Genomic DNA, 115,343 nt, shown 5'->3' on the forward strand with positions numbered 1-115,343 from the left:
TGAGTGTCCTACTTGTAAAATTGTATACAAGAAATAATGAGTACAAAAATCACATACTATTTAATTGTTGTACTCTTAATTATTGGGCTGTATGGAGCGGGAACTCTCGTGATTGATGAACTCGCTACTGGCGATAGTTGTCCAAAAATACTGCACATACCGATGTGCATTGTAGTACTAGTATGTTTTTTAGTACCACTTGTAGCACATCTTCTTAAAAAATGGAATGTATTGTATTTTCTATTTGCAGGATTAGCTTTTGGCATAGCCTTCATCGCATCTATAATGCAATACCTAGGAGAAGCTGAGTGCCCAAAAACAGAATCAGGAACACCTATGTGTTACTATTCCTTAGTGCTATTTAGTAGCATAATTGGTTTAAGAATTTTTTATTTAAAATCTAAGAATGACCACTAATATGAAAACTTTCCATCTAAAAAAATCACCTCTATTATGTGCGTTACTATTAGTAAGCTATTTTGCTACTGCACAACAATTAGAGACTTCCATATTTGTAACTGCAAATACAGGAAATACAGACGATCAAGCTGTTTTAACTAAAATAAATAATGAAGCCAAAACATTGAGTAATTCACAATTACTCATACTTGGTAATGCAGTATCTGACAATGGTTTTACAAAAGGAGCTAGTGCAGAAATAGCATCGCAACTAGAAATATTAGAATCATTTAACGGTAAAGTGATTTTTACTCCAGGTCAGAACGAATGGGTTGCTAATGGGCACAGAGATGTGAGAAAGATAGAAGCGTTTATTCAAGAAAATAGTAAGTCAAAATTCTATCCAGATAAAGGTTGCCCCATTAAAAAGGCAAATATTACTGACAACGTCGTTTTAATAACTGTAGACTCACAATGGTATCTAGAAGATTGGAATGATCATATTTACCTCAATGAAAATTGTGATATAAAAAACAGAACAGACTTTTTCTTAGAGTTTGAGAGTATGATTAAAAAATCTCAAGGAAAAATCATTATGGTTGCGATGCATCATCCTGTTTTTTCTAACTCTAATGAAGGATTTATTTCTAGAACAGGTGGTACCTCATTGCATGACTTTCAAAATAAGCAAAATAGAAAATTTAGAAATCGTCTAGTCACTCTTGCAAGACAGACAGAAGATCTCATTTTTATTTCGGGACGTGATAAAAATTTACAATACATTAATAAGCATGGAGTTTCTCAAATTATAAGTGGAGCCGCAGGTAAAACAAGAAAGGCATCTGTAAAAGGTGATAAAGATTTCGCTTCAAGCGAAAATGGCTATGCACGAATTGATGTTTTTAAAAATGGTACTGTAAGAGTTTCTTTTCAAGGTATCTCAACGCCATTCTCAGCTACAATCATGGAGGCAGAGAAGGAAGAAATCGTTAATTATAAAGAAAGAAGTAGCTTTAATAATACGTTTAGCTCATCTGTATATACGTTAGAAGAAACCGAAAAAAGCAAACTGTACAAAGGTCTTTGGGGAGATCATTATAGAGATTTATATAGCAAAACAGTTAATGCCAAAGTTGCTTTTATAGACACATTAAAAGGAGGGCTCACTCCTGTAAGGCGAGGAGGTGGCCACCAGTCTAAATCGCTGCGACTAGAGACTAAAGACGGAAAGGAATATGTAATGCGAGCTCTAAAGAAAAGCGCGATTAAGTTTTTACAATCTACTGCATTTCAAGACAAATATGTAGAAGAAGAACTAGAAGGAAGTTTTGCAGACAAATTTCTCTTAGATTTTTATACAACTGCTCATCCTTACACTCCTACAACTATAGGAACTCTCGCAGATGCTGTAAATATTTTCCATACTAACCCAGAGTTGTACTATATACCTAAACAACGAGATTTAGGTGAGTATAATGATGAGTATGGTGATGAGCTATATTTACTAGAAGAGCGTGTAGAATCTGGTCATAATGATTTAGCAAGTTTTGGAAAGCCTAAAGATATTTTAAGCACCAGTGACGTTCTCATAGAAATTAATAAAACAGGTAAGTCTATCGTAGATGAGCCTTCTTATATAAGAGCAAGATTATTTGACATGCTCATAGGGGATTGGGATAGGCATGAGGATCAATGGAGATGGGCTCTTTTTGAAAATGAGGATGGATCAGAGATTTGCAAACCAATACCGAGAGATCGAGATCAAGCTTTTTCCATATTTGACGGGAGTGTTTTAAACTTCCTAAGCTGCGCTGTGCCTAGCTTACGTATGATGCAATCTTATGATGAGGAATTGCGTAGTCCTAAATGGTTCAGTTTTGAGCCTTATCCTTTGGACATGACTTTTATCAATAAATCAGACTGGAAAGACTGGGAGAAAGAAGCAATGGCCTTACAAACTGGACTTACAGATGATGTTATAGAACTAGCCTTTGAGAATGTTCCAGTAGAAATGAAGGGTCAAACCATTGAGGATATTAAGGGAAAACTTAAGGGAAGAAGAGGGAATATTGTAGATATAGCTCGCCGTTATTATGATTATGTAAACAAGCATGAAGTAATAACAGGTACGCAAAAAGACGATGTCTTTAATATTAAACGACTTCCTAATGGAGAAACTAAGATTGAGGTTCAAAGGAAAGACCTTGGCATTTTTGAAAGAACGTTCATAAAAGATGAAACTAAAGAAATCTGGATCTACGGTTTAGACGGCAACGATACCTTCAATGTAACAGGGAAGGGAAATGACTTAATTACCATCAAGGTTTTAGGAGGAAAGCAAAATGACATTTATAATTTTAAGAACACAAAAAAAGTTAAGCTCTACGATTATAAAGGGAAGAATAATACCATCGTTAATAGCAAGTCAAAAAAATGGTTAGTTGATGATTATGAAATTAACAACTACGACTATAAAAAACGTAAATACAGTATTAACCAATTTTTACCCATCATAGGTGCAAACCCAGATGATGGTCTTAGAATAGGTTTTGTAAATAATTTTACAACTTATGGTATCCAGCGCAATCCATTTACTACAAAGCATTCAGTAAGCGCTTCCTATTATACAGGTAATTCTGGTTATGATGTTTCATATAAAGGTGAGTTTTCAAATATTTTTCATAACTGGAATTTTGGTGTAGAGGGAAAATATACGAGTCCAAATTTTGCACAAAACTTTTTCGGTTTTGGTAATGAAACACTTTATGATAAGGATGATGTAGATATTGATTTTAATCGTGTAAGTATAAAAGAATGGAATGCTGCAATATCATTAATCTGGAATGGCAGAGATGGAGGTTCATTTTATGTTAAACCTTTAATTGAGTCCTTTGAAGTAGAAAACACCGAAGATAGATTTATTAACTTCTTACCATCTTCGGCTACAGTTTTTGAGAAGCAAACTTATGCTGGTCTTGAGGTTAACTATGGTTATAAGAATAAAGATGATATTTCTTACCCTTCATTAGGGTTAGATGCCGGTATCACGGCAGGTTATAAAGCTAATGTAGGTGGAGAAGACATCGACAATAAATTTGGATATGTACGTCCTCACATAGCAATAGACCATAGACTAAACAAAAGTGCCAGTCTCGTACTAGCTACAAAAATAGGAGGAGAAGCTATTCTAGGTGATAATTTTGAATTTTATCACGGTGCCTCATTAGGAGGTAATCATAGTTTGCGCGGATTTAGAAAAGAACGCTTTATAGGTAAATACTCAGTGTATCAAAATACAGATTTGAGATTGTTGCTAGGTAAATTTAAAACTAGTTTTATCCCTCTCAAGTATGGTGTAACCGGTGGTTTTGATTACGGAAGAGTATGGGTAGAAAATGATAATTCAGACAAATGGCATAATAGTGTAGGGGGCTCCTTTTGGGTAAGTGGCTTAGAAACTTTTACCACTAATCTAGGGTATTACTCAAGCACAGATGGTGGAAGAATCGTGTTTTCTCTAGGCTTTGTCTTTTAATATTAAACTTCAAAAAAATTATATAGTATATGAAACAGCCCGTAGCAATAATTCAAGTAGACAGTTTAAAAAACAAAGAGCCAGAACATGCGCTCGTAAATGGACTTGATCTAGTCGTCGTAAAATTTGATGAAGAAATTTCTGTACTTTACGGGAGATGTCATCACAGAGGGGCTTTAATGTCTGATGGTCACGTAGATGGTGAAAATTTAATTTGTGGAGTACACGGATGGGATTATCGTGTAGACTCGGGCGTTTCAGAATATAATAATAGTGAGGTGTTGCATAAATTTTCTACTAAAATAGAAGGTGGAATGCTTATGGTAGATGCATTTGAGATAGATGCATATCTCAAAAAGAATCCGCAACCTTTTGATCGAGATGAATACCTAGGAGCGTATGCAGATACCCATCCAGAAGATACAGAACCTTATACGGGTTATATAAAAGAGCTTGCAAAAAATGGCTTAAAGAACATAGGTCATCACGGTTTTTCTGCATCCATGGGTGTAGATAGAAACACACTTCCTAAATGGGATCATATTCAATTTTTACCCGCGCAACTAGCTTCAAGACCACTACTAGATGAAGAAGCAGTTGCTACAAAAGTTGTTATAGGGCCTAAAGCACAGAAACCGTTAACCATAGATATGCCTTTGTTTGTGAGTGATATGAGTTTTGGTGCACTATCACGTGAAGCAAAAATTGCTTTGTCAAAGGGAGCCCAACTAGCAGGAACAGGTATTTGTTCTGGAGAAGGAGGGATGTTACCAGAAGAGCAAGCAAATAATTCAAAATATTTTTATGAGCTCGCTTCCGCGAAATTTGGATTCTCTTGGGATAAATTAGATAACGTTCAGGCTTTCCATTTTAAAGGTGGCCAAGGTGCCAAAACAGGTACTGGAGGGCACCTGCCAGGCAGTAAAGTAAGTAAAGAAATTGCTGAGGTAAGAGGGTTGAAAGAAGGAGAGACAGCAATATCACCAGCTACATTTCCAGATTTTCATAGTGTTGAAGATTTTAAAGCTTTCGCGAAAGCGGTAAGAGAACGTACAGGAGGTATTCCCATAGGATTTAAAATTGCAGCTAGCCATATAGAAAAGGATATCCAGTTTGCTCTAGATGTAGGTGTGGATTACATTATTCTGGACGGTAGAGGAGGAGGAACAGGCTCTGCGCCTACCGTTTTGAGAGATCATATTAATGTACCTACCATTCCAGCACTCGCTAGAGCGCGTACTTATCTAGATAAAGTAGGAGCAAAAGATGTAACCCTTATAATTACAGGAGGTTTGCGCGTAGCAGAAGATTTTGCAAAAGCATTAATGCTAGGAGCAGATGCAATAGCAGTTTCAAACTCTGCATTGCAAGCTATAGGATGCTTAGGAATGCGCGCGTGTGGCAGTAATAATTGCCCAGTAGGTATCGCTACACAAAAGGAATCTTTGCGTAGTCGTTTAATTATTGACTCATCTGCAAAGCAGTTACAAAACTACTTTGAAGCTACAAACAATTTAATTAGAGTTATAGCAAGGGCTTGTGGGTATGACGATATTGAAAAATTTAATCAAGATGACCTTTCTACATACGATAGAGATATACACTTCTTGACAGGAATTAATTATGCTGGAATTTAATACGACACATTATGGACACTATAGAAAAACAATTACACATCGCTTCTCAATACCTAGCTGCAGCAGGAATAAGTTTTTTACCTAAAGAAGAAGACGATAGTCATACAAACCTAGGGTTTAATCCTGAGGGAGGTTTCCTTGAGACTCACCCACTGTCTGATGCTAATGATAAGCTCATATTAAATTATAGAAACTTTAGTTTAGAATGGAAATCTAATACAGTATCAAAAATAATTAGTCTTGATGGAGCGACTCATAAAGAGCTTCTAGTATGGATTTCAAATAGCTCTCGTGAATTTCTCAATAAAGAATATTCGTATAAATTTCACTATGAATTGCCTTACACTATTGATGATAATTTCACCTTTAAATTATCTGATGTTGAGGATTTAAGTGAGATGATGCATCTACGCATTCTGGCTCAATTTATTCTTGAAAGGATAGACAACAACTATAATCTCAATGCCTCTATAAGAATCTGGCCACATCATTTTGATACTGGAATTTATAGCCAGATACCAGATTCAAGCATAACTATTGGTTTAGGACTAGCGATTCCAGATAGCGTTTGTGATAATCACTATTTATATATCACTGGTTACAAAGGAGGTCAAGCTATAGATCCTTCTGGACTAGAACCACTAACCTTGGGTACCTGGAAATCTGACGGTTTTAAAGGAGCCATACTCGATACTAGCGGAATTGTAGAGGCAGATGGCATGAAGTTCTTTAAAGAGGTAATCAATCTATTACTAGCGGTATAAAATATAAGTCTACTAGAAGTGCTGGATCTATTCAAGTAACCTAGACATCATGTGAATTATGGAAAACTGGTATCTGCCCATTACGATAGTTCCTGGTCTGGGATTGCTTATTCTTTCTACATCCACTTTAATGGTGGCATTGAGTAATGAGATAAACCAGATGATTGAGCAATCCAAGCAAAAGGAGATGATTAGTCACAAGCTAGTGCAGTTAAAATTATTAAATACAGCAATGGTTTTTCTTTATGTAGCAGTAGCATTTCTATTAATCTCAAGTGTGATTAATGGGCTGTTTGATTTAGAAAGAACATCATTATACACTAGTGTTTTTGCAATTATTCTAACATTAATAGGCATTCTTTCTTTAATAACATATTCGTTTAGAGCAGTGAGAATACGTCAGCAGCAATTTAAAAATAAGTTGAATTAAATATAAAAGATATGGACTCAAAGGGCAAAAAATGGTACAAGGTATTAGACAATAGAAAAATGCTTCCTGAAGGACGAGTCCAGACAGTAACCGCTGGTCATCAAGGTATTTGTTTAACTCATTATAAAGGGAAATTTTCGGCTTTAGATAATGCTTGTCCACATCAAGGTGGACCTCTAGGTGAGGGGTCTATTGAGAATGGTATGCTGCGTTGTCCATGGCATGGCTGGGACTATGATCCTTGCACGGGAAATTCTCCTGGAGGCTTTGACGATGGAATAAAGAATTTTGAAGTGAAGGAGGAGGGTGAGGCTATTTATGTTGCAATCCCAGAAGAGGAGCCACACAAAGAGACCATATCTGACGTAATGATTGAGACCATGGTAAATTGGGGTGTAGATACCGTTTTTGGAATGGTAGGGCATAGTAATCTTGCTGTGGCAGATGCAATGAGAAGGCAGGAGGAAAAAGGGAAGTTACAATATTTTGGAATCAGACATGAAGGTGCAGCAGCCTTTGCAGCCTCAGGATATGCAAAATTAACAGGTAAGCCTGCTGCTTGTTTTGGTATTGCAGGTCCAGGTGCGACAAATATGTATACTGGAATGTGGGATGCAAAGGTGGATAGAGTACCCTTGCTAGCGCTTTCTGGTCAAGTTAACACTCAAGTGGTGGGTACAGGTGCTTTTCAAGAAGTAGACCTGGTGAAGGCTTTTGATAGCGTGACCCAATTCAACCACGCGGTTCATTTAAATTCTAACCATAGTGAGTTGATGTCTCTTGCTTTAAAGACGGCTCTTGTAAAGAGAGATGTGGTGCATTTAACCTTTCCAGATGAGGTAGCCTTTACAGAGAAACCAAAAGGGGCAAAGGCGCAAACTCCAGAAGATAGAATTACTCCTTTTAATATAAGCCCTCCGAAGGAGATGGTTGAAAAGGCTCTACAGCTACTTAAGAAAGCAAAAAGACCAGCAATTATAGTGGGGCATGGCGCACGTTTTGAAATGGAAGCTATTACCGCTTTCGCGAAAGCGTTAAACTGTCCAATCATCACCACTTTTAAAGCAAAAGGATTAATAGCAGATAAGCACCCTTTAGGTTGTGGAGTTTTAGGGAGAAGTGGTACTCCTATAGCATCATGGTTTATGAACGAAAGTGACTTGTTATTTGTGCTAGGTGCTTCTTTTTCTAATCATACGGGTATCACTCCAAAGAAGCCAATCATTCAAGTCGATTACGACCCTATGGCTCTTAGTAAACATCATAAAGTAGATGTTGCTTTATGGGGAGAAATCTCAGAAACAATGAAAATCATTACGGCTCAGACTAATAATATGACTATGGCAGTAGATCAACGTGGAGAAATAAAAGAGCGCTGGAGACTATGGCGCGAAGAAAAAGAAAGCCGCCTTCAAGACTGTGGCGATGGACTTAGTTCTATATCTGTATTTGATGCCATGAATAAAGTTACGCCAGAAAATGCAGTAATAGCTGTTGATGTGGGTAATAACACGTATTCATTTGGAAGATATTTTGAGCCTACAAATCAGTCTGTATTAATGTCTGGTTATTTAGGTTCTATAGGTTTTGCTTTGCCAGCAGCCATGGGTGCTTGGGCAGCAGAAGGTGATAAAAGACCTATATGGTCTGTATCTGGTGATGCTGGTTTAGGTCAATATCTAGCGGAAATAAACACCCTTGTTAAGTATAATATGAATATTAAGCACATTGTACTCAATAATTCAGAACTAGGTAAAATATCAAAGGAGCAACGTGCGGCAGAGGTTGATGTATGGCAAACCTCATTAACAAATCCGAGTTTTGCAAAATATGCAGAAAACTGTGGTGCTCTGGGGATTCGCGTTGAGAAACTCGAGGATTTATTGCCAGCTATGAAGAAGCTTAATGATCATGATGGCCCTGCGCTATTAGAAGTAATCACAGACGTAAATTTAATATAGACACTACACATTAGAACAGGTTTATGAAGTAAGGAGTTTGACAACTTAGGGTATTGTTTTAGAATGCTTATTGATTTGTAAAGTGCACTAGAAGTAGGTCATTAATATAGCAAAAGAGTCTAAGTTGAGGTTGATTGCTATTAGAAGGGTTAATTTATAAATTATAAATAAAATGAGTAGGCTTAATTCCATAATAGCAAATTATAAATACCTGATTGCTATATTAAGTGTGTTAAACTTTCTTTTAACACCTTTTCATATTCTTATTACGGGTATAAGCCCGGCTTATGTTACTGTCATAAATTATACCTTATTAATCATAGGGAGCTCCTTACTGGCAACTAACAAGCTGGCAAAATCTATCACCTATATCATTGGCTTTTTTACATTGCTCGCTATATGGTTAGAACTGTCTAATGACGGTTCGATAGTGATATTAATTTATAGATTAGTGTCCTCCTTTTTATTATTTGCTTGTTTTTGTGTCATTTTAGTGAGACAATTATTGCTCATAAAAGAGATAAGCCTACAGTTTATATTAGGGCCTTTATTGGGATTCCTTTATCTAGGTATAATAGGAGGAGTTCTTTTTGAATCTATTGATTTAATAAATAGCGATTCGTTTAGGTTAATTGAGGGATACTCTGGTTATAGCTTTTACTATTTTAGTTTTATAAGCATTACTACAGTTGGTTATGGTGATATCACACCACTTACAGCACCTGCTCAGTCTATAACATTAGTGATGAATATAATAGGCCAATTTTATCTAGCTATTGTAATCGGAGTGTTTGTAGGGAAGTATATTAATACAAAATCAAAGTAATATGTTTGAATCTTTTAGTATTGTATTTACAATTGCGGCTCTTTTTAGTTATATAAATTACAAGTGGTTAAAATTACCGACAACGATTGGGTTAATGATTTTAAGCTTGCTTTTAATTATTCCATTAACATTAAGTGAAACTATATTCCCGGAATTCTATAAATTCTTTTGTGATATTATCGTTAAGGCAGATTTTAAAACCCTCCTACTCGATGGGATTTTAAGTTTTTTATTATTTGCAGGAGCATTACATGTTAACCTTGCAGCACTCGAGGAACAGAGGAAATCAATTTTATTATTTGCCACCTTAGGTGTTCTTATATCTACTTTTTTAGTAGGAGGCCTTGTCTTTTTTGGTGCACAATTAATTGATGTAGAGTTACCTTTTTTACACGCCCTGTTATTTGGTGCTTTAATATCACCTACTGATCCTATCGCTGTAATGGCAATTCTGAAAAAAACAAATATTGCAGAGTCTCTAGGTATTAAAATAGAAGGTGAATCTTTATTTAACGATGGGATAGGCGTTGTCGTTTTTTCTGGAATATTATTGATTGCCACAGCTACAGAGCATCATAGCGCTGCCCAGATAGGCACAGAGATTGGACTCTTATTTCTAGAAGAAGCTGTAGGAGGCATTCTTTATGGACTTCTCATCGGATTTTTAGGATTGAAGTGTATCAACTCATTAAAAGAAAACCCACAACTAGCCGTAATAATCACCCTAGCTGTAGTCATGGGAGGAACATCTGGCGCATTTTTATTGAATGTCTCGGCGCCATTAGCCATGGTAGTAGCAGGGTTACTTATAGGAAATAAAATACATATAAATGAAGATAAAAACCCGATACAAAAAGCAATCAATTCTTTCTGGGAAATACTAGATGAGGTCTTTAATGGTATTTTATTTGTCCTTATGGGGCTCGCTATTCACTTATTAGAATTTAATAGTAGTTACTTCATATTAGGAATAATGGCTATTTCAATTGTTCTTTTTGCCCGGTTTTGCTCTGTGTTTTTACCGTACTCATTACTTAAACATGATGAGAAGAAGCCTATTAAAACTATTGCAATTTTGACTTGGGGTGGATTGAGAGGCGGTATATCTATTGCACTAGCACTAAGTTTAAGTGATGAGTTATCAAAAGACTTAATACTGCATATTACATATATAGTAGTGCTATTTTCTATAATCGTTCAAGGACTTTCAATAGGTGTTTTTGCAAAAGCGATATATAAAAATGACTAGCAATATAAACTCTTAGTATTCATATTAAGAGTCATTGTTATATTTGACATCAAGTAACTGTAATTAACAGGTACGCAGCTGTTTTGATTGGTAATTAAGAGTGCGTCTCAGGCGATGAGTAATTTTTTAAAGATAATTATGAGCGATAAAAAAGAGAAAAAAGAAGAAGATAAATATTTAATGGCAGAGCTTAATATAGATAAAGAAGCCTTAAAGCAGTTAAAAAAGAAGCTTGCAAAGCTAGAGCCACGCTCAGAACGTGGGGTAGAAACTTTGTTTAGACTGCTTTCTAAAAATCAATATACATTAAATACAATGATTGATACAAAATCAAATATTTTGATTTCTATCAATGCACTTATTTTGTCTTTAGTGTTAGGAACTGTCATGAGCCAGCTTAGCACAGACCCGCACCTAATATATCCTGTAGTTCTCATTCTCATTACAAACTTGTCTTCTATCGCTTATGCCATATTTGCAACCCGTCCAGAATTGATTCATGGAGATAGGAATGCCCGTAACTTAATGTTTTACGGTAATTTTCAAGATATGGAGGAGCATGAGTATGTTGAGAATATTACCTCATTGATGAATGAGGGTGATGAGCTTTATAAAACAATAGCAAAGGATACGTATCATTTAGGTAAAACGATGGATAGAAAATTTAAACTATTAAGAAAATCCTTTAATATCTTTCTAATAGGTATTATTCTTTCTGTAGTGGCTTTCTTGGCTTGTCATATGCTGTTTGGAGGGATGATATAAAGATTTGGCATAGATTCCCGCCGCTATGATTAAGAAGTAACGACTCTTATAAAAAAAAGCTTCACAGCAATGTGGAGCTTTTTTTATGCGCTGTATTTTGCGATAAGGGAATAGGTTTAACTGCCTCACATCGTAGCTATTGTAAAAAAGCATTAATAGTTATGCGATTGAGCAAAAATATTTGCCTCAAATAATATTAAATAACCACTTATTAGATTATCTTCTCGGCAAAAGAAACTAAATCCACATTATGAGAATTGTAGTGCTATCACAGAATCCAAATTTATATTCAACAAAGCGTCTTATCGAAGCGGGGGAGAAAAAAGGTCATGAGATGATCATTATTGACCACACTAAGTGTAACCTCGTTATTGAAAAGAAAAACCCTACTATTGTCTATAAGGGTAAGGAGATAAAGGATATTGATGGGGTAATCCCAAGAATAGGGGCTTCTGTAACATTTTTTGGTACAGCTGTAGTGAGACAATTTGAGATGATGAAGGTCTTCTCTGCAACAGAATCTCAAGCACTAGTAAGATCACGTGATAAATTAAGAAGTTTACAGATATTATCAAGAGCTGGTTTAGGACTTCCTAAAACAGTTTTTACAAACTACTCTAAGGATGTTGGTCAGGTTGTAGATGGAGTAGGAGGAGCGCCACTTGTAATTAAATTACTTGAAGGAACGCAGGGTCTAGGCGTAGTACTAGCAGATAATAAGAACTCTGCAGAGTCTATACTAGAAGCTTTTAATGGATTACAAGCAAGAGTAATTGCTCAAGAATTTATTAAAGAAGCTGGAGGAGCAGATATACGTGTATTTATTGTAGACGGAGTAGTAGTGGGAGCTATGAAAAGACAAGGTAAAGAAGGAGAGTTTAGATCTAACTTACACAGAGGAGGAAGTGCAAACGTTATCGAACTCACAGACGAAGAGGAAAATGCAGCGCTTAAAGCAGCAAAAGCAATGGGATTAGGAATTGCAGGAGTAGATCTCTTACAATCTTCTCGCGGTCCATTAATACTAGAAGTAAACTCGTCTCCAGGTCTTGAAGGGATTGAGACTGCAACAGGAAAAAATATTGCAAACTACATTATAAAGTACGTAGAGAGAAATGCCTAATGATATTGAAATACTAGGAAACGCTGTTTCTTTAGGAAAAGGATTACAAGTAAATCTAGACATTGCAAAGCTTCACACTAGAACAAAGATTGAAGTGCCTATCATTATTGAGCGAGCACCAAAGCCCGGTCCATGTATTCTTATTACTGGCGGTATTCACGGTGATGAGGTAAATGGAGTAGAGATTGTAAGGCAGATTGTTTCAAAAAAATATAATAAGCCAACTCACGGTACAATCATATGTATTCCTGTGGTAAATGTTTTTGGTTTTCTTAATCAGACGCGAGAGTTTCCAGATGGGAGAGATCTCAATAGAGTGTTCCCCGGTAGTACAAGGGGTTCGCTGGCGAGCAGGTATGCTTATAATTTAATGACAGAGATTATACCACACGTTGATTACTGTATGGATTTTCATACAGGTGGTAGAGAGCGATTTAATGCTCCACAGATAAGAATCAATGAAGATGATGAGACACTAGAGCTTGCCAAAGCCTTCGGAGCACCATTTATACTCAAGTCACAAAATAGAGAGAAATCCTTTAGAGATTCTTGTGTAAAAAAGGGGAAGAAAGTACTACTTTTTGAAGGAGGGAAATCTCTTGCAATAGATAGTGACATTACAGACGCTGGAGTTACAGGAGCTTTAAAAGTAATGCACCATCTCGGCGTGCGTGATTTTACAAAAGAACTTTCTGATGATTACAGCTGGAGGGTAGAAGCAGAGTCTATCGTTATCGAGAAGTCATTTTGGATCAGAGCACGATATTCTGGAATGTATAGACCTCATGTAAAAGCTGGAACTTTTGTAGAAAAAGGTGATGTAATTGCGAGTGTATCTGGACCTTTTGGTGATTTTGAAAAAAATATAAAAGCACCTAATTCGGGATATATTATCTGTATCAATCATGCTCCTATCGTAAATCAAGGAGATGCTATTGTGCACATTACAAAATAATAACTCTTTAAGTAATTACGCTTTCGCGAAAGCGTAACAACAACGCTTAATATAGATAAAGGATAAACAGACTCTAGTGAGGTAGTTTATCCTTTAATAATCCATATACGAATGTACCCAACAGCGAGGCAGCAATAACTACAAGAATAGGAATGTAACCCGCTCCTATTAAGGTGAACATAGGTCCTGGACAAGCTCCTGCTAGTGCCCAGCCTAAACCAAATAAAACGCCACCTATCATGTAACGACTAAAACTTTTTGCCTTAGGGTGAAAATGAATTGTCTCACCATAAAATGATTTGATGTTGAGACGTTTAATAAGTTGTACTACTATAATGCCTATCACTAGCGCAGATCCTATAATTCCATACATGTGAAATGACTCAAACTTGAACATTTCATAAATACGAAACCACGAAGCAGCTTCAGATTTAAACATAGTTATTCCAAAAAGAATACCGATTAATAAATATATAAGTGTTCTCATTTTTTAAAATATAAAGGGGAATAGTACGTGAATCATAAACAGGCCGCCTATAAAAAATCCTATAACGGCAATAAGTGATGGTAGTTGTAAATTACTTAAACCAGAAATGGCGTGACCGGAAGTACATCCACCCGCATATCTAGCACCGAAGCCCACTAAAAATCCACCTATAGTTAATAAGGCCAAGTTTTTAAAGCTAAGTAATGCGCTTGTGTCAAATAACTCTGTAGGTAAATAGGCTTTTCCCGCACTATTAAAGCCAAGGTTGTTGAGGTCTGTTATTGTGTCTGGATTAATAGCTACTGCAATGTCTGTAGATAGCCATTGAGAACCTATATACCCGCCTATAATCGCACCTAGAACCACAGTGAGATTCCATCGTTGATGTTTCCAGTCAAATTTGAAGAAATCTGCTTTGTTTCCTGCGCCGCAGATGGTGCACATCGTTCTTAAGTTAGAAGACATTCCAAAATTCTTACCTACCATAATAAGTAAAAACATGATGAAAGCAATTATGGGTCCTGATACATACCAAGGCCAGGGGGAGAAAATCCAATCCATGTTATTATTTTATGCAAATATCAACTTTTAAAGCAAGCTTATTTGTAACCTAGGTTACTCAAATAGATGATTGTAATAAAGAAAGCACACTAGGATATCTAGTGTGCTTTCAATGTGAGGATTATACTTTTTTAAAACACTCGTTTAATAACTGTGGTCATCTAGTTTTACTTTACCTGCAAAGGTTTTATACACAAAGAAAGTATATCCTAAAACGAGCGGTGTTCCTATAGCAACCATTGTCAAGCTTATGCCTAAGGACTTATCTGAAGATGCGGCATTGTAAATAGTAATACTATTTGCCGGATCAATTGTTGAGTATAGAAGCGTAGGGTATAACTCTATAGCTACAAGGACCATCATTAAAGAAATGGTAAGTGCAGAGAAGAAAAAGGCTATCTTAAAACGCTTTTTGTGAGCCAGTCTCGGGATATTTGCGATACTTAAAAACGTAAGTATTGGTATGATAAATAAAGCTGGAGTTGCCTTAAAATCATCAGAAAGATGCGGTATGTAAATAAGCGTGTATAAAGATGTGATTAGAAAGAACACTATAAAAAGAATAATGGCTTTTTTAAGAAGTCCTTCTAGTTTATCAAAAAGCTTTCCTTCTGTTTTGAGTAGTAAATAGATAGCTCCGTGGGTCATAAATAAGAATAGTGTAGTAAATCCTGTAATGATTGCATACGGATTTAAAAAGCCAAGAAATGGACTTCCATCATACTCTAGGTCTGGACCTATAGGAATTCCTTGTAGCACGTTGCCCATCACGACACCTAGTAAAAACGCAAGCATGATACTACTCACACTGTAGCATATATCCCACATTTTGCGCCACCATAGCCATTCTTCTTTACTTCTAAATTCTATAGCAATTGCTCTAAAAATGATAAACATTAAAAAGAGCATAAAAGGGATATATAAGCCAGAAAAGAAAGTGGCGTACATTACTGGGAATCCTGCAAAGAGCGCTCCACCACCTATGACCAGCCAAACTTCGTTACCGTCCCATACAGGTCCTACAGCATTAAGAGCGATACGCCTGCTAAGTTCTTTTCTAAAAAACAAATGCCACGCACCTGCGCCAAAATCAAAACCATCTAGTATGGCATATCCAGAAAAAACACCTCCTACCACAAGAAACCAAAGTGTAGGGTAATCTATACCTAATAAAGTTTCCATAGTTATGAGTTTAGAGTGTTTGCAACTTGTTCTGTAATCTCCTTAGTAAAGGTTCTTTCTTCCATATCATCGTCGTCTTCTTTATAAGGGCCGTGTTTGATCTTTTTAGTTAACAAGTAAAGGAATAAGAAAAGTAATAAAGCGTAAACCACAAAGAATAGTACCAGTGAAAACACAATTTGATTTGCAGTAACAGCTTGTGAGAAGGCTTCAGAAGTTCTCAAATGCCCATATACTACCCAAGGTTGTCGTCCCATCTCTGCAGCAAACCATCCTACTTGATTACCTAATTGGGCTAATATTACAGATGGCACAAATATTCTAAGCAACCATTTTGTTTCAAACAGCGTACCTCGCCACCATAAAAAGCAAGCAAAAAGCGTAAGCCCAATGAAGAACATACCGATTGCAATCATAATATGGTAAAACTGGAAGACCGCATTTACTTGTCCAGGTCTGTCTTCTTCTGGAAAGGCATTAAGACCAGTTACTGGAGCGTCAAAATCTTGATGCAGTAAGAAAGATAATCCTCCTGGTAATTTAATCCCTGTGACTTCTTGTGTCTCATTATCAACCCAGCCAAAAAGATATAAATCTGCAGGGCCACTTGCATCATAATGCCCTTCTAGCGCAGCTAGTTTTGCTGGCTGATTAACAGCAACGCCCTCTGCCGAACTGTGACCAGTGACTAACTGCATTAATGAAAAGATAGTGGCAACTCCTAGCGCAATTTTAAATGCCATTTTAGAAATCACAACATAACGTCCTTTAATAAGGTAATATGCATGTACACTAAGTACTAAGAATGCTCCAGCGAGAAATGCTGCAAACCACGTATGCGTAAGTCTATCTACACTTGATGGATTAAAAACCATCGCCCAGAAGTCTGTAATCTCTGCACGCGCATTCATTCCTTCTCCTACAATATGATAACCAGCAGGCGTTTGCTGCCAGCTATTTGCTACCACAATCCAAACGGCAGAAAACATAGAGCCTAAAAATACACCTATGGTTGCAACGAGGTGTACCCAAGGTTTTACACGGTTCCATCCAAAGAGTAAGATACCTAGAAATCCGCTTTCTAGAGCAAAGGCAAAAATACCTTCGGCGGCTAGCGCACTGCCGAATATGTCACCGACATATCGTGAATATGTTGCCCAGTTTGTACCAAACTCAAACTCCATTACGATTCCCGTAACCACTCCTATCCCAAAGGTGAGTGCAAAAATCTTAGTCCAAAATTTGGCAAGGATATGATATTGTTCATTTTTTGTGCGTATCCACAAGCTTTCCATAATCACCATAATAAGACCTAGGCCTATGCTCAATGGTGGGTAGATGTAGTGAAAAGAGATAGTAAAAGCAAACTGGATTCTAGCAAGAATTTCTGTATCCATAGTTCTTAAGATTTTGTAAACAAAAATAAAAATTAAACATTTTTAGATAGGTAACAATGGTTACATAAGGGAAGTTTTAATTTTTATTTGTTGTGTAACCTAGGTAGCTTATAGAAAGTAGATTTCTCAATATTTTTGACTAGTTAACTTTTTTAATTACGCTTTCGCGAAAGCGTACCTATCATCTATAAGTTTATTTAGTGAAGCTGTTTGCAATGTCCATACTATCATTGTTACTCTTGAGCAATAGCTTAAGGGTATCTGCTGTTTATGGATGGTACACGCTGGATATAGAGAGTTTTGTAGCTCAATTATGTGAGAACACAGACAAGCCAGAACTAAAGTGTGACGGTAAATGTTTTCTAACTAAAGTAGCAGCCAATACATCATCTCAAGATGAACCAAAGACTCCAATTCTAAAGTGGGATCAATTGGTTTTTTGTCAGCTAGAGGTGAGATTCCAAGAAGTAGCATTAGTCCCAGCCACAAAAGGCAATAATCATCACTACACGGCTTTGTATAGTGATATGTTTTCTTACGCAATTTTCCATCCTCCAAAGGTGTATCCTTTTTTTATTTAGAAAAGGAGAGGAAATAGATGTATGCTATTTCCTCCATATCACTGTAATGTAATTTGGAAAAAAGAAACAATGAATATAAAAAGAATTGCGCTTCTGTGCGCACTTATACCTGTGTCAATGATAGCTCAAGAAACAGGAAGAAAACAAGATACAATAACTTCAAAATCTATTCAATTAAATACAGTACTTGTCACTGGACAAGGAACTACAGACCCAGTACTAACTACAGTTAAAACAGATCTTCTCAAGAAGGTCGTGCAACCCAAAAATGTAGCCGACTTATTTAATGATTTTAATGGCTTTTCATTGATTAAACGCGGTAACTATGCCATAGATCCGTCATTTAGAGCTAGTCAATATGAACAGCTTAATATTCAATTTGACGGTGGTACAAAGGCAGTGCATGCTTGTCCTAACAGAATGGATCCTATTACCACTCATGTTGTGCCCGAAGAGATAGAACGTATTGAGGTAATAAAAGGGCCTTATACCGTGAGGTATGGAGCAACTTTTGGCGGAGTGATTAATCTAGTGACTCAGAAACCTCAATCTATGGACAACGGCTTGCATGGTCGTGTAAATACTGGATATGAATCTAATGGTAATTCTCTGGTATCTTCCTTATCGCTAAATCAAGTAACTGAGAAATATGATATCACTGCAAATGCTGGTTATCGTGATTTTGGTAATTATGAAGATGGGGATGGTGTTGAGATTCCTTCGTCCTTTAGAAGTTTAGATTATGGTTTGAGGTTAGGGTATAACATAAACGATAACCAAAGAATTCAAGCGCACTGGAGACAATCATTTGGCAGAGATGTATTACACGCTGGATTACCAATGGATACAGAAGAGGATAATAGTTCAATTTTGTCCATAGACTATAAGAAGACTAAGGAGAATGGTTTTATAAAAGAGCTTAATGCAAAAGTGTATTACTCTTATGTAGATCATATCATGTCTAACGAGAACAGACCTTCGTTCATGACTACAGAGGCGCTGTCTGCTATAGATGCTACTACGGCAGGAGGCAAGCTAGAGTTAAAAATGAAACCAACAGATAATTGGATTCTCTATGGAGGTCTTGATGCCATGCTTATTGCAAGAGATGGTGGTAGGACGAGAGTTGTAAAACGTAATATGATGGGTATGGAACTTGCAGAACCTTTGGTTTTTCAGGATAGAGTATGGCAAGACTCTTATGTAAATGACTTTGGGTTATTTGTAGAAAATAAATATGCATTCTCAGATAAGACAATGCTTACTGCAGGAGTGAGATATGATCTTGTGGTCTCAGACATCCAAGATCCAGAAGCAGATTTTCAAGCGTTATATAATAACTTAGGGCAGCGAGAGGAACATAATATCTCAGCAACAGTATCTGTTAAGCATAAAGTGTCAGACAATGCAACTTTAGAGGCAGCTTATGGGCGTGGCGTACGATCTGCAAATATGATAGAGCGTTATATAAATCACTTCTCTGTAGGACAAGATCCCTTTGAATATGTGGGAAATCCTTTTCTAGAAGCTGAGGTAAATAACCAGTTTGAAATAGGAATAAAAGGTAAAAAAGTTTTTACTACGGGAATTGATGCAATTAGGTATGGCCTGTCGGGGTATTACTCACTTTATGAAAATTATATTGTAGCTGTAGTAGACCCTGCACTAAATCGTAAATTTATGCCTAATGAACAACCGCAAGAAGTAAAACGTTTTGTGAATCTTGATAACGCTTACAAAACAGGTTTTGAAGCCGATGTAGCAATCGATTTTGCTCGTTATTTCAATGTCAATACTAGTCTCTCTTATGTTTATACTAAAAATGAAGATCTAGATGAGTCACTGCCATTAACACCTCCTTTGATTACAAGACTAGGAGTAGGTTTTGAAAAAGATAGATATTGGGCTAGTGTAGATTATACAGTGACATCAAAACAAGATGATATAGCGTCAAGCTTTAGAGAGCAAGAAACTGCGGGTTATGAAACCTTAGACGTGCGTTTTGGTATGGAAGTTATTAAAGACTTTAATGTAGGTCTAGCAGTCTTAAATGCATTTGATGAGACTTATAATAATCACCTCAACTTCTCTTTTGTAAATCAGGCAGATTTTACAAGAGTACCTATAAACGACCCAGGTAGAAATTTCTCTGTATTTGTACAGTATGGATTTTAGATGGTAGCTATAGAAAAAGCCCTTTTGATAAAATCAAAAGGGCTTTTTTATTATGTAAATCCTAAGTACTAGTTACGGTATGCAGAGAGCATCCACACTAGCTTTTCTTGTTGTGTGATGTAATCACTCATTAAAGCAACAGTACCCTCATCACCACCATCTCCAGCAGTTGTAAGTATTGTTCTTTCCTTTTGTAATAAAACCTTTAAAGACTCAAGGATGTTATCTATAGCCTCTTCACCATCAGTTACATTTTTGGCAGCCTCAATGTCTGAGCTGTTTAAGTAGTCCTTAAATGAATGAGTAGGAGTAGCACTTAGAGTAAGTACACGCTCTGCGATTTCATCTACTTTAAGAAGTGCGTCATTATATAACTCTTCAAACTTCACATGTAGTTCAAAAAATTTCTTTCCAGTAATATTCCAGTGAAAACCTCTTAGGTTCATGTAAAAAATCTGGTAGTTAGAAAGTAAGTCGTTAAGTTGGGTTGCTGTGGTTTGAGATGTCGAAATGTCTAAACCGATGTTGTTTGTATTGCTCATAATTAGTTATTTAAAATTATTAATATTCTCACTGAGGTCAAAAATAGTTGCCCCTGTTAATTCTCTTTCTAGAATGCTACTTCCTGCAGCACTTCTATATCCACCAGCACAATGTACTACAATAGGTTTGTCCTTAGAGATGTTACTTGCTGTTTCTCTCAATTCATTTAGAGGATGTGACAGTGCGTTCTCAAAGAATTGCTCTTCTTGAACTTCGCTTACATTACGGATGTCTATAATGGTATAGTTGTCGGGATTGTTTTTGAAATCTTGCAGATTTAAATCTGCTGATTTAACTAGACCTTCAGTTCCCAGCGTTATTATTTCTTTTAGCTGCTTTTCGTAGCCTATTTTGGCAACTCTGTTCAGCATGTAATTTTTATCTTCTTCAGAAGCTATAACTAGTGTAAACTCTTCTTCAGGTTGTACGATTGCACCTAGCCAAGTTTCAAACTTTGCATTTTCTGAAACTGCCTGTATGTTTATACTTCCTGCAAGATGGCCTTCTTTAAATATGGCTTCATCCCTCATATCTACAATTAAGCCAGTCGCTGCGACATCCTTCTTAAAAGGAACTCGTTCTATAGCAGGCTCTAAGCTTTCTGCGCCAGTTTTATTGATGGCAACATTAAACCCAAAATAAGATGGTATAAATGGCTGTCCATCAAGGATGGTATCCATAAATTCTTTTTTGGATTGTGCTTTAAACGCCCAGTTACCCATACGTTCATTACCCAGCGTGCTGCTATTTGCATCACTCAGATTTTTACCACATAAAGATCCTGCTCCATGTGCTGGATATACTACAGCGTTATCAGGTAAATCTGTGAACTTAGTAGTTATAGTCTGGTACATCATTTCTGCGAGTTCCTCACGCTTAGCTTTCATATTCCCCGCTTTTTCACGTAAGTCAGGACGGCCTACATCTCCTATAAAAAGGGTGTCTCCTGTAAATAAGATAGTATCACTACCTTGACTTGCAACAATAGTTATGCTATCTGGTGAGTGGCCTGGAGTATTTATAGCTTTTAGTGTTGCCTTACCTATCGTAATGCTGTGACCTTCATCAAATGCTGTATGTGGATAATCTGCTCCTAGCTTTGCACTATTGTAAATTGTTGCTCCAGTTTCCTTTTGAATTTGCAAGTGCGAACTCACAAAATCTGCATGTGGATGTGTTTCTATGATAGCTATGATTTTTGCATTATTCGCTTTCGCGAAAGCGTAATACTCCTTAGGGTCACGCTCTGGATCTATAATGGCCATCTCTCCATTACTCACTAATGCGTATGAGTAATGTGCTAATGGTTTATATTCAAATTGTTGTACTTTCATAATCTTAGGTTTAAGAAAACAAAAGGGCTTAAGTGAATGCTCTCAAGCCCTTTTTTATAAGTTTTAGATACTCTTCTTTGCGAGATACCAAGTAACTTTTTCTACAGAATCATCTGCAAGTCTCTCGTTTAATGCGTCTAGTGTTTTAGGTGGAGAGCAAATCACTTGATCACCTCTTTTCCAGTCTAGTGGCATAGATACCTTATGCTTATCTGACATTTGCAGTGCATCTAGCGCTCTTAGAATTTCATCCATATTACGACCTACATTAAGCGGATAATACATAATAAGACGAATTTTTTTGGCAGGATCAATAAAGAAAACAGCTCTTACTGCTGCAGTCTCACTCTCGTTAGGCTGTAACATCCCGTATAGCTTTGATACCTTCATATCAATATCTGCGATGATAGGAAAATCAAAGTAAACACCTGTGTTTTCTCTTACATTTTGAACCCATCCTAAGTGAGCGTGTATACTGTCTATACTAAGACCTAGTAGTTCTGTATTTAAGGCGTCAAATTCTGGCTTTCTAATAGCGAAACCACTCATTTCTGTGGTACACACTGGAGTAAAATCTGCAGGGTGAGAGAACATCACTGTCCACTTATCCTTTGCAAACTCAGACATTTTAATAGTTCCCTTAGTCGTAACTGCCTCAAAATCTGGTGCTGTATCACCTATTCTAGGCATTGAGATTACTTGTTCTGGCAATAGGTTTTCTTTATCCATAATAGTATATATTTATCGTTATGTTTTATGATATAAAGATACGTTATAGATATAGGTGGCTTAGTAACCTATGTTACATACTTAGTTTTTTTAAAATAACTTTAACAAATGAGGGTAGTTTCGCTTTCGCGAAAGCATAATTACCCTCATTCTATTTATACTATATTATGAAGTAAGTGATCACTATTCAAATAACTCTGACGAAAGGTATCTATCTCCGCGATCACAAATGATGCTTACTATAACTCCGCTTTCTAGTTCGCTAGCTAGTTTTAGAGCCGCCGTAGTTGCGCCACCGCTACTCATACCTGCTAGTATTCCTTCTTCTTGTGCTAGCCTTCTAGCCATGGCAATAGACTCATCACGACTTACTTCGATGGTTCTATCTACTTTTGAAGCATTAAAGATTTTTGGTAAATATTCTTGTGGCCATTTACGTATGCCCGGTATGCTTGATCCATCTGTAGGTTGTACTCCTACAATCTGGATATCGCTGTTTTGTTCTTTTAAAAATGTTGAGGTTCCCATGATGGTACCTGTGGTTCCCATAGAAGATACAAAGTGCGTTACCTCACCTTGAGTATCTCTCCATATTTCTGGACCTGTGGTTTTGTAGTGAGCTTGCCAGTTATGATCATTTGAAAACTGGTTAAAAGAGAAGTACCCCTCATTTTCAACCTTATCAATAGCATAATCCCTAGCGCCTTCTATCCCGTCAGGGTGAAGTGTAACTTTTGCTCCGTAAGCTCTCATGGTTTGCACACGTTCCTTAGTTGCCTTTGAAGGCATTACGAGTTCTATTTCTAGCCCATAAATAGCAGCAATCATGGCAAGTGCTATACCTGTATTACCACTTGTAGCCTCAACAAACTTTGTGCTTTTATCTATAGCGCCGCTATCTAGCGCGCTTTTAATCATATTATAAGCAGCTCTGTCTTTTACACTACCTCCAGGATTGTCACCTTCTAGTTTAAAATATAAACTCACATTTGGGTTTGTATTTAATGCTATAGACTTGACTATGGGCGTGTTTCCTATTTGATCTAAGAGTGTCTTATTCATTGCTTATTTATTTTTTATTGCGAATTTCTACTTTAGGATTGTGGAGTACTATAGAGTTTTGAGGTACTGTCTTTGTCACCCAAGTATTACCTCCTATGATACTATCTTTTCCTATAACTGTGATTCCACCTAGTATTGTTGCATTTGCATAAATCGTAACATTATCCTCAATGGTAGGGTGTCTTTTTATGCTCTTTAAATCCTTGTTTACCGTAAGTGCACCTAGGGTAACTCCTTGATATAGTTTTACATTATTATGTATTTCGGCAGTCTCTCCTATCACCACTCCGGTTCCGTGGTCAATAAAAAAGGATTCTCCTATTTGCGCTCCTGGATGAATATCTATACCTGTAAGCTGGTGTGCATATTCCGTCATTAGTCGTGGTATGAGTGGTAAACCTAACTCATAAAATTCTCTTGCCATTCTATAAATCGCAATAGCAAAAAAACCAGGGTAGGCTAGGTACACTTCTTCTAGAGATTGTGCAGCAGGATCATTGCTATAAATAGCCTCTGCATCCTTTTTTAAACTACAAAAGAGCGTAGGTATTACAAGTGTGAAGTCATCCCATTTTTTACACGGACTACCTTTAATCTCTGGACAAGCAAGATCTCTTATGGTAATAAATAAGGCTTCAAGAGTCTCAAGAGTCTTTTCTGTATCTGTTCCATTATCAAACAGTGTGTTAAATAACAACTGTGTAAATCGTTGCGATTCTTGCTTCAACAGAATGGAAACTTTGATTTCCTTTTTCTGTTTATTGATAGATGTAATTAAATCGGTATAATTCATTTTTATATCTCTGTAGGTAATTATAAAACATTAGTTAATGAAAAAGAGACAAAATTGATATTTTGTCTCTTTTTTAACGCGATAGTAGGGGCTTATACGTTGTCTCCCTTCATCATTTTATTCCAGTATAAGTAGGGTAGCATGTATTTTTTAAGCATCCAAAGCCTCCAGTGTTCCTTAGAACTATCTTTTATTAATAGTTGCTTGAGTTTAGGATCTGGTGTAAAGTTGTTATGATAATCAAACTCTGCTAGCACCATCTTGCCATAATCTGTTACTAGTGGGCAAGAAGAGTAGCCTCCATAAGATTGCTTACCTATTGTATTGCTCTGCATGAGTTTAGATAAATTATCAACTACGATAGGTACTTGCTTGCGGATTGCGGCACCAGTTTTTGCAGTAGGCAGTGCGGCTACATCACCTAAGCCAAAGATGTTACTATATCTTTTATGTTGCATACTGTGTATATCTACATCAAGCCAGCCAGCATCATTCACGAGCTTAGAATCTCGTATAAATTGAGGCGCAACAGATGGAGGTGCAGTATGTAGCATGTCATAATGTATTCCGTACTTATCACCTTTCTTGGTCACCTTGACATTCTTGTAATTATATTGGAAAGTCTCGTCTAGATATTTTCCATCATCATCACCAGACATCACGACACAACCTCCGGCAGAGATGTCTTTTGTGAGCTCGTACCATGCAATCTTATTTTCACTGTCTACTTCAACGAGTCTATGATTAAATCGTAAATTAATGTCCTTGCGATCTACAACTTCCATGAGTGTTTTTGCAATTTCCTTAACTCCAAAAATGATGGTTCCTGCAGTAGCAAATACAATATCAGTTCTTGATGCAGTGTCACTTTTTCTCCAGTGATTTTCTGCTAGATACATGATTTTTTGAGGCGCTCCTCCACATTTAATAGGGGTTGCAGGTTGTGTAAATAATGCAACACCACCTTTAAAGTTCTTTATCACATCCCATGTATGTTGAGGATCTGTATAATTACTACATACAACACCTTTATCCATTGCTTGACCTAATCCAGGTACAAGACTAAAATCATAAGCAAGGCCGGGAGCAACTACGAGATAGTCATAAGTGATGTGGCCAGAGCTAGCGGTATGTACCGTATTATTATCTGCATCAAAAGCAGCTGCTTTATCTTTGATCCACTTCGCTCCCTTAGGAATCACAGCAGACATGGGTTTACCTGTCTTTTTAAAGTCATAGGTACCGGCACCTACAAGCGTCCATGCTGGCTGGTAGTAGTGTGTGTCTGCAGGTTCAATGATAGCTACGCTATTCGTTTTTTTGTTTTTAAGAAGTTGGGCGGCAGTCATGATACCAGCGGTACCTCCTCCTATTATTAAAACTTGAAAATGTAAAGCCATAGATGTCATTTTAGTGTTGATGATTTAAAAATAGTCGAATACCTAAGGAATTACTGTAACTCAAGTTACATAGACGTAAAAAAGGTAAACGATTGTGCTAAAGGAACTTCTATAGAAGAATTTCAAATAGAAGTATACTTGGATTTTTGAGATAAACTTGTATCTCGAAGTAATATAAAATAATATGCAGTGTTACTTTGACACTCTAATTACCCTGCCATTTTGTGGTTGCTCATCTCTATAATTATTGAGTGGCATTAAGGCTTTCAATTTTTCAACTTGTTCTAAAGATACCGTTATAGGCTCCTTAAAAATAAACCATTCTACACGCTCCGTGCAAGGTGGTGTGGTAAGAGACCCCGTGTAGTTAAAATATGTTTTGTCCTCGGGTAGGTTTAAATTCATATCAAAAGCAGTGTCAACAACCTTGGTTTCTTCTACATTCAAAGGGAGATAACTTTCTAAAAAATCAAAAGGAGAGCTACTTATACCTTCTTTTGCCATTACAGCAAACACAGCATATTCTCCAGCATCACTTATATGCACAAGGTGTAAAACCATAGGGTAGCGCACTCCGTCTATCAAATGCTCTGCGGGCTCATGAAAGTGAAACTGTTTTAGCTCATACCTTTTGTTATCTAATGTTATATAATCTCCAGCATCAAAATTGTATTGAATACTATGTCCATTATTTACTACATCATGTATGTGTGTACTATCAGAATAAGTGATGTTTAATGGAGCAAGTGTTTCGTCTAGTTGATAATTCACAATATTTATAGGAGATTGATACTTGCCGCCACAATCAGAATTTACTTCAAGTTCTTTCCAGTGTGAAGGACCTGTCTCGCCATTATAACTCCAGTGCTTCTCTGTGTGTGCGTTGTTGCTTTGGTTGTTTTCGGTATGCGTAGTTGCTTCATTTTGACAACTATTGACCGCTATAAGTATCGATATTCCGGCGATAAGCAATTTCATCTATTATATTTTATAAGTTAATGTAGTTTCCCAGATTCGGTTATTTCTAAAGATGCTTCCTCTTTTTGCATAGATGTCATGATAGCCAGATCGAATGTGTATATGTTCGCTTGCGCGAAAACCTACTCCTATAAACATCCAGTTCTGATCAAGTTTTTCTGGTCGTAAACCATTGCCAAAGTCTAAAAAAGCCTCATCATATATCACTAAACTTAGAGATTGATTTGATGTAAAAGTTTTCACAGGAACCGTAATCTGAAATTTATAACGGAATCGATTTCTGTAAGTAGTACCATCTATGATGAATGTACCACCATCATTCTCTGTTATTTTATCAATAAAGCGTTCCTCAAAACGTAGCCTGTGATCGAATGAGAATTTTGAAAACTTATGCTTTATCGTAAGTTGTTGAAATACATTATTCTCAGTAGCATCAATGGGTGTGCTATAAGAAGCGTAGTTGTAGTTTTTTATATAACTATACCCAATGGCAATATCTAAATCATTTTCAAACATATAATGCACAAAGGGACGAATCACAATTTGCTCCCAATCTCTTAAGAAGTTAGTGCGTCTTGCGTTAAACTCTACATTTACCGCCCATTGATCATTGAACTTTTTTACAACATTTATGGTGTTCCAGCTGCTGTAATGTGTTTTGTTTTCATCTTGTGCGTGAGCACTGTATAAAGTGGTAATTGTAAAAACTAGCGCGATAAAAAATCTCATGCTAATTCTCATATGAGATACTCCAAATACCGCGTACTTCATTCACATTATAACCCACTGCTTTATCTGTAGGGTAAAGATTTTTAATGGAAGAAAGAACAGCAGGTTCAATATCTATTGTAGGAGTGCCATGACATTGTAAACACATAGAATTTGTAGTAATAGGGTAATAAAAGTTTATTTTATCGTCCACTAATTCTGTTACTGGCTCATAATCTTCATCACTTGCTATTACTTTTTTAAAATGTGTTATGATGCTTAATTCTTTTTGAGAAGCTTGATTTGCTGGATTGCGAGGCTTGTCAGACACTCGCCTTATTCTCGCATTTTGAACCACAGCCATACTATCAGTAATAGGGTAGGCTTTTTTATTGCAGAAAGAGACAGCTTCAAGAGTGCCTTTATTCTGTATAGTACCCATTAGGTTTTTTCCTAACTCTTGTTTTGTTTGTAGTGCGTAGCGCAAACCTATATCTGCCTTGTTTTCAGTTTGGAAAGAGGCTAAGGTGTCTTCTATTTTACCATCATTTCTATATTGCATCTTGCCTTTGCTCTCTTCCTCTATGTGCTCTTTAAACCATGCTGGCTCATCTATTTTGTAGTCATACATATAATCTGCAATGAGCTCAATTTCCTCTTGAGGAAATGGTTGGTAGGGCATAAGGCCAAAACGCTTTACGGCTCCTCTCATTTTTGATGATTCCTTAGATGGTTTTTGTACAAAGTTCCAGACTCCAGCTTTAAACTCTTCCTTAGTCGTCTCATCGTTCATATAATGAGATTTTACTGCAACCATAGGAGGTGCTATCCTTCCTTCGTGACCCGTAGAGGGATTGTGGCAAGCGTAGCACTTTGATTCCATTAACTTCTTTCCTGGGTGGCTTACAGCAGTAGTGATATTATCTAATTCTGGTGTCACACCTGACTGGCTCACATATGTAGTCTTTTGTGACTCGTTACAACTTGTAAGTAGTATTAGTGTGAGTACAAGGGGCAGGTAAAAAAGAGATGGTTTCATAATGTTATGAGTGTAAATTTGATTTAAGCTGCGTAATACCTTCTAATGCTTCTTTTTACATATAAGAAACGTATTAAACCTATTAGAAACAGTGCAGGCGCTATGATGCTTAGCATAAAGCCTATCCACTTTATTTCTGTGAGAATGTCGAGTTTGATAATCGCTAGACCAGAACTCAAAAACACAATAAAGGTTCTAAAGTAAGCTAGAAAAGTACGCTCGTTTGCAAGTTTTGTTCTGTCTATCGCTAATTTGTCAGTGAGTGATAGTGATAATTTTTTCATAAGTCATTTCATTTTTCCGGTAGCGCAACTTACAAAAGATTTTGCCTTAGAGAGCACTCCATTTTCATCTTCAATAGATGGGTAGCCTAATGACTTGAGCTTTTCTTTTACACTTAATGCGTCTTCTGTACCTTGAGCAGTAAAGGAAACAGTAGCAGTTTCGGTGTCCACATGTACGTTTGATATATTGTCAAGTTCAGATATTTTTGATGTGATTGTTTTTGCACAACCACCGCATTTTAGGTTCTGTACTATAATTGATGTTTTCATGAGATATGTGTTGAGTAAATAATTATCTAAAGATGCAGCTTGATGTAGGAGCCTTGTGAGTTCTATGTTACGCTTTCGCGAAAGCGTAATTAAAAAGATGTGATAGAATACGCCTGTTTTTAAACAGATGAATAAGCATTACTGCCAAGCCATAAATCCTCCTTTTAAATCAAAAATCTGTTTGAATCCTAAGCTATCTAGGGTTTTTGAGGCCTTCTTGCTTCTATTTCCAGATCTACAGTAGATATAAATAGGCTCTTCCTTATTGTAAGAGTTGAAAGCAGAAATGAAATTTTCTTTATCAAAAACATCAATGTTTACAGCTTTCTTTATATGACCGCTATCGAATTCATTCTTTGTTCGCACATCTACTAACTGCACTTTTTTATCTGTGATAGCGGTTTTAAAGTCGGCTGTGCTTAGAACAGTGATATTGCTATTTTGTTGAGGCTTACCTCCAAAGAGAAATGATAATATGGACATAATAAGGATTGTTGATTTCATTATTTTTTTATTAAAGATAGTCCTCTAGTTTCCCATTGCCAGTAACTTAAGTTACATATCATGTTAAATTGAAAACGAGATTATCATTACTGATAACCTCGTTTTTTACTAACCAATCAATAAGACCATAGTCATCACTCTATGGAATGTCTTTGTTTAAGCTGGAATTACGGTTTTACCATTCCAGTCTAGCATTCCACCTACTAGATTAAACGTGTTTTTTATCGCTAGATTATCTAATGCTCGGCATGCTTGACCACTACGATTACCACTTCTACAGTACACGTAGTAATTCTTTGTTTGGTCAAGTTTTTCTATTTCTTCCTGAAACGTAGCACTGTTTAGAAAATCAATCATTACTGCATTTTCAATGATACCCTCACTACATTCTCCAAGAGTTCTAACATCAAGAATTATAGCATTGCTGTCATTCTCAATTGCCGATTCCCAATCTACTTGTGATATATTTTTCATAGTCTTTTAAAGTGTTGAAGGACAAACAAAGGCAGACACTGGAATGCCAGCTTCTTTAATATCTTTAAAGCCGCCTTGTACATCTATTAAGTTATGAATTCCTCTACTTTTTAATATAGATGAGGCTATCATACTTCTATAACCTCCGGCACAATGCACATAAAAAGGTTTGTCTGGAAATTCAGCTAGATGATCATTTAAGAAATCTAGTGGTGTGTTGTTTGCTCCAAGTACATGTTCTGATAGGTACTCACTTTCTTTACGCACATCAAAAACAGGTTTGTTGCCTTTTTCTAATTCGTTTTTAAAACCATCTGCTGTGATAGAACTTACGGTATCGTATTCCATGGCAGCATCTTTCCAAGCATCAAATCCTCCTTCCAGATATCCTATTGTGTTGTCAAACCCTACACGAGATAACCTAGTAATGGTTTCTTTTTCTCTACCGTGCTCTGTAACTAGCAATAAGGGTTGTTTTACATCTGCAATTAAGGCGCCTACCCATGGAGCAAAACTCCCATCTAGGCCTATAAATATAGATCTAGGGATATGCCCTTTGGCAAATTTATCTTGATGGCGTACGTCTAGTACGATAGCTCCTGTCTCATTTGCAACAGCTTCAAAAGCTTCTGGAGATAGTGCATGCGTACCTCTTTTGAGCACGTCATCAATATCTTCATAACCTTCTTTATTCATTTTGACATTAAGAGGGAAGTACTGAGGTGGTGGTAATAAACCATCTATCACCTCTGCTATAAATTCTTCCTTAGTCATATCTGCACGTAGTGCATAATTCATTTGCTTTTGATTCCCTAGTGTGTCTACCGTTTCTTTCATCATGTTCTTTCCGCAAGCAGATCCAGCTCCGTGAGCAGGGTATACCGTAACGTCATCTGCTAGCGGCATAATTTTATTACGTAAGCTATCATAAAGAAAACCTGCGAGATCTTTTTCTGTGAGTTCGCCCATTTTTTGAGCAAGATCTGGTCTTCCCACGTCGCCTAGAAATAAGGTGTCTCCACTAAATATCGCATGATCCTTCCCGTCTTTATCTCTAAGAAGATACGTGGTGCTTTCCATCGTATGACCAGGCGTGTGTAACGCTATAATTGTAATGTCACCTAGAGGAAATTCTTGTCTATCTATTGCGATAATAGCATCAAAACTTGGGTTTGCATTTGGTCCAAAAACAATAGGAGCACCTGTCGCCTTTGATAAGGTTACGTGACCACTTACAAAGTCTGCATGAAAATGAGTTTCAAAAATATATTTGATTTTTGCATCATCTTGTTTTGCCCTATTTAAATATGGCGTTACCTCTCTTAAAGGGTCAATGATAGCTACTTCACCATTACTTTCAATGTAATAAGCTCCTTGAGCTAGACAACCAGTATATATTTGTTCAACGTTCATAAGTGTATTTTTTTTACGCTTTCGCGAAAGCGGACTCAACTATTAATAACGTAAAATTAGCTAATAGAAACAGTTGCTACAGTAACATAAGTTACAAAGGAGAAAAATAAATAGAGCCCTTATCCTTAAAAGGGTAAGAGCTCTACAAAGTAATAGCTGGTTACAATAAAGTGGTAGGGCATACATACTCAGACCTAGGAACCGTAGTTTCTGTAATTTGAGCAAAACCACCTCGTACATCGCTGAAATCTTTCCAGCCTCGTTGCTTTAAAATAGAAGCAGCAATCATACTTCTATACCCTCCAGCGCAGTGAAGGAAGAAAGGCTTATTTTTTGGGAATTGTGCGAGATGCTGGTTAATCTCATTGAGAGGCACGTTAATAGCCCCGAGTATGTGTTCTGATAAGAATTCGCTTTTTTTACGTACATCAAAAATAAGAGGTTGTCCCATTTTATATTCGGCTTCTAGTTGTTGAGGTGAAATACGAGCGATTGTTTCAAAATCTTTGCCGCTCTCTTTCCATGAGGAGAAGCTATTTTTTAAGAACCCAATTGTAAAATCATAACCTACACGAGAAAGTCTAGTAATCGTCTCCTCTTCTTTGCCTGGATCTGTTATTAATAAAATTTCTTGTTTTACATCAGGAATCATTTCTCCTACCCATTGTGCAAAATTACCGTCTAAGCCTATGTTTATGCTGTTAGGTATAAAACCTTTTGCAAAAACTTCGGCATCGCGAGTATCTAGCATAAGTGCACCCGTCTCATTTGCTATTATTTCAAAAGCCTCTGGATCAAGTGGCTTAGTTGCACGATCCATAATAGTGTCTAGGCTTTCATAACCTTTAATGTTCATCAAGACATTTTGAGGGAAGTATCCAGGAGGTGCGGTAAGTCCAGTAAGTACAGCTTTGATAAACTCATCTTTAGTCATTTCTTGAAGCGCATAATTGAATTTTTTCTGATTCCCTAAGGTGTCTGTGGTTTCCTTACTCATCATTTTACCACAAGCAGATCCGGCGCCATGATTAGGGTACACAATAAGATTGTCATCAAGTGGCATTATTTTGTTTCTCAAAGAGTCGTACAAGTGACCAGCGAGTTTTTCTTCTGTGAGGTCAGACACTACATGCTGCGCAAGGTCTGGACGACCTACGTCACCTATAAAGAGTGTATCTCCAGTGATAATACCGTGCTCGTTTCCTAGTTGGTCTATGAGAAGATATGTTGTGCTTTCCATGGTATGACCAGGAGTATGGATAACTTTAACTTTGTAATTACCTACCTCAAAAATTTGACCATCTGTTGCTATAATAGCATCATAAGCGGGTTTTGCTTCTGGACCATAAACAATATTAGCTCCTGTTTTTTTATGCAAATCGAGGTGGCCACTTACAAAGTCTGCATGAAAGTGTGTTTCAAAAACATACTTGATTGTAGCATTATCTATTTGTGCACGTTCTATATATGGTTGCACCTCTCTCAAAGGGTCAAAGACTGCAGCTTCTCCGTTACTTTCGATATAATATGCTGCATGAGCAATGCATCCTGTATAAATTTGTTCTACTTTCATTTTATGTGGATTTTTAAATTACAACAACATAAAAGTAAGCAGTCATTTCAAGTGTGTAGGTTACTTAAGTTACACAAACGTAGATAGTTTATAAACTATGATATTTGTCATGTTATGTCTTGGTAGCGACAAGTGTTCTCACAAAAAAAAAGGCTATTTCTAATAATAAGAAATAGCCTTTTTTTTAATTTTTATTCTCTTTAGTGTTTTACAAAAAACTCCATGTAAAAAATGAATATTGCCATTATAAATATGAAGTAGCCAAAACCTCTCTTCAATTTATCTCCATCTATAAAATTACTGAGGTAACTGCCTATAAAAATCCCTGCAAATGATATGCTTGTAAATATGGAAAGAAATAACCAGTCTATATCCATGGTTAAGGCATCTCCTAGAAAGAAGCCCATCAATGATTTAAAAGCGATAATGATTAAAGAAGTACCTACGGCAACTTTCATTTCTACATTTGCTAGTATAACAAGAGCGGGGATGATGAGAAAACCTCCTCCAGCGCCTATCATTCCTGTAATACCACCTACGATGAGGCCTTCTATTAAAATAAGTGGGTAATTGTAAGTGACAGTGCCGTTTCCTTTTTGTTTATTATCCTTTCTTTTTTTGAGCATAGAAAAGGCAGCAGGAATCATGAGTACCGCAAAGAGGCCAAACATTGCCATCCTACGTGTAAACTCAAAATCACCTGTGGTAAATAAAATATCTGGTAATGCAGGTACTACATAATGTCTCACAACGGTAACTCCTACAATAGCGGGTAGTCCAAAAACAATTGCTGTTCTCCAGTCTACATAGCCTTTAAGGTGTTGTTTAAAACCACCTACGAGCGCACTTGCTCCTACAATAAATAAAGAATATGCAGTGGCAACTTTTTCATTTACAGAAAATAAGTAAGCAAGTACTGGTACAGCGAGTATAGAACCACCTCCACCTATTAAACCTAAAGAAATGCCGATGATCAAGGCACTTATATATCCAAGTATTTCTAGTATCTCCATTATAAACTTCTTTGTATTGAGAGACAAAAATAGACTTGCTATAACGACCTAGGTGTAACCCAAGTTACTTAAGGTCTATAAATCTATAATTTGGATATTATTTCTGTGTAATTCAATTTTTCCTAAGTTCTCTAATTTCTTAAGAAGTCTTGATACCACTACTCTTGAGGTGTGCAATTCGTAAGCAATCTCTTGATGCGTGTTATGAATAATTTGCTCATCGTTTACTCTCGCCTTTTCTTTTAAGTAGTTTAAAAGGCGTTCATCCATATTGTCAAAAGCGATACTGTCCAGAGTTTGTAATAGCTCGTTAAGGCGGTTGTGGTAACTCTCAAAAACAAAATTTCTCCAAGACTTGTACTTAGCCGTCCATTCTTCCATTTTCTGTACAGGTACCATAATGAGCTTGGTGTCTGTCTCTGCAATTGCTCGTATTTCACTTTTAGTTTGTCCCATGCAGCAGGTCATTGTCATAGAGCAGGTATCTCCTTTTTCTAGATAGTAGAGGAGAAGCTCATCTCCATTTTTATCTTCTCTTAATACCTTAATTACTCCAGAGACCAGCAGTGGCATTCCTTTTACATAGCCGCCTATTTCCATGAGTTTAAAACCTTCAGGAACCTCCTTGTAAGTGCCTACTTGGAGTATTTCATTGATAAGTTCATCTTCAAAGAGATGACCGTAGCTGGCTTTTAGTTCTTGAATCATTATGCGGCTTTTTTAAGAATGTTAGGGTCATATTTAAAAAAGAAATGAGCCCAAATAGATTTTGATACGGCACCTATGTATGGCATTGTGATGATTAAAGCAATGACGATACTCGTTAGAATACCTGTAGGTCCAAAATCTAAACCAAAAATAAGGGTTAAAACATAAACGGCCACGGCAACTGCGATTCCCACACCATAAGATACGTACATAGAGCCCGTATAAAAACTAGGTTCTATACTATATTTTAATTGGCATTTAGGACAGTTCTTTTTAACCTTATTCATGTTAGAAAGCTTATAAGGATGCGCCTCAAGAAATTCACCTTCTCTGCATTGAGGACATTTTAAAAATAAGATGCTATATACTATCGATTTACCCATGGACAATTCAATTTTTTATGTAAAATTAAACGTATTAAAATATGCTCACGGTAACTTATGTTACATATTGTAATATTTAAAATTAGTTATCTTTATACCCTTGAGTAAACTTATATCCATATCGTTATCACTTGTTTTCCTATTGCAAAGCTTTGGGATGCACATTAATGATATGGTGCAACTAGGCGACTTTTTTGAGCATGCAGAGTTCCATAAAGAGCAGTATGGAGATAATATATTTGTATTTATTGCAAAGCATTATGGCGAACTAAAAGCAGAGCACGAAAAAGAACATCAAGAAGAAAAGAAAGACCACGAGCAATTACCTTTCCAGCATCAAACACATCATACGGCTGTAGCGGATTTTGTTTTAATTACAAATAAAGAAGAATTCAAAACTCTTGAGTTTTCGGATTTTAAAGCACATAATTTTCATTACCAGGCACCATCATCTTCTTTACATCTAGATGGGCTCTTCCAGCCGCCACGGCTTTCATAAATAATCAGATCTAATTTATTTTTAGCACCTAGTCTTGTAAAGATTTGGGGCTCTTCACATTGATTATTTTATGACAAAATGCTATCACATATTATCAATTTTAGTATAAGAAACAAGTTTGTTGTTCTCTTATTTACGGCCTTTATTATAGGATTTGGGCTGTATTCATTATCGCAAATTCCTATAGGTGCTGTGCCAGATGTAACAAACAATCAAGTACAGGTGATTACTACCTCACGTAATCTCTCTACGCAAGATATGGAGCAATTCATAACCTACCCTGTAGAGCTAGATATGGCAAACTTGCCAGGCGTGTTGGAGATTCGCTCTGTTTCAAAATTTGGATTATCTGTCGTCACCATTGTATTTGAGGACGATATGGGAACCTATTTGCCTAGGCAGCTCATTGCTGAGAAAATCAAATCTGCATCAGAAAAAATCCCTAAGGGTTTTGGCACACCAGAGATGGGGCCTATCACCACCGGACTAGGTGAGATTTACCAGTATATACTTGATGTAGAACCAGAATTTAAAGACAGGTATAATGCCGAAGATTTAAGAACCATCCAAGATTGGATAGTAAAGCGCCAGCTCTCAGGAATTCCGGGAGTGGTTGAGGTAAATACATGGGGCGGCTTTTTAAAACAATATGAGGTTGCTATTAATACAGAAAAGCTCAACGCGATGGATATAAGTGCGCGCGAGATTTTTACAGCTTTAGAAATGAATAATAGTGTCTCTGGAGGTGGCTATATCGAAAAGGTGAACCAGGCATTTTTTATACGTGGCGAGGGTCTCATTTCATCACTAGATGATATAGGTAACATCGTGGTTAAGAATGACGATGGAGTACCTGTGTATATAAAAGACGTTGCCAAAGTAGGTTATGGGAGCGCCACACGTTTTGGAGCAATTACCGGAAACGGTGAGGGCGAGAAGGTGCTTGGTCAAGTGATGATGCTCAAAGATGCAAATTCTAAAAAAGTGATAGAAGCTGTGAAGGAACGCGTTGACGAGATTTCAAAATCACTTCCAGAGGGTGTATACATTAACGCATTTTTAGACCGTAGCGATCTTATTGCAAAAACTACTTTTACCGTTGCTGAAAATTTAATTTTAGGATGTCTGATTGTGATTTTTGTGGTGGTTTTACTGCTAGGTAATTTTAGATCTGGGCTAGTAGTGGCATCCGTAATTCCGTTGTGTTTGTTATTTGCATTGTCACTTATGTACATCTTTGGGGTAGATGCAAACTTGATGAGTCTTGGCGCTATAGATTTTGGAATTATTATAGATGGCGCGGTCATAATTGTAGAATATATAGCATTTGAAATAACGAGAAAGAAAGATGAGATTTACGCTTTCGCGAAAGCGGAACAACAACTATTAAAAGATAAGATTACATTTTCTGGAGCATCAAAAATGATGAATTCGGCCATCTTTGGTCAGCTTATTATCTTGATAGTATTTATACCTATTCTCTCACTGAGCGGTGTGGAAGGAAAGATGTTTAAGCCTATGGCGCTCACCTTTAGTTTTGCATTAATAGGGGCGATGATTTTCTGTTTTACGTATGTTCCCGTAGCTGCATCTATGTTCTTAAAACCATCTAATGCAACAGATAAAAATATCTCCGTAAGGTTAATGAAATGGCTTAATAAAATGTATGAGCCAGTAATTTACTGGGCATTACAGAGCAAGAGACTCGTATTAGGTATCGCGGTAGCCTTACTAGCAATAGCTATCTATTTGTATAGCACCATGGGTGGAGAATTTGTCCCCACACTTGACGAAGGTGATTTTGTGATTCAGCCAGTATTAAAGACAGGAACTTCCCTAAGCAACACGGTAGAAATCACCACCGAAATTGAGAAAATACTATTAAGTCAATTTCCAGAAGTAAAGCAAGTGGTAACTCGTATAGGTGCTGCAGAGGTGCCTACAGATCCCATGTCTATGGAAGAAAGCGATGTGATTATTGTACTCAAACCTAAAGGAGAGTGGACGCCTGCCTCGTCAAAAGATGAACTGGCAGATAAATTTAAGGAGGCACTTGCTGTCATCCCAGGAATGGAAGTAGAGTTTACACAACCTATAGAGATGCGTTTTAATGAATTGATTACCGGTGTACGTGCAGATATTGCGATTAAGATTTTTGGGGATGATCTTGAAATCCTTGCAAAGAAAGGAAGTGAGATAGGAGCTCTTATTGAAAACGTAGCTGGCGCAGCAGATGTTTCTGTTGAGAAAGTGGCAGGTTTGCCTGAGATGAGTGTGCAATACAATAGAGCAAAAATAGCCAGGTATGGTCTCAATATTCAGGATCTCAATGATATGGTTTCCATGGGATTTGCGGGTAAGACTGCAGGAAGCGTTTTTGAAGGAGAAAAGCGTTTTGACCTAGTAGTGCGACTAGACAAAGAGAAGCGTCAAGATATCGATAACCTTAAAAGTCTATACATTGATCTCCCTGCTGGTGGAAAAATACCATTAAGCGAACTAGCAACTATAAGCTATAAAACAGGAGCTGCCAAAATATCTCGTGACGATACAAGAAGAAGAATTGTAGTGGGTGTTAACGTGCGTAATCGTGATTTACAATCTGTGGTGGATGATGTCCAAAAGTTGATTAACGAGAATGTAAAATTACCTGTAGGATATTCTATTACATATGGAGGGCAGTTTGAAAACTTACAAAGTGCAAAGGCGCGATTAATGATTGCGGTGCCTATTGCACTTATTCTCATATTTATTCTTCTCTATTTTGCTTTTAAATCTGTCAAGGAAGCACTGATGATTTATTCTGCAATACCGCTGGCTGCGGTAGGAGGTGTTCTTTTATTATGGCTGCGTGATCTGCCATTCAGTATTTCGGCTGGTGTAGGTTTTATTGCGTTGTTTGGGATTGCAGTTTTAAATGGAATTGTTTTAATAGAGCACTTCAAAGAATTACAAAAAGAAGGTTTTGAAAGTATAGAAGCTTTAATAAAGCAAGGAACAAAAGATAGGTTGAGGGCTGTGTTACTCACAGCATCTGCTGCGGCTTTAGGGTTTTTGCCTATGGCAATTTCTACAAATGCGGGAGCAGAGGTACAGCGACCGCTAGCTACGGTTGTAATAGGAGGGTTGATTACAGCGACATTACTTACCCTCGTCGTATTGCCAGTTCTTTATGCGTACTTAAATACTCCTAAGAAAACTAACGGAGGATTGTCTAAAGGCAAGGTTACCACCATAAGTATAGTGGTATTACTATTTTCTGTAAACCTAGGAGCGCAAGAAGGGACTAAATCGTTACAAGAGTTAATCCCGATGGCTATTGAAAATAATCTTGGGTTAAAAGCAAGTAGGCTAGAAGTAGCACAATCTGCAGCCTTGATTAATAGCGCTTTTAGCTTTGACAAAACGCAGGTGTATTATGAGTTTGACGAGAATAATCTGACTATAAACGATCGGCCACTACGGGTTTTTGGGATACAGCAGGACTTTAAATTCCCCACGGTTTATTTCTCAGAAAAGAGTGTGCATAAAGCAAGCGTTAAGGTAGCTTCAAGTGCATTTGAAATAAAGAAAAAGGAAGTTGAACGCAAAGTGACGGCTGGCTATTATGACTATCAAATTGCTAGAGAAAAGGAACGAGTGTATAGTGCACTAGATAGTTTGTATACAGATTTTTCTAGAATGGCGTCAAGGCGTTTTGAACTAGGAGAGACTAATTACCTAGAGAAGATTACTGCGGCTTCTAAGCAAAAACAGGTGGAGCTTAGCTATAAACAAGCGCAGAGCGAAGTGGCACTTGCCTATGGGGATTTACTAAAAGTGGTACAGGCTGATGAAGCTATTGTAGTCGCTAGTGAGCCTTCGTTTAAAGTAGCGCTAGCAACTTTAGATATAAGCAGTAGTGCAGAAGTGGCATATTATCAAAACAGAGTATCCCTGCTTCAGGCAAAGGGTCGTTTTGAAAAACAACAGCTCCTGCCAGATCTAAGTCTTAATTATTTTCAAGGAACAAATTCTGGGCTTAATGGTAGTCTTTACGGATATCAATTAGGAGTGAAAATCCCAATATTATTTGGCGGTCAATCTGCTAAAATAAAAGCAGCCAAAATTGCCGAAGATATCGCAGTCACACAATCTAGCGAGTATGAGATACAACTCGATGCAAAATATAATGCACTTACAGAGAAGTTGTCGCAACTTCAAGAAGCACTAGATTATTATGAAAATGAAGGTGCATCACTATCTCAAGAAATTTTAAAAACAGCAAACGGTAGTTTTAGAAATGGTGAGGTTAATTTTTACCAGTATATCCAGAGTCTTGAGAGCGCTTATGAGATAAGACTAAGCCACCTTGAGAAACTCTATGTATACAATCAAACTGTAATTGCCATTAATTACTTAACCTTATAAATACGACCACATGATACGTAACTTATATATAATAGCATTGCTAGGTTTTATACTAGTAAGCTGTGGAGAAAAAACCACAGACCAAGCTGAGCCATCTTCTCAAACGGAAGCGATGGATGATCGCATTCAAGTAACTCAGGCGCAATTTGATCAAAGTAAGATGTCCTTAGGAGGACTAGAAGAAAAATCATTTCCTACGGTAGTTACTGTAAATGGGATGATTGATGTGCCGCCAGAAAATAGAGCCGTGGTAAATGCTAGTATGGGCGGATACATAAAAACAACGCCATTGCTTATAGGTGATATTGTGCGTAAAGGTCAGCTGCTTGTGACTATTGAAAATCCTGAGTTTGTAGCCCTGCAACAACAATATATGGAGGTAAATGGGCAACTCACTTATCTCAAAGCGGAGTATGACAGGCAGGTGACAATGAGAGCAGAAAATATTACCTCTCAAAAAAGTTTTCTAAAAGCCGAAAGTGAGTATAAGACTGCAGTTGCTAGACACACGGGATTAGATAGACAACTTAGAATGATTAATATTTCTCCAGCGAGTGTTCGAGCTGGAAAGATAAGTTCTGTGGTAAGCATTAACGCGCCTATTTCGGGGAGCATTACTAAGGTGAACGTTTCAAAAGGCTCGTACGTTTCACCAGCTACCGAAATTTTAGAAATTATAGACAATGATCATATACATCTAGAACTTTCGGTTTTTGAAAAAGACATCTTAAAAGTAAAGAAAGGTCAGGCAATAAATTTTAAAATCCCAGAGGCTTCTTCAGCGATTTATAAGGCTGAGGTGCATCTTGTAGGCACTTCGATTGAAGCAAATAGAACGATTAAAGTGCATGGACATCTAGAAGATGAGTCTGGTGTTAATTTCTTAACGGGAATGTTTGTAGATGCTAGTATTGTAACAAATTCCGCTTTCGCGAAAGCGTTACCTTCATCCTCCATAGTGACGGTAGATCAGATTTCTTATATCTTAGTGCTAGATGAGAAGCAGGGTGACACCTATTATTTCCGTCAAGCCGAAGTTGAGGTAGTTCAAGAAAGTGAAGGGTTTTCATTAGTGCAATTCAATACCGACATGGCGGCCGATACACAGTTTTTAACTAAAGGAGTGTTTAATTTATTAGGAGAGTAATCATGGAGGCAAGGATACCAGAAAAACATTACATCTATAGAAGTGGGTGGCTTAGGGCGGCAGTACTTGGTGCAAACGACGGCATATTGTCTACGGCGAGTATCGTTATAGGAGTTGCGGCCGCAAGTACTACTAGAGAACCTGTGCTTCTTGCAGGTGTTGCCGGCTTAGTGGCTGGCGCATTATCTATGGCAGCTGGAGAGTATGTATCTGTTAGTTCGCAAACAGATGTAGAGAAGTCTGATCTTGCCCGTGAGCAGCGCGAACTTATAGAAACACCACATGAGGAGCTCCTAGAGCTCGCAAAAATATATGAGCGTCGTGGTCTCAGTCCAGAGACTGCGCTAGAAGTTGCGACCCAATTAACAGCTCATAATGCCTTAGAAGCGCACGCAAGAGATGAACTAGGAATACATGAAATGACGGAGGCAAAACCATTGCAAGCAGCACTTTCTTCTGGTGTGGCTTTTACAGTAGGTGGTTTTTTACCTGTATTGGTTGCTTTTATGGCGCCTTTGGAGATGATGGAATATGTGCAATACATAGCTGCAATCTTGTTTTTAATCATTTTAGGCGTCGTGGCAGCAAAGGCTGGAGGGTCTAGCCCTATAAAGGCTGTACTTAGAATTACTTTCTGGGGTACGCTGGCTATGGGATTAACTGCGCTTATAGGTCAGTTCTTTAATGTGAGTATCTAATTGTGAGTTAATTATCGAGGGTGTTAGTGTGTTTAAGAACGACTGCGCAAAAGATTGTGCGCAGTAATATAGGTTGCTAGTTTTATTACCGCAGGTTTTAAGTTTGTGATGGACTAGATTGTAAAGTATCTTCGCGCGTTCATGTCAGTGCGCGTTACGTACTAAAACAATAAAAAATAATGGAAATCAATCCTACAGAAATTGTCGGTTACCTAGCAAGCCTTTTTGTGTTGCTATCATTTTTAAATAAAGATTTGCGCAAGTTGCGTATTGTAAACTCTATAGGCTGTGCATTATTTGTAACGTACGGAGTGTTATTAGGTAGTATTCCTATCATTATTACTAATCTTGCAATACTATTTGTAAACGGATATTACCTATTTATAAAGAAGGATTAAGGTATCTTGTTGTGTCACAGGGCTTAGGGTGAATAAGGGGGAGAATAGCTTAAGCTACGCTTTTTTCATCTAAAGTTGCACATTATTGAGTATAAATTTGCATAAATCCTTGTAAATTAGTATGGGTTCGCTTATATTCGCCAAAATTTGAAATACTGTATGAAATTAATGGAAGAAGCGGTGGCTTTTGAAAATGCTTCAATGAGCAATATGTCCACCAGTGATCGCGTTGCTGCTTCAAGAGAGGCTAAACGACTCATTCTTGCACTGAATGAGATTTTTAAAGAGACAAAAGACTCTGAAATAATGGACGCCATGAAGCGTCTCACCGAAAAGAAAAAGAAGATAGAAAAACGCTTGAAGGGTAGACCTGATAGTATGTAAAATAAAAGAGGCCTCACTTGTGACGGTCTCTTTTTTATTGAACCCCTTTTTAAGCGTGTGGCTATGCAACCAGACAACTTTACAAACGAATTTTTTGGCATTGGGATACAGAATGGTAAGACACCAGAAAATCTAGGTGTTTTATGGCGCTCTGCTCAAAATCTAGGCGCTAGTTTTATTTTTACCATCGGTAATAGATATGCAAAGCAATCTAGTGATACGCATAATGCGGTAAAGGCAATGCCGTATTATCATTATGATACCTTTGATGACTTTTTTAAGCACTTACCTAAGGGTGTACGCATTGTAGGTGTAGAGCTTGATGATCGAGCAGAGACGCTAGAGACCTTTCATCACCCGCGTCGTTGCGTTTACTTATTGGGTGCAGAAGATCATGGTCTTACTAATGAGGCTATAGATAAGTCGCATTTTCTTATAAAATTCCCATCTACATTAAGTCTCAATGTTTCGGTGGCGGGAAGTATTGTGATGTATGATAGAACTAGGGAGAAGCCTAGATCTTGATGAGTTACGCTTTCGCGAAAGCGTACTTATAGAATTTGTAAACTCCAATTATATATTTATTCATCTATTACCTCAGTTCTCGTTGAGGAGCAAGCGCAACGTGGCAAATTAAAGTATCTTTGCCCAAAATAAATTATTATGTCTCATAAAGCAGGATTTGTAAACATCATCGGTAACCCTAATGTGGGTAAAAGTACGCTTATGAATGCCTTTGTGGGCGAGCGTCTTAGTATCATCACCTCAAAAGCGCAGACTACGCGTCACCGTATTTTAGGTATTGTAAATGGGGAGGATTTCCAGATGCTATTGAGTGATACGCCTGGTATTATAAAACCAGCATATGAGTTACAGGCGTCTATGATGGACTTTGTAAAAAGTGCTTTTGAAGATGCAGATGTACTTTTATACATTGTAGAGCTAGGTGAGAAAGAGCTTAAAGATGAGGCATTTTTTAATAAAATACGCGGTTCAAAAATCCCTGTTTTATTACTTATAAATAAAATAGACAAAGGAAACGAAGAGACACTAGCAGAGGCATTGAAGTTGTGGTCTGAAAAAGTGCCAAATGCTGAGGTGTTTGCTATATCTGCACTCGAGAGCTTTGGTGTGCCACAGGTATTCAATAGAATTATAGAACTATTACCGGAGTCTCCAGCTTTTTATCCTAAGGACCAACTTACAGATAAGCCAGAGCGCTTTTTTGTAAACGAGATCATCCGTGAGAAAATCTTGATGCACTACAAGAAGGAAATTCCTTATGCTGTAGAGATTGATACAGAAGATTTCTTTGAGGAGGATGAGATCATCCGCATGCGATCAGTAATTATGGTGGAGCGTGATAGCCAGAAGGGAATTATAATTGGACATAAAGGAACTGCTCTTAAAAGAGTAGGTGTAGAGGCTAGAAAGGATTTGCAGAAATTCTTTGGCAAGCAGGTGCACATTGAACTTTATGTGAAAGTAAATAAGAACTGGAGAAGTAATTCTAACCAGCTTAAGCGTTTTGGTTACAACCAGAAGTAATATGAGTACGCTTTCGCGAAAGCGTAAGTTTACAAAGCATTACGGCCACACCGACTGATTCATGAATAGAAAACTTAAAAATAGCGAACTCAACCGAAAATCTGTTTCCGACTTCAAGGAGGCAGTAAAGACGCCTATAATTATCGTACTGGATAATATACGTAGTCTTAATAATGTAGGGTCCGTTTTCCGAACTTCAGATGCTTTTTTAGTAGAGAAAATCTATCTCTGTGGCATTACCGCAACGCCGCCGCATCGCGATATACAAAAGACAGCCTTAGGAGCAACAGATGCTGTAGCATGGGAATATGTAGAGGACAGTGTTTCTCTTGTGCAACAATTAAAAGAGGATGGTGTTCATGTGTGTGCGATAGAGCAAGCAGAAGGAGCGGTGATGCTTGATAAATTTATGCCTACTACTGGTGAGAAGTATGCCGTTGTTTTTGGTAACGAAGTAAAGGGTGTTCAGCAAGAAATTGTGTCTCTAAGTAATACTGTTATTGAAATCCCACAGTTGGGTACAAAGCACTCTCTTAATATTTCTGTGAGCGCTGGGGTGGTTATTTGGGACCTATTCAGCAAGTTAGGAGTTTCTTAATAATTTGTTAAGCAGTTATTTAACAGTGGGTTAAGAGTATAGCTTCATATTTTGTTTATCTTTATGTAATAAAAACTAAACAAGATGTCAAAATTCACAATGCCTATCAGATTTGCTTTTGCAATGAGCGGTGGCCTCATAGCGTACTTCTTAGTACTTTCTCTATTTGACTTACATACTAATGTGCTATTCTCACTTTTTAATGGAGTGATTGTAGGTTTTGGTATATACGAGGTTATTAAGTATACACAAATTAAAAACGGAGCTACATACAGCTATACCGACGGTATGGTAAATGGAGTTGTCTCGGGATTTGTAGCAACCATCATCTTTACAGGATTTTTTGCATTATATGCAGGGAATATAAATCCAGAATTTCTAGACGGTCTAATTGGTCCTTGGGAGCAAACGTATAATACAAGCATAGGTTCTGTTGTATTTACAGTAGCGATTGCAGGCTTTGCAACTGCGGTATGCTTATCGCTCTGCTTTATGCAGTTATTTAAGCCAAGTTGGAATACAGAAGGAACAAAGAAAGTATTAAAAGATAGAGGAGACTCTGTGCGAGGATAAGCACTTAAAGATAAGAACAAAAAAACCGCCAATTGGCGGTTTTTTTTGCTTTTACTGGCTAGGTTCTAATTAATTCTAGTTAGTGTGACGTCGCTAGATCCTTCTATATTTATATCTATTCCTTCTGGTAAATCTAAAGGCACAGCATCTTCAAGATCGCTAGTTATAAGAAGCGTAGTTGCGTTGAGAATTTCTATTGTAGAACTTCCTGCATCTTGACCGCCACTAATAAAATCATTGTCAACTTGGGCAGTTGTAAACCCTGTAAAAGTTAGTTGGTTTCCATCGATGCTCCAAGTTCCATTTGTGTCAACGTCTTCGATAGTAATTGTTTGAGTGAATTCTTCGCCATCTGTTGTTGAGGTTACTAAGTAGTCATAAGATCCATTTGCGACCAGTGTGTTGTCTTCATTAAAAGTTACTGTGTAGTCAAAGTTTGATCCGCTGCCGTTTGAGGTAGATGAGATGGTTTGACCAGCAAAAGCGTATGTAAGGTCGCTGCTGAAATTTAAATCTTGGATTGACCATGTTCCTACAATAAGATTTGTGTCAACATCTGGAGCATCATCTGTAGAGCAAGACACAAGTGTAAATGTTAAGATAATTAATGTGATGATTGATTTTAAATGTTTCATTGTTAATTGATTGATTAGTTAAGTGGGCGAAAATATATCTACAATCGTTAAAGTGCAAATAAAAACGTTAAAATATTTTCTGCTTCTAGCAGTTTATTACTTTAGACAGCGTTATTGTGCTGATGAGTAAGTGTTTGTTGTTTGGGTTTTGTAGGAATGAGACGTGGTGTCGGGTATTTGTTGTAGGTTGATTTTTAATTTTCTGTAAGAATGTATTTGTAGAGTGATATTATTATATAAAAACAAATGATGCTTATTGTAAATCTTAAGATAAATAGTATATTTGCACCCGCTTAAACTGAGAGGTTTGGGCTATTATTAGTGTAATAACAATATTTAATTAATCGCTATGTACGCAATTGTAGAGATAGCAGGGCAGCAATTTAAAGTTGCAAAAGACCAAAAAGTCTTTGTTAACCGCCTATCTACCGAAGAAGGAAAAACTGTCGATTTCGACAAAGTACTTTTGGTAGGAGACGGATCTAACATCACTTTAGGCGCCCCAGCTATAGACGGAGCTCTAGTAGGAGCAAAAGTCTTAAGACACCTTAAAGGTGACAAAGTAATCGTTTTCAAGAAGAAAAGACGTAAAGGATACCGTGTGAAAAACGGACACCGCCAGTCTCTTACTGAAATCGTAATTGAAAGTATCGCTACTTCTGGAGCTAAGAAAGCTGCTCCTAAGAAAGAAGAGAAAAAAGCTGAACCTAAAGCTGCTGCTCCTGTAAAGGAAACTGCTCCTAAGGCTACTGCAAAAAAATCTTCTAAAGCAGACGATCTTAAAAAAGTAGAGGGTATCGGACCTAAAATTGCTGAAACTCTTGTAGAGGCAGGAATTTCAACTTTTGCAGAACTTGCAAAAACTGATGCTGCTAAGATTTCTGAAATTATCGCAGGTGTACGTGGAAATCACGTAACTGACACATGGCCAGCACAAGCACAACTTGCTGCAGATGGTAAGTGGGATGAGCTTAAGAAATGGCAAGACGAATTAGACGGTGGTAAAGCTTAATCGCTATACTATCAAGTATAACTTATAAAACCGAAACAAGATGGCTCACAAAAAAGGAGTTGGTAGTTCTAAAAACGGTCGCGAATCAGAATCAAAACGCTTAGGTGTTAAGATCTTTGGAGGACAAGCTGCAATCGCAGGGAACATCATCGTACGTCAAAGAGGTAATACGCATCACCCAGGTGAGAACGTATATGGAGGAAAAGATCACACACTACACGCAAGAGTAGATGGTGTTGTGAAATTCCAAAAGAAAAAAGACAACAAATCTTACGTTTCTATCGTGCCTTTTGAGGCATAATAAACGAGGATAGTTTCTCAATTATCATATAAAACCCTTACCGCAATGCGGTAAGGGTTTTCTTGGTTATACTCAGTTCATTAAGTATTTATGGTTTTGGTATATTGTTTGATGCGTTGTGTAAAACACATTAAATGAGATATATACTAGGTTTATTCTGTTTGGTTACTTTACAATCTTGCTTTCCAGTAGCAATAGCTCCTGACCTGAGTAATGGCTCCATTAAAAAAGCTAAGAAGTTTAATAAAAAGCTGCCTAAGAGGTATTCATACATCTTCACAGACCCAAAAGATGCAGATGAGTTTTATACTTACGTAAATACAAAGTATGACCTACAGCACAATTATGTAGAAGATAATGTGCCAGTAGTGCTTGATGGAAATAATTATTATGTCTCGTTTTATGAAGTGAGTAAGAATACAAAAACTGTCAATTTACTAAGACCCTTAGCAAATAAGATGTTGGAGGAAAATGGGATAGGTCCTGTATTTAATGATGACCCTATTAGAATTTATGGGGACACATGGTATATCGCGCTTCTTATCACAGATGAGGACTTTAATGATGGTCTTAATCCATCATATGCAAATTTTGCAAAGGTAGAGGAGTTTGCTTCCTCATTGCACAAAGAATATTACAGCATGCGTAATTACAAGCAAGCGATTTTAACCGTAAAAAGGGACTAGCGATTAATCTTGTACAATGCTATCTGTTCCTAAGTATCCATCATCCTTGTTATAATACCAAGCGCGGTTTTTAGGCATTTTAATGCCTTCGATGATAGCTATTTTATCAAGAAGAATATACTCGCCTGTAGTCTCATCTGTGCCTTTGAAAAATTGATACACTTCTAGAGCATACGTAGATGGGTTAAAGTAAAATTGCCAAATATCTGAACCTACAGCCTTATCATAGGTTACTTTTACCATGGTATACTTTTTCCCTTTGAAAGTGACGCTTTTCACCGTAGGATCTATCTGAGAGCCTTGATCATTAAGCTTCATAGGAAGCCCGTATAAGTATGAGTAGTAATCGCGATACATTCTCGTTCTCTCACAATCTTGGCTATCGGTGGTAGTGGTGATTATTTCTCCAGTCTCATCTGTATATTTACAAGTGTCATTGCTTAACTCCCTAAACGAAGTTGTATCTTCCTGTTCTGTGGTGAGATTAAAATATTCATTAGGAATGTCTAGTGTGATAACGCTCTTTCTAGAAGCTTTTTCTGGCATATCAAGTGCCAAGGTAAATTCCCCTTGAAAGGTTGACCAATTGTCATTAGGGTCATGAAATGCTATTGATTTTCTAATAATCTCAGCCCCCGTAACAGGTCTTAAAGATTGTGCGTTTGCAAAGTCCGCTTTCGCGAAAGCGAGACAGAAAACAATACTCGTTATTAATAATTTTTTCATACCTATGTTTTGAAGATGAAGATACACATTGCTTTTTGGATTATCCTAACTAATTTTAGTATGCTCTTAACAGCACAGCAAGCAGATAAACCCTACTTTGAAAGTATGACAGAGAAAGATGTAATACCTACTGAGGATGCAGTGCTCAACCTTGAGAATAAAGTAATTCCTAAAGAAATTTATGATGAAGCTATCGTTGCTTTAGAGCATTACCCAGAGTTGTGGAATACTGCAATAACTTTTCAGTTTAAAGACAATATAAAAAAGTCAACAATGCAGGCACAACCACGTTGGGCTAGTTTTTTAAAGTCTCGTAAAAAACGTGAATATATAATTCTTATTTCGAGAACGATACAAATAGATCAAGACGAACTCAGTTTTTCTGAAGTGCCAAGTGATGTGGTTACGGGATGGTTAGGGCATGAGCTAGGTCATGTAATGGATTATAGGGAACGTTCTGGGTTTGGGATGTTAGTTTTTGGAGTGAAGTATTTATATTCTGGCGCTCATATTAAAGAAGTAGAACGTACCGCAGATGTCTATGCCATTACTCATGGAATGGGAACTTATATTTTAAAAACTAAAAACTTTATACTCGACCATGCGAATATTTCTGAGGCTTATAAAGAACGTTTAAGAAGTCTATATATGTCTCCAGAAGAAGTAATGCATCTTTTAGAGCATGATGATTAGAAGGCCTATTTATATAAAAAAAACGGGTATCACACATGTGTGATACCCGTTTTTTATGAGTGATTTTTCATGAAATTATTGCTTAGCAACAAAGTCTTCAAAGGTTTCAAATTTCTCTTCATCCATCACTTTCTCCATTTTTACTTGTCCTCCTTTTTTCTTGTTTTGACCACTCCATTCGTGAAAAATATTAGGGTCAATAGTGGTGACTTTTACTCCTTTGAGAGATTTTCCTCTAGCCACTTTATAATTCTTGTTTGCTTCTTTTAAACTTTTATCTAGAGCCTCTGCAAGTTCGCTTTCATTTGTAGTCGCCATTGTACCTAGATACCAGCAGTGGTAAAACTCTCCATCTATCTTTTTTGCACTCAATGTAAATTCCGGAATTTCAATATCAAATTGTTCTTCAAGTTCTCTCAAGGCTACTTCCATTTTATTTACAGAAAGTTGAGAGCCTACTACGTTTAAGAAAAATTTAGTCCGTCCTGTTATTTTAATTTCTGCTCTCTCTACATCCGTAAAAGCAATCGTGTCACCTATAAGATATCTCCATGCGCCAGAAACCGTACTTATGATAAGCACGTAGTCTACATCTGTTTCTACTTCTTTTAAAGTAAGAGATGGAGCATCTTGTGATAGCGAGCCGTCATTATTGATATATTCTGGAGCGAAGGGTACAAATTCAAAGTAAATACCAGCATTAGTAGAAAGCTTCATAGAGGAAGTCTCAGGTCTGCTTTGGTAAGCCATAAATCCTTCTGATGCAAGGTAAGTGTCGATTACCGTAATATCTCTTCCTAATAGTTGTCTAAAGCTCTTTTCGTAAGGTTTAAAGGCTACGCCTCCACTTGTAAAAACTTGTAGATTGGGCCATATCTCATGGATATTTTCTGCATTATGATAAGCAATTACTTCTTTAAGCATAAGTTCCATCCATGATGGAATCCCGCTTAGTGCGCCTATGTCCCAATTTTTGGCTCTTTCTGCAATGGTTTTTACGCGTTCATCCCAGTTTTCAATCTTGGCGATATCTTCTCCAGGCTTGTAAAATCCTTTAAACCAAAAAGGAATATTACTCGCTGTAATACCACTTATTTCACCCTCAAGAAATTCGTCATGTTCGATAAGATCTGTGGAGCTACCTAGAGCCATTACTTCTTTATCAAAAAAATCTGTTGGTAAATCATAATGAGCTAGTGCAGATACTTGAGCAAGACTGGTGCTTCTTATGGCAGCAACCATTTCTTCAGTGACTGGAATTCTTTTGCTCGTTTTTCCAGTAGTACCACTAGAAAGTGCAAAGTAGTGAGGTTTTCCAGGCCATGTTATATCTTCTAATCCATGTTTTATGCGATCCCACCACATACTGTCCATCTGGTTATAATCGTGGTAAGGAACCATTTTTGAAAAGGCAACTGCTTGATCTTCTTCTTCTTCTTCTAGTAGTTGAGAAAACCCATAATACTTTCCAAAGGCAGTATCCTTTGCAGTATTCAGCATATCTGCTAGAACCTGTTCCTGCTCTTGAATAGGATTAATGTCTGAGGATAATGTATCCTTTAAGTCAATTGCACTTTTTATTATAGATCCTAGAATAGCCATGGTTGTGATTGTTTTTACAAATATGTTAAATCTCACTATAAAGTTAATATAGATTGTAGCAAGTTTAACCCGATGTTAAGGAAGAATTGTGAAAAGAAATAGCCACTCTTTGCAGAGTGGCTATTGATATTGTTAGATATTTATGAAAGCCTAACCACAGTCACCTATACGATCCCAGCTAGTTGATAAACGTTCATAAAGTCCGCCTTGGTAGGTTACAAAATCACCTACACTATAACTTTGATTACCATTGTATGCTGGCACACCTTCGCATATATCTGCTGGCGGTTGATTGCTTCCGCAAGGACCTAGGTTTGTCCAACCTCCATTTACACGTTCATAAAGATTGCCTTGGTAAGTCACTTGATTGCCTATAGTATAACTTGTGTTGCTATTGTATGCAGCTACACCATCGCAAATGTCTCCACTATTGCCTCCGTCGCCACCATCACCTGGGTACATGATATTGATGCCAGTAATATCTCCATTAGAGAGTGCTGTGCGGTTTGTAGAATATGTGGAGCCATCTTTTTTTGTGATGGTAGGTTGGCCATTTTTGCTAAAAGCAAAAGAGCTATAAAGCATTACAGAATTAAAGTCAAGCTGGGCTGTATATTCTGTTCCATCTTGTCCTTGTGCAACATATGTTAGAAAGTTGTAATCCACTCCATCTTGTACATTGTTTAGGTTGATGGTGAGGTAGTCATCACGATCTGCGCGACTTTGTTCGTGCCATAAACCTACGGCGTGACCTATTTCATGAATGGTGTTACCCGTAGAGCAACCGCTTGCAAGTGTAATGTCTTGGCGACCGCCTATTCTTCCTACATATGAAGAACAACCGCTACCAGGAGTGAAATACACGTAGTCCGATTGGTTTGTGCGTTGTACAAAACGTACAGAAGTGCTGGCTTCCCAGTTTGCTATGGCATTTGTAACACGAGCTTGATTAGGAAGACTAGGATTTATAGCATAATACACGGTATTGTTTGCCCATCTACCTCCAGTGCGTCCAGTGCTACGAGTAGCATCTGTGCTTTCTTGTAGTTGATTTTTTGAGAAGATTATATCTCCTTCAAAGACATAGGTGTCGTTTATAGTCGCGACTTCTAGACTATGTAATCCGTAAAATAGGTTTTGTGATTGTCCTTTTTGACCTGGGAATGCTTCTTCTGCTTTCTCAATGTCATTTGATTGTATTTCTACAGAGGTGTTTTCTGCTTCGCTAATTTCATTAATATCTTCTTTCTCACAAGAATTAAAAAGACATAATGATAAGGCACAGGCGACTGCTAGATGAAAATTTTTCATAATTGGATTTTAAATTAAAAAGGTTAATTCCAAAATCACTTATCGCGGCCGCAGAAAGTTGTCTTGAATGTTTGTATGAGTACAGCAAAGAATTACTGTTATGGTTACAAATATTTAAACGTGAGAAAATTCTTATTGGATTATATGAATTTTGTTAAAAAATATAGGTTACTGATTAACAATTATTTAAAGTGCATAATCGTTAAAATTTTAACATTTAGTTTAAGTTTATAAGAAGATATAGTGCTTAAAACTTACGCTTATTTTAAATACAAGCAATTATATTGATAATCAATAATCCCTTTTCCTGCATTGAGTACATCTGCTCCTAGAATTCCATGGACGGGAGCGGCATCATGATTTTTCAGTGCTGTATTTACATGTGACATGTCAAATAGGACGATGTCTAGTTTTTTGTATTCCCATTTTTGAATGGTAATGGTATTTTTTCGCGAAAGCTTAGTGATCATATCTGTTGCACCAGCACCTGCTGCGAGAATCTCACTATCTTCTGAAAGTAGCCCAAACAACGCTGCAAACTCAAAATCTATACACGAACTAGAAGCTCCCGTATCAAGTATAAAGGAACCTTGTACACCATTAATTTTTGCTTTCATTTCAAGATGATTAGTCACGGTAGGGAAAAGGCGTGAACGGCAATATTTTTTTGAAAGTAGAAACTCGCGTAATGAAGGCATATTTATTAGTGTATTACTCAAAAATACTACAATCCTATAGACTTGTAGCTTTGTTAAGCATTGCTCAAGTTTATGTGTTTTCCCTTCTCTCTTTTCTATGCGCTAGCTATTTTTGTAGTCTATGAATTTTACAGATACCCATACCCATTTATACAGCAAGTCTTTTGATGAAGATCAGGACGTGATGATACAACGAGCAATTGACGCTGGCGTAAATAGATTTTTTATTCCTGCGATAGACTCTGAGTATACAGAGCGTATGTATGCGTTAGAAAAAAACTATCCAGATCATATGTTTTTAATGGCGGGTCTACATCCTACGCATGTTAAGGAGAATTACGAAGAAGAGCTGGCGCATGTGGAGGCACAATTTGCCGCTCGTGATTTTTATGCAGTAGGGGAGATAGGGATAGATTTGTATTGGGATAAGTCTACTTTAGAAATTCAGCAAGATGCTTTCAAACGACAAATACAACTAGCCAAAAAGTATCAAAAACCTATCGTTATACACTGTAGAGAGGCATTTGACGAAGTTTTTGAAGTGCTAGAAAGTGAGAAAGGAGATGATCTCTTTGGGATATTTCACTGCTTTTCTGGAACTAAAGAACAAGCAGAGCAGGCCATCAGTTACAACATGAAACTTGGGATAGGTGGCGTAGCAACTTTTAAAAATGGTAAAATCGATAAGTTTCTTGCAGAGATTCCTTTATCACATATTGTACTAGAAACAGATGCGCCGTATTTAAGTCCTGTGCCGTATCGTGGTAAACGTAATGAGAGTAGCTACGTGGTTTTAGTAGCCGAAAAGCTGGCGACAATTTATCAAAAACCTTTAGATGAAATCGCTGCAATAACTACTAGTAACGCAGATGAAGTGTTTTTTACAAAGCGTGCATAGCATCTTCTTGTAAATAGTAGATGAAGACTCAAAATATTTTGTTCTTTTGTGACAAACAATCCAGACTATTTTGAATAGATACGACCATATACGACCTTATAATGATAATGAAGTAAATCAGGCTTTACTTCACGCAGCAAGACATCCTATGTTTAGGATTTTACTGCAATTTACATTTCCAGATAAAACACAAGAAGAAATTGTCGAAGTACTCAGTACCTGCTTTTCAATAGCCGATTTTCAAGAAAAAGTTATCTATAAATCAGTAACAAATCTACTTGATAAAAGTGCTGAGGATTTTACGTGTAGTGGGTTTGATACGCTTTCGCGAAAGCGGTCTTATTTATACTTATCAAATCATCGTGATATCGTGCTTGATACGTCATTGCTTAATATGACGCTTATAGATCATGGTCTTATAACAACAGCCTCTGCAATAGGAGATAACCTTGTGCAAAAAGATTTTTTAATGGAGCTGTCTAAGCTTAATAGGAATTTTTTGGTGTTAAGAGGGCAGTCACCACGTGAGATGCTTATGAGTTCTAAACTTTTGTCTCAATATATTAAGCACTTGTTATTATCAAATAGATCTGTGTGGGTAGCCCAGCGAGAAGGAAGAACAAAAGACGGACTCGATAAAACGCAGCAAGGCGTACTCAAGATGATTACCATTGCTCGTGGTAAAACACCACTAATGGAATACCTCAAAGAACTTAACATAGTAGGAGTCGCAATCTCTTATGAGTATGACCCTACAGATATCTTGAAGGTACCCGAAATTGTGGCAAAACAAGAAAATGTACCTTACATAAAAACAGCAAACGAAGATTTTAATAGCATCCTTAAAGGTGCTTTAGGTAATAAGCGCAATATCCATATAGCAGCGGCACCTATACCAGAGGAAATTTATGATCAAATTGCTCAGGATTATACAAGCGATAATGATAAGTTACAAGCATTTGCTAGTGCCTTAGATACTATAATATGGAAGCATTATAAGTTGTGGCCGTCTAATTATATTGCATATGATCTATACCATAAAAGCAATAAGTACAGCGCTCATTATGATGAGAAAGAATTACGTCATTTTGAACGTAGATTAGAAGTACGAGTAGATGCAGAAAAGCAGATAGAAGTAGATAGCTTCTTATTAATGTACGCAAACCCAGTAGTACAATCAGAAAAAGTATGAGCAAGGCTAAAATTCTCTTAATATACACAGGTGGTACCATAGGTATGATCAAAGATTATGAAACGGGAGCTTTAAAAGCTTTCAACTTTGATGAGTTGCTTGAAAAAATCCCAGAGCTGAGATTGCTAGATTGTGAGATAAGCACCGCCTCATTTGATACCGTGATTGATTCGTCAAACATGAATCCTACCTACTGGAACGAGCTTTGTGATTTTATAAAAGAAGGATATGATAGTTATGATGGCTTTGTAGTACTGCACGGTAGTGATACTATGAGTTATAGCGCATCTGCCATAAGTTTTATGTTAGAAAATCTATCTAAGCCTGTGGTGTTTACGGGATCACAGCTGCCTATAGGAGACTTACGCACAGATGCAAAAGAGAATTTAATTACTGCAGTTCAAGTAGCTGCTTTGAGAAAACGTAATAAACCACTTATAACTGAAGTGTGTCTCTACTTTGAGTACAAGCTATACAGAGCAAATCGCACCTCAAAAATAAGTGCCGAAAATTTTGAAGCGTTTACTTCTCCTAATTATCCAGAACTCCTCACCTCAGGAGTACATCTCACTATTAATGAAGATGCACTCTGGAAACCGAATAAAAAAGCACTTAAAGTTCACAGAACCTTAGTTACAGAGATTCTATTACTTAAGATTTATCCTGGTATTTCGCAGTGCTTAGTAGAGGCAATGCTTAATATTCCTTGTACGCGTGGCGTGGTGCTAGAAACCTTCGGGGCAGGAAACACCTCTACGCAACCTTGGTTTGTAGATGCCCTTAAAGCAACTATCAAGCGAGGTGTCCCTATCGTAAATATCACGCAGTGTATCTCTGGCAGTGTGCACATGGGTAATTATGAAACTAGTGTCGCTTTAAAGAAAATGGGTGTTATCAATGGAGGCGATATGACTACAGAAGCCGCTACTACAAAAATGATGTACTTATTAGGGCAGGAGCTGGGGCCTAAAGTGTTTAAAACCGTCTTTGAAACTTCTTTACGAGGAGAGCTCACATAAAGTGTGTAACTCTTGAATGAGTTATTATTTTTTTGTTATTTCGCAATCCTTTAGAAAGAGTATGATTTATACGCTTTCGCGAAAATTTGAAACACCTACAACAGTGAGTTGTAATCAGATGTCGTTAAGGATAAATATATGTAGAGCACTCGCTTTACAATAAAATAGAGAGGTGGCCGAGTGGCTTAAGGCGCACGCCTGGAAAGCGTGTATACGGCAACGTATCGAGGGTTCGAATCCCTTCCTCTCTGCGAGAACACCTTTAAAAGGTTTTAAAAACCCTGTAAATTAATGATTTACAGGGTTTTGTGTTTTTAGTAATATCAATTGATACCAATTAATATCAAATAAAAAGGGGCTAATTCGGTGGAGGTTGTAAAATTTTTGTAGGGTCCACTATATATTTGTAAATAACTGTAAGTAAGCTAGTTATGGTAATTTTGAAGTTATTATTTTGACTACATTGAAGAGAATAAATACTTGAAAACGTATGTCACTCTCTCTTTTCCTACTATTCTTCATAAAAAAAAGTAAAGCTAATTCTTTTGGAAAGACCACAATCTTTCTGAGAATAACACTTGACGGCCATCGTTCTGAATTTAGTGTTCATCGCCAGGTGCATATAGATTCTTGGAGCTCTCGAACCCAACTCGTACTTGGAAACTCAGCTGAAGTTCAAGAAATCAACAGACATTTAGGTATTGTAAAAAACAAGATTTATTCCATTCAACAGAACTTTGAAAGAGAAAACGAATCCTATTCTGCGTCTGACCTTCGAGATGTTTTGCTGGGTAAGGATAAAGACCATAAGATGCTTTTAGAGCTCTTTGAAGAGCATAATAAGGAAGTAGAGGCATTGGTGGGTAAAGATTTCTCTGCAGGTACGCTAGAGCGTTACAGAACGTGTAAAAATCATTTAACTGATTTTATAAAATATAAATACAAGGTTAATGATATTCCGGTCCACAAAGTGGATCATAAATTCATTTCTTATTTAGAATATTTCTTGAAGGCAGTAAAAAAAAATGCACATAATACGGCGGTTAAATATATTGCTAACTTCAAAAAAATCATCCGCATTGCACTTGCTAATGATTGGATTTCTAAAGATCCTTTTCTCAACAGGAAGGCAAAACTAAAGAGAGTAGACAGAGAGTTTCTCAATCAAGAAGAAATTGAAATGATTATCGTCCTGGAGATTAAAATGCCTCGTTTAGATTACGTGAGAGATATTTTTATATTTAGCTGCTTCACGGGTTTGGCGTATATCGATTGCAAGAACTTAACGAAAGATAATTTAGTCATCGGATCTGATGGTGAGAAGTGGATTCGCACCACCAGAAAGAAAACGGAGACTAGAAGTAGTATCCCCGTTCTATCAATTGCAAATGCGATTATAGAAAAGTATGAAAATGATCCTATACTCAAGATTAAAGGGTTAGTGCTTCCAGTTCTGAGCAATCAAAAGATGAATGCCTACATTAAAGAGATTGCAGACCTCTGCGGAATTACTAAGAATCTCACCTTCCATCTTGCTCGACATACGTTTGCAACTACGGTAACACTATCAAATGGAGTACCCATTGAATCTGTAAGTGAAATGTTAGGTCACACTAATCTCAAAACTACCCAGCACTATGCTAAGATCTTGGATATGAAGGTGGGGAGAGATATGGAAATTTTACGAGATAAATTTAAGTAGTCATTACAAAGGCATATTGTAATTTTTATTTCTATTAGGACTGAGGTTGTCTAGATAGCCAGAAATTGGACTCGTGCTTTTAGTGCTCGGCATTTTAAACGCATTTTTAAAGAAAACAAAAGCTGCCTTTTGCCAGTTTTCTTTTGATTTCCATTTTTGTGATTGAATATATGCGTAGAATTTAATCGCTTCTTCCTCCGGCCAATTATTTTCCTTAAAGAAGAGAAAAACGTTAGTTTCATTAAAAATGATGCCTGACTGTTTATTTAAGTTTTCTTTTGTTTTATGTTTATAAGAAGATACCAGAATTTGGCTAGGTTCTGGAACGCTGTTGGCCAAATTTTGGACTTTTACCGTACCACTACTAGTATCAAATATGGGACTGTAACTTTTCATCTCGACCTTAGAACCTCTGGCTGGGTGATACGATGGATGATATTTTAAATATCCCCAAGTATCTAAATTTCTGAGATGGTTGTGATAGGTAGTTTTAGATTTTATTTTGGCTCTCTCCATTACAAGTTCACGATTAATGGTGATTAGTTTTTTAAAGAATTTTTGATTCCATTTTTGAAAGAGTGCTAGATATAAAGTGATATGACCTTGTCTAATGCGCTCATCATTATGGAACATTTCTAAAACCGTATTCAGCTGGGTGATGTAGTTTACTTTTTCCATTATTAGTCATTTTTAGAGTTGATATTGATTTTTTCGCGAAAGCGAACTTGTTTTTTTGCATAAGGATCATTTTCCTCGAGCATTAGTTTTTTCTTTGGAGGCTCGGTTGCTTGAAATAAAGCTTGCAACATCGCGACGCTTGGCTTTGTTTGCGTTTTCTCAATATCCTTCATTATTGCAATCATTCCATTCATACGTTTCTTTATGAGATTAGAAATTCTTGTTTCTAGTGCCTCCATATTTGGTCCTAGTTCCTCTATTGGGGAAATACCATTGCTCTCAAAAAAGCCAATCATTAAGAGCAAACTCATTGACTGAGATTTTGACATTCTCCTACTAAATTTTCTAAACTTCTTTGCTACAGAGGCTTTGATCTTTAATGTTTCAAAACCTTCCTTTTCATAACCCTTATCCATAATTTTTAGTAATTAATTTGCTTGTTTATGGCGTTTGTGTTGTGATTTTAGTAAAAAAAGTATACTAACGAGTGATCTTAAATTTTTATTTAGAACCTTAAATGCCCGTATTCATTGGCTTTGCGGAAGAATATAAAATATGTAACATCGCGTTAGCGTGTTACCCTCTTGCTATTCGATTTCTTCACTTCATTTTGAAATCTACATACCATTATAGGTGCCTATAATGAGTCAAAATTATAAACTCAAAGATTATTTTTTTTAGTAATAAATTGAAGTTATGATTTTTTAAATAGCTGAAAAACAGTTATGTAAATTAATTTTTTAAATCATATTAGATGATTTAAACTGATGTGTTTTGATGATTGTTATTATCCAAAATCACTTACTTATTATATCTAGAGCGTTTTCCTTTTCATTTGATATGAAAATTTATGTTTACTTATAATTAGTACTTTAAATTAGTAGGAAATGATATAGATCGAGGTTAATCTTATCTTGTTCACTTACTTCCCATAGCGCCATCGCTGTTACCTTTTCGGAAACAGAAATTAAAATTTAGGTTGAGTAAGGACTTATAAATAGGGAGTGTAGTACAGTTTTAGAAAGTATTGATATTTTTTAAAAGCCGATCGTTTTATGCAGTCTGTCTCAAACTCAATTTTAGAGCTTTGTTAAGAAATGGTAGAAGTATCAAGTAGAATTAATCGATGTGGTAGATAAAAGATGCCTTAAGCCTTCTACAGAAATATCAAAAGGAAGAAAACTTATACTCATTTGTGTTTTCTTTGAGTTAGACTTTACTTTTTGATTAGATGAGTTTTAGAACTAATTAATTGATTACTACTAGAGATTGATAGCTTAGATAATAAATTGTACTTTTAATTGACAACAAGAGTTCAATGGAGAGTACTATCTTCAAACTCGTTGAGGTATTCAAATAGTAATACTTATTGAATTGAATTCTCGTAATGGTGAACACTTGGGCCGATTGTTATTACTCTTAATATATTTATTAAATGCAAAAAATAAAAAAGCACAGAGGTCATAAACGAATTTGGAAGGATATTGAAAGATGGAATCAAAATTCAAGCACAATTAATACGAATTGGTTGTTACGACAAGGTAGAGCTTCGGTTTGCATTGGTATATATCCTATTGAAAAATTTAAAATTAATAGTTCTTATGCTGAGCCTCGAGGTGCGACGCGTAAGCTTATGATAAAATCTTTGATAAATGTTTACCATCAGTGGCATAAACAATTAGAAGAGCTTGACACCCCTTATTATTTGAAAATATGGCTTTATGAGCCTAATTTATCTGATTCTCAGGTAGTTTGTTCTATTGGGCAATTACGAGACTTTTACGATAACACCTTCCATAAGCCAGATGAAAAGAAAAGGTTTCCAATAGAACAATACGGTTCCCTTTCAAAAGAGTTGCAAGGTTTTAAGTGGGATTATGCTTTAGAAGAGGTTATACTGTCCACACGAGACTCGCCACATCGAGAAGATTACACAAGTGATAAAATATTTAAAACGGAATCTATATCCTTTCAAAAGCAACTCCAAAGAAAAAACGCAAGGATAATATCTGATAAGACACAGACCTATTGTGCCATACCTCGAGGTAAAGTTTGGATAGGAGGTAAATAGTTTTTTATTTTACTTTGACAGTGCTCCTATGTCCAATCAATTTGGTTTAGATAGTTTTATTGTATTTTTCTCTTTTCTAAGGATGTAGTTTATGTTGAGATTTTTTTTAAAACACAGTTTGTTTAGTATTTGTTTTTTTACAGGGTTTCTTATACAAGCTCAAGTAGAGGACAAGGCCCAATTTTTATTAGATGATTTACCATTCACGATACAAGATGATTGTCTAGATGAGAATTTTGAATACGATGCACTATCGGTTCAAATACCAGTGCAAGATGCAAATCATATAATAGGATTAAAGATTGCACTTAATAGCGAAGAAATTCTTTTATCTCTTGATAACTATAGGGATTTTGACGGACAAGATCTTTATCAAATTCTTCAAAAGCATTATGCCTTTGAACGGGAAGCAACACTCTATTTTGATTTTATCGACTCACAAAATAGCGATGAGGTTATTTTTTACAGTATTAACGTGTGTCTTACATCTTCAGAAATTAGAAAGACTGGTAATGCCCGAGGTTCTGTAGCAAATGGGAATAAGAAATTTGCTAAGATTCCTATTTTCTATGCTACAGATAGGAAGGATACAAGAGACCCTGATGTGTATGAGCGTTATGGCGGTGAGTTAGCAGGTGGTTTCAATTTGAATTATGGATTGTGTGAAATCACAATTCCAGTCTTACATGAGGTTGGACAGATAGAAAGTCCAGCGATGTGGAAATTTGAATTCTCTGAAGATCCAGATAAACATATAGTGTTACAGAAAATAAATTCATTAACTGAAAGCGCATTCTTTAATAAATTATCTCAGAGAGTTGCGCTTTCGCGAAAGCGTAAAACCTTTATGTTCATACACGGTTACAACGTCTCCTTTGCAGATGCGGCAAAGAGAACTGCTCAAATAAAATATGATCTCGATTTTGAGGGAGAAGCCGTTTTATATAGTTGGCCATCGCAGGCAGCAACCTCTGCTTATACCATAGATGAGAATAACATACGTTGGGCAACGGCAAATATTAAGAACTTTCTAGAAGATTACATCACAATGTCTGGTGCCGAAGAAATTTATCTCGTTGCTCACAGTATGGGAAATCGTGGACTCACTGATGCGCTCATAGATCTAGCAAATGAGAAACCTGAATTGATGTCAAAAATCACAGAAATAATACTAGCTGCACCAGACATAGATGCGGCTGTTTTTAGAAGAGATATTGCTCCTCAAATGGTTTCAAAAATAAAAAGACCAATCACGCTATATGTATCTGCAGATGATGTGGCACTTGAAGCTTCCAAAGCCTTACACGGTAGACCTAGAGCCGGTGATGCTGAGTATGGAATTATGTTAGTAGATGGTGTAGAAACCATAGATGCGACTGGAGTAGATAGTAGTTTTTTATCACATTCTTACTTTGCAGAGACAAAGTCTATTCTTGATGATCTTATAGATGTATTGCGTTCTAATATAAGAGCCACTTTGCGCACTGCACTTAAAAAAGTAACGACCGCGGAGGGCACGTATTGGAAGATAGATTAATCTTACCAAATCTTAATATATGCTAGTTTATTAATTTCTTTTACATCAATTACTTGTTTATTGTTTGTTGCTTGTAATACAGATTTTTGAATCTCTGTTATAATCTTATCTGTGAGTGATACAGGTTTCAAATTCTCGCTTGTAAATGGATAAGACGACCGTTGATTTTTTACCTGTTTTATAAATGCAGTTGTAAGCGCTCCATTACTTAATTCTTTATTTTCATAAGCAACATCTTGTCCAGAGGAAGCAGAGATAATTGTAGCTCCATTTTTAGATAAAAAGTTATCAAATAGTGTGGAGACAATCTCAGAAACCTTTGGAGTTTTTCCAGCCCCTTTTTTTGAAGCAACAATTTTTCCGCCTCGCTCTCCTTCCGTAGTATTGGATGATGTTTTAATTTCGTACTCATCTAGATCAAGAGTGTTACCAGAGTGACACGTATCCATCAGTAGGAGTTTCTTAGAAGCCTTAGATTGTGACATAGCATCTATAATGGTATTAAAGGCCACACCAGATTTTTGTACGTCATTAAAATCCATATTATGCGGTGCGTAGTAATAGGCTAGGTTTTTATCCAAAACACCGTGACCTGCTAGAAAGATGATAATCTCATCTTGATCTTTTGCTTTTTTAAGAAACGTATTTAAGACTTCGTGTATACTATTTTGGGTTGCATTTTGGTTTGTGAGATAGGTGGTATATACATTTTTAAAAGAAAGAGGAGTTTTTTTAGTACTCTCTTTTTTTAGACTAAAAGCTTCTTTTGCAACAGATCCACTTTCTTTAATAAAAATTGTTTGATCACCATCAAAACCATATCCACGTATGGATGAAAAATCCTCTATAGATTGAAATTTTTTAATCGCTCCAAAAAAATCATAGTTCGTGATCTTAAAACTACTAACGTAATTTTTATCTGTATACTTATCTGATGAGGTGATAGTACTTTCATTAATATACCATTCACTTAGTGTACTACCATTATATTCTTCTAATACTCTTGTTTGAGTTACAGGCGAAGTATCTAAATCTATTAACCAAATCTCATCCGTATGTGTTTCAAAAAGTATTTTACTCCCATTTTTAGAACTTGAGAGTACGCGTAATGCGTTAAACTGTAATGCTGTCTGTGTAGCACTAGATGACCACTTTTTATCATCATACGTATAAATCGTCTGGATTACATTTTGACTGTTCCAATCTTCTGTATCATTTTTAAGTTCAAGTAGAAGCCATGAGCTATTGTCAAGCAAGGTTACGAGTCCTTCATTATAGCCACGTATAATGTCAAAAGGTAATTTGAAGCGATCCTCAACACCTGTTAAAAAATTATATTTAATAACGGTATTGGATTTTGTGGAATAATAAAACCCATCAATAGCTGGAAAAACAACACTATTTGCACCCATAGATAGTAGTTCCTTTTTCAAACCATCACTTAGTTTAATTTCTTTTATGATCCCTGTATTATAATCCCAAAGCCGAGTCCCTTTGTTAGCATTTTCGAGCCAGTATCGACCAGTAATATCAACCATTATCAAATCTATAGAGGAGGCATATGTATCACCGTTGTAATTTTTAATCACCTGTTTAGTCTCGTTTTCTGAGGTGCGCGTATATTTTTTCCCATAAAAATTTGTGAAGTAGGCTTCTTGATCTTCGGGTTGAAGTGTGTCATACATAGCTATAAAATCAAGGGCATCCTTGTCTGCAAATGTTAGGTCGTGAGAGTCTTGCTCATAATCAGATACACCTATAGCTATTGCATAAAGATCACGATCTAATGGAGGGCCATCATATAGAATACGTTTTGATAATGAGCTTATGGTTGAGCCTTTTTTATCTTTAATAAGCACGTCAATAATATTGATACTATCTACAATCGCAATTTGAGCTTTAAAACGATCTCCTACTTTATTAAAATCAATATGATTAATGAGTACTCCATTGCGCTTTATACTTATTTGCGGTTCAATAATTTTTGATTCTATTGCTATGGCAAGCTCAAACTCTTGATCGTTAACAATCATTTTATCAGTAGAGTTGTTAATGAAAACTGCTACTTGATCTTTGGAATTACCGGTTTGACTAGCTGTGTTCTCATTGCGCACAGTTATAGATTTCTCAAGTGTCTCTTGATACGTTTTCTCTAAAGTTCCGAAAGTGGAGAGTACTGCAATCGGATCATAAAACGATTTTGGCACCTGATCAAATGGAATTTCAACGCCATTTTTTGTTGCCTTTAATAACGCTCCCGCATCGCTGTTTGTAATGTATTTACCTTCTGGGGTATAAAAAAGATGACTTTTTTTATCTGGATTGTACACCGTAGTAAGTAGTGTTAAATCTTTGGTATCGTATAGTTTAATGCTTCCTTTTTGATATGATACAAGTAGTCGTGTAGCATCTTTATTAAGTGAAATCTTAATGGGCTTATTTGAAAAGTCGTAAGGTATTCCTCTGTCGCGAAAGCGCACACCTACTCCTTCAAATATAAATGCCACCTCCTTATTTACTGCACTTAAATCTTCAACAAAACTACATTCTTGTCGCTTTGAAGTGTATTTTCCTTCCTCTAGCACAAGTGATAATGAGTACGTATTACATTTACCTATTTCTATAACTTGATCTCTTATACTTATAAAGAAGTCAGTCTCTTGATCTGGGTAAATACGATAATTGAGAGGATTTACAATTTTCTCACTATAGACGACCGTAAGGTCCTTAACAAGGCGTATTTCTAAAAGATCATTTTTATTTATGGTAAGAACATGATCTCCATCGTGACTTATTACTCCGTGTTTAAATGAACCATCAATTTCCCGCTCTTCATTCTTTGTAATAATTCGGTAAGGACTTGCCTCTGCATAGCCTTGATCATAATAGTTATTGAGAGCGGTGAGTAGTATCTCTGCATTACCATTAAAATCTTCAATATGCCTATAAAATGGCTCTAATGAAGTCGTATGAAAGGTCTCAAAAGTGTCTTTAAAAAAATGATATCTAAAATAAGAAAACTTATCATTTTCATCTAATCTCCAACTCGTAAATATTCCTTCTCCTCTGCTAAAGTCCATCATCTCTGGATGGTAATTCTCAATAGGGGTCTCTACATTCTTATAAATCTTGAAATACTCATCATAGCGAAGTTTTGAAAATCTGTTATTAAAAGTTCCTGTTTCAAAGTATTTTATCTGCGATCTATAATCGTCTTGTTTGTAGCCACCTAAATGAGAAAATAATATATCGTTAGAAGGTAAAAAGTGTCCTGTATAAGGCGAAATTAACGTGCTGGAGGTCTCGTTAACCTTTAATGTAATATCATCGTCAGACTGTGCTATCACGTTTCCGAAGACACAAAAACAGTAAACGATAAAGATTTTTAATTTCATAATATCTTTTTTTATGCTTACGCGAAAACGTTTTTCTATAGCTCCTTCCTAACTTCTTTAAGAGTTTTTGCAAGCATTTTATACCCTGCTTTTTTTGCTACTTTTTCTGGATAATAGCCTGCGTTATTTTTTGATTTGGCACTTACATTCTTTGCTAGAAGCATTTTTACAACCTCTGTATTCCCATTGCCCGCAGCGTCGTGTAATAGCGTATTTCCGTAAATGTCCTTAATTGTAACTTGCGCACCAGAATTTATAAGTCGTTGTGCAAATAGCACATTATTATCCTTTACCGCCTTTTGAATAAGCCTTAATGAAGAAGTGTAACCAGCATCTGGATCCAGCTCATTGGTTAATAGAATATCGAGTAGTTGTGTGTTTTGAGAGTCAATGGCACCTTCTAAGAGCGTTCTAACGTAATCATCAGAGTAATCTTCTCCATACTTTACGAGAAGATTTTCTAAAACTTGGTAATTATTATTGTGAATTGCTACATCTTCTAGTCGTCCTCTTTCCTTAGCATAATTACTAGTAAACATCCAGCTATACACAGACCAATCTTCATAACGATCTGTATTGTTAATTTTTATGGAATAGGCTATGTTATCATAAATAGCACGCTGCACGATTTCCTCAGGAAGATAAGTGATTTTATGAGCTTGACAGCCGGCAGTATAATCTACCTCTTGGAACGTTACCGTTTTTACACAATCACAGGCTTGATCATATTTATAATCACCCGTATAATTGCCATTAGAATACTCAACAGCTCCTCGTACAAGAATACCTTCTATAAAGCCATTGCTATCAAAAACCGGTCCTCCAGAATTTCCAGGGAAAGCATCAATATCACTTTTAAACCATGAAGTGGCTGTATTATCTACAACGGTAGACTCTGTAGAAAGTTTTAAAGGCAGACCTGTAGGAGCACCTATTGTGTAAATATCAGAACCTTCTGCCACCACGCCACTTGTTCTAAAACGGTATGGTCTTCTATCTGATTTTCTATCTAGTTTTAGAACTGAATAGTCTAAGCTTTTGTCATCTTCATCATCATTGAGTTCACCCACTAGCACCTCAGATACTTCGTAAAGATTATTTTTATTTACTTCTACATAGCGATCTTCCTCATTGTAAGAGAGGTCATTTGTATAATCAAAAAGCCAAACCCAGTTTGCTGCATCTTCTATAGTTTTAATACAATGACCAGCGGTTACTAATAAATCTGGGGCGATTAGAAATCCGGTGCAACTAGCCGCAGTAGGTTGATCTAAAAATTTCACGTTGTCATTAAATTTTTCTGTATCAAATTGGTGTGCTAGTAGCTCACGCAAACTATATCCATAAATGCGATTTCCTTTTATCTCCTCCTTAGGAATCATCACTGCAGTGGCTCTTGCAAAATCTTCAAAACCTTCTGCATCTTTTATTTCCTTACGTCCATCTTCTCCAAAAACGCCTCTAGGTGAAGAACCTGGTTCTTCAAAAGGATATTGAAGTGGTGGGGTTTCTTGGGCTTGTAAAGTTGTTATTCCAAAAAAAAGGATGGAAACTAAAAAAAAATTTATCATATAAAAATGTTAATTATTCTATCATTACGAAGGCTGCCCATTTTTCTGGATCATCCCTATACTTAGATGCCATCTCTCTCTGAGTGCTTCTAAATGCCTCGCGTACTCTACCTGTTTCAACCCAAGTTTTATAGAAAAGTTTCATAAATTCTGCTGTCTCTTTATCAGGCACCTCCCATAGACTCATCACGATAATGTTTACACCAGCCATTTTAAAAGCCCGTTGAAGACCATAAACACCTTCACTTCCTTCTATATCACCTAAACCTGTTTCACAAGCGCTAAGTATAACGATATCTGTGCTAGATAAATCTAAATTAGAAATCTCTAAAGCTGTAAGGATGCCATCCTCTTCTTCTGAAATGGTTGTTTCATCATTCCAAGACTTATTTCCGTTTGCTAGTATAAGGCCAGATCTTAAAAGAGGGTCAGAACCATTTTTAAAGATGTTATACTCCGGATCATTACTATCTATAGCACTGCTAGATTGATTAAAGAAGTACCCGTGGGTAGCAATATGAAGTATATTGGGACTACGACCACTAAGTTCTTTAAATGCGCCTTCTGTTGCATTGGATCCAGAGAGTATCGTGACATTTTCTTGAGGAAAAAGAGATTTGAGAGTATCAATCTCTCGTAAAGTGCCGGGTAAATATTTCCAAGTTTCAATACTTTTCTTTTTTGTCAATGGCGCGATTGCTGCATTAGTTGAAGTGTTATAATCAACCCCACCTACAAACAGAAGTCTGTCATAGGTAGGTTCTTTAACATCATCGCATAGATTATAAGTAGTGCTAAGTTGTATAAGTTGTGTAGATTTATTTTTGTTTTGAGAAAGATAGAGCGCTTCTAGTGGAATTTGAGTTATAAGACCAGATGGTGCATAAAATATTCTGTTTATAGATTCAATACTCTCCTCTAATGCTCCAAAGATGAGATTATAAAGTTCTATAGAAGGTAGCGTATTTTGTTTTGATTTTAATATACTTCCTCTAGAGAAGTAAAGTGCATTAGGAGACTTATTTTTTATGATTTCTTTTAAAATAGTTTCTTCAAAAAGCTGGATAACTTTTGGGTGTTCGTATTGTTTCGAGATAATATACGCAGCATAATAAATGCTATCTGTTAAGGCCTCTTTGGTAGAGTGATTATATCTTGAAAATTCGATGGCAATTTCATCGTATTTCAAACGATTTTTTACTTCTTCCCACCTTTTATCCACAAAGTTAATTTTATTTGATTGAGCTGCATTAGTCCTTACAAGATCTGTTTCTAATCTTTCGGTGATTGGATATAGACTATCAATCAATTTTTGATTTGATTTAATAATAGCTTTGTTGAGTTTGCTTCTTTCTTCTCTATAGCTTTTGATTTTAGTATTTATTTCTTCATCGTTAAGAGCGCTAAGATTTTTTAATACGTCAAGTGAACTGTTTAATAAAAGACCCTTTTTTACAAGCTCATTATTCGTATTAAGTATAGCTATTTTTCCAGATCTGTCATCTATACTTTTGGCAAAGGAGGCATATTGGTCTGCTTCTACTATAAAGCTCTCTAGGTATAAATTTTTGTCATATTCACTTCTGAATTGAAATACATCACTTAGAGAATTAAGTCGAGATGAGTTAGAAAATTGTGCATATTGAATAGCCTTCTCGTTATTACCTAAGGATTGATGATTTAAAGATATAATATTTGCTAGCGTAGCATAATTTTCACTTTGATCTCCCTCGTTAATTCTTAAAATACCAAAAGCTTCTTCAAAAAGTTGCATTGCCTCTTTTTTCCTATTCACCTGAAAGTAAATATGAGCAAGATTATTTGTGCTAGACGCAAAATTAGAGCTTTTTTTGCCAGTCAATGCAGTAATAATTTCTCGGTGTTTTAATGCTTTAGGTTGAGCGTCAAGATAATTTTCTTCTGCAAGCAGCAATTTCACGTCTAAAGATAAAACGGCTGCTAGGTCTTTGCTATACTCGCTACTACGATGAAGTTCTTCTATATTTTTGGCAAGACTTAAGTAGTACCTTGTTTTATTAAGATCCCTGTAGCCAAAATAGATGGATGCGAGATTAAAAAGTGGTGTGAAATTAGCATAATTTTCTTTTCCTAAAGTTATAACTCCTAAGTTATAGGCTTCTTCAAGATCTACTTTTGCTTGGTCAAAATCGCCCAGTTCATAATAAAGAATAGCTATAGAATTTAATACGCTTATGTAATCTTCAGACTCTTTTCCTTGAGTTTGATTAAAAATTTTTAGAGCTTCAAAATTCAATTTTATCCCACTGTATAACTCTCCTTTATTCGACTTTACAATAGCTAGATTGTGAAGATTATTTGCATAATTATCGGTATTACTTCCCTCATTTTTTTTTATAAGAAAGAGCACTTCATCTAAAATTTGCTCAGCTAGATCATAATTCCCATTATGCACATTATTTACTCCATATATAGATAAGTATTTATAATACTGACGATCATTCTTACCAAAACGCCTTTCTAATATTCCTAGTTGTTGTGGTTGAAGTTCAAGAGCATTTGCATATTTATTAATCTCACTATAAAACTCAATTGCTTGAGTAAGTACTTCGTTATAATAAGTAGGCGTCAAGTACATTTTGGAGTTCTTCAAAGTTTTTTCATACAGTGCTTCTGCCTCAGGAAAATTTCCAACGCTAAAATAGATAGCTTCTGCTAAGTTAGCTTGACCAAAGAGATAACTATTATTTTTAGACTCCCCTTTTTTTTCAAGTATCACGAGGTCTTTAATGATATAGGGAATAGCTTCAGTATAATAACCGAGTTCTCTATATGCCCAACTCATTCCTCTATTTATGGCGTCTTTTTCGTCTTGATCGAGCTCACTTGAGTTTTCATAACCTAACGTTTCCAGCTGACGGTAAGATTCTAAGGCTTCTTGATTGCGACCATAAGCATAATCCTTATTTGAAAGTTCATATAATCTCCTAATTTCTTGATTAAGATCGTTTTGACCCAGAGTTATGCTTGCACATAGAAAACAAGTAAACCAAAGAGCATATTTAAGATACTGCTTCATTATTACTTTATTTCTCCACAATTTCATACACAAACTCCGTCGTATACCCGCGCATTTTACCACCAGTTTTTCTAGCATCGCCACCGCGAGTTTGCGAGTAACTTTCTTGCACAAACTTCTCTAACGGATTCATATCGCCACGCGAGGTAGCTCCTCGAGAAGTAATAATAGGTTTTAAATTTATGGGTGTGGTAGTTGCAAATCCTTTGAGCGTGAGACGCTCATAAGGAGGTCCAAAAGCAAATACATATTCATCAAGTAGCATCGTCTTACCTTTTGGAATCTTGAGATCATCTACAGCAAGTTCGTAATTATCATTAGGTAAAAATTGAGCAATCTCTCCTTTAGAATTAATTTCGATAATAGTAAAATACAAATCCTTGTTACTTTTATTAGTTACCTCAATCGCTGCATAATCTCCGTTTGTAGTTACTTTATATACTCCCTCTGTTCCTTCATTTTGTGCAGGTAACACACCATTTACAACTTCCATTTCTTCATCATAATCTACGGGAACCAATTTAAACTCAAACTCATATAGAGGGTTAGTCATAGTGAGATCTCTTATGTAAGATCCCTGTGCATATTGGAAAAGTTGCTTTTCTAAAGCATCGAGTTGCGAGTCTCCTCTAGAAGCAATTGCCTTGTCTATTTCTGAAAGTCCGCTTGGGTTTAAAACAGCATATCCTATTGTCTTTTTTTGTGAATCGATCTGCGGCCTTATGATGACCGTTGCGCTATCTATCTCTGTTACAACTTCGCCTAGATTATTTTCGGTTAAATAGGTATTTACACCTTTACTAATTTGAGAATCTGTCACATTATAGAGGTACGCCTTGAGATACATATCTCCATAAGAAGGCTCGTCTACAAAGACCCAAAACTCTTTTTCATTAGAAGATATAAGTGGTTTGTCTAGCGTTACATTTGCTGTACTAAATGCTGTTTTAATCACTTTGCCTTTTGCAACTACAACCTCTTCTGAGAATTGCGTCGTTCCAGCAGGTACGATGTTTATAGTCGTTCCTTTAAATAATTGCTGGATCTCGCCACCGTTTATTTGAATTAGATCAGGCCTTGCGATTCGCTTTAATGTGTAATACGGCTGTTGTTGCACATATTCGCCTTTAAAGAGCTTATAGTCTTGATCTCCTTCAATGGTAGGTTTTTGCCTAGGAGAGATGATATTCATTTGAGCGGCTATCTTAGAAAATAGCTGTCTGTAGGTGTAGTCCGATCCTAGTGAAGTTAACGCTTTCGCGAAAGCGTAACTCAAACTGCCATTACCTTGATATTCATAATTAAGCTCTGCCGCGCTTGCTCCAGAGATCATCACAAATGGAGCAGTGTCTGGATCTTTCTTCACTCGCTGAAACATATCGCCAGCGAGTGCATTAGGATTTTTACCCGGTGTCCATCCTTCAGGAGTAAGTGCTGCCTTACCGCCACGAGCCTTTGCTCCACCACGTGTGCTAGAGCCAGAATGACAACTATCTAGTAGAAACAAAAGCTGTCCATCCTCACCCAGCGTGTTTCTTAGGTTAGTGATTATATTTCCTAACTCATCATCACGTATGTGATTCTCTCCCTTATAGTTATCAGTATACTCAACATTTGCATCATAAGGAACGATAGATTCATCTAGATCATCTATCTCATCTCCATTATCGTCAAAAAGCTGCTGCCCGTGCATAGAGAAGTGTACGACAAGGATATCTCCTTTTTTGAGTAAGGATTGAATTTCTTTTATCTTGTTTAAGATTCCAACTTTTGTAGCATCTGCATCTATAATTTTATAGATATATTCTAATTTGAAAGCCTGTGAGATTAACGCTTGTTCTATAATAGGCACGTCATTTGCAGAGCTTATTTTTCCCCAGCCAGTTTCGGGAACATAATCTCCTACGGCTACAATAAGTGCATATTTTTCTGCTAGGGCTGTGGTAGAAATTAGAAGTGCAAAAATAACTGTAAGTAGATTTTTCATAGTTACTGTTTTATATCAAACAAAGAAAAAGAAATCCCAAAGTAATAGCCAAAGTCATATACATTTTCGGTAAAACTCTCGATATCACTTCCTATAGCTTCATTACCTATTTCTAAACCATTAGTAAGGCTTTGTACGGGGCCAAGTGCTAAACCTCCAGAAAGAGAAAGTCTATTACTATTACCTAAAAACAGGGAAGGGCCTAAGAGGAAATTAATCCCAGATAGATCTCCGGTAATCGGGATGGAAAGACCAAAACTCCCACCTATATTAAAATTATCACCTATTACGGGATAAAAATTAATCATCGTACTTAGGTTAGGTACAAAAGAGTCATTAGAATCTGCATCTATAAGTCCATCTTGATCTATGTAATAATCCAGTGAATTATCGCCAAAATTGTTAAGCGTAAGCGCCACACCTGTATTGATTTTAAAACCACCTTTTGCATAAATAGGTATAGAACGTATTTTTTGTGGCTGGTCTGCATTAAGCAACCTAGTAGTGCCTTGTATAAATTCACCTTGCATAAACCGCAGCTCAAAATTTGCTCTATCTTTTTCTACACGATAGTCATATGATTGTGTAAAGCTAGAAGCTTCTAAAGCTGTAAACATTCCTTTTACCTCATTTACCGCAGTTACAGTTTGGGTAGTGTATCGCTGTAAAGAGTTGTTAGTTGAAATATCTGTACCGCCGCGATTCATCTCATTATTAAGAGTATTTGCTCCAGTGACCACCAGACTTTCTAAAGACTCGAGAAAGAGATATAAATTTTCTTCTGGATCTGGTAATCTAGGATCATCTATTTGTAGCGCGAGGTCTAGTATATTTTGTTCTATTTGTGCTTTAGAAAGGTTGGGGTTTTGCATATTACCAGCAATTGTGCGTTTAAGAGCAGCGATAGATACAGTAAGATTCTGTAGGTCCTCAACACCTCTTTGTGCAGCACCTCTACTAGCATTATCTTTAAGATTCATTATATCGCCAGTGGGAAGATTTTCTGTATTAAGAGAGAGTCCGCTTCCAGAAACAGACTGGATACCACCCAGCATAGACCCAAAGTTGAAATTACTTCCTCCATTGTGAATATCTTCTTCGGTCACTTCTGTTTCAACTCTTAAAGCGAAGGGGTTGACATCTTGTACTTCTACTTGGATAATACTATTTCTTTTAAAACGTGGTTTTTCTAATGTATCAGTAACCTTGTTGTCTTTGTCTACCGCGTAGTATCGAACCTCATCTGTACTATAATTGTAAATAATTTTAAATTTTTCTTGAGCAAAAAGGCAAAACGGCCCAAGTAAACAAAGTATGAATAATTTCTGTTTCATAAAAAGTGTCTAAATATAGATGGTTTTCAGATGTGATTTGATGAAAACAACTTCAAAATCATTGAAAATATACATAAATATTCTATAACCCTTGTAACGTGACCTTAATACCTAAATAAATGTTATTAACCTAAAGTTAGAGAGGCAAGTTTATATATATGAGTCCGTATTGTTCACTACCGTATGAAGATTATATTTTTTTAAGGAAAGCCTACAAAGTCATAGTTAGTCACATTGATGCATCAAGATTTTTTTAAGGGATGTTGTAATGTTATATTTTCATTAATTTAAGTTGAAGCAAAGTTTGATTTTATCAATTTTTATAAAGGAGATTTAAAAATCTTCTTTATTAGTTTATCGATATATGACTTGTATCTTGTTTTGTTTGAAATAACTATATTAAATGTAAATTGGGAGGGCCATTTAATTTCACTTTCATTAAACCCATCAAAACAAGCAATTGGCTGTAGGTTAAACGCGGACAAAGTTATTAAAAAACGCTCCATACCACCAAAGGGATAGTTGTTGGTTGAAAACCTCACAATTCCTAAAGATTCATTTTCTTTTTGTAAACTATCCAAATCCACTTCGAAGCCAAATTCTAAATAATTAAATATTGAAAGAATATCTTGATAATTAAATGATGAGAAATTTTCGTTGTTAGCCTTTAAATAGCATTCAATGAAAGTGCTCGCATAACCAGGTATTAGTTTTTTGCATCTGAAAAGCTCAGGTTGGACTTGTTGATCTAAAAAGGCGTTTAATTCTATTAGTGCAATATCAATTTCCTCTTGAGTTTGCATACTGTCCCAATCAAATTCAGGTCCTACTTCATCAAACTTAAAATTAGGCTGCCTTACTTTAACCATATGGTCGTAAAGCCTTTGGAAATCTAAGTATTTAACACTGTCGTGAATTTTAAATTTTATAAAGAGCATAGTTTTAAATTTGATGTAGTTTCCTAGATTTCTATAAATTTAGATGAAATTTATTCAAAAAATTTTCCTTCATTCAAAATCTCACAAATCTCGTTTTAAATCATAATTGTATGTTAAAGAGGGACTAATTCGGTGGAGGTAGAAAATTGGGGTGTTTTTAGACCCCATAAACGCTCATAAAATGAAAATATAGAGAGTTCCTTCCTCTCTGCTGTAAGTGCTATACTTTAAAGTGTAGCACTTTTTTTTTGACCTATATAATATACGTTTACATCTGTAATATAGGTGGTAGTATTTAGGATCTTATCAATCACACTTTAAAGTAGCTTCTTAAGCTGGTGATAAGTATGTGTGGGGTATGTGAGTCTTAATTGAAAAATTTTCTTCAAAACAATTAGTTGTCAATTTTGTAAAATGAGCATTGTATTTGACCATCGTGTAAATCCTCTTCTGAAATAAAAGAAAGTAATTCTTAATTGCTAAAATTTTAATTGTAATTTATGTGTAACTATCACGAATGTGTCATTTAATCTATCGAAATCGCTTTTTTGTCGTAATTGTCAGATTGACTGTTGATAACTTCTAATAATTTTTTGTAATGATTTAGAAGTTGTCTATCTTTCTCCCTTGAAAAAAATCTAGTGTCAAAACATTGAATACTAGTTGACAATACTAACTGACCCAAATCCTTTCAAAATCATCACGTATGATTCATAAAACTACCCATTCAAAATTTTTATCATTTTTGTTTCTGTTCACAGCTCTTTTTGTGTGTGGATTGAATGCTCATTCACAAACTCAGACCTTAGCTGAAATTCAATCTAAGCCAGGTTGTGCGACAATAACTCAAGCAATAGTTAATGAATTTTATAGTCCTATTCCTGCTGGAGGTGCAAATCCAGGAGATGCTGGTATCGTTGTGGATATAGATATTACAAATGAAACACCTGCTGGAGCTGCTACTTCAGGTAACTATGAAGCGGTAACTGCTGGAAATTTAACTGATGCTCAATATTGTCAAGTAGGAACAGAGGGGCCTGATTTTCTATATAATTTTTCAGTTCCAGCAACGGAAACAGTTACTTGCTCAAGTGCAACTACGGTAATTAGTACCCAAGGTGACTTTAATAGTGGTACAGAGTGGATTGTGGTCATAGATGAAAACAATGAAATAATAGGTGGGATACCTCCAAGTGGGTTGGGCGAATGTACGGGTACTGTAAGTACAATTACTATAGAATTAATAGGTGATGACATATCAGCGCTAGCAGTTGATGGTATTGTAAGTTTAGAATTGAGGTCAAAAGGTGGTACAATTGGAAACAGCGGAAATGAAACTGACGGTCCTTGTCCTTCGCCAGGAAATTGTGCACGTATTGATAGTATTACGTGGGACGTACTTTCTGAGCCAATTTTAAATAATCCTCTTGCTTCGACAGATTTATGTCCTGGTGACTCTACCACAGTTACTGCAGATTCATCTGGAGACAGACCTATAATATATTCATGGTCAGTAGGTCAAGGTGACATTACACTCACGAATACAGATCAACAAACTGTCACCGTTACCGGTGGTACTACGTCAGGTGTTTATGAACTCCTTTTAGAGATGACATATGCGGGAGAACCCGGATGTACAGAAACTTTTTCAGATTCTGCAACAGCGAGAGTGTTACCGCAGCCTACAGTTAGCTCTACGACTATAGAAGAGTGTCAGCAATCACCAACCCAAACCCTTGATGCCAATTTATATCTCTCACTACAACCTGGAGAGAGCGTAACTTGGTATGATGCTCCAACTGCAGGTGTTATTGTTCCAAACCCTATTCAGGACTCAGTTGGCTCTTCTACTTATTATGGAGAAATAACAAATAGTGATGGTTGTTCAAACCCAATTCGTTCAGACGTAACCTTAACAATTTTTCAAGCTCCTTCTAGTACGGACGCTTCAGATGCAGTCTGTTCTGATGAGTTCTATTCGAGAGATCTTACTACGCTTTCTACAGGAAATAGCTTTACTTATAGTGCAACATCTTCAAACCCTGGAGTAATTCCGGCTCCTGCAAATGGTTCTGGAAATGTTATTTCAGGAACATTTACTAATGAAAGTTTAGCTCCCATAACTCTTACATATACAATTACTCCTACAGGTCCTGCACCTAATAACTGTCCAGGAGAAACTTTTGAGCTTGCAGTTACAGTAAATAGACAACCGCAACTCACTTCTTCACAGGACTTAACAGTTTGTACTGCTACAGCCCCTCCTCCTCCAGCAGATTACTTGAGAGCAAATGAGGCAATTGAAGTAGCCGCAGGGACGACGATTACTTGGTATGATGCGTTAACTGGTGGGAATGCAATTCCTGGAAATGATCCAGAACTTACCACTATTGGCTCAATTTCTTATTTTGCAGAGGTTAGTGATACAGGAACTGGGTGTGTTAATCCTATTAGAGAAGAGGTGAACCTTCAGATTGCTACACCACCATTTCCAGCCCTATCAGAGACTGTATGTTCAAGAGAGGAATTAAATATAGGCTTGAATACTTTTGATACCACTTATACTGTTTCTTCTTCAGATCAGGGTAATGTTCCTGCAGGAGCAGATCGTACAACCCCAGTGACAGACAATATTACCGATACGTATATAAATACAACGGCAAATGTTGTTACTATTATATATACCGTTACTTATGAAGATCCAGGAGCATGTAACGGAAATGTCTTTGAAATAGCAGTCACCGTTAATCCTGAGCCAGTGGTATCTAATTTACTTGACACAACAGTTTGCAGTGATATGGCTATCGGTGTAAATCTTGATGTAAGAACCACAAGTGTCGCAGCTGAATCTTGGAGACTCGTGGGTGTTACACCACAAGCGGGACTAATTCCCGCAAGTTCTAATGCATCAGTTGCACCAGTCTTATTTTCGAACGCAATTGCTAATGATGTATTTACAAACACTACCGCTGGAAATTTGACGGTAGAGTATGTAGTACAAGCAACCTCAAATTCTGGATGTGAAGGAGAAACGGAAATAATTACCGTAACTATAGCACCAGCACCAGAAGTGGATGCTGGTCTAGCCTCAGCTGTCATCTGTTATGACGAGATGTATACAGTAACTGGAAGCACATCTAGTAATGGAACGATAATATGGAGTACTAGTGGATCTGGATCGTTCTCAGATAATACAATTGATAATCCAGTATATACTGCGAGCACCTTGGACGTGGATGCTGGTGTAGTGACTTTAACTAAAACAGTAACTGGTGAGGATTCTTGTTCTACAACTAAGGTCTCGGATACTGTTACTTTAACAATCAGTGAAGAGCCAACAGTTGAAGCTGGAGCCGCTGCTTCCTTATGTTCTGATGCTAGTCCTTATATATTAAGTGATGCTATTATCGGTGGCGGAGCGACTATGGGAACTTGGTCACTAACGACAAGTCCTGCAGGTGGTGATGGGGCATTAAGCTCAACTGCTGCAACAGCTACTCCTGAGACAGTAACTTTTACAGCTACGGTACCTGGAGATTACATACTGACATTGACAAGTGACTTTACTGCACCTTGTGCTGCAGCAACAGATACGGTAACTATTACTGTGGAAGATGAGCCAACAGTAGCAGTGGCATCGCCAACGGCAACTATCTGTTTTGATGATATGTTTACGGTTGCTGGAAGTACTTCTACTAACGGAACCATTGCTTGGACGACTAGTGGATCTGGTTCATTCTCAGACAATACGATTGACAATCCTGTTTATACAGCAAGCGCACTTGACGTGGATGCAGGAGTAATAACACTTACCAAAACAGTAACTGGAACAGGAGCTTGTGCTTCGAGTACAGTATCTGCTTCAATAGCATTAACAATCAGTGAAGAGCCAACAGTAGAGGCTGGAGCAGCTGCTTCTCTATGTTCTGATGCTAGTCCTTATACATTAAGTGATGCTACTATTGGCGGCGGAGCTACGATGGGAACTTGGTCACTAACGACAAGTCCTGCAGCTGGTGATGGAGCATTAAGCTCAACTGCTGCAACAGCTACTCCTGAGACAGTAACTTTTACAGCTACGGTACCTGGAGATTACATACTGACATTAACAAGTGACTTTACTGCACCTTGTGTTGCTGCAACAGATACGGTAACCATTACGGTGGAAGATGAGCCAACAGTAACAGTAGGATCGCCAGCGGCAACTATTTGTTTTGATGATATGTTTACGGTTGCTGGAAGTACTTCTACCAACGGAACGATCGCTTGGACTACTAGTGGATCTGGTTCATTCTCAGACAATACTATTGACAACCCTGTTTATACAGCAAGCGCACTTGACGTGGATGCAGGAGTAATAACACTTACCAAAACAGTAACAGGAACGGGAGCTTGTGCTTCGAGTACAGTATCTGCTTCAATAGCATTAACAATCAGTGAAGAGCCAACAGTAGAAGCTGGAGCCGCTGCTTCTCTATGTTCTGATGCTGGTCCTTATACATTAAGTGATGCTACCATCGGTGGTGGAGCAACTACGGGAACTTGGGCACTAACGACCAGTCCTGCAGGTGGTGATGGAGCATTAAGCTCAACTGCTGCAACAGCTACTCCTGAGACAGTAACTTTTACAGCTACGGTACCTGGAGATTACATACTGACATTAACAAGTGACTTTACAGCACCTTGTGTTGCTGCAACAGATACGGTAACCATTACTGTGGAAGATGAGCCAACAGTAACAGTAGGATCGCCAGCGGCAACTATTTGTTTTGATGATATGTTTACGGTTGCTGGAAGTACTTCTACCAACGGAACAATCGCTTGGACTACTAGTGGATCTGGTTCGTTCTCAGATAATACAATTGATAATCCAGTATATACTGCGAGCACCTTAGACGTGGATGCTGGTGTAGTGACTTTAACTAAAACAGTAACTGGTGAGGATTCTTGCTCTACAACAAAAGTCTCTGATACTGTTACTTTAACAATCAGTGAAGAGCCAACAGTGGAAGCTGGAGCAGCTGCTTCCTTATGTTCTGATGCTGTTTCTTATACATTAAGTGATGCTACTATCGGTGGCGGAGCTACTATGGGAACTTGGTCACTAACGACAAGTCCTGCAGGTGGTGATGGTGCATTAAGCTCAACTGCTGCAACAGCTAATCCTGAAACAGTAACTTTTACAGCTACGGTACCTGGAGATTATGTATTAACATTAACATCTGACTTTACAGCACCTTGTGTTGCTGCAACAGATACGGTAACCATTACTGTGGAAGATGAGCCAACAGTAACAGTAGTCTCTCCAACGGAAACTATTTGTTTTGATGATATGTTTACGGTTGCTGGAAGTACATCTACCAACGGAACGATTGCTTGGACGACTAGTGGATCTGGATCTTTTACAGATAACACAATTGACAATCCTGTGTATACTGCAAGCGCACTTGATGTAGATGCTGGAGTAATAACCCTTACAAAGACAGTAACTGGAACAGGAGCTTGTGCTTCGAGTACAGTATCTGCTTCAATAGCATTAACAATCAGTGAAGAGCCAACAGTTGAAGCTGGAGCCGCTGCTTCTTTATGTTCTGATGCTGGTCCTTATACATTAAGTGATGCTACAATTGGTGGCGGAGCTACTATGGGAACTTGGTCGCTTACGACTAGTCCTGCAACAGGGGATGGTGCATTAAGCTCAACGGTTGCCACCGCTAATCCTGAAGCAGTAACTTTTACAGCTACGGTACCTGGAGATTATGTATTAACATTAACATCTGACTTTACAGCACCTTGTGTTGCTGCAACAGATACGGTAACCATTACTGTAGAAGATGAGCCAACAGTAGCAGTAACATCACCAACGGCAACGATTTGTTTTGATGATATGTTTACGGTTGCTGGAAGTACTTCTACCAACGGAACAATTGCTTGGACGACTAGTGGAACAGGAACTTATGACAATGCTACGGCAGAGAATCCAATATACACTGCGAGTACACAAGATGTAAGCGCAGGAGCAATAACACTTACCAAAACAGTAACTGGAACAGGAGCTTGCGCTTCGAGTACAGTATCTGCCTCAATAGCATTAACAATCAGTGAAGAGCCAACAGTAGAAGCTGGAGCAGCTGCTTCTTTATGTTCTGATAATGGCGCATATGCCTTAAGTGATGCTACCATCGGTGGCGGAGCGACTATGGGAACTTGGTCACTAACGACCAGTCCTGCAGGTGGAGATGGAGTATTAAGCTCAACTGCTGCAACAGCTACTCCTGAGACAGTAACTTTTACAGCTACGGTACCTGGAGATTATATACTGACATTAACATCTGACTTTACAGCACCTTGCGTTGCTGTAACAGATACAGTAACCATTACTGTGGAAGATGAGCCAACAGTAGCAGTAGCATCACCAACGGCAACTATCTGTTTTGATGATATGTTCACGGTTGCTGGAAGTACATCTACCAACGGAACGATTGCTTGGACTACTAGTGGATCTGGTTCATTCTCAGACAATACTATTGACAACCCTGTTTATACAGCAAGCGCACTTGACGTGGATGCAGGAGTAATAACACTTACCAAAACAGTAACTGGAACAGGAGCTTGTGCTTCGAGTACAGTATCTGCCTCAATAGCATTAACAATCAGTGAAGAGCCAACAGTTGAAGCTGGAGCAGCTGCTTCTCTATGTTCTGATGCTGGTCCTTATACCTTAAGTGATGCTACTATCGGTGGCGGAGCGACTATGGGAACTTGGTCACTAACGACCAGTCCTGCAGGTGGAGATGGAGTATTAAGCTCAACTGCTGCAACAGCTACTCCTGAGACAGTAACTTTTACAGCTACGGTACCTGGAGATTATATACTTACATTAACATCTGACTTTACTGCACCTTGCGTTGCTGTAACAGACACGGTAACCATTACTGTGGAAGATGAACCAACAGTGGCAGTAGCATCACCAACGGCAACTATTTGCTTTGATGATATGTTTACGGTTGCCGGAAGTACTTCTACCAACGGAACAATTGCTTGGACTACTAGTGGATCTGGTTCATTCTCAGACAATACGATTGACAATCCTGTTTACACAGCAAGCGCACTTGACGTGGATGCTGGAGTAGTAACACTTACCAAGACAGTAACAGGAACAGGAGCTTGTGCTTCGAGTACAGTATCTGCTTCAATAGCATTAACAATCAGTGAAGAGCCAACAGTTGAAGCTGGAGCCGCTGCTTCCTTATGTTCTGATGCTGGTCCTTATACCTTAAGTGATGCTACTATCGGTGGCGGAGCGACTATGGGAACTTGGTCACTAACGACCAGTCCTGCAACAGGAGATGGAGCATTAAGCTCAACTGCTGCAACAGCTACTCCTGAGACAGTAACTTTTACAGCTACGGTACCTGGAGATTACATACTAACATTAACAAGTGACTTTACAGCACCTTGTGTTGCTGCAACAGATACGGTAACCATTACTGTGGAAGATGAGCCAACAGTAGCAGTAGCATCACCAACGGCAACTATTTGTTTTGATGATATGTTTACGGTTGCTGGAAGTACTTCTACTAACGGAACCATTGCTTGGACTACTAGTGGGTCTGGATTCTTTTCAGATAATACTATTGATAATCCTGTATATACTGCAAGTCAATTAGATGTAGACGGAGGTTCGGTGACGCTAACAAAGACAGTAACAGGAACAGGCGCTTGTGCTTCAAGTACAGTGTCAGCTTCAATAGCATTAACAATCAGTGAAGAGCCAACAGTTGAAGCTGGAGCCGCTGCTTCCTTATGTTCTGATGCTGGTCCTTATACCTTAAGTGATGCTACTATCGGTGGCGGAGCGACTATGGGAACTTGGTCACTTACGACAAGTCCTGCAACAGGAGATGGAGCACTAAGCTCAACTGCTGCAACAGCTACTCCTGAGACAGTAACTTTTACAGCTACGGTACCTGGAGATTATATACTGACATTAACATCTGACTTTACAGCACCTTGCGTTGCTGTAACAGATACAGTAACCATTACTGTGGAAGATGAGCCAACAGTAGCAGTAGCATCACCAACGGCAACTATCTGTTTTGATGATATGTTCACGGTTGCTGGAAGTACATCTACCAACGGAACGATTGCTTGGACTACTAGTGGATCTGGTTCATTCTCAGACAATACTATTGACAACCCTGTTTATACAGCAAGCGCACTTGACGTGGATGCAGGAGTAATAACACTTACCAAAACAGTAACTGGAACAGGAGCTTGTGCTTCGAGTACAGTATCTGCCTCAATAGCATTAACAATCAGTGAAGAGCCAACAGTAGAAGCTGGAGCAGCTGCTTCTCTATGTTCTGATGCTGGTCCTTATACCTTAAGTGATGCTACTATCGGTGGCGGAGCGACTATGGGAACTTGGTCACTAACGACAAGTCCTGCAGGTGGTGATGGAGTATTAAGCTCAACTGCTGCAACAGCTACTCCTGAGACAGTAACTTTTACAGCTACGGTACCTGGAGATTATATACTTACATTAACATCTGACTTTACTGCACCTTGTGCTGCAGCAACAGACACGGTAGCCTCAATAGCCTTAACAATCAGTGAAGAGCCAACAGTGGAAGCTGGAGCCGCTGCTTCTTTATGTTCTGATGCTGGTCCTTATACCTTAAGTGATGCTACTATTGGTGGCGGAGCGACTATGGGAATTTGGTCACTAACGACCAGTCCTGCAGGTGGAGATGGAGCATTAAGCTCAACTGCTGCAACAGCTACTCCTGAGACAGTAACTTTTACAGCTACGGTACCTGGAGATTACATACTGACATTAACAAGTGACTTTACAGCACCTTGTGCTGCTGCAACAGATACGGTAACAATAACTATAGAAGATGAGCCAACAGTAACAGTAGCATCACCAACGGCAACTATTTGTTTTGATGATATGTTTACGGTTGCTGGAAGTACATCTATCTACGGAACGATTGCTTGGACTACTAGTGGGTCTGGATTCTTTTCAGATAATACGATTGATAATCCTGTGTATACTGCAAGTCAATTAGATGTAGACGGAGGTTCGGTGACGCTAACAAAGACAGTAACTGGAACAGGCGCTTGTGCTTCAAGTACAGTATCTGCCTCAATAGCCTTAACAATCAGTGAAGAGCCAACAGTGGAAGCTGGAGCCGCTGCTTCTTTATGTTCTGATGCTGGTCCTTATACCTTAAGTGATGCTACTATCGGTGGCGGAGCGACTATGGGAACTTGGTCACTAACGACCAGTCCTGTAACAGGAGATGGAGCATTAAGCTCAACTGCTGCAACAGCTACTCCTGAGACAGTAAGTTTTACAGCTACGGTACCTGGAGATTACATACTGACATTAACAAGTGACTTTACAGCACCTTGTGTTGCTGCAACAGATACGGTAACCATTACTGTGGAAGATGAGCCAACAGTAGCAGTAGCATCACCAACGGCAACTATTTGTTTTGATGATATGTTTACGGTTGCTGGAAGTACTTCTACCAACGGAACGATTGCTTGGACTACTAGTGGAACAGGTACCTATGACAATGCTACGGCAGAAAACCCAATATATACAGCGAGTACACAAGATGTAAGCGCTGGAGTAGTTACACTAACAAAGACAGTAACAGGAACAGGCGCTTGTGCTTCAAGTGTGGTTACTGCATCAATAGCATTAACAATCAGTGAAGAGCCAACAGTAGAAGCTGGAGCAGCTGCTTCTTTATGTTCTGATAATGGCGCATATACTTTAAGTGATGCTACCATCAGTGGTGGCGCAACTACTGGAACTTGGTCACTTACGACCAGTCCTGCAACAGGAGATGGAGCATTAAGCTCAACGGTTGCCACCGCTACTCCAGAAACAGTAACTTTTACCGCTACGGTACCTGGAGATTATATACTTACATTAACAAGTGACTTTACAGGACCTTGTGTTGCTGCAACAGATACGGTAACCATTACTGTAGAAGATGAGCCAACAGTAGCAGTAGCATCACCAACGGCAACGATTTGTTTTGATGATATGTTTACGGTTGCTGGAAGTACTTCTACCAACGGAACAATTGCTTGGACTACTAGTGGAACAGGAACTTATGACAATGCTACGGCAGAGAATCCAATATACACTGCGAGTACACAAGATGTAAGCGCAGGAGTAATAACACTTACCAAAACAGTAACTGGAACAGGAGCTTGTGCTTCGAGTACAGTATCTGCCTCAATAGCATTAACAATCAGTGAAGAGCCAACAGTAGAAGCTGGGGCAGCTGCTTCTCTATGTTCTGATGCTAGTCCTTATACATTAAGTGATGCTACCATCGGTGGCGGAGCGACTATGGGAACTTGGTCGCTTACGACTAGTCCTGCAGGTGGAGATGGAGCATTAAGCTCAACTGCTGCAACAGCTACTCCTGAAACAGTAACTTTTACAGCTACGGTACCTGGAGATTACATACTGACATTGACAAGTGACTTTGCTGCACCTTGCGTTGCAGCAACAGATACGGTAACAATAACTATAGAAGATGAACCAACAGTAACAGTGGCATCGCCAACGGCAACTATCTGTTTTGATGATATGTTTACGGTTGCTGGAAGTACTTCTGCCAACGGAACCATTGCTTGGACGACTAGTGGATCTGGTTCATTCTCAGACAATACGATTGACAATCCTGTTTATACAGCAAGCGCACTTGACGTGGATGCAGGAGTAATAACACTTACCAAAACAGTAACTGGAACAGGCGCTTGTGCTTCAAGTACAGTATCTGCCTCAATATCCTTAACAATCAGTGAAGAGCCAACGGTGGAAGCTGGAGCAGCTGCTTCCTTATGTTCTGATGCTAGTCCTTATATATTAAGTGATGCTACTATTGGTGGCGGAGCGACTATGGGAATTTGGTCACTAACGACCAGTCCTGCAACAGGAGATGGAGCATTAAGCTCAACTGCTGCAACAGCTACTCCTGAGACAGTAACTTTTACAGCTACGGTACCTGGAGATTACATACTGACATTAACAAGTGACTTTACAGCACCTTGTGTTGCTGCAACAGATACGGTGACCATTACTGTGGAAGATGAGCCAACAGTAGCAGTAGCATCACCAACGGCAACTATTTGTTTTGATGATATGTTTACGGTTGCTGGAAGTACTTCTACCAACGGAACAATTACTTGGACTACTAGTGGATCTGGTTCATTCTCAGACAATACTATTGACAACCCTGTTTATACAGCAAGCGCACTTGACGTGGATGCAGGAGTAATAACACTTACCAAAACATTAACTGGAACAGGAGCTTGTGCTTCGAGTACAGTATCTGCCTCAATAGCATTAACAATCAGTGAAGAGCCAACAGTAGAAGCTGGGGCAGCTGCTTCTCTATGTTCTGATGCTAGTCCTTATACATTAAGTGATGCTACCATCGGTGGCGGAGCGACTATGGGAACTTGGTTACTAACGACAAGTCCTGCAGGTGGTGATGGAGCATTAAGCTCAACTGCTGCAACAGCTACTCCTGAGACAGTAACTTTTACAGCTACGGTACCTGGAGATTATATACTTACATTAACATCTGACTTTACTGCACCTTGTGCTGCAGCAACAGACACGGTAACCATTACTGTGGAAGATGAACCAACAGTGGCAGTAGCATCACCAACGGCAACTATTTGCTTTGATGATATGTTTACGGTTGCCGGAAGTACTTCTACCAACGGAACAATTGCTTGGACAACAAGTGGATCAGGATTCTTTTCAGATAATACTATTGATAATCCTGTGTATACTGCAAGTCAATTAGATGTAGACGGAGGTTCGGTGACGCTAACAAAGACAGTAACTGGAACAGGCGCTTGTGCTTCAAGTACAGTATCTGCCTCAATAGCCTTAACAATCAGTGAAGAGCCAACAGTGGAAGCTGGAGCCGCTGCTTCTTTATGTTCTGATGCTGGTCCTTATACCTTAAGTGATGCTACTATTGGTGGCGGAGCGACTATGGGAACTTGGTCACTAACGACCAGTCCTGCAGGTGGAGATGGAGTATTAAGCTCAACTGCTGCAACAGCTACTCCTGAGACAGTAACTTTTACAGCTACGGTACCTGGAGATTACATACTGACATTAACAAGTGACTTTACAGCACCTTGTGTTGCTGCAACAGATATGGTAACAATTACTGTGGAAGATGAACCAACAGTAGCAGTGGCATCACCAACGGCAACGATTTGTTTTGATGATATGTTTACGGTCGCTGGAAGTACTTCTACCAACGGAACAATTGCTTGGACTACTAGTGGAACAGGAACCTATGATAATGCTACGGCAGAGAACCCAATTTATACAGCGAGTGTACAAGATGTAAGCGCTGGAGTAGTAACACTTACAAAAACAGTAACAGGAACAGGCGCTTGTGCTTCAAGTGTGGTTACTGCATCAATAGCATTAACAATCAGTGAAGAGCCAACAGTAGAAGCTGGAGCAGCTGCTTCTTTATGTTCTGATAATGGCGCATATACTTTAAGTGATGCTACCATCAGTGGTGGCGCAACTACTGGAACTTGGTCACTTACGACCAGTCCTGCAACAGGAGATGGAGCATTAAGCTCAACGGTTGCCACCGCTACTCCAGAAACAGTAACTTTTACCGCTACGGTACCTGGAGATTATATACTTACATTAACAAGTGACTTTACAGGACCTTGTGTTGCAGTAACAGATACAGTAACAATTACTGTGGAAGATGAACCAACAGTTGACGCAGGACCAGCTACAGCTGAAATCTGTGAAGATGAAATGTATACAGTTGTAGGCGGTTTGTCTACAAACGGAACAATTGCTTGGACTACAAGTGGAACTGGTAATTTTTCAAGTACAACAGTTGATAACCCAATCTATACTCCAAGTACTTTAGATATTAATTCGGGATCAGTAACGCTTACTAAAACTCTTACGGGATTAGGTGCTTGTTCTTCTTCAATAGTTTCTGATACTACAGTGCTTACAATTAATTTACTGCCAACTCCAACAATTACAGCTCCATCTAATGTTTGTACAGGAGAGCCAGCACTAGATCTGACTACTGTAGTTTCTCCTGCTTTTGCAACTGGAGGAATAGGAACAACTATTACTATAGATGGTGTAGCAAATACAACCTTTGATCCAGCGATTGAAACTCCTGGACCACACACAATAGAATATACTTTCGTAGACGCTGTTACTGGATGTACAAATTCAGTTACAACTTCGATTATTGCTTGTGCTCCATCACTCGCTCTTGTAAAAACAAGTGCTTATACAGATACCAATGGTGATGGTGTGGTAAGTCCTGGAGATATGATTGCTTACACTTTTGTGGTGACTAACACAGGTAATGTGACAGTAACATCGATTGATGTGACAGATACTAATTTGACACCAAGTTTAGTAGGTACGATTGCGAGTCTAGCTCCAATGGCCAACCAAACACTAACGGCTAGTTATACCATTACTCAGGCAGATGTAAATGCAGGAGAGGTAATCAATGAAGCAGTTGCTTCTGGTGAGGATCCTAACGGAAATACGGTAAGTGATGATTCTGATTCTGGTAACCCAGCAGATGATTCTGGAGCTGGTGATGATGATACGGTAACACCGCTGCCATCTTCTTCAGAGCTTAGTCTTGTTAAGAGTTCAACTTTTGATGCAGTTACTAATAGTATTACCTATACTTATATCGTTGAGAATACTGGTAACACTACAGTAAATGATATCACAATTGCAGAAACTACATTTACAGGTACAGGAACAACACCAACGCCAGTTTATTCGGCTGGAGGTTTTGATCTAGATGGTGATGCAGATGCTTTTGATGCAAACCCTGGAGATGTGCTACAGTTTACTGCTACTTATGTATTAACTCAAGCAGATATTGATGCTGGAGTTGTAGATAATGAAGCGCTTGCTAGCGGAACAGATCCAGCAGGAGCGACGGTAACAGATGCTTCTGATTCTGGGAATGCTGCAGATGATACTGGAGCTGGAGATGATACGACGAGTACTCCAATCCCTGCAATGCCAATGATTGAGCTTGTAAAATCAAGTACATATGTAGATAATGCGCCTGCTGGACTTACGGTAGGAGACCAAATCGATTATATATACACGGTTGAAAATACAGGAAATGTAACTGCCAATGATGTGACGGTAACGGAGACTAGCTTCTCGGGAACAGGAACAACACCTACACCATTATACCAAATGGGTGGTGGAGATCTTGATGGTGACGGTGATGCATTTGATGCAGCACCTGGGGATGTACTCACATTTACTGCGAGCTACATATTAACACAAGATGATATCAACGCTGGAACGGTAGTAAACGAGGCAACAGCTTCGGCAACAGATCCAAGTGGTAATCCAATAACCGATGCTTCTGATTCTGGTAACGCTGCAGATGATACTGGAGCTGATGATGATGCTACTGTAACGCCACTTCCTGTGGAGAGTGAGATAGCTTTCGCGAAAGCGGTATCGGCACTTACAGATACCAACGGCGATGGTTTATTAGGAGCAGGAGATCAAGTGACTTATACCTTTACAGTAACAAATACTGGAAGTACAACAATTAGTAATCTTACTGTAAACGATGCAACGATAGGACTTAGTAATGCAGTGGTAACCCCATCTACATTACAACCTACGGAGATGGGAAGTGTAACAGCAAACTATATCTTAACTCAGGCCGATGTAAATGCTGGGAATGTAGAAAACACAGCAACGGCAACAGGAACAGATCCAAATGGAGTTGCTGTAACCGATGTGTCTGATAGTACAAATCCTAATGATGACGAAGGTCAACCAGGAAACTCAGATGCAGATGCAGATGATACGAATGATCCAACGAACTTACCAATACCTGCAACACCTGCACTCGCTCTTGTAAAGACTAGTGCTTATGCAGATACCAATGGTGATGGTGTGGTAAGCCCTGGAGATATGATTGCTTATACTTTTGTGGTGACTAACACAGGTAATGTGACAGTAACATCGATTGATGTGACAGATACTAATTTGACACCAAGTTTAGTAGGTACGATTGCGAGTCTAGCTCCAATGGCCAACCAAACACTAACGGCTAGTTATACCATTACTCAGGCAGATGTAAATGCAGGAGAGGTAATCAATGAAGCAGTTGCTTCTGGTGAGGATCCTAACGGAAATACGGTAAGTGATGATTCTGATTCTGGTAACCCAGCAGATGATTCTGGAGCTGGTGATGATGATACGGTAACACCGCTGCCATCTTCTTCAGAGCTTAGTCTTGTTAAGAGTTCAACTTTTGATGCAGTTACTAATAGTATTACCTATACTTATATCGTTGAGAATACTGGTAACACTACAGTAAATGATATCACAATTGCAGAAACTACATTTACAGGTACAGGAACAACACCAACGCCAGTTTATTCGGCTGGAGGTTTTGATCTAGATGGTGATGCAGATGCTTTTGATGCAAACCCTGGAGATGTGCTACAGTTTACTGCTACTTATGTATTAACTCAAGCAGATATTGATGCTGGAGTTGTAGATAATGAAGCGCTTGCTAGCGGAACAGATCCAGCAGGAGCGACGGTAACAGATGCTTCTGATTCTGGGAATGCTGCAGATGATACTGGAGCTGGAGATGATACGACGAGTACTCCAATCCCTGCAATGCCAATGATTGAGCTTGTAAAATCAAGTACATATGTAGATAATGCGCCTGCTGGACTTACGGTAGGAGACCAAATCGATTATATATACACGGTTGAAAATACAGGAAATGTAACTGCCAATGATGTGACGGTAACGGAGACTAGCTTCTCGGGAACAGGAACAACACCTACACCATTATACCAAATGGGTGGTGGAGATCTTGATGGTGACGGTGATGCATTTGATGCAGCACCTGGGGATGTACTCACATTTACTGCGAGCTACATATTAACACAAGATGATATCAACGCTGGAACGGTAGTAAACGAGGCAACAGCTTCGGCAACAGATCCAAGTGGTAATCCAATAACCGATGCTTCTGATTCTGGTAACGCTGCAGATGATACTGGAGCTGATGATGATGCTACTGTAACGCCACTTCCTGTGGAGAGTGAGATAGCTTTCGCGAAAGCGGTATCGGCACTTACAGATACCAACGGCGATGGTTTATTAGGAGCAGGAGATCAAGTGACTTATACCTTTACAGTAACAAATACTGGAAGTACAACAATTAGTAATCTTACTGTAAACGATGCAACGATAGGACTTAGTAATGCAGTGGTAACTCCATCTACATTACAACCTACGGAGATGGGAAGTGTAACAGCCAACTATATCTTAACTCAAGCCGATGTAAATGCTGGAAATGTAGAAAACACAGCAACGGCAACAGGAACAGATCCAAATGGAGCTGCTGTAACCGATGTGTCTGATAGTATAAATCCTAATGATGACGAAGGTCAACCAGGAAACTCAGATGCAGATGCAGATGATACGAATGATCCAACGAACTTACCAATACCTGCAACACCTGCACTCGCTCTTGTAAAAACAAGTGCTTATGCAGATACTAATGGTGATGGAGTGGTAAGTCCTGGAGATATGATTGCTTACACTTTTGTGGTGACTAACACAGGTAATGTGACAGTAACATCGATTGATGTAACAGATACTAATTTGACGCCAAGTTTAGTAGGTACGATTGCGAGTCTAGCTCCAATGGCCAACCAAACATTAACGGCTAGTTATACCATTACTCAGGCAGATGTAAATGCAGGAGAGGTAATTAATGAAGCGGTTGCTTCTGGTGAGGATCCTAATGGAAATACGGTAAGTGACGATTCTGATTCTGGTAACCCAGCAGATGATTCTGGAGCTGGTGATGATGATACGGTAACCCCGTTGCCATCTTCTTCAGAGCTTACTCTTGTTAAGAGTTCATCTTTTGATGCGGCGACTAATAGTATTACCTATACTTATACTGTTGAAAATACTGGTAACACTACAGTAAATGACATTACGATTGCAGAGACTACATTTACGGGAACAGGAACAACACCAACGCCAGTTTATTCGGCTGGAGGTTTTGACTTGGATGGTGATGCAGATGCTTTTGATGCAAGTCCTGGAGATGTGTTACAGTTTACTGCTACTTATGTATTAACTCAAGCAGATATTGATGCTGGAGTTGTAGACAATGAAGCGCTTGCTAGCGGAACTGATCCAGCAGGAGCGACAGTAACAGATGCTTCTGATTCTGGTAATGCTGCAGATGATACTGGAGCGGGAGATGATACGACGAGTACTCCAATCCCTGCAATGCCAATGATCGAGCTTGTAAAATCAAGTACGTATGTAGATAATGCACCTGCTGGACTTACAGTAGGAGACCAAATAGATTATATATACACGGTTGAAAATACAGGAAATGTAACTGCCAGTGATGTGACGGTAGCTGAGACTAGCTTCTCGGGAACTGGAACAACACCTACACCATTATACCAAATGGGTGGTGGTGATCTTGATGGTGACGGTGATGCGTTTGATGCAGCACCTGGCGATGTGCTTACATTTACTGCGAGCTACATCTTAACACAAGATGACATCAATGCTGGAACGGTAGTGAACGAAGCAACAGCTTCGGCAACAGATCCAAGTGGTAATCTAGTAACAGATGCTTCAGATTCTGGTAACGCTGCAGATGATACTGGAGCTGATGATGATGCTACTGTGACGCCACTTCCTGTGGAGAGTGAGATTGCTTTCGCGAAAGCGGTATCGGCACTTACAGATACCAACGGCGATGGACTTTTAGGAGCAGGAGATCAAGTGACTTATACCTTTACAGTAACAAATACTGGAAGTACAACCGTTAGTAATCTTACTGTAAACGATGCAACGATAGGGCTTAGTAATGCGGTGGTAACTCCATCTACATTACAACCTACGGAGATGGGAAGTGTAACAGCCAACTATATCTTAACTCAAGGTGATGTAAATGCTGGGAATGTAGAAAACACAGCAACGGCAACAGGAACAGATCCAAATGGAGGTGCCGTGGCGGATGTGTCTGATAGTACAAATCCTAATGATGACGAAGGACAACCAGGAAACTCAGATGCAGATGCAGATGATACGAATGATCCAACCAACTTACCAATACCTGCAACACCTGCACTTGACCTTGTAAAAACGAGTGCTTATGCAGATACTAATGGTGATGGTGTGGTAAGCCCTGGAGATATGATTGCTTATACCTTTGTGGTAACAAACACGGGTAATGTGACAGTAACATCGATTGATGTGACAGATACTAATTTGACGCCAAGTTTAGTAGGTACAATTGCGAGTCTAGCTCCAATGGCCAACCAAACATTAACGGCTAGTTATACCATTACTCAGGCAGATGTAAATGCAGGAGAGGTAATTAATGAAGCGGTTGCTTCTGGTGAGGATCCTAATGGAAATACGGTAAGTGACGATTCTGATTCTGGTAACCCAGCAGATGATTCTGGAGCTGGTGATGATGATACGGTAACACCGCTACCATCTTCTTCAGAGCTTACTCTTGTTAAGAGTTCAAGTATAGACATTGCGTCAAATACAATTACTTACACATACACTGTAGAGAATACTGGGAATGTAGCAGTATTTGATATAGTACTTGTTGAAACGGCCTTCTCAGGAACTGGTGCTACGCCTGTACCTGTATATACAGGAGGTGGAGTTGATTTAGATGGCGATGCAGATGCCTTTGATGCAAGTCCAGGAGATATGCTATTCTTTACAGCTAGCTACTTGCTAACGCAAATTGATATTGATGCTGGAGTAGTTACAAATCAAGCTGAAGTAAACGGTACATCTCCAAATGGAGCGACAGTATCTGATGAGTCTGATTCTGGCAACGATGGTGATAATACTGGTAATGATAATGATCCTACTAATACATTTATACCTCAAGATGCAAGTATGAATCTTGATAAGATTGGAGTTCTTGACGATGGAGGTGATGGATTACAAGCTGGTGATATTATTACATACACATTTACTCTAACAAATACTGGAACAACAACAGTTGCAAATCCGGTACTAACAGATCAATTACTTGGAGGTGTTATTGCAGGTCCTGATTCGGGAGATGTAAGTAACGTGTCTGTTCTTGATGTAGATGAAGTGTGGATTTACACAGCGACCTACGCATTAACACAAGATGATGTAGATGCTGGAATGGTCGTGAATACAGCAACTATTGCTGGAAGCGCACCTAACGGAGAACCTGTGGTAGACACATCTGATGATCCGAACGATAACACTAACGTTGATCCTAATACAGATGGTAATCCTGATGACCCAACAATTGTTGATTTCGGATGTATGCCTAATATATCTCTGTTTAAAGAAGATATCGCATTTAGTGGTGACGTTACAAACCCAGTCCCAGGTGATATCATAACGTTCCAATTTACAGCGGTAAACACAGGGAATATTACACTTTTAAATGCGGAAATATTTGACGCGCTGCTAGGTGGTTTCGTTGGTGAATTTGAAGAAATATTAGTTGGACAATCTCTAACAACCACACAAACATATACTATCACACAAGATGATATTGATACGGGTTACGTGCTCAATACTGCATTTATTGTTGCAGACCCTGTGGGGGCAGATTGTGATGAAGTAAGAGATGTTTCTCATGATAGAGACTTTGCAACAAGTGGAGTTGATTCTGATGGAGATGGTGATCCTTCTAATGATGTTCTAGTAGATTCTGATGGAGATGGAGATCCTGATAACGATACGGAAGTATTCTTACAGCAAAATCCAGTAATTGTTATTACTAAAACGTTCGTTTATTTAGACACAAATGGTAATGGCTCTATAGACTTGGGTGATCAATTACAGTATAACTTTGTCGTAGTTAATAACGGAAACGTTACTATTACAGACGTTGTTGTAAATGATCCATTATTAGGTGGTATTGTTGGAGTGATTGATGTACTCACACCTTCTGATACAGGTAATGTAACTGCTACTTATAACTTAACACAGGCGGATATTGATACAGGAAGTGTTACTAATACAGCCACGGCTATAGGTAATGATCCATTTGATAACGATGTTACCTCTACAGATACAGTTGTATTTGATATAGATGATATGGGAGGTATTACTTTAGTAAAAGCAGCCCAGCTACAAGACACGAACAATAGTAACACCGTAGATGTGGGAGATGAAATCTTGTACACGTTTACAGTTACTAATACTGGGAATGTAACAGTCACTAATGTTGAAATAAACGATAGTACAATCGGAGTAAGTAACCTACCTATTGTGCCTAGTACATTGCAGCCTGGAGAAAGTGGAATTGCAGTAGCTGCATATGTCCTTACACTAGATGATATCATGGTTGGAATGATTATAAACTCGGCAGAAGCAAGTGCGATAGATGCAATGGGGCAGACGCTTACGGATGTGTCGGATAGTGCTAATCCTGCAGACGATACAGGAGCGGGAGATGACCCTACGGTAACAATGTTTGAAGTAGCTAATATTTCTTTACAGAAAATGGGAGAATATATTGATACCAACCTCAATAATATAGTAGATCAAGGTGACCGTATTGATTACATGTTTACTGTGACAAATACAGGTAACACACCATTGTTTGACGTAAGTGTCGACGATAGCTTAGTAGAGATAGATGGAGGTCCAATTGATCTCGCAATAGGGGAGACTGACAGTTCTACATTCAGCGCTAGTTACATTCTTACTAATGAGGATGTGGCCAACGGAAGTGTTTTAAACACAGCTACTGTAACTGCAAGAACTGCCAATGGAGCTATTGTAACAGATGTTTCAGATGATCCTACAAACTCTACAGATAATGACGAGAATAATGATGGTGAACCAGATGATCCTACTATTACAATATTAGATGTAGAACAAGATTTGGAAATTTTCAATGAAATTTCTCCTAATGGCGATGGTGTGAATGAAACCTTTGTTATTCAAGGATTACAAAATTATCCTAACAATGTTCTTCGCATTTATAACAGATGGGGTAATGTTGTTTTTGAAGAAGCAAACTATCAAAATAACTTTGACGGTACTTCAAATGGTCGAGCAACCGTTGAGAGAGGTGAGAAGCTGCCAGTAGGTACATATTATTACCTTCTAGACCTTAATGATGGAAGTTCGGGTCGTGCAGGATGGTTATATATAAACAGATAATTTAAGGTGTATAAGCACTAAAAGTAAAAAGTATGAATATAAAGCTTAGAGTATTAATAGTAGGTTTAGTAGGTCTATCCTTCCAGACGCTATTTGCGCAACAAGATCCTCAGTTTACACAATATATGTACAATACGTTGAGTGTAAATCCAGCATATGCTGGATCTAGAGGTCACGCTTCTGCGATTGGGGTGTTGAGATCGCAGTGGGTTGGTCTTGATGGAGCTCCTAGAACACAGACTTTTTCCTTAGACACTCCAATAGGTGAACATGTAGGTCTTGGTTTGGCAATAGCAAACGATGAACTCGGTCCCTCTAAGGAAACGTATCTCGATCTTAATTTTTCTTATACGATAATGACTTCAGACACTCGTAAGCTTTCATTTGGGTTAAAAGGAGGTGGGCGTTTCTTAGATATTGATTTTTCTAAGGGTAATGCTCAAAGTCAAGATGTCCTTTTTCAAAATAATGTGAGTGAATTTTTACCTACTCTAGGAGCAGGTGTCTACTGGCATAATGATCGTAACTATCTTGGGTTTTCAATCCCAAATTTATTTACAGATCAAACCTATGATGATATACAGCAAACTGTAGCTGCCGAAAGACTTCACTTATTTATAATAGGAGGTATTGTCACAGATCTTAGTAGTACGACAAAATTTAAACCAGCTTTCCTTGTAAAGAGTGTTACGGGAGCTCCGCTTATTGTGGATTTATCTGCAAATTTTATGTTTTATGAAAAGCTAAGATTAGGGCTTTCTTATAGATGGGATGATTCTGTAAGTGGTCTTGCAGGATTCCAGATAACACCACAGCTACTGGTAGGGTATTCTTATGATTATACTACTACAGAACTACAGCGATTTAATACTGGAAGCCATGAGATTACAATGAGATTTGATCTTATCTCAAAAACAAAGAAAATTAAATCACCTCGTTTCTTTTAAATTATAAATAATGACAAAGAATATTACGATACTTCTGCTACTTTTTTCTGTCTCTCTCTTTGCACAGAAAACATATAAAAACGCAGATAAGCTATTTGAACAAATGCGCTATGTTGAAGCGGCAGCTGTTTATGAGAAAGCAATAGATAGAGGAGATAATTCTATGGTTCTTCTACAGAAAGCTGGAGATTCATATTACTTCAATACTAATATGGAGGAGGCTTATAAGTGGTATGATCTGCTTGTGAGTCAATATAGAGATGAAGTCGATGCTGAGTATTTATTTCGATTTGCACACTCACTTCAAGGTATTGGGGATTATAAAGCGGCAAAAAAGTGGATGAAAGCTTTCGCGAAAGCGTCAACTAAAAATGATAGACGTATTGATGATTATGCTCAGAAAGAACGCACTCTGGCAGATGTGCTAGCGATTCCTGCGCAATTTGAGCTTAAAAACTTGTCAATAAATACAGCGTATTCAGATTTTGGACCTGCATATTATGGAAATAAACTTGTGTACTCATCTGCTGTGGATACGTCTTATTATATCAAAAGAAGGTATCATTGGAACGATCAGCCATTTTTAGATTTTTATATTGGACAAATAAACGCTGCCGAGAATGAAGTAAAAAGAGAGAAAATATTTTCTAAGGTTATAAATACAAAATATCACGAGGCTACAATTGCTTTTACTAATGATGGTAATCGTATTTACTTTACTAGAAATAACTATGATGTAGATTTAAAAAGAGGAGAGGATGGAATTAGCCATCTTAAATTATATACTGCGGTTAGGAATGACAGTCTAGATAGAAAGGACGACTGGAGCGATGTGCATGAACTGCCATTTAATAGTAAGGATTACTCTACGGGTCATCCTACGCTTAGTGAAGATGGTAGTAAACTTTATTTTGTATCAGACATGCCAGGAACAATAGGCGCTACAGATATATTTGTAGTAGATATATTGGGGGATAATACATATTCTACACCTCGAAATCTAGGGCCAAAAGTGAATACATCAGGAAGAGAAATGTTTCCTTTTATTGCAAAGGGAGTGATGTACTTTGCTTCGGATGGACATTTAGGTGTTGGTGGATTAGATGTTTTTGAAAGTAATATGGATAATGATTTATTCTCGGACCCTCGTAACCTAGGTAAGCCACTTAACAGTAAGTTGGATGATTTTGGTTTCATTATTAACGAAGAAGGAGAGCAAGGTTTTGTATGTTCAAACAGAGAAGGAGGAGTAGGCGATGATGATATTTATGCAATACAGCGTATTGCTCCTGAAGATGTTTTAAACGATTGTAAACAACTTGTTAAAGGGTATGTGATTAACGCACGTACGCAAGAGCGTATAGCGGATGCTACAGTTTCTTTATATGGGGAGAATGGAGTTAAGCTTTCTGAAACCGTAAGTAAAAGGAATGGAGATTATGTTTTTAATTTTGACCTTGACTGTGCTGAGCAATATGATATAAAAGTGAATAAATTAGGGTACACTCCTAATTCAAAAAATATTGTTACTTCTAGTATCTCATCAGAAACTGTAGTTCCCTTAGATCTTGAAACGCTAAGTGAACTTATTGTGGAAGATGGAGGTCTACTTAAAATTAAGGTTGGAATTATATTCTTTGACCTCAATAAGGACTACATACGTCCAGACGCTGCTATGGAGCTCAATAAGATTGTAACACTGATGTCTCAACAACCATCTATAGAGATTAGAATAGAATCTCATACGGATGCCCGCGCAGATGATAATTATAATATGGAGCTCTCGCAAAGAAGGGCTATATCAACCAAAAATTACTTAATAAGACAAGGAATAGCAAAAGAGAGAATATTGTCTGCTCAAGGCTTTGGAGAAACGCAATTGCTTAATGTTTGTTCTAATGGAGTGCAATGCGATGAAGTGCAGCATCAAATTAATAGAAGGTCAGAGTTTATTATAGAGAAAATGTAAGTATTCAAAAACATACTATTAGTTATTATAAAGAAAAGCTCTCAAATAAAATTGAGAGCTTTTTTTATGCTTTGTTAAGAACTAGTATTTTCCAATTTTACAGGTGTTTTTCTAAGTAAAAAACTCAAGATATAGAACAGACTATTTATTTTTTCACAATAATGAGGTGTTTCTATTAAAAAAGTATCAAGGTACTAAGAAATTACAGCATACTTTCATATACTTGCTATCTCAAAAGATTTCACAATAACGTGAAGTAATTATTTTGTGATAGAATTAGAAGTATTTCATGCGAATTTTAGCGGAAGCACGCTGTTTTAGAGATTACATACTAAAATAATTGTAATTAAAATAAGACGATGCTTTTCTATATTTGTTACAGTTAATCTAATTAATTACTATATTTAACCCTTTACTAATTTAAACTTTAAGATCAAGAGCAATGAAAAAATTATTCTCTATCATGGCAATTGCCGCTGTAGTAGTGTTAAGCACATTCACAGCAAACGCCAGTAACGCACAAACAACCCTTCCAGTACAAATCCAACAAATCGTTGCGAATGTAGATTCTGGTGCATCTTTTCAAGATGAAGCCGTAGCAGAAGAGCTTTCTTTTACGCAAGATTTGAAAAAACGATTCATTGAAGGAGGTCCTGGATTCATGGGGATTGTACTTTTATGTCTTATTTTAGGACTTGCAATTGCTATTGAGCGTATTATATATCTTAACCTAGCATCTACTAACACTAAGAAGTTAGCTCAAGATGTTGAAGATGCATTAAATAGTGGTGGTGTTGAAGCTGCAAAAGAAGTATGTCGTAACACTAAGGGGCCTGTTGCTTCTATCTACTACCAAGGTCTTGACCGTGTAGATGAAGGAGTAGAAGCTGCTGAAAAAGCTGTTGTAGCTTATGGTGGTGTTCAAATGGGACAACTTGAAAAGAACGTATCTTGGATTTCATTATTTATCGCTCTTGCACCAATGCTTGGTTTCATGGGTACGGTAATCGGTATGATTCAAGCCTTTGATAGAATTGAAGCAGCGGGTGATATGAATCCAGCTCTTGTAGCAGGAGGTATTAAAGTAGCACTTCTTACAACAGTATTTGGACTGATTGTGGCTATTATTCTTCAAATATTCTATAACTATATTATTGCAAAAATTGACAGTATCGTAAACGATATGGAAGATGCATCAATCACATTGATGGACATGCTTGTACGTTACAAGAAGTAATATATAGTAATCTTAAAAATTCATACATATTATGGGATTACATAAAATTTTAAAACTCATTGTTGGTATCGTAGGTATCGTAGCACTTGTTGTTGCTGGTATGGTATGGGCAAACAATGAAGCCATCGTAGGTGGTGACTCACAGAACCTTGTTGATATCATGATTCTCCTTGCATGGATAGTTATAGGTATCGCAGTTATACTCGTAGCGATTTTTGTTATCAAAGGTCTATTTTCGGGTAACGCAAAGAATACACTAATAGGTGCCGGAGCATTCTTGTTAGTAGTTGCTATATCTTACTTCGCTGCAAGCGGAGCAGAAGAAGTTGCAATGAAAGACGGAGAAATGCTATCTGCTAGTGGTTCACAATGGGTAAGCGCTGGTATTAATGCATTCTTTATTCTTGCGGCTGTCGCAATTGTATTAATGGTTATTTCTGGAGCTAAGAAACTTGTAAATAAATAATTATGGCTAGGAGAAATGCACCAGAAATTAATGCAGGGTCTATGGCAGACATCGCATTCTTACTACTTATCTTCTTCTTGGTAACTACTACCATTGAAAAAGATAGAGGTCTAGTAAGAGCGTTACCGCCAGAGCAACCTGAGAATGTGGAGCCTCCTATCATAAAAGAAAAGAACCTTTTTGTTGTTATTGTAAACAATGAAGAACAGCTTTTGGTTGAAAATGAGCCTATGGAGATGAAAGATCTTCAAGCAGCAGCCATTGCTTTCCTAGATAATGGGGGAGTGCCAAAAGGACAAGAAGGGTATTGTGACTATTGTCAGGGAGAACGTAATCCGAGTTCATCGGATTATCCTGATAAGGCTATTGTTACTGTAAAGAGTCTTCGTGAGTCATCTTACGAGTCTTTTATTACAGTTCAAAATGAGCTAGTAGGAGCATATAATTTCTTACGTGATAGAGAATCGCAACGTTTATACGGGTGGAAGTACACCGAAGTAAGTAAAGCGATAGATGAAGGTGTTTTTAAGGGTAACGAAGATGCAACTGAGAAAAAACTTGATATTATCAAGAACATGTATCCTCAGAAGCTTTCTGAAGTAGACCCTAATAACTAATATAAAAACAATAACAATATGTCAAAATTTAGAAAAGGCGGTGCTAAGGAATTACCGGCAGTAAATACTGCTTCCTTACCAGATATTGTATTTATGTTATTATTCTTCTTTATGGTTGCTACGGTGTTACGTAAAAATGACGTCAAAGTAGCTCAAATTTTACCTTCAGCAGATCAAACTGAGAAGCTTAAAAAGGATCGAAGTGTATACATCTTTGCTGGTACTCCAGGAGAGGGATATAAGAACCTTGGTACAGAAGGGAAAATACAAATTGGAGACAAGTTTGTAAACATAAACGAAGTACAACCAGCAATACTCGAAGAGCGTGAAAAGCTTAGAGATGAGCTTAAAGACCGTGTAATGGTTGCCTTTAAAGTAGATAAGGAAACTAATTCAGGTTTGGTATATGACGTAAAGCAGGAGCTTAGACAAGCAAACATGCTTAAGGTAATTTATATTACCACACAAACGGATGATGCTGTAACGCAATAGTCCTATATTAAATTAGTAAAAAAACGTCTTGAGGTAACTCAAGGCGTTTTTTTATTTTCAATACTCATTGTCATTTCTCTTATATTTGTTACAAATTCTTCCACTTGAAATACTACCTATTTTTAACCATTTTATTTCTCACTATTGGTCTTATGGCTCAAGAGAAAGCTATTTCGTATGAGGAGGAGGTTGATTCCTTGTATAGAGAAGATCAAGTCTATGTAGGTGTTACATTTAATTTATTAAGTAATAAACCAGCAAGCTTTAGTCAAAATGGCCTTAGTGCAGGAGTGCAAGTTGGAGTTATTAGAGATTTTCCTATCAATAAGCGCCGCAATAAGGCAATTGGTATAGGAATAGGTCTTGCCCTTGATACGTATAATCAAAACTTGTTTATAGGTGAAGAATTTGCGGGTGAGGTGACTAATTATGAAATCCTTGATGATCAGATTAACGAAGAAGTAAATAGATTTACTACATATACTCTTGAGTTTCCACTTGAATACAGATGGCGTACATCTACACCAACCAAGTATAGTTTCTGGCGTATACATGCCGGAGTAAAATTAGGTTACTTATTCAGGTTCAAATCTACTTTTCAAGATGCAAGTGCTGGTATTGTTCGTACAGATTTACCTGAGATAAATAACTTCCAGTACGGACCATCATTCTCTTTCGGGTACGGAGCTTTTAATTTCCAAGGATATTATGGTTTGAGTACGTTGTTTAATGACGACGCGCAAATAGATGGCGATAACGTCAACCTTCAGGTGATTCGTTTGGGATTAGTTTTCTACTTCTTATAAGGTTACGCTTTCGCGAAAGCGTTACAATACTACTACTACTACTACTACTACTATTATTATTATTATAGCCAATAGGGGTAAACTAGAAACTGCGAAGCGGCACCTATTATAAATCCTATAATAAGTTCAATAGGAGTGTGGGCTTTTGCATCTAGTCTCGATGTAGCTGTTGCGCCACAAGCAAAAATCCCGACTGCAATCCAGGGAAGCATGTTTGAGCCATAGTGAAGACTGAGTCCTATAATAAAGAATAAAACTCCCGAGAGTCCTATCATGTGAAGACTTGCTTTAAACTTAAAAAAAGATAGTAAGAATGCTCCAGAACTAGCTCCTAAAACTCCGACAAAGAAAAAGTAAAGTGCGGGAATCTCATAACCGTCAAATATTAATCTTATTAATATAAAGATGAATACCATCTGCATGAGTAGCGGCCATTTGCGCTCCCTTACATCCTTGAGGTGTATGCTTGAGACTAATTGTAAATTTTTAAGCATATAGAAGCTTAAAATGGGTATTACGGTAGTCATTATGGCAGCTGCAAATATCTTAGAGTAAATAAACTCTTCATTAAAGTATCTAGGTGAAATGTAGAAGTAATACAAAACACCACTCAGCGGCATAAACAGAGGGTGGAAAATATAGGAAAAGCTACGTATGAGGAATTTCATTAAATCTGTTTACGTAATCTCGCTACTGGAAGATCTAGTTGCTCACGATATTTAGCTACCGTTCTACGTGCAATAGGGTATCCTTTTTCTTTTAAAATGCCGGCAAGTTTATCATCTGTAAGAGGTTTGCGCTTATCCTCTTCCTCAATAACCATTTCTAAGATTTTTTTAATCTCACGTGTAGATACTTCTTCACCTTGATCATTTGTCATACTTTCAGAAAAGAACTCTTTAATAAGTTTTGTTCCGTAAGGTGTGTCTACATATTTACTATTTGCTACCCGAGAAACGGTGGATACATCCATCCCAATTTCTGTAGCGATATCTTTCAATATCATAGGTCTTAAGTTACGTTCATCTCCAGTCAAGAAGTATTTTTCTTGATAATGCATGATGCTACTCATAGTGACAAAAAGTGTTTGCTGTCGCTGTATAATGGCTTCTATAAACCATTTGGCTGCATCAAGTTTTTGCTTAATGAACATTACCGCATCTTTTTGTGCTTTGGTGCGCTCCTTAGATTCTTTGTAACCTTTAAGCATGTTACTATAATCTCGAGAGACCTTAAGTTCTGGGGCGTTACGTCCATTTAGTGAGAGTTCTAGCTCGCCATCTACTATGCGTATGGTGAAGTCTGGAACAACGTGCTCTACTATTTTTGTGTTACTGGAGTATGATCCTCCTGGCCTTGGATTAAGGTGTTCTATCTCATTGATAGCATCTTTAAGTTCCTCTTCGGTTATGTGGAACTTAGCCATAAGCTTTTTGTAATGCTTCTTGCTAAAATGGTCAAAAGACTTTTCAAGAATGTCAACAGCTAGCGATACAGATTTTGTAGCTGGCTTTCTATCTAGTTGTAACACGAGACATTCTTGTAAATTACGTGCTCCCACCCCTGCTGGGTCAAGATCTTGCACTTTGAAAAGCATTTTTTCTATAACCTCCTCAGAGGTGTAGATGTTTTGTGTAAAAGCTAGATCGTCCATAAGATCTGCTAGCGGACGTCTCAGGTATCCTGCTTCATCTAGAGAGCCTATAATAAATTCGGCCACCTCGCGCTCTTCAGAAGATATTCTTACGGTATTGAGTTGTGTTTTTAGATATTGATTAAATGATGTTCCAGAAGCATAAGGGACTTGTTTGTCCTCATCATCTGCACTATAATTATTTGCGCTCAAGCGATACTCTGGGATTTCATCGTCACTTAGATAATCATCCACATTAATTTCAACTTCTGGCGCTTCATCAAAATCATCTGTATTGTCAAACTCTTCAAAATCATCTTGAACTTCCTCCTTACCGCTATCGAGAGCAGGATTTTCTTCCAGCTCTTGTTTGATTTTTTGTTCAAACGCCTGCGTAGGAAGTTGGATAAGCTTCATCAGCTGGATTTGCTGAGGAGAAAGCTTTTGCGAAAGTTTAAAATTAAGTTGTTGTTTTAACATATAAAAACGAAGTTACGAAAAAGCAGTAGACAGTGATGAGAAATATATGTTAAGCAAACTTTTAATTAATAGAAGTTTTGCTCTCTTATATTTGAGATTTTAAAGCGTATTTGAGGTTTGGAATTGTCTTAATTTTAAAGTGTGTTTACTACTTTTCTAATCGCTACTAGATTACTTAATAATTGCTCAAGATATGCAAGATCAAGCATATTTGCTCCGTCACTTTTTGCATTTGCAGGGTCAAAGTGTGTTTCAATAAACAATCCATCCACGTTATTCACAATACCAGCTCTGGCTATAGTTTCAATCATATCTGGTCGTCCACCAGTAACGCCGCTTGATTGATTAGGTTGTTGTAAGGAGTGTGTCACATCAAGTACCGTAGGGGCATACTGCTTCATCGTAGGTATTCCTCTAAAATCTACAATCATATCTTGATAGCCAAACATAGTACCACGATCTGTAATCCAAGCATTTTCATTACCAGTGTCATGCACCTTTTGTACAGCATGCTTCATCGATTCTGGAGACATGAATTGTCCCTTTTTTAGGTTTACTACTTTTCCTGTTTCGGCAGCAGCGACCACAAGGGAAGTTTGTCTTACCAAAAATGCAGGAATTTGTAAAACATCTACATATTGTGCTGCGAGAGCAGCATCAGAACTTTCGTGAATGTCTGTTACAGTAGGTACATCAAATTCTGCAGAAACCTTTGCTAGAATCTCAAGAGCTTTTTCATCTCCTATACCCGTAAAACTATCTACTCTACTACGATTTGCTTTTCTAAAACTTCCTTTAAAAACATATGGTATTTTTAGAGTGTCGGTGATTTTCACCACCTTCTCTGCAATGCGCATTGCCATATCTTCTCCTTCTATAGCGCATGGGCCACATAGTAGGAAAAAGTTATTGGCATCTGTATGTTTTATTTTAGGTATGTTAGAAAGTTTCATCGTTTAGTTTTTAATTGTTCCTGGATTTTTCTCAGGAATAAATGGGTGTTACAAAGATAGTATTAAAACAGATGAGCATTGTTACTTCTTGATAGAAGTGGTTTGCTTATCAGGTTTTGCATAAGAAAATCTGTCTATAAGTTTTGGAGAAGCATAAGCGTCAAGTCCGTTTATGGCTACTCCCATAGATGCTTCTAGATCAATCCATCCATCTTCATCTAGGCAGTTATCTGGTATAAAGATTTCCTTAATAGCTCCTATCATTAAAATAGTGCCATTTTCCTCAATTTTGTATTCATTTACGTATTCGCAGGCAATTTTAATATGTGCTTGTTTTACAAATGGTGCTTTCGAGTTATTTAAATATTCAGTTTGTAATCCAGTAGCGTTAAACTCTGATACGTTTTCCTCGTAAGCCGCCGCTGTTTGGTGAGATTGTGAGATGATTTCAGTATTAATGTGGTTCACTGTAAAAACTCCCGTCTCTTTAATATTTTTATATGTATGTCTAGGGACTGTAGTAGGTCTCATGATAAAGCTTAACATTGCAGGATTACTTCCTATGTGTGTGACAGAACTAAAAACAGCTAGATTTTCATGGTTATCCTTAGATGTAGTACCTATCAGGTTGGCGCTTTTATATCCCGTAACACTATTAATAAAGTTCGCACGGTAACGCTTATCCATTGCGCTAATTGCGTCGTCGTCAAAATGTAGTATCTTTTTCATTATTTCCAAAAATACGGATTATGAAAGAGCAGTTTCAGGATTACTTTGGCACAAACAAGGAAACTTGGGAAAAGAAAGTGCCTATACATGCAGAGAGTAGCTTCTATGATGTGCCATCATTTTTAAATGGTAAAAGTTCTCTTAACAGCTACGAGTTGGATGCCTTGGAAGATGTAAATGGTAAAAGTTTACTCCATCTTCAATGTCATTTTGCACAAGATACGTTGAGTTGGGCAAGGATGGGTGCATTGGTAACAGGAGTAGATATTAGTGAGGAGGCAATTACGCTTTCGCGAAAGCTAAACAAACAACTAGGTTTGTCTGCCGAATTTGTGTGCTGTAATGTTCTTGATACTTCAATGCATATCCAAGAGCAATTTGATATTATTTTTACGAGTTATGGTGTGATAGGATGGTTGCCAGATTTAAAACCTTGGGCACTTATGATTGCACAGCGATTAAAGAGTGGAGGGACTTTTTATATGGTAGAGTTTCATCCCATCGTCTGGATGTTTGATTATACAGGAGATAAGCCGGTAATGAAATATGGTTATCATCAGGATGAGGCAGTTTACGAAGAATATGAAGGGACTTACGCTCAGGCTGATGCTGCAATAATTAGTAAAGAGTATGGATGGAATCACGGTTTAGGTGAAGTGGTTTCTGCCCTAATAGATTCCGGTCTTAAAATAGAAGTTTTGAGAGAACACGATGCTTCTCCTTATGATGTTCTTCCGGATTTGGTCAAAAATGAAAATGGCCTTTACGAAAGTAAAGACCATTTATATCCATTAATTTTTGAGATAAAAGCTACTAAAATTTAGTGTGCATCCTCTTTTAATAATTCTGGAAACTTCTGTGCAAAACGTCTATATCTTGGGATAGAAACGTTTTGAATATATGGGTTGCTTGGATTGTTTTTCTCGTAATCTTGGTGGTAGTCTTCGGCAATCCAAAATTTCTGAAACGGTAGTACTTGGGTGCTTATTCGACCATTGTAAGTAGACTCATTTAAAGCAGCAATAGTTTCATCTATTATTTTTTTCTCACTATCGTTTTGATAGAAAGCGATAGAACGATATTGTGGACCTGCATCTGGGCCTTGACGATTTTTTGTAGTTGGGTCTTGTGATCCAAAAAACACATCTACCAGTTGTTGAAAAGAAATCACCTTTGGGTCATAAATTACTTCCACGGCTTCAGCATGCGTCGTGTTTCCGTAGCTCACTTGTTTGTAAGTTGGATTATCTTCTTTACCACCACTATAGCCACTTACGGCCTCATCGACACCTTTCACACTTTCAAAAACTGCCTCTACACACCAGAAACATCCACTAGCAAAATATGCCCTACTCATCCCATCTTGAAACGTCGTTTCTACAGGGTCAAGCATAGCTGTAGGCTCTGTCATAGGCTTCGGGTCATGGTTGCAAGCCATAAAAGTAATGAGCGTTGCAAGGGAGGCAAGTAATTTCATAGAGGTTTTTTTAAAGTCTATAAAAGTACATCATAAGAGTTGAGATTGTTGTTATCGTTTTGTTAATCAATTATGGTCATTATAAAGTGGAGTATTTAATGAAAATATCTTGATGTGAAATCGGGAAATTGTTATTTATAGATAACTCAATGGTAAAAAAAAGCCCTCTATAAATAGAAGGCTTTTTAATGTTGTAAGGAAAAGTGGTTATAGCTTCTTAAAAAGCTTTACCATTTTCTCATGTTGTTCGTTTGCTAGTTCGCTATCTATTAAGATACGACCAGAGTGCTCGTCTGTGATGATTTTCTTACGTCCAGCAATCTCAACCTGTACTTGTGGTGGGATTGTAAAGTAAGATCCTCCAGATGCTCCACGCTCTATAGGTACAATAGCAAGACCGTTGCGTACACTAGAACGAATTCTCTTGTAGGCTTTAACTAAGCGGTCTTCAATGTTAGTTTCATATTCTGCACTTTTAGCTAGAAGTGCTTGTTCTTCTTTCTCTGTTTCAGAAAGAATAGCATCTAGCTCGTTTTTCTTGTGCTTAAGGTGGTTCTCACGTTCTCCAAGACGTTGCTTAGTTTGTGTGATAACTTCTCCTTTTTGCTCAATCTGTGCTTTGTACTCACGGATATTTTTCTCTGCAAGTTGAATTTCAAGTTCTTGGAACTCTACTTCTTTACTTAAAGCATTAAACTCACGGTTGTTACGTACGTTTTTTTGCTGCTCAGAGTATTTTTTAATAGATGCTTTTGAGTCATCTATCTGGATTTTTTTAGCCTTGATAGAGTCGTCTACCAATTTTAAATCGTTTTCTAACTTCTCGATGCGCTTGTTAAGACCAGCTACTTCATCTTCAAGGTCTTCAACTTCCAGTGGAAGCTCTCCACGTACATTGCGGATCTCGTCCACACGTGAATCTATAAGTTGTAAATCGTAAAGCGAGCGTAGTTTTTCTTCTACTGTTGCTTCTTTCTTCTTTGCCATACGTTAAAAATAGTTGATAGGATTGGTATTTTCCTCAGATAAAATGATTGCAAAAGTACTAATTTTTTCTGTAAGATAATCGCATATTAGGTTTTTCGTATATCGCTCACTTTCATAATGTCCCACATCGCATAAAAGGATGCGGCTTTCGGCTTGATAATAGTCGTGATATTTTAAATCTGAAGTAACTAGTACATCGGCTCCTTGAGCTTTTGCACTTTTAATGGCAAAGGCTCCGCTTCCTCCTAGTACGGCTATTTTCTTTACAGGTTTACCTAATAATTGTGAATGACGTATACCACCTGTTTTAAATTGCGCTTTCGCGAAAGCTAAAAATCCCACCTCACTCATTTCTTTATCAAGCTCACCTATCATACCCATGCCTACATTTTGTAGCGTATTTTCTAGAGAGGTGATTTCATAAGCAACTTCTTCGTAAGGATGATTTTCAAAAAGTGTTTCTAAAATCTTAGACTTAAGGTGTTTTTCAAACGTAAGATGTACTTGTGTCTCTGGTTCAATATGTTTTGTGCCTCTACTTCCTATAACAGGGTTAGAGTTTTCATTTCCTTTAAAAGAGCCTTGACCTTTTACTTCAAAGCTACACTCTTCATAATTACCTATACTTCCAGCTCCAGCTTTAAATAATGAATCAGTAACGCTCTTTACAGAAGCGTGAGGAACGTAAGTGGTGAGTTTGTAAATATGATGCTGTTTAGGGCTTAAAATCTTTGTGTTTGATAGATTGAGAGCCTTGCACATTCCAAAGTTAACACCGTGCTCTACGTTATCCAGCGCAGTGTGAATTGCAAAAATGGCAATATCATTTTTAATAGCCTTTTGAACCACTTTTTGCACATAATTGCTTGCTGTAAGCTTTTTTAAACCTGAAAAAATTATAGGATGAAAACAAACAATAAGGTTGCAGTTTTTTGTAATTGCCTCATCAACCACATTTTCTAGTGCATCATGTGATACTAGTATATTACTTACTTCTTGATGAGGGTCACCTACAAGAAGACCAACATTATCAAAATCTTCTGCATAAGCTAGTGGCGCCCATTCATTAATTAAATTACTTACATCTTGTACCTTCATAAGCGTAAAGATAAAAAATGATACCTTCGTTTTATGAGAAAACTACGTCTCTTGTTATTTCCCGTAGCGGGAATTTATTATTTAGTTACGCTTACGCGAAATAAGCTCTACGACACTGGTATATTTAAGTCAAAAAAATATGATATTCCAGTTATATGTGTGGGTAATTTGAGCGTAGGAGGAACTGGGAAATCCCCAATGACTGAGTTTGTAGTTCGGCTTTTACAGGATAATTATCGAGTAGCTACACTTAGTAGGGGTTACGGCCGAAAAACGAAAGGATACCTAGATGTTCATCCAGAAAACAAGGCAACTATGGTGGGTGATGAGCCATTACAATTTGCTCAGAAATTCAAAAATATCCAAGTTGCAGTTTGCGAGGACCGACAAACTGGTATCGAAACATTATTGTCAAAAGTCAATGCGCCTGAAGTTATAGTTCTAGACGATGCTTACCAGCATAGAAAGGTAGAGGCTGGTTTTTTTATATTATTAACGGCATACAGTGATCTGTATAGTAATGACTTCTTGTTGCCAGCTGGGAATTTAAGAGAGCCTAGAGCTGGTGCGAGTAGGGCAGATGTTGTAGTGGTAACTAAATGTCCAGAAAATTTAAGTTCACAAGAACAAGCGTCTATAGTTGATTCTTTAAATGTGAATAAAACTCAGCAAGTATTTTTTTCAACCATCTCATATGATGAGATGGTATATTCTGCACTAGGTCCTGTACCGTTAAACCGTCTTAAGGTTAAAAAGGTTACGCTAGTAACGGGAATTGCAAATCCTAAACCGTTGTCGGCTTATTTAGCTAGTCAAGGACTGTCATTTTCTCATGAGGCGTATGGAGATCATCATAATTTTACAAGCTCTGAGATAGAAATGCTTGATACATTAGATTGTATCCTCACTACAGAAAAAGATTATGTAAGACTTCGCCCTTTACTTAAGATGAGTGATTTGTACTATTTACCTATAAAGGCGCAATTTTTAGATGGTGAAGAGTTGTTGTCTGAGGAGATTAAAAACTTTGTCTCAAGTTTTTAAAAGCAAGTAAATTTCAACAAAGAAGTCTTAGTTGAGAATTTTACTATTCTTTAAGCCATTGTAGATTTTCTGAAAGAACTCTTCTACCTTATAAGGTTTAGGAATGATGTCATTAAATCCAACAGCGTGAAATTCATCAATATTTTCATCTATCGTTACAGCGGTAAGCGCTAGTATAGGAATGTCTTTATCAAACAAACGAATTTGTTCTGTAGCTTCTATACCACTTATTCCAGGCATATGTATGTCCATTAGAATAAGGTCAAATTTTTCTGTGCGTGCCTTCTCGACAGCAATCTCACCATTATCAGCCGTTTCGCAGGTGATTTTATTTTTTTCAAGAATCTTGCGAGTAATCATTTGGTTAATCTTGTTGTCTTCTACTACAAGTATATGACGATTCTCAAGGGCATTATAATCTATTTCGTACACGATGTCGTTTGCATTTGCTTCACCTGGAGCTGTCTGAGTCAGGTTGTAGTTAAGGTCAAATTTAAAGGTAGTTCCTTTGCCTAATGTGCTTTCTAGTATTATCTCACTATTAAGTAAGTCTAAAAGATTCTTAACAATAGATAACCCTAAGCCTGTACCGCCAAATTTTCTATTAATAGCTACAGATCCTTGTGTGAAGTTTTGAAAAATTGTTTTTTGTTTCTTCTTTGAGATTCCTTCACCATTATCTTCAATTTCGAAGTGAAGTTTTATGTCAGACTCACCTTGTTTAATCTTCTGTACACGAACCCAAACGTCACCATCTCGGGTGAATTTAATGGCATTTCCAACTAGGTTGATGAGTACTTGTGAGATCATTAATGGATCTCCCAGAAGTTCAGTAGGGATGTTAGGGTCAAATTCAATATGTAATTTATTTCCTTTATCTCTAGCAGATTTGCCTAATGCAAATAACACATCTTCAATTCGCTTCTTGATATTGAAAGCTGTTTCTTCAACTTCTACCTTGTTTGCCTCTAATTTATTGAGGTCAAGTATGTTGTTTATTAGGGAAAGTAGATACTCTCCAGAAAACTTTAGAGAGTCAAGGTGTTTTTTCTGATCTTCCGTTGGGTTTTCAGATAGGAGCAGGTGTGTTAATCCAGTAACAGCATACATGGGTGTTCGAAGCTCATGTGTTATTGTGGACAAGAACTGAGCTTTCACCATTGATGCTTTTTCTGCATTATCTCTTGCAATTACAAGCTCCACGTTTTTAGCTTGTAAAAGCTCATTTGCTTTTGCTCTTAGGTTGTTGTTTTTGTACAAGGATAGGGTTAGCAGTGCAAGAATAGAGCAGAGGGCGATACTTAGTACGAGAGTGAGCCTCATAGCTCTAGAGTTTCTGTCTTCTTCTATTTCAATGTCTTGTTCTAGTCGTTTTACCATGTCATCAAGTTCTTGACTCTCTGATGTTGGTAGTGGAACACTTGATATTTTACTTAGCGTATTTTGATCTGTTGCTTGATAGTACGATGTTAGGTGGTCATTTGCTTCTCTGTAGTTTCCGCGTCCTTGAGCTACTAGGTGCTTAACTTTGAATAAGGTAGTGCTAATACTCGGAAAATTATTTGAGCTTAATAGCGACTCAACTTCCAGTAAAGTTTCATCTGCTTCTTCAAGTCTACCTAATTCGGCTAGGCTTAATGCTTTATTGGTAAGCGCTTGAGTTTTTAGGTAGTCGCTCTTTTCGTTTTTTGCATATTCAATACTCTTGTTGTAAGATGCAATAGCGTCTAGATGGCTTTCACTATTTCTTAAAATGTCACCTTTTAATGTGTGTAATTGAGCCTTTAAATCGTCTCGAGTGCTATTTTCGAGAGTTACAATTCCATTAGAAATATATGTTAGGGCAGTGGTGGTGTCTTTTTTTATAAGAGCTAGTTGAGTAGCGGTAATGTAACTCTGCCCTAAAAGATCGAGACTTTTAGTTTCCTTTTGTAAGGCTATTGCACGCTCGTTTTCAATAAGTGCTTTCTCGTAATCATTAAGTTGAAAATATAGCTTTGCGAGAGTTCCAGATGCAAGACCTACGCGCTTTGTGTGGCCTATACCTGTTGCTAGGTCTCTAGAATACTTTAGTACATCAATGGCATGGTTATAATTGCGATCAGAAACTGCAATCACAGCTCGCTTGAGAAGCGAGTCTATTTTATCATTGGTAAGCGTTTCCTCTACATTCTCTCTTTCTTGGGCAATACTTATCACAGGATAAGAAAGAAGAAGCGCTAGAAGAAAACGTACTAATAGCAAATTCATAAGAAATTCTGATTATTCAACTGCAATATATATTATTTTGTAGAAATCCGTAGTATTAAGTCAACTATTCTGCTAGAATATCCCATTTCGTTATCATACCAGCCTATAATTTTTACCATCTTACCTATTACAGATGTCATTTGTGAATCAAAAGTGCATGAATAAGGATTTCCTACAATGTCTATTGATACGATAGGGTCTTCCGTATACGATACAATACCTTTAAATCTTCCTAACGATGCTTTGCGCATAGCGTCATTAATTTCGTCAATTGAGGTGTCTCTTTTTACATTAAATGTAATATCCGTGAGAGATCCATTTGGAACGGGTACGCGTATTCCACAACCACCTATTACATCAGAGAGATGAGGGAAAATGCCTGTTAAAGCTTTTGCTGCTCCAGTAGTAGTAGGTACAATACTTTGTCCTGCCGCTCTGGCTCTTCTTAAATCTCGATGCGGTTGGTCATGTAAGCTCTGATCTGTAGTGTAAGAGTGTATTGTAGTTATGTATGCTTGCTCCACACCACACAGTTCGTCTATAATTTGCACCATGGGTGCGGCATTGTTTGTAGTACACGATGCGTTTGAAATAATAGTATCGCTATCTTTTATTTCATGATCATTTACTCCCATAACAATCATGGGTATATCTTCATCAAGTGGCGGCACACTTAAAATCACTTTAGCTGCGCCGGCACTTATATGTTTTTCAAGATCTTTTCTAGTTTTAAACTTGCCTGTACTTTCTATAACAATATCTGGAGATGTAATATTCCAAGGGATATTGCTTATCTCACTCTCATTATATAGCGGGATAGTTTTACCGTCAATAATTATAGTATGCTCACTATGTGACACCTCTTTTTTAAGAACACCTTGAATACTGTCGTATTTAAGAAGGTGTGATAAAGTGCGGGCATCTGCTAGATCATTAATTGCGACTACTTCCATTGCTGGATGCTCTTCAATAAGTCTAAACACAGTGCGACCTATGCGGCCAAAACCGTTGATAGCAATCTTAAGTGTAGTCATTCTTTTATGTAAGGTGTTTCTGTGCTTTGTAAGAAGAGCGCACGAGTGCACCACTTTCTACATGACGGAATCCCATTTCTAAACCTATCTTCTCATACTTCTGAAACTGATCTGGAGTGATAAATTGTTTTACAGGAAGATGTTTTTTTGATGGCTGTAAGTACTGACCTATTGTTACGATATCTAGATTTACAGATCGTAAATCTTTCAGTGTCTGGATTACTTCTTCTTCAGTTTCACCTAAACCTAGCATGATACCAGACTTTGTACGCTTAATTCCGCTGTCTTTTAAATATTTTAAAATACCAAGACTACGTTCATATTTTGCTTGTATACGTACTTCGCGAGTAAGACGTTTTACAGTTTCCATGTTGTGAGACACCACTTCTGGTGCTACAGCTACAATACGATCCAGTAAATCTTCTCTACCTTGGAAATCAGGAATAAGAGTTTCTAGCGTTGTATTTGGGTTCATGCGGCGTATAGCCTGTACAGTTTCTGCCCAGATTATAGTTCCCATATCCTTAAGGTCATCGCGATCTACAGAAGTAATTACAGCATGTTTGATGTCCATTAATTTAATAGATCGAGCTACTTTTTCTGGTTCTTCCCAGTCTACTTGCTCTGGACGACCTGTTTTTACACCGCAAAATCCACAAGATCGTGTACAGGTGTTCCCGAGAATCATAAATGTCGCTGTACCTTCACTCCAGCATTCACCCATGTTTGGGCAACTTCCAGAGGTGCATATCGTATTAAGACTGTATTTGTCTACTAGATTACGTAGGTCTTTATATTTCTTACCAGTAGGCAGTTTTACACGAAGCCATTTTGGCTTTGCGACGCGCTCTGGCTTAGTAATAGTGAGTTCTTCTTGCATAGCATTTTTTATAGCGTTACAAAGATACTAAATAATGAATTGTGGGTTGTTACGCTTTCGCGAAAGCGTACTCTTAATATAATAATTGAAGTTCCTTGAGATCGTACTCATTTACAATATCATTTTCTTCTTGAAGAAGTAGTTTTCCAGACTCTGAAACACCTTTTATTATTCCAACAAACTGACGCCCACCTGCCGAAATAAATGTAGCAGGTTTATCTTTTTTAAATAAGTGAGCTTCATAGTCATTTTTGATGGTGTTGAATTCTCCTTTGAGAAGTAGGTCAACATAGTGATGAAATCTCTTGAGTAGTAGCGATAAAATTTCTTCTAACTCAAAGTGAATCCCAGTTCTAGATTTTATAGAGGTGGCGCGAGGTACATTATTCCACTGTGTCTGATTTACATTAAGTCCTAC

At 37.6% G+C, this 115,343-nt stretch carries 90 protein-coding genes and 1 tRNA gene (2 of these 91 only partly in view); 45 read left to right on the forward strand and 46 right to left on the reverse strand.

Going from position 1 to position 115,343, the window contains the following annotated elements:
• The 12 genes from ACJJVU_RS04460 to ACJJVU_RS04515 all read left to right on the forward strand — a co-directional run.
• Positions 1 to 37: the end of a hypothetical protein gene (locus tag ACJJVU_RS04460; protein WP_379952765.1), read on the forward strand. 230 nt of this gene lie to the left of the window's left edge; 37 of the gene's 267 nt are visible here — the last part of the coding sequence; its start codon lies off the left edge, out of view; its stop codon occupies positions 35 to 37.
• Complete coding sequence (locus ACJJVU_RS04465; RefSeq protein WP_379952764.1) at positions 37 to 417, forward strand: hypothetical protein; 381 nt, start codon at positions 37 to 39, stop codon at positions 415 to 417. Before ACJJVU_RS04460 ends, ACJJVU_RS04465 begins: the two co-directional genes overlap by 1 nt.
• 1 nt (position 418) lies before the next feature.
• Positions 419 to 3,934 (forward strand): metallophosphatase, encoded by a 3,516-nt coding sequence (locus tag ACJJVU_RS04470; protein ID WP_405222712.1) that lies wholly within the window; start codon positions 419 to 421, stop codon positions 3,932 to 3,934.
• A 29-nt stretch (positions 3,935 to 3,963) separates the two neighbouring features.
• Positions 3,964 to 5,571 (forward strand): glutamate synthase-related protein, encoded by a 1,608-nt coding sequence (locus ACJJVU_RS04475; protein WP_405222715.1) that lies wholly within the window; start codon positions 3,964 to 3,966, stop codon positions 5,569 to 5,571.
• A gap of 11 nt (positions 5,572 to 5,582) precedes the next feature.
• Positions 5,583 to 6,335, forward strand: coding sequence for a hypothetical protein (locus ACJJVU_RS04480; protein ID WP_405222718.1), 753 nt, complete (start codon positions 5,583 to 5,585; stop codon positions 6,333 to 6,335).
• Positions 6,336 to 6,393: 58 nt separating this feature from the next.
• Positions 6,394 to 6,765 (forward strand): hypothetical protein, encoded by a 372-nt coding sequence (locus ACJJVU_RS04485; RefSeq protein WP_405222721.1) that lies wholly within the window; start codon positions 6,394 to 6,396, stop codon positions 6,763 to 6,765.
• Between the two features lie 11 nt (positions 6,766 to 6,776).
• Complete coding sequence (locus ACJJVU_RS04490) at positions 6,777 to 8,726, forward strand: thiamine pyrophosphate-binding protein (protein WP_405222724.1); 1,950 nt, start codon at positions 6,777 to 6,779, stop codon at positions 8,724 to 8,726.
• Positions 8,727 to 8,898: 172 nt separating this feature from the next.
• A complete protein-coding gene (locus tag ACJJVU_RS04495) occupies positions 8,899 to 9,552 on the forward strand; it encodes an ion channel (protein ID WP_405222727.1) in 654 nt (217 codons plus the stop codon).
• Position 9,553: 1 nt separating this feature from the next.
• The gene (locus ACJJVU_RS04500) at positions 9,554 to 10,801 is read left to right on the forward strand and encodes a cation:proton antiporter (protein WP_405222730.1); all 1,248 of its coding nucleotides are present in this window, start codon (positions 9,554 to 9,556) and stop codon (positions 10,799 to 10,801) included.
• A 138-nt stretch (positions 10,802 to 10,939) separates the two neighbouring features.
• Complete coding sequence (locus ACJJVU_RS04505) at positions 10,940 to 11,566, forward strand: Pycsar system effector family protein (RefSeq protein ID WP_379952756.1); 627 nt, start codon at positions 10,940 to 10,942, stop codon at positions 11,564 to 11,566.
• Between the two features lie 250 nt (positions 11,567 to 11,816).
• The gene (gene rimK / locus ACJJVU_RS04510; protein ID WP_298330521.1) at positions 11,817 to 12,689 is read left to right on the forward strand and encodes a 30S ribosomal protein S6--L-glutamate ligase; all 873 of its coding nucleotides are present in this window, start codon (positions 11,817 to 11,819) and stop codon (positions 12,687 to 12,689) included.
• Positions 12,682 to 13,644 carry a succinylglutamate desuccinylase/aspartoacylase family protein gene (locus tag ACJJVU_RS04515; RefSeq protein WP_298330519.1) on the forward strand — a complete coding sequence of 321 codons (963 nt, stop codon included), beginning with the start codon at positions 12,682 to 12,684 and terminating at the stop codon, positions 13,642 to 13,644. The genes rimK and ACJJVU_RS04515 overlap by 8 nt, the downstream gene beginning before the upstream one ends.
• Before the next feature lie 73 nt (positions 13,645 to 13,717).
• Here the strand turns inward: ACJJVU_RS04515 and ACJJVU_RS04520 are convergent, their stop codons facing one another.
• The 4 genes from ACJJVU_RS04520 to ACJJVU_RS04535 all read right to left on the reverse strand — a co-directional run bounded on the left by ACJJVU_RS04520 (position 13,718) and on the right by ACJJVU_RS04535 (position 17,271).
• The gene (locus ACJJVU_RS04520; protein WP_405222735.1) at positions 13,718 to 14,131 is read right to left on the reverse strand and encodes a YeeE/YedE family protein; all 414 of its coding nucleotides are present in this window, start codon (positions 14,129 to 14,131) and stop codon (positions 13,718 to 13,720) included.
• Positions 14,132 to 14,134: 3 nt separating this feature from the next.
• Positions 14,135 to 14,692: a YeeE/YedE family protein gene (locus ACJJVU_RS04525; protein WP_298330513.1), complete on the reverse strand. Its 558-nt coding sequence runs from the start codon at positions 14,690 to 14,692 to the stop codon at positions 14,135 to 14,137.
• 144 nt (positions 14,693 to 14,836) lie between these two features.
• Positions 14,837 to 15,874 (reverse strand): cytochrome d ubiquinol oxidase subunit II, encoded by a 1,038-nt coding sequence (cydB, locus tag ACJJVU_RS04530; protein ID WP_298330510.1) that lies wholly within the window; start codon positions 15,872 to 15,874, stop codon positions 14,837 to 14,839.
• A 2-nt stretch (positions 15,875 to 15,876) separates the two neighbouring features.
• The gene (locus tag ACJJVU_RS04535) at positions 15,877 to 17,271 is read right to left on the reverse strand and encodes a cytochrome ubiquinol oxidase subunit I (protein WP_405222739.1); all 1,395 of its coding nucleotides are present in this window, start codon (positions 17,269 to 17,271) and stop codon (positions 15,877 to 15,879) included.
• 215 nt (positions 17,272 to 17,486) lie between these two features.
• On the opposite strand from ACJJVU_RS04535, the gene ACJJVU_RS04540 reads away from it, so the two are divergent.
• Positions 17,487 to 17,852 (forward strand): hypothetical protein, encoded by a 366-nt coding sequence (locus ACJJVU_RS04540; RefSeq protein ID WP_298330504.1) that lies wholly within the window; start codon positions 17,487 to 17,489, stop codon positions 17,850 to 17,852.
• Between the two features lie 69 nt (positions 17,853 to 17,921).
• Positions 17,922 to 20,027 carry a TonB-dependent receptor domain-containing protein gene (locus tag ACJJVU_RS04545; protein ID WP_405222743.1) on the forward strand — a complete coding sequence of 702 codons (2,106 nt, stop codon included), beginning with the start codon at positions 17,922 to 17,924 and terminating at the stop codon, positions 20,025 to 20,027.
• A gap of 68 nt (positions 20,028 to 20,095) precedes the next feature.
• On the opposite strand, the gene ACJJVU_RS04550 is transcribed toward ACJJVU_RS04545, so the two are convergent.
• The 18 genes from ACJJVU_RS04550 to ACJJVU_RS04635 form a co-directional block, all read right to left on the reverse strand.
• Positions 20,096 to 20,569 (reverse strand): Dps family protein, encoded by a 474-nt coding sequence (locus ACJJVU_RS04550; protein WP_108876974.1) that lies wholly within the window; start codon positions 20,567 to 20,569, stop codon positions 20,096 to 20,098.
• 6 nt (positions 20,570 to 20,575) lie between these two features.
• A complete protein-coding gene (locus tag ACJJVU_RS04555; protein ID WP_298330494.1) occupies positions 20,576 to 21,904 on the reverse strand; it encodes an MBL fold metallo-hydrolase in 1,329 nt (442 codons plus the stop codon).
• Positions 21,905 to 21,967: 63 nt separating this feature from the next.
• A complete protein-coding gene (locus tag ACJJVU_RS04560; RefSeq protein ID WP_108876973.1) occupies positions 21,968 to 22,633 on the reverse strand; it encodes a peroxiredoxin in 666 nt (221 codons plus the stop codon).
• 183 nt (positions 22,634 to 22,816) lie between these two features.
• The gene (gene cysM, locus ACJJVU_RS04565) at positions 22,817 to 23,695 is read right to left on the reverse strand and encodes a cysteine synthase CysM (RefSeq protein WP_405222748.1); all 879 of its coding nucleotides are present in this window, start codon (positions 23,693 to 23,695) and stop codon (positions 22,817 to 22,819) included.
• A gap of 7 nt (positions 23,696 to 23,702) precedes the next feature.
• Complete coding sequence (gene epsC, locus ACJJVU_RS04570; protein WP_013751212.1) at positions 23,703 to 24,488, reverse strand: serine O-acetyltransferase EpsC; 786 nt, start codon at positions 24,486 to 24,488, stop codon at positions 23,703 to 23,705.
• A gap of 92 nt (positions 24,489 to 24,580) precedes the next feature.
• The gene (locus ACJJVU_RS04575; protein WP_405222752.1) at positions 24,581 to 25,888 is read right to left on the reverse strand and encodes an FAD-dependent oxidoreductase; all 1,308 of its coding nucleotides are present in this window, start codon (positions 25,886 to 25,888) and stop codon (positions 24,581 to 24,583) included.
• A 192-nt stretch (positions 25,889 to 26,080) separates the two neighbouring features.
• Positions 26,081 to 26,866 (reverse strand): carbonic anhydrase, encoded by a 786-nt coding sequence (locus ACJJVU_RS04580; RefSeq protein WP_405222755.1) that lies wholly within the window; start codon positions 26,864 to 26,866, stop codon positions 26,081 to 26,083.
• 3 nt (positions 26,867 to 26,869) lie between these two features.
• Positions 26,870 to 27,595, reverse strand: a complete 726-nt coding sequence (locus tag ACJJVU_RS04585; protein WP_405222758.1) for a DUF2490 domain-containing protein — start codon at positions 27,593 to 27,595, stop codon at positions 26,870 to 26,872.
• Between the two features lies 1 nt (position 27,596).
• Positions 27,597 to 28,613: a DUF3365 domain-containing protein gene (locus ACJJVU_RS04590; RefSeq protein ID WP_405222761.1), complete on the reverse strand. Its 1,017-nt coding sequence runs from the start codon at positions 28,611 to 28,613 to the stop codon at positions 27,597 to 27,599.
• Positions 28,614 to 28,636: 23 nt separating this feature from the next.
• Positions 28,637 to 28,897 carry a DUF202 domain-containing protein gene (locus tag ACJJVU_RS04595; protein WP_035335795.1) on the reverse strand — a complete coding sequence of 87 codons (261 nt, stop codon included), beginning with the start codon at positions 28,895 to 28,897 and terminating at the stop codon, positions 28,637 to 28,639.
• 3 nt (positions 28,898 to 28,900) lie between these two features.
• The gene (locus ACJJVU_RS04600; RefSeq protein ID WP_035335796.1) at positions 28,901 to 29,167 is read right to left on the reverse strand and encodes a heavy-metal-associated domain-containing protein; all 267 of its coding nucleotides are present in this window, start codon (positions 29,165 to 29,167) and stop codon (positions 28,901 to 28,903) included.
• A 138-nt stretch (positions 29,168 to 29,305) separates the two neighbouring features.
• Positions 29,306 to 29,650: a rhodanese-like domain-containing protein gene (locus ACJJVU_RS04605; RefSeq protein ID WP_405227465.1), complete on the reverse strand. Its 345-nt coding sequence runs from the start codon at positions 29,648 to 29,650 to the stop codon at positions 29,306 to 29,308.
• A gap of 177 nt (positions 29,651 to 29,827) precedes the next feature.
• Entirely contained in the window at positions 29,828 to 30,145 is a 318-nt protein-coding gene (locus tag ACJJVU_RS04610; RefSeq protein ID WP_405222765.1) for a rhodanese-like domain-containing protein, read from the reverse strand.
• 6 nt (positions 30,146 to 30,151) lie between these two features.
• Positions 30,152 to 31,558 carry a rhodanese-like domain-containing protein gene (locus ACJJVU_RS04615; protein WP_405222768.1) on the reverse strand — a complete coding sequence of 469 codons (1,407 nt, stop codon included), beginning with the start codon at positions 31,556 to 31,558 and terminating at the stop codon, positions 30,152 to 30,154.
• A gap of 160 nt (positions 31,559 to 31,718) precedes the next feature.
• Complete coding sequence (locus tag ACJJVU_RS04620) at positions 31,719 to 33,131, reverse strand: rhodanese-like domain-containing protein (RefSeq protein WP_405222771.1); 1,413 nt, start codon at positions 33,129 to 33,131, stop codon at positions 31,719 to 31,721.
• Positions 33,132 to 33,331: 200 nt separating this feature from the next.
• Complete coding sequence (locus ACJJVU_RS04625; protein WP_405222774.1) at positions 33,332 to 34,144, reverse strand: sulfite exporter TauE/SafE family protein; 813 nt, start codon at positions 34,142 to 34,144, stop codon at positions 33,332 to 33,334.
• Positions 34,145 to 34,219: 75 nt separating this feature from the next.
• The gene (locus ACJJVU_RS04630; RefSeq protein ID WP_144784973.1) at positions 34,220 to 34,852 is read right to left on the reverse strand and encodes a Crp/Fnr family transcriptional regulator; all 633 of its coding nucleotides are present in this window, start codon (positions 34,850 to 34,852) and stop codon (positions 34,220 to 34,222) included.
• On the reverse strand, positions 34,852 to 35,139 hold the full coding sequence (locus ACJJVU_RS04635; RefSeq protein WP_239057556.1) for a DUF983 domain-containing protein: 288 nt from the start codon (positions 35,137 to 35,139) through the stop codon (positions 34,852 to 34,854). The genes ACJJVU_RS04630 and ACJJVU_RS04635 overlap by 1 nt, the downstream gene beginning before the upstream one ends.
• Positions 35,140 to 35,335: 196 nt before the next feature.
• On the opposite strand from ACJJVU_RS04635, the gene ACJJVU_RS04640 reads away from it, so the two are divergent.
• From ACJJVU_RS04640 to ACJJVU_RS04685, 10 genes are all read left to right on the forward strand, one after another.
• Positions 35,336 to 35,734 carry a hypothetical protein gene (locus ACJJVU_RS04640; RefSeq protein ID WP_298330446.1) on the forward strand — a complete coding sequence of 133 codons (399 nt, stop codon included), beginning with the start codon at positions 35,336 to 35,338 and terminating at the stop codon, positions 35,732 to 35,734.
• 78 nt (positions 35,735 to 35,812) lie between these two features.
• The gene (locus tag ACJJVU_RS04645) at positions 35,813 to 40,144 is read left to right on the forward strand and encodes a CusA/CzcA family heavy metal efflux RND transporter (protein WP_405222778.1); all 4,332 of its coding nucleotides are present in this window, start codon (positions 35,813 to 35,815) and stop codon (positions 40,142 to 40,144) included.
• A gap of 10 nt (positions 40,145 to 40,154) precedes the next feature.
• Positions 40,155 to 41,291 carry an efflux RND transporter periplasmic adaptor subunit gene (locus tag ACJJVU_RS04650; protein WP_405222781.1) on the forward strand — a complete coding sequence of 379 codons (1,137 nt, stop codon included), beginning with the start codon at positions 40,155 to 40,157 and terminating at the stop codon, positions 41,289 to 41,291.
• A 2-nt stretch (positions 41,292 to 41,293) separates the two neighbouring features.
• Positions 41,294 to 41,989 (forward strand): VIT family protein, encoded by a 696-nt coding sequence (locus tag ACJJVU_RS04655; RefSeq protein WP_405222784.1) that lies wholly within the window; start codon positions 41,294 to 41,296, stop codon positions 41,987 to 41,989.
• Between the two features lie 179 nt (positions 41,990 to 42,168).
• Positions 42,169 to 42,387, forward strand: coding sequence for a YgjV family protein (locus ACJJVU_RS04660; protein WP_204161796.1), 219 nt, complete (start codon positions 42,169 to 42,171; stop codon positions 42,385 to 42,387).
• Positions 42,388 to 42,546: 159 nt separating this feature from the next.
• Positions 42,547 to 42,771 (forward strand): hypothetical protein, encoded by a 225-nt coding sequence (locus ACJJVU_RS04665; RefSeq protein WP_013751231.1) that lies wholly within the window; start codon positions 42,547 to 42,549, stop codon positions 42,769 to 42,771.
• Between the two features lie 63 nt (positions 42,772 to 42,834).
• Positions 42,835 to 43,296, forward strand: a complete 462-nt coding sequence (locus ACJJVU_RS04670; RefSeq protein WP_405222788.1) for an RNA methyltransferase — start codon at positions 42,835 to 42,837, stop codon at positions 43,294 to 43,296.
• Positions 43,297 to 43,434: 138 nt separating this feature from the next.
• Positions 43,435 to 44,319, forward strand: a complete 885-nt coding sequence (era, locus tag ACJJVU_RS04675) for a GTPase Era (protein ID WP_108876956.1) — start codon at positions 43,435 to 43,437, stop codon at positions 44,317 to 44,319.
• A 61-nt stretch (positions 44,320 to 44,380) separates the two neighbouring features.
• On the forward strand, positions 44,381 to 44,917 hold the full coding sequence (locus ACJJVU_RS04680; protein ID WP_405222792.1) for an RNA methyltransferase: 537 nt from the start codon (positions 44,381 to 44,383) through the stop codon (positions 44,915 to 44,917).
• An 84-nt stretch (positions 44,918 to 45,001) separates the two neighbouring features.
• On the forward strand, positions 45,002 to 45,490 hold the full coding sequence (locus tag ACJJVU_RS04685; RefSeq protein ID WP_405222795.1) for a DUF4199 domain-containing protein: 489 nt from the start codon (positions 45,002 to 45,004) through the stop codon (positions 45,488 to 45,490).
• Positions 45,491 to 45,555: 65 nt separating this feature from the next.
• Here the strand turns inward: ACJJVU_RS04685 and ACJJVU_RS04690 are convergent, their stop codons facing one another.
• Positions 45,556 to 46,125 carry a hypothetical protein gene (locus ACJJVU_RS04690; protein WP_405222798.1) on the reverse strand — a complete coding sequence of 190 codons (570 nt, stop codon included), beginning with the start codon at positions 46,123 to 46,125 and terminating at the stop codon, positions 45,556 to 45,558.
• Between the two features lie 349 nt (positions 46,126 to 46,474).
• On the opposite strand from ACJJVU_RS04690, the gene rplU reads away from it, so the two are divergent.
• From rplU to ACJJVU_RS04705, 3 genes are all read left to right on the forward strand, one after another.
• Positions 46,475 to 47,137 carry a 50S ribosomal protein L21 gene (rplU, locus tag ACJJVU_RS04695; RefSeq protein ID WP_405222801.1) on the forward strand — a complete coding sequence of 221 codons (663 nt, stop codon included), beginning with the start codon at positions 46,475 to 46,477 and terminating at the stop codon, positions 47,135 to 47,137.
• Between the two features lie 40 nt (positions 47,138 to 47,177).
• Positions 47,178 to 47,438 carry a 50S ribosomal protein L27 gene (gene rpmA, locus ACJJVU_RS04700; RefSeq protein WP_144668082.1) on the forward strand — a complete coding sequence of 87 codons (261 nt, stop codon included), beginning with the start codon at positions 47,178 to 47,180 and terminating at the stop codon, positions 47,436 to 47,438.
• Positions 47,439 to 47,572: 134 nt separating this feature from the next.
• Positions 47,573 to 48,124 (forward strand): hypothetical protein, encoded by a 552-nt coding sequence (locus ACJJVU_RS04705; protein WP_405222804.1) that lies wholly within the window; start codon positions 47,573 to 47,575, stop codon positions 48,122 to 48,124.
• Positions 48,125 to 48,127: 3 nt separating this feature from the next.
• Here the strand turns inward: ACJJVU_RS04705 and ACJJVU_RS04710 are convergent, their stop codons facing one another.
• Positions 48,128 to 48,850 carry a DUF6503 family protein gene (locus ACJJVU_RS04710; protein WP_405222807.1) on the reverse strand — a complete coding sequence of 241 codons (723 nt, stop codon included), beginning with the start codon at positions 48,848 to 48,850 and terminating at the stop codon, positions 48,128 to 48,130.
• A gap of 60 nt (positions 48,851 to 48,910) precedes the next feature.
• On the opposite strand from ACJJVU_RS04710, the gene ACJJVU_RS04715 reads away from it, so the two are divergent.
• Positions 48,911 to 49,543: a hypothetical protein gene (locus ACJJVU_RS04715; protein ID WP_405222810.1), complete on the forward strand. Its 633-nt coding sequence runs from the start codon at positions 48,911 to 48,913 to the stop codon at positions 49,541 to 49,543.
• A 75-nt stretch (positions 49,544 to 49,618) separates the two neighbouring features.
• On the opposite strand, the gene ACJJVU_RS04720 is transcribed toward ACJJVU_RS04715, so the two are convergent.
• The 3 genes from ACJJVU_RS04720 to ACJJVU_RS04730 all read right to left on the reverse strand — a co-directional run bounded on the left by ACJJVU_RS04720 (position 49,619) and on the right by ACJJVU_RS04730 (position 53,154).
• Positions 49,619 to 51,145 (reverse strand): GH3 auxin-responsive promoter family protein, encoded by a 1,527-nt coding sequence (locus tag ACJJVU_RS04720; protein WP_405227468.1) that lies wholly within the window; start codon positions 51,143 to 51,145, stop codon positions 49,619 to 49,621.
• Between the two features lie 150 nt (positions 51,146 to 51,295).
• Positions 51,296 to 52,456, reverse strand: coding sequence for a M12 family metallopeptidase (locus ACJJVU_RS04725; RefSeq protein WP_405222813.1), 1,161 nt, complete (start codon positions 52,454 to 52,456; stop codon positions 51,296 to 51,298).
• Positions 52,457 to 52,716: 260 nt separating this feature from the next.
• Complete coding sequence (locus ACJJVU_RS04730; RefSeq protein ID WP_405222816.1) at positions 52,717 to 53,154, reverse strand: retropepsin-like aspartic protease; 438 nt, start codon at positions 53,152 to 53,154, stop codon at positions 52,717 to 52,719.
• Positions 53,155 to 53,275: 121 nt separating this feature from the next.
• Between ACJJVU_RS04730 and ACJJVU_RS04735 the strand changes: the two genes are divergently transcribed.
• The 5 genes from ACJJVU_RS04735 (at position 53,276) to ACJJVU_RS04755 (ending at position 57,965) form a co-directional block, all read left to right on the forward strand.
• Positions 53,276 to 54,052: a TatD family hydrolase gene (locus ACJJVU_RS04735; RefSeq protein ID WP_405222819.1), complete on the forward strand. Its 777-nt coding sequence runs from the start codon at positions 53,276 to 53,278 to the stop codon at positions 54,050 to 54,052.
• A gap of 70 nt (positions 54,053 to 54,122) precedes the next feature.
• Positions 54,123 to 55,244 (forward strand): 1-acyl-sn-glycerol-3-phosphate acyltransferase, encoded by a 1,122-nt coding sequence (locus ACJJVU_RS04740; protein ID WP_405222822.1) that lies wholly within the window; start codon positions 54,123 to 54,125, stop codon positions 55,242 to 55,244.
• A complete protein-coding gene (locus tag ACJJVU_RS04745; protein ID WP_298330383.1) occupies positions 55,241 to 56,263 on the forward strand; it encodes an asparaginase in 1,023 nt (340 codons plus the stop codon). The genes ACJJVU_RS04740 and ACJJVU_RS04745 overlap by 4 nt, the downstream gene beginning before the upstream one ends.
• A 166-nt stretch (positions 56,264 to 56,429) precedes the next feature.
• Positions 56,430 to 56,514, forward strand: a tRNA-Ser gene (locus ACJJVU_RS04750).
• 239 nt (positions 56,515 to 56,753) lie between these two features.
• On the forward strand, positions 56,754 to 57,965 hold the full coding sequence (locus ACJJVU_RS04755; RefSeq protein WP_405222825.1) for a site-specific integrase: 1,212 nt from the start codon (positions 56,754 to 56,756) through the stop codon (positions 57,963 to 57,965).
• Positions 57,966 to 57,968: 3 nt separating this feature from the next.
• Here ACJJVU_RS04755 and ACJJVU_RS04760 read toward each other — a convergent pair whose 3' ends face one another.
• Entirely contained in the window at positions 57,969 to 58,643 is a 675-nt protein-coding gene (locus ACJJVU_RS04760; protein ID WP_405222827.1) for a hypothetical protein, read from the reverse strand.
• A gap of 2 nt (positions 58,644 to 58,645) precedes the next feature.
• On the reverse strand, positions 58,646 to 59,059 hold the full coding sequence (locus tag ACJJVU_RS04765; protein WP_405222830.1) for a BfmA/BtgA family mobilization protein: 414 nt from the start codon (positions 59,057 to 59,059) through the stop codon (positions 58,646 to 58,648).
• A gap of 1,019 nt (positions 59,060 to 60,078) precedes the next feature.
• On the opposite strand from ACJJVU_RS04765, the gene ACJJVU_RS04770 reads away from it, so the two are divergent.
• Both ACJJVU_RS04770 and ACJJVU_RS04775 read left to right on the forward strand, forming a co-directional pair.
• A complete protein-coding gene (locus tag ACJJVU_RS04770; protein WP_405222833.1) occupies positions 60,079 to 60,714 on the forward strand; it encodes a hypothetical protein in 636 nt (211 codons plus the stop codon).
• Between the two features lie 118 nt (positions 60,715 to 60,832).
• Positions 60,833 to 62,251 (forward strand): alpha/beta hydrolase, encoded by a 1,419-nt coding sequence (locus tag ACJJVU_RS04775; protein ID WP_405222836.1) that lies wholly within the window; start codon positions 60,833 to 60,835, stop codon positions 62,249 to 62,251.
• A 2-nt stretch (positions 62,252 to 62,253) separates the two neighbouring features.
• On the opposite strand, the gene ACJJVU_RS04780 is transcribed toward ACJJVU_RS04775, so the two are convergent.
• The 6 genes from ACJJVU_RS04780 to ACJJVU_RS04805 all read right to left on the reverse strand — a co-directional run bounded on the left by ACJJVU_RS04780 (position 62,254) and on the right by ACJJVU_RS04805 (position 74,534).
• Positions 62,254 to 65,646, reverse strand: coding sequence for a caspase domain-containing protein (locus tag ACJJVU_RS04780; protein WP_405222839.1), 3,393 nt, complete (start codon positions 65,644 to 65,646; stop codon positions 62,254 to 62,256).
• Positions 65,647 to 65,681: 35 nt separating this feature from the next.
• Positions 65,682 to 67,217 (reverse strand): trypsin-like peptidase domain-containing protein, encoded by a 1,536-nt coding sequence (locus tag ACJJVU_RS04785; protein ID WP_405222842.1) that lies wholly within the window; start codon positions 67,215 to 67,217, stop codon positions 65,682 to 65,684.
• A gap of 13 nt (positions 67,218 to 67,230) precedes the next feature.
• Positions 67,231 to 70,275 carry a CHAT domain-containing protein gene (locus tag ACJJVU_RS04790; protein WP_405222845.1) on the reverse strand — a complete coding sequence of 1,015 codons (3,045 nt, stop codon included), beginning with the start codon at positions 70,273 to 70,275 and terminating at the stop codon, positions 67,231 to 67,233.
• A 7-nt stretch (positions 70,276 to 70,282) separates the two neighbouring features.
• On the reverse strand, positions 70,283 to 72,262 hold the full coding sequence (locus tag ACJJVU_RS04795; RefSeq protein ID WP_405222848.1) for a caspase family protein: 1,980 nt from the start codon (positions 72,260 to 72,262) through the stop codon (positions 70,283 to 70,285).
• A gap of 2 nt (positions 72,263 to 72,264) precedes the next feature.
• Positions 72,265 to 73,596, reverse strand: coding sequence for a hypothetical protein (locus tag ACJJVU_RS04800; protein WP_405222851.1), 1,332 nt, complete (start codon positions 73,594 to 73,596; stop codon positions 72,265 to 72,267).
• A 320-nt stretch (positions 73,597 to 73,916) separates the two neighbouring features.
• Positions 73,917 to 74,534 (reverse strand): hypothetical protein, encoded by a 618-nt coding sequence (locus ACJJVU_RS04805; RefSeq protein WP_405222854.1) that lies wholly within the window; start codon positions 74,532 to 74,534, stop codon positions 73,917 to 73,919.
• Positions 74,535 to 75,240: 706 nt separating this feature from the next.
• Between ACJJVU_RS04805 and ACJJVU_RS04810 the strand changes: the two genes are divergently transcribed.
• The 8 genes from ACJJVU_RS04810 (at position 75,241) to ACJJVU_RS04845 (ending at position 102,360) form a co-directional block, all read left to right on the forward strand.
• Positions 75,241 to 95,826, forward strand: a complete 20,586-nt coding sequence (locus tag ACJJVU_RS04810; protein ID WP_405222857.1) for a gliding motility-associated C-terminal domain-containing protein — start codon at positions 75,241 to 75,243, stop codon at positions 95,824 to 95,826.
• A 32-nt stretch (positions 95,827 to 95,858) separates the two neighbouring features.
• The gene (locus tag ACJJVU_RS04815) at positions 95,859 to 96,773 is read left to right on the forward strand and encodes a type IX secretion system membrane protein PorP/SprF (protein ID WP_405222860.1); all 915 of its coding nucleotides are present in this window, start codon (positions 95,859 to 95,861) and stop codon (positions 96,771 to 96,773) included.
• Positions 96,774 to 96,783: 10 nt separating this feature from the next.
• On the forward strand, positions 96,784 to 98,742 hold the full coding sequence (locus ACJJVU_RS04820; RefSeq protein WP_405222863.1) for an OmpA family protein: 1,959 nt from the start codon (positions 96,784 to 96,786) through the stop codon (positions 98,740 to 98,742).
• Between the two features lie 442 nt (positions 98,743 to 99,184).
• Positions 99,185 to 99,979, forward strand: coding sequence for a MotA/TolQ/ExbB proton channel family protein (locus ACJJVU_RS04825; RefSeq protein WP_041295665.1), 795 nt, complete (start codon positions 99,185 to 99,187; stop codon positions 99,977 to 99,979).
• Positions 99,980 to 100,010: 31 nt separating this feature from the next.
• Positions 100,011 to 100,445 (forward strand): hypothetical protein, encoded by a 435-nt coding sequence (locus ACJJVU_RS04830; RefSeq protein WP_298329078.1) that lies wholly within the window; start codon positions 100,011 to 100,013, stop codon positions 100,443 to 100,445.
• Positions 100,446 to 100,447: 2 nt separating this feature from the next.
• Positions 100,448 to 101,062, forward strand: a complete 615-nt coding sequence (locus tag ACJJVU_RS04835) for a biopolymer transporter ExbD (RefSeq protein WP_013751253.1) — start codon at positions 100,448 to 100,450, stop codon at positions 101,060 to 101,062.
• An 18-nt stretch (positions 101,063 to 101,080) separates the two neighbouring features.
• Positions 101,081 to 101,554 carry a biopolymer transporter ExbD gene (locus ACJJVU_RS04840; RefSeq protein ID WP_013751254.1) on the forward strand — a complete coding sequence of 158 codons (474 nt, stop codon included), beginning with the start codon at positions 101,081 to 101,083 and terminating at the stop codon, positions 101,552 to 101,554.
• Positions 101,555 to 101,658: 104 nt separating this feature from the next.
• On the forward strand, positions 101,659 to 102,360 hold the full coding sequence (locus ACJJVU_RS04845) for a porin family protein (RefSeq protein WP_405222868.1): 702 nt from the start codon (positions 101,659 to 101,661) through the stop codon (positions 102,358 to 102,360).
• A gap of 62 nt (positions 102,361 to 102,422) precedes the next feature.
• On the opposite strand, the gene ACJJVU_RS04850 is transcribed toward ACJJVU_RS04845, so the two are convergent.
• The 4 genes from ACJJVU_RS04850 to ACJJVU_RS04865 form a co-directional block, all read right to left on the reverse strand.
• Complete coding sequence (locus ACJJVU_RS04850; protein ID WP_405222871.1) at positions 102,423 to 103,028, reverse strand: hypothetical protein; 606 nt, start codon at positions 103,026 to 103,028, stop codon at positions 102,423 to 102,425.
• Positions 103,028 to 104,473, reverse strand: a complete 1,446-nt coding sequence (rpoN, locus tag ACJJVU_RS04855; protein ID WP_013751257.1) for an RNA polymerase factor sigma-54 — start codon at positions 104,471 to 104,473, stop codon at positions 103,028 to 103,030. The genes ACJJVU_RS04850 and rpoN overlap by 1 nt, the downstream gene beginning before the upstream one ends.
• Positions 104,474 to 104,607: 134 nt before the next feature.
• Positions 104,608 to 105,426, reverse strand: a complete 819-nt coding sequence (gene kdsA, locus ACJJVU_RS04860) for a 3-deoxy-8-phosphooctulonate synthase (RefSeq protein ID WP_405222874.1) — start codon at positions 105,424 to 105,426, stop codon at positions 104,608 to 104,610.
• Positions 105,427 to 105,507: 81 nt separating this feature from the next.
• Positions 105,508 to 106,155 carry a flavin reductase family protein gene (locus tag ACJJVU_RS04865; protein ID WP_405222877.1) on the reverse strand — a complete coding sequence of 216 codons (648 nt, stop codon included), beginning with the start codon at positions 106,153 to 106,155 and terminating at the stop codon, positions 105,508 to 105,510.
• A 20-nt stretch (positions 106,156 to 106,175) separates the two neighbouring features.
• On the opposite strand from ACJJVU_RS04865, the gene ACJJVU_RS04870 reads away from it, so the two are divergent.
• Positions 106,176 to 106,979, forward strand: a complete 804-nt coding sequence (locus ACJJVU_RS04870; protein WP_405222880.1) for a class I SAM-dependent methyltransferase — start codon at positions 106,176 to 106,178, stop codon at positions 106,977 to 106,979.
• On the opposite strand, the gene msrA is transcribed toward ACJJVU_RS04870, so the two are convergent.
• The 3 genes from msrA to ACJJVU_RS04885 all read right to left on the reverse strand — a co-directional run bounded on the left by msrA (position 106,976) and on the right by ACJJVU_RS04885 (position 109,717).
• Complete coding sequence (gene msrA, locus ACJJVU_RS04875; RefSeq protein WP_298329057.1) at positions 106,976 to 107,632, reverse strand: peptide-methionine (S)-S-oxide reductase MsrA; 657 nt, start codon at positions 107,630 to 107,632, stop codon at positions 106,976 to 106,978. The two genes, ACJJVU_RS04870 and msrA, sit on opposite strands and share 4 nt — an antisense overlap.
• 207 nt (positions 107,633 to 107,839) lie before the next feature.
• The gene (locus ACJJVU_RS04880) at positions 107,840 to 108,619 is read right to left on the reverse strand and encodes a zinc ribbon domain-containing protein (protein WP_013751262.1); all 780 of its coding nucleotides are present in this window, start codon (positions 108,617 to 108,619) and stop codon (positions 107,840 to 107,842) included.
• A gap of 3 nt (positions 108,620 to 108,622) precedes the next feature.
• Positions 108,623 to 109,717 carry a Nif3-like dinuclear metal center hexameric protein gene (locus ACJJVU_RS04885; RefSeq protein WP_405222884.1) on the reverse strand — a complete coding sequence of 365 codons (1,095 nt, stop codon included), beginning with the start codon at positions 109,715 to 109,717 and terminating at the stop codon, positions 108,623 to 108,625.
• A 33-nt stretch (positions 109,718 to 109,750) separates the two neighbouring features.
• On the opposite strand from ACJJVU_RS04885, the gene lpxK reads away from it, so the two are divergent.
• Positions 109,751 to 110,761: a tetraacyldisaccharide 4'-kinase gene (gene lpxK, locus ACJJVU_RS04890; RefSeq protein ID WP_405222887.1), complete on the forward strand. Its 1,011-nt coding sequence runs from the start codon at positions 109,751 to 109,753 to the stop codon at positions 110,759 to 110,761.
• A gap of 27 nt (positions 110,762 to 110,788) precedes the next feature.
• Here the strand turns inward: lpxK and ACJJVU_RS04895 are convergent, their stop codons facing one another.
• The 4 genes from ACJJVU_RS04895 to ACJJVU_RS04910 all read right to left on the reverse strand — a co-directional run.
• Entirely contained in the window at positions 110,789 to 113,011 is a 2,223-nt protein-coding gene (locus ACJJVU_RS04895; RefSeq protein WP_405222890.1) for a response regulator, read from the reverse strand.
• A 32-nt stretch (positions 113,012 to 113,043) separates the two neighbouring features.
• Positions 113,044 to 114,045, reverse strand: coding sequence for a type I glyceraldehyde-3-phosphate dehydrogenase (gene gap / locus ACJJVU_RS04900; protein ID WP_339850030.1), 1,002 nt, complete (start codon positions 114,043 to 114,045; stop codon positions 113,044 to 113,046).
• Between the two features lie 4 nt (positions 114,046 to 114,049).
• Complete coding sequence (lipA, locus tag ACJJVU_RS04905) at positions 114,050 to 114,925, reverse strand: lipoyl synthase (RefSeq protein WP_108876921.1); 876 nt, start codon at positions 114,923 to 114,925, stop codon at positions 114,050 to 114,052.
• A gap of 73 nt (positions 114,926 to 114,998) precedes the next feature.
• Positions 114,999 to 115,343 carry the final stretch of a biotin--[acetyl-CoA-carboxylase] ligase gene (locus ACJJVU_RS04910; protein ID WP_379952727.1) on the reverse strand. The gene runs 387 nt beyond the window's last position, so the window shows 345 of its 732 coding nt (coding positions 388-732); the start codon falls outside the window, past its right edge; the stop codon is at positions 114,999 to 115,001.

Source organism: Dokdonia sp. Asnod1-B02 (assembly GCF_045063955.1).
Taxonomy (GTDB): Bacteria; Bacteroidota; Bacteroidia; order Flavobacteriales; family Flavobacteriaceae; genus Dokdonia.

Bases quoted from the DNA above. Each gene is read 5' to 3' on its own strand.
- ACJJVU_RS04595 (WP_035335795.1), bottom strand. From the start codon at position 28,897: ATGAAAAAATTATCACTATCACTCACTGACAAATTAGCGATAGACAGA.
- ACJJVU_RS04520 (WP_405222735.1), bottom strand. From the start codon at position 14,131: ATGAGAACACTTATATATTTATTAATCGGTATTCTTTTTGGAATAACT.
- ACJJVU_RS04580 (WP_405222755.1), bottom strand. From the start codon at position 26,866: ATGAAATTGCTTATCGCCGGAATATCGATACTTATAGCGGTCAATAGT.
- ACJJVU_RS04770 (WP_405222833.1), top strand. From the start codon at position 60,079: ATGCAAAAAATAAAAAAGCACAGAGGTCATAAACGAATTTGGAAGGAT.
- ACJJVU_RS04735 (WP_405222819.1), top strand. From the start codon at position 53,276: ATGAATTTTACAGATACCCATACCCATTTATACAGCAAGTCTTTTGAT.
- lpxK (WP_405222887.1), top strand. From the start codon at position 109,751: ATGAGAAAACTACGTCTCTTGTTATTTCCCGTAGCGGGAATTTATTAT.
- ACJJVU_RS04705 (WP_405222804.1), top strand. From the start codon at position 47,573: ATGAGATATATACTAGGTTTATTCTGTTTGGTTACTTTACAATCTTGC.
- ACJJVU_RS04760 (WP_405222827.1), bottom strand. From the start codon at position 58,643: ATGGAAAAAGTAAACTACATCACCCAGCTGAATACGGTTTTAGAAATG.
- ACJJVU_RS04560 (WP_108876973.1), bottom strand. From the start codon at position 22,633: ATGGATAAAGAAAACCTATTGCCAGAACAAGTAATCTCAATGCCTAGA.
- ACJJVU_RS04655 (WP_405222784.1), top strand. From the start codon at position 41,294: ATGGAGGCAAGGATACCAGAAAAACATTACATCTATAGAAGTGGGTGG.
- gap (WP_339850030.1), bottom strand. From the start codon at position 114,045: ATGACTACACTTAAGATTGCTATCAACGGTTTTGGCCGCATAGGTCGC.
- ACJJVU_RS04665 (WP_013751231.1), top strand. From the start codon at position 42,547: ATGAAATTAATGGAAGAAGCGGTGGCTTTTGAAAATGCTTCAATGAGC.
- rpoN (WP_013751257.1), bottom strand. From the start codon at position 104,473: ATGTTAAAACAACAACTTAATTTTAAACTTTCGCAAAAGCTTTCTCCT.
- ACJJVU_RS04870 (WP_405222880.1), top strand. From the start codon at position 106,176: ATGAAAGAGCAGTTTCAGGATTACTTTGGCACAAACAAGGAAACTTGG.
- ACJJVU_RS04575 (WP_405222752.1), bottom strand. From the start codon at position 25,888: ATGGCTTTACATTTTCAAGTTTTAATAATAGGAGGAGGTACCGCTGGT.
- ACJJVU_RS04715 (WP_405222810.1), top strand. From the start codon at position 48,911: ATGCTCTTAACAGCACAGCAAGCAGATAAACCCTACTTTGAAAGTATG.
- ACJJVU_RS04670 (WP_405222788.1), top strand. From the start codon at position 42,835: ATGCAACCAGACAACTTTACAAACGAATTTTTTGGCATTGGGATACAG.
- ACJJVU_RS04710 (WP_405222807.1), bottom strand. From the start codon at position 48,850: ATGAAAAAATTATTAATAACGAGTATTGTTTTCTGTCTCGCTTTCGCG.
- ACJJVU_RS04680 (WP_405222792.1), top strand. From the start codon at position 44,381: ATGAATAGAAAACTTAAAAATAGCGAACTCAACCGAAAATCTGTTTCC.
- era (WP_108876956.1), top strand. From the start codon at position 43,435: ATGTCTCATAAAGCAGGATTTGTAAACATCATCGGTAACCCTAATGTG.
- ACJJVU_RS04805 (WP_405222854.1), bottom strand. From the start codon at position 74,534: ATGCTCTTTATAAAATTTAAAATTCACGACAGTGTTAAATACTTAGAT.
- ACJJVU_RS04685 (WP_405222795.1), top strand. From the start codon at position 45,002: ATGTCAAAATTCACAATGCCTATCAGATTTGCTTTTGCAATGAGCGGT.
- rimK (WP_298330521.1), top strand. From the start codon at position 11,817: ATGAGAATTGTAGTGCTATCACAGAATCCAAATTTATATTCAACAAAG.
- ACJJVU_RS04745 (WP_298330383.1), top strand. From the start codon at position 55,241: ATGAGCAAGGCTAAAATTCTCTTAATATACACAGGTGGTACCATAGGT.
- ACJJVU_RS04585 (WP_405222758.1), bottom strand. From the start codon at position 27,595: ATGAGATTTTTTATCGCGCTAGTTTTTACAATTACCACTTTATACAGT.
- ACJJVU_RS04825 (WP_041295665.1), top strand. From the start codon at position 99,185: ATGAAAAAATTATTCTCTATCATGGCAATTGCCGCTGTAGTAGTGTTA.
- ACJJVU_RS04895 (WP_405222890.1), bottom strand. From the start codon at position 113,011: ATGAATTTGCTATTAGTACGTTTTCTTCTAGCGCTTCTTCTTTCTTAT.
- rplU (WP_405222801.1), top strand. From the start codon at position 46,475: ATGTACGCAATTGTAGAGATAGCAGGGCAGCAATTTAAAGTTGCAAAA.
- ACJJVU_RS04725 (WP_405222813.1), bottom strand. From the start codon at position 52,456: ATGAAAAATTTTCATCTAGCAGTCGCCTGTGCCTTATCATTATGTCTT.
- ACJJVU_RS04795 (WP_405222848.1), bottom strand. From the start codon at position 72,262: ATGAAAAATCTACTTACAGTTATTTTTGCACTTCTAATTTCTACCACA.
- ACJJVU_RS04830 (WP_298329078.1), top strand. From the start codon at position 100,011: ATGGGATTACATAAAATTTTAAAACTCATTGTTGGTATCGTAGGTATC.
- ACJJVU_RS04465 (WP_379952764.1), top strand. From the start codon at position 37: ATGAGTACAAAAATCACATACTATTTAATTGTTGTACTCTTAATTATT.
- ACJJVU_RS04810 (WP_405222857.1), top strand. From the start codon at position 75,241: ATGATTCATAAAACTACCCATTCAAAATTTTTATCATTTTTGTTTCTG.
- ACJJVU_RS04470 (WP_405222712.1), top strand. From the start codon at position 419: ATGAAAACTTTCCATCTAAAAAAATCACCTCTATTATGTGCGTTACTA.
- ACJJVU_RS04690 (WP_405222798.1), bottom strand. From the start codon at position 46,125: ATGAAACATTTAAAATCAATCATCACATTAATTATCTTAACATTTACA.
- lipA (WP_108876921.1), bottom strand. From the start codon at position 114,925: ATGCAAGAAGAACTCACTATTACTAAGCCAGAGCGCGTCGCAAAGCCA.
- ACJJVU_RS04885 (WP_405222884.1), bottom strand. From the start codon at position 109,717: ATGAAGGTACAAGATGTAAGTAATTTAATTAATGAATGGGCGCCACTA.
- ACJJVU_RS04540 (WP_298330504.1), top strand. From the start codon at position 17,487: ATGTCCATACTATCATTGTTACTCTTGAGCAATAGCTTAAGGGTATCT.
- ACJJVU_RS04730 (WP_405222816.1), bottom strand. From the start codon at position 53,154: ATGCCTTCATTACGCGAGTTTCTACTTTCAAAAAAATATTGCCGTTCA.
- ACJJVU_RS04495 (WP_405222727.1), top strand. From the start codon at position 8,899: ATGAGTAGGCTTAATTCCATAATAGCAAATTATAAATACCTGATTGCT.
- ACJJVU_RS04600 (WP_035335796.1), bottom strand. From the start codon at position 29,167: ATGAAAACATCAATTATAGTACAGAACCTAAAATGCGGTGGTTGTGCA.
- ACJJVU_RS04480 (WP_405222718.1), top strand. From the start codon at position 5,583: ATGGACACTATAGAAAAACAATTACACATCGCTTCTCAATACCTAGCT.
- ACJJVU_RS04720 (WP_405227468.1), bottom strand. From the start codon at position 51,145: ATGGCTATTCTAGGATCTATAATAAAAAGTGCAATTGACTTAAAGGAT.
- ACJJVU_RS04590 (WP_405222761.1), bottom strand. From the start codon at position 28,613: ATGAAACCATCTCTTTTTTACCTGCCCCTTGTACTCACACTAATACTA.
- ACJJVU_RS04545 (WP_405222743.1), top strand. From the start codon at position 17,922: ATGAATATAAAAAGAATTGCGCTTCTGTGCGCACTTATACCTGTGTCA.
- ACJJVU_RS04815 (WP_405222860.1), top strand. From the start codon at position 95,859: ATGAATATAAAGCTTAGAGTATTAATAGTAGGTTTAGTAGGTCTATCC.
- ACJJVU_RS04765 (WP_405222830.1), bottom strand. From the start codon at position 59,059: ATGGATAAGGGTTATGAAAAGGAAGGTTTTGAAACATTAAAGATCAAA.
- ACJJVU_RS04625 (WP_405222774.1), bottom strand. From the start codon at position 34,144: ATGGAGATACTAGAAATACTTGGATATATAAGTGCCTTGATCATCGGC.
- ACJJVU_RS04645 (WP_405222778.1), top strand. From the start codon at position 35,813: ATGCTATCACATATTATCAATTTTAGTATAAGAAACAAGTTTGTTGTT.
- ACJJVU_RS04500 (WP_405222730.1), top strand. From the start codon at position 9,554: ATGTTTGAATCTTTTAGTATTGTATTTACAATTGCGGCTCTTTTTAGT.
- ACJJVU_RS04490 (WP_405222724.1), top strand. From the start codon at position 6,777: ATGGACTCAAAGGGCAAAAAATGGTACAAGGTATTAGACAATAGAAAA.
- ACJJVU_RS04820 (WP_405222863.1), top strand. From the start codon at position 96,784: ATGACAAAGAATATTACGATACTTCTGCTACTTTTTTCTGTCTCTCTC.
- ACJJVU_RS04650 (WP_405222781.1), top strand. From the start codon at position 40,155: ATGATACGTAACTTATATATAATAGCATTGCTAGGTTTTATACTAGTA.
- ACJJVU_RS04525 (WP_298330513.1), bottom strand. From the start codon at position 14,692: ATGGATTGGATTTTCTCCCCCTGGCCTTGGTATGTATCAGGACCCATA.
- ACJJVU_RS04485 (WP_405222721.1), top strand. From the start codon at position 6,394: ATGGAAAACTGGTATCTGCCCATTACGATAGTTCCTGGTCTGGGATTG.
- ACJJVU_RS04840 (WP_013751254.1), top strand. From the start codon at position 101,081: ATGTCAAAATTTAGAAAAGGCGGTGCTAAGGAATTACCGGCAGTAAAT.
- epsC (WP_013751212.1), bottom strand. From the start codon at position 24,488: ATGAATTATACCGATTTAATTACATCTATCAATAAACAGAAAAAGGAA.
- ACJJVU_RS04785 (WP_405222842.1), bottom strand. From the start codon at position 67,217: ATGATAAATTTTTTTTTAGTTTCCATCCTTTTTTTTGGAATAACAACT.
- ACJJVU_RS04880 (WP_013751262.1), bottom strand. From the start codon at position 108,619: ATGGCAAAGAAGAAAGAAGCAACAGTAGAAGAAAAACTACGCTCGCTT.
- ACJJVU_RS04615 (WP_405222768.1), bottom strand. From the start codon at position 31,558: ATGAACGTTGAACAAATATATACTGGTTGTCTAGCTCAAGGAGCTTAT.
- ACJJVU_RS04555 (WP_298330494.1), bottom strand. From the start codon at position 21,904: ATGAAAGTACAACAATTTGAATATAAACCATTAGCACATTACTCATAC.
- msrA (WP_298329057.1), bottom strand. From the start codon at position 107,632: ATGAAATTACTTGCCTCCCTTGCAACGCTCATTACTTTTATGGCTTGC.
- ACJJVU_RS04800 (WP_405222851.1), bottom strand. From the start codon at position 73,596: ATGAAACAGAAATTATTCATACTTTGTTTACTTGGGCCGTTTTGCCTT.
- ACJJVU_RS04755 (WP_405222825.1), top strand. From the start codon at position 56,754: ATGTCACTCTCTCTTTTCCTACTATTCTTCATAAAAAAAAGTAAAGCT.
- ACJJVU_RS04550 (WP_108876974.1), bottom strand. From the start codon at position 20,569: ATGAGCAATACAAACAACATCGGTTTAGACATTTCGACATCTCAAACC.
- rpmA (WP_144668082.1), top strand. From the start codon at position 47,178: ATGGCTCACAAAAAAGGAGTTGGTAGTTCTAAAAACGGTCGCGAATCA.
- ACJJVU_RS04660 (WP_204161796.1), top strand. From the start codon at position 42,169: ATGGAAATCAATCCTACAGAAATTGTCGGTTACCTAGCAAGCCTTTTT.
- ACJJVU_RS04535 (WP_405222739.1), bottom strand. From the start codon at position 17,271: ATGGATACAGAAATTCTTGCTAGAATCCAGTTTGCTTTTACTATCTCT.
- ACJJVU_RS04630 (WP_144784973.1), bottom strand. From the start codon at position 34,852: ATGATTCAAGAACTAAAAGCCAGCTACGGTCATCTCTTTGAAGATGAA.
- ACJJVU_RS04790 (WP_405222845.1), bottom strand. From the start codon at position 70,275: ATGAAGCAGTATCTTAAATATGCTCTTTGGTTTACTTGTTTTCTATGT.
- cydB (WP_298330510.1), bottom strand. From the start codon at position 15,874: ATGGAAACTTTATTAGGTATAGATTACCCTACACTTTGGTTTCTTGTG.
- ACJJVU_RS04475 (WP_405222715.1), top strand. From the start codon at position 3,964: ATGAAACAGCCCGTAGCAATAATTCAAGTAGACAGTTTAAAAAACAAA.
- ACJJVU_RS04605 (WP_405227465.1), bottom strand. From the start codon at position 29,650: ATGTCCATATTATCATTTCTCTTTGGAGGTAAGCCTCAACAAAATAGC.
- ACJJVU_RS04620 (WP_405222771.1), bottom strand. From the start codon at position 33,131: ATGAAAGTAGAACAAATTTATACAGGATGCATTGCTCATGCAGCATAT.
- ACJJVU_RS04610 (WP_405222765.1), bottom strand. From the start codon at position 30,145: ATGAAAAATATATCACAAGTAGATTGGGAATCGGCAATTGAGAATGAC.
- ACJJVU_RS04635 (WP_239057556.1), bottom strand. From the start codon at position 35,139: ATGAATAAGGTTAAAAAGAACTGTCCTAAATGCCAATTAAAATATAGT.
- ACJJVU_RS04780 (WP_405222839.1), bottom strand. From the start codon at position 65,646: ATGAAATTAAAAATCTTTATCGTTTACTGTTTTTGTGTCTTCGGAAAC.
- cysM (WP_405222748.1), bottom strand. From the start codon at position 23,695: ATGAATAAGACACTCTTAGATCAAATAGGAAACACGCCCATAGTCAAG.
- ACJJVU_RS04505 (WP_379952756.1), top strand. From the start codon at position 10,940: ATGAGCGATAAAAAAGAGAAAAAAGAAGAAGATAAATATTTAATGGCA.
- ACJJVU_RS04850 (WP_405222871.1), bottom strand. From the start codon at position 103,028: ATGAAATTCCTCATACGTAGCTTTTCCTATATTTTCCACCCTCTGTTT.
- kdsA (WP_405222874.1), bottom strand. From the start codon at position 105,426: ATGAAACTTTCTAACATACCTAAAATAAAACATACAGATGCCAATAAC.
- ACJJVU_RS04835 (WP_013751253.1), top strand. From the start codon at position 100,448: ATGGCTAGGAGAAATGCACCAGAAATTAATGCAGGGTCTATGGCAGAC.
- ACJJVU_RS04865 (WP_405222877.1), bottom strand. From the start codon at position 106,155: ATGAAAAAGATACTACATTTTGACGACGACGCAATTAGCGCAATGGAT.
- ACJJVU_RS04515 (WP_298330519.1), top strand. From the start codon at position 12,682: ATGCCTAATGATATTGAAATACTAGGAAACGCTGTTTCTTTAGGAAAA.